Genomic DNA, 114,887 nt, shown 5'->3' on the forward strand with positions numbered 1-114,887 from the left:
CGGTGCGTTTGAATTTGGCGAACAGCAGGCCATTGCGCCAACGTTAGTTGCTACTACCTGCGAAACGGCATCAAAACCAAACACAATTACGCTTCAGCCGGGCGTGAAAGCTCCCCCGTGGAGATTATTACAGCGATTGAAGAACCGAGCGGAGCGGTTACGCTGACACTGGCACCCGTACCCAGCCAGGACCGATTGATCGTGGATGTAGGGGTAGGTGTTGAAATGCGACAGGTAATCGTTGCTGGCCTGAACGGTCAGCAGATAGCTCAGTTCAGTTTCAGAACCCGTGAAGTTGTAGGCCGGTATGAAATTTCGCTTGCGGGTTATGCAAGCGGCACGTACATCGTTATCGTTGACACCCCAGTCGGAAGGCTGAGTCGGCGGTTTGTGAAAAACTAGTGTACGGTATCTGTGAGGAACAGTTACCAAAAACTATTGATATTGTACAAAAGCATGTTTATTAAACGGTTAGTCATCCTATCAAATGGGCTAATTGCTTAAGAAACAAACAGTTTTAGAGGACCAACCGCTTAAAAACATTTTTGATTTTTCCTTTAACGCTGCTAACAAAACGCTTAACTTTTGATTCAGTTAGATTAGTAAACCACTTTATCCACGGTATATGTTGAGCGAAAACTACCACGTGCTATTCATCGACGAGGATATCTTCATCCGGAATATCCTACGGCATACGCTCTCGTCGGAATTCAGGTTGACAGCTATGCCCAACGGCATCGAAGCTATGTCGTGGCTGGAGCAGGGAAACGAGCCAGATATTATTGTGACAGAACTTAAGCTGTCTCATTTAGACGGGCTCGAACTGATCCGGCTGGTTCGAGGAAGCACCCTTTGGGGGCACATCCCCATTCTAGTTCTGTCGGTCATGGATGACAGCGCTACTCGAATTGACTGCCTTGACAGCGGGGCAGATGGTTACATGAACAAGCCGTTTAATCCTATGGAAGTACGGGCCAAGATTCGAGCTATCCTACGGCGGACTCAGTCTAATGTACCTTTAGTTGCTTCATATTGATTTGACGCTTTACTTTTAATGTATGGCTACGTCTACTGTAGCCGGGCCGCACTTTCGGGTTTTATACCTGGAGCGAGACCCGGAAGCCGCCTTATTGTTTATTCGGGCATTTGGTCAATACGTAACGATCGAAACACTCGAAGATTCTGAAGAAGCTATTGCTTACTTGCGGGAGGGTAACGCGGTTGATATTGTTGTGATAAATGAACAGAATGGAGGCTTTCAATTCCTGCAAACCGTCCGCGAAAGTCCCTTTCTGCGCAGTATACCGGTTCTGCTCATGACGCCCCGGCTTACGCCGGCTGTGCAGCGTCGGGCGCTGGAGTTGAAAGCCATTGATGTCTATCCCATAACCTTTCGGGAAGAGGATTTACGGCTTCGTCTGGATTATCTGATCCGGCGTAAGCAGTATCTGGCCGAGCGAAGTGCTTCTGCTAATGGCATTTCCTGGACAACCAGCGAGGCTACCGCACCAGCTCCCCTGGTCAGCATACCGAAACCAACCCGGATGCCGCTCTGGAAGCGATCCTTCGACGTGCTGGTATCAGCCACGGCACTGACGCTTCTGTCGCCCCTGATGGCGCTTGTAGCCCTCATCATCCGACTCGATTCAAAAGGGCCTGTTCTATACCGGTCTAAGCGGGTTGGCTCTGGTTATCGGACGTTCGATATGTATAAATTTCGAACGATGAACACAGGAGCCGATCAATTGATCGGAACCATGGCTTCGCAGAACATTTACAGCCAGGCAGCCCCCAAAACAGAGGATCAGCTCGAGCGTTGCGAAGTTTGTACTTCATCGGGCATCGAATGTCAACGTCCTTTGTTCCTGAACGATAAACAAATCTGTGAACACGCTTACCGGGATAGTAAACGCGCTAAAGCTATGTTTATGAAATTCCGGGAAGATCCGCGCGTAACGCGGCTGGGTCGATTCCTGCGCAACACGAGTATCGACGAACTACCGCAGCTCTTTAATATCCTGCTGGGTGATATGTCGCTGGTGGGTAACCGCCCGTTGCCGCTTTACGAAGCAGAACGGCTCACAACCACCGGATTTGCGCAGCGGTTTGCGGCTCCTGCCGGCCTGACCGGTCTCTGGCAGGTGATGAAACGTGCCAAAGGTCAGGAGCGAATGTCTGATCTGGAGCGTATTCAACTGGATGTCCGGTACGCGGAAACGTTCTCGTTCCGGACGGATTTTCAAATTATGCTTAAAACAATTACAGCGGTATGGCAGAAGGAGAACGTCTGAGCAAGCCAACTTCAGGTGCCGTAGCTGACCATGACGCGACCGCTGCCCGACTGGATTGGCCGCTTGTTTCCATTATTACGATCAACTATAATCAGCCGGGCCTGACCCGTCTGTTTTTGAATTCTGTCAGCCGGCTGACCTATCCCAATTTTGAGGTAATCGTGGTTGACAACGGCTCGAAAGAAGATCCAACGGAGGCTGTTCGAAGCAGTGATTACCCCGAAGCCCGGCTTTTTTTGACGGGTCAGAACCTGGGCTTTTCGGGTGGTAATAACCTCGGCATGCGTCTGGCGAAAGGCGATTTTTACTTCATCGTCAACAACGACACCGAAGTAACCCCTGATCTGATCGACGCGTTGATGGAGCCAATGCTGGCGAACCCGACAATTGGTGTTGTCTGTCCGAAAATCCGGTATTTTGACCAGCCGGAGGTTATTCAGTATGCGGGCTATAATCCCATGAATGTTTATACCGGGCAGGCGGGTATGGTGGGCAGTCACGAGGTCGATAAAGGGCAGTTTGACCGGCCCGGTCCAACGTCGTTTGCGCATGGCTGTGCTATGCTGGTTCGTCGGGAAGTCGTTGAGCGGGTTGGCGCCTTCGCCGAGCAGTTCTTTCTGTATTACGAAGAACTGGACTGGTCGGCTCGTATTTTGCGGGGCGGCTACCAGATCTATTTTCAACCTACCGCCCTGATTTATCACAAAGAATCATCGTCGGTTGGCAAGGCCAGTCCGTTAAAAGTGTATTACATGACCCGAAACCGGATTTTGTATATGCGCCGGAACACACCGCTTTCGCAACGGGCGGTGTTTTATGCCTTTCTTACGGGTATGGTGATTCCCAAACATGTGTTGACGTATTTGCTGAAAGGCCAGTTTGCTTATTTAAAGGCTTTTTGCCGGGGTCTGGCCTGGAACGTAACTCACGCGCTGTAGAACAGGAACCGGTTGTGACCGATATTTGCTGTTCTGCTCAATTACCTATATAACCCATTGACTGTTTATGAAGATTGGCATTGAAGGCCAGCGGTTGTTTCGACGTGAGAAGCACGGCATGGATATTTACGTGCTGGAGGTCATTAAAGCGATTCAACAACTTGACAAAACGAACGAATACGTGGTTTTTGTGAAGGATGATGAAGATCGAAACTGCCTGAGCGAGACGGATAACGTAAAGATTGTGACCGTTCCGGGCGGGAATTACGCGCTATGGGAACAGGTCAATCTACCCCGGGCGGCTAAACAACATGGCGTTGATTTACTACACTGCACCAGCAATACGGCTCCCCTGTTTGCCTCAACGCCTACCGTCGTGACAATTCACGATCTGATTTATATGGAAAAAACGGCCGGCGACAAGACTGCGACCATGTATCAGCGGGTTGGTAACGAATACCGCCGGTGGATTGTCCCCCAGGTTGCTAAACGCTGCCGCCGGGTTTTGGCGGATTCGGAGTACACCCGGCAGGATATCCTGAAGCTATTTCACCTGCCCGAAACCCAGGTGCGGGTGTCTTATCTGGGCGTGAGCCCGAAACTGGCGCAGTCGCTCAAAATCGAGCGGCTTCCGGCCATTCGCCAGCGCTACAATCTGCCGGAACGCTATTTTTTCTACCTCGGCAGCCAGGACCCGCGTAAGAATATGCGTACGGTTCTCAACGCGTTCGGCAAATTCGCTCAGACGACGCAGGGTGTTGATCTGGTTGTTAGTGGAAAGCCGCCAATATTCTGGAATGAATTACTCCAGCAGTCGGGTAATGAACAGCTTGCCGACCGGTGCCGGTTTATTGGTTTTGTGGAAGCAGAAGACCTGTCGGGTCTGTACGCACAGGCTGAAGTCTATTTGTACCCATCGTTGAGCGAAGGATTTGGACTGCCCATTCTGGAAGCCATGTCGTGTGGTGTTCCGGTGATTACAAGTACTACGACGTCGATGCCCGAAGTAGGGGGCGATGTGGCCGTATTAGTTGACCCTTATAAGCCGGACGAGATTACTCAGGCCATGATGACCTTATATAATGACCCGGCTTTACGGCAACAGAAGGTTGCGCAGGGGCTTCGCCGGGTCGAACAGTTCTCCTGGCAGCGTACGGCCCGTGAAGTACTGGCTACGTATCAGGAAGTGTATGCATCGTTAAGTTAAACAGGTTTATTGTATTCGGTTCACGGAGTACCGTTACGTGACGACCGTTGGCCGAAAAGCGTAAACCGTAACCTGAATATTCTAAATCATGAAAGTTGCGTTCTGGATTATTGCCTTTCTGGCTGTTTATACCTACCTGGGCTACGGTCTGCTGGTCTGGGCGTTAGTTAAAATACGTCACCGATTAGGTAAGGGCCGGACTGCGCCGAACTGGCGAACAACTTATTTGCCCGAAGTAACCCTGGTGGTGCCGGCTTATAACGAAATGAGTTGTCTGGCCGATAAACTGGCTAACTCACTCTCTCTGGATTACCCCGCCGATAAGCTTCACTTATTGTTCGTTGCCGAAGGCTCCACCGATGGGTCAATTGAATACCTGAAAGCTCAGCAGGAAAAGTACCCAAATCTGGCCATTATGGGTGGTAATGAACGGCTGGGAAAGATCGAAGCTATGAACCAGGCTATGAAAAAAATTCAGACGCCGTTGGTTATTTATAGTGATGCCAATACGATTCTGAACCGGGAGGCTATTCGCAACACCGTCCGGCATTTTCAGGACCCCGAGGTGGCGGCTGTAGCGGGTGAAAAACGCATTCTAACCGAAAGTAATGAAGCCGCTGCGGGTGCAGGCGAGGGGCTTTACTGGAAATACGAATCGTTTTTGAAGCGGCTCGATACGGAGCTGCATACGGTGGTTGGCGCAGCCGGCGAATTTTTTGCCATGCGGACGGCCCTTTACGAATCCGTCGAATACGATACGCTCCTGGACGACTTCATGATTTCGTTGCGGCTGGCGGGTCGGGGCTACCGGGTGGTCTATGAACCCGAAGCCTATGCGATGGAGCGGCCTTCGTTCTCGGTTATGGAAGAGCAGAAGCGAAAGGTTCGGATTGCCGCGGGTGGTTTCCAGTCTATTGTCCGCCTGACGGATTTATTAAACCCGTTTAAACACGGTTGGCTAACCTTCCAGTACGTTTCGCATCGGGCCATGCGATGGGCCGTAACGCCATTTTGCCTGCCTATCCTGGTTGTACTTAACGCACTGATTGCCGTTGTAGATGGCGGCTGGTTCTGGTGGCTTTTGTTAGTGGGTCAGCTTGGCTTTTATGGAGCTGCCTATGCAGGCTACCGGCTTGAAAGCCGTCAGATTCGCCGGAAAGCATTATTTGTGCCTTTCTATTTTACGTTCATGAACGTCTGTGTCCTGCTGGGTTATCAGCGATACCGGCGTGGTGGTCACAATGGCATTTGGGAGAAGGCCAAGCGGGCCGATAATCTCCCAAATGCGTCGCAGGCGGGTCCGGGTCAGACACCCGTACTGGAATCGGTGCCGTGAGGAGTATGCAGGAAGCGGTGCCGGGCGGTACGGAAGTTGGCTATAGAGCGGATATAACGTATAAATAAACCCGGCAGCTTCATAAGCTCATTAATGCCAACTAATGCTTTTAGCCGGTCTGGTACCGAGATATAAAAGGTTATTAGCAGCACAATAAGCTGTACCCGCACGAACCAGCCCAGCGGAAAATCACCCCAGATGACGAGTGTCAGCAGAAAGCCGACGATGAGCAGCCCGAGCAGCAACAGACGTGGCAGCAGCATGGTTTGAAACACTTTATCGGCATAATCCAGATTCCCCTGCCAGAAAGCCTTGAGACCGGGCCGTAAATTCAACTGCAGGTAACGGAACTGAGCTGCGATCCAGCGGGTCCGCTGCGTTTCGAAAACAGCTCCCGACTGTACTTTCTCATCGTATACATAGGCATCTTCAAGGTACTCAGCGCTGATGCCCTGCTTCAGAATTCGCATTTCCAGTTCCTTGTCAAAGCCGCCAACGGCTTTGACCTCGGGCATAAGCTGCTTTAACAGACTGAATTCAAAGGCCATACCCGAACCGATCAAAGCGGAAGCCAGCCCTAATGAGCGGTGGCCTTTACGGAAGATGTGGTTGTTGATTTCCTCGCTCACCGCATCCAGAATAGCCACCGGGGTATTGGTGTTTTTAGCCGTCCGGTGCCCTTGAACCACGCGCCAGCCCTGATTGAATGCCGTGTTTACGCGGGCCAAAAAGTCCGGGGCCATATGGTTATCAGCATCCAGGATTACGGCCACCTCATACGTATCCGGCAACTGCTCCAGCGCAGCCGTAAGGGCTTTCGCTTTCGTAGATGATTCAAAAGAAACTTCTATAACCTGAACGGGTAATTTTTTTAGGGACGCGATTGTGGTTGGTTTCAGCGTATCTGCAATAACGATCACATCAAAATTTTCAGCTGGATATTGCTGGCGTAGGTTAGCTTGGGCAGCTTCCAGAATAACGGTATCTTCCCGATAGGCTGGTATCAATACGGCCATGCGTCGATAAGAGCGACTGACGGCCACGTTAGACGCTTGTTTGGATTGTCGCAATCGGCCAGCTACGGCGTAAACGGCCAAGTAAACTGTAACAAGGGCCGTATAACCGTAAATGATGTAAGCGACAAGTAAGACAAGAGTAGTCATAAAAACGAAAGTTGGTTTATTAACGTGAGTGCATTATGAGATCCTATGAGCCGATGAACTGTCCGACATAAACGAGCCGCCTGCTGAACTTAGCGGGACGGTCCCGTGAGGGGTGTGCAAAAATCGTTCACGGGCATCGCGATACTTGGCAATTGAACGCAGGTAGCGAACAAACAGCACAGGAAGCTGTACTAATTCGCGCCACCCGACTAATCGGCGTAAGCGAGCTGGAATAGAAATGTAAAGCGTAATAAGCAACGAGCTTAATTGTGTTCCAAAGATCCAGAACCAGAGCGTCTGATCAACAATCACCGAAATAACCGTACAGCAAACCAGCAGTCCTAATAGCAACAACCGGGGCAAAAGCATGGTTTGAAAAACTTTGTCTGCATAGTCCAGATTCCCCCGGAATAACTCGGCTACACCCGACCGGATCTTTAATCGGAGATACCGGAACTGGGCGGCAATCCAGCGGGTTCGCTGCGTTTCGAAGACGTGCCCAGTCTGTACTTTTTCGTCGTAAATGTAAACGTCCTCCAGATATTCAACTTTAATTTTTTCCATTAATATGCCCATTTCCAGCTCCTTATCGAAACCGCCCAGTGCGTCAGACTGGCTCATCAGCCGCTTGAGCAAGCCGAACTCGAAGGCCATACCCGAACCGATCAGCGCTGACGAAAGCCCCAGCGAGCGGTGGCCTTTACGGAAGATGTGGTTGTTGATTTCCTCGCTCACCGCATCTAGAATAGCCACCGGGGTATTGGTGTTTTTAGCCGTCCGGTGCCCCTGAACCACGCGCCAGCCCTGGTCAAACGCTTCATTGATCCGACTCAGGAAATCGGGCGCCATATGATTGTCGGCGTCAGCCATGACGGCGATGTCATAATGCTTATCGGACAGATAATCCATGCCAGCATTGACTGATTTGACAATACTCGACACCTCAAACCCTACTTCAACGACCGTTACGGGCAGCTTACGTAAACTCTCAAGCGTTTCTGGCTGAAGGGAATCCGCCAGAATAACCACATCAAAATGATCTGCCGGATAGTTCTGGTGTAGGTTCGCCTGAGCCGATTCAACAATGACGGCATCTTCGCGGTAGGCCGGCATCAGAACTGCAATCCGACGAATGGTCTGGCTGGCGGATTTAGGTGTATTGGGTGATCGTTGGATTGCCCCCGCCAGCGCGTACAGACCCAGATACCCGACATTAAAGAGCAGGTAGAGGGTGAATAGCACCAGAAAAGGGTGATTAATGGTTAAGTCGAACATGGATGGGTGGTTGATATAGGCTAAACTCAGTATGAAGAAATGGGCCGTAACTTCTCCTCTGGTTCGGTCTCCGGCAGCATTTTGTCTAACTTGGGACAAAGGGCAATAAAAACCATCGTCAGATACATCTCGGCGTCGATAGGGTGCTGGCCAAAGAGCTGGTTACCATAACTCGCAACGAGAATACCAACAAACCCGCTGTATAACCCCATCATGGTGGATTTAAGGGATGGGTTACGTAATCGTATTATGTTTCGGAAGCCGATGACACAGATAATTAAAAGCGAGATAAGGTGAAAAACGAGCCCAACGATCCCGCTTTCTACCCATATTTTTACGTACCAGCTGTCCAGAGCGACCTGCCCGAGGAACGAATCGGGCGCAAACCGGTGGCCCCAGTCCCCCCCGACCCAACTCCTCCGCCAAAGGGTTTATCGGCCATGTAGCCCGCCAGCAGAATCTGGTTATTAATCCGGATCAGCAGCGAGGGGTCCTCCATATTAAGAGCACTTCGCATACGCAGAATCTGGTAATTGCCTTGGCCAATCCGGGTGAAAACGAGCAGACTAAAAGCTATAGTCAGCACGGTAAGACCTGTAATCAGCAGGGGCACGTTCCGGCGCAGCAACAGGTAAATCGGCCCACCTACGAAGATAATAAATAGCGGACCGCGCGTACCAGCGATAGCGAACCCCCAGAAGCAGATGAGTGCCAGAAGAAGATACAGGACGCGTTTCAGCATGGTTTTTGATTCCAGCACCATAATCCCGGCAAACAAAGAGACGTGGGCCATACTGGCGCCGAACTGGCCAGCATCCGTATAGAAGGAGAAGGCCCGGAACTGCTTACCAAACAGAAGGTGGGTTTTGTAACCGACCTCATTCAGCCACTGCTGCTCACCCGGCAGCAGACCAATATAATACTGGCGGAAACTCCATAACGCTCCCAGCACCGACCAGAATAACCAGCATTTAACGAGCCAATACAGATGTTTGGGATCATTAATGAGCAGGAGCCCGGCCGTAACCACCATCAGCCAGTAAAGCGATAAGCCCCGAACCGCAAAGAACCAGGCCACCTGACTTGGGGCGCGCGTATTGAAAAAAAGCAGTATCGTGTACATAAACCACACCAGTACCAGATAAAAAACCGGGTGATGTAGTCGCCGTTCGCCCGTGCGTCTGACGGAGAAGAAGATGCCGATAAAAATCAGCACCAGCATCAGGTCAATGGATAAACCGTAAGGTGCATCGGGTAGAAACCGGCTTATGCCCAGAACAAAGAAATTGATATTGAAATAGATCATCAGCCCCGCCATTGGATTGGTGAAGCAGATGCCCGCCACAACCAGTGCCGAAGGCAGAACAATCAGCATGGCCAGGGCCGCTACTTTACCAACAGCTACAAAGGCACCAACCAAAATAGCAGCGGCTGTTCCGATGACAGCTAGTTTAACTTCACGGCCCGTTGGAACGGGTAAGTATTCAACGCGCAAATTCATGACGAACACGGTTTACTAATTGGCCTCCCTGTTGCAGACCGACGCGCATAGCTGTCGGCAGCGATACGGCCGCGTAGGGTTTCATCATTCGAAATCCCATCAGCAGCCCGACCAGAAAGGTAGCAATGGACACAAAGGCCACACTCGCTACAGATTTGAATAGATAAAGCGCAATGACATCGCCAACAATATTGACGATGAGCATGAGAATGACTTTCTGGAGATTTCGGTGTGGATGGCCCAGAGCGTCCAGCCCTACACCTGAATAACGCTCGAGTGGCACTAGGGCCGCATAAATCATAAAGAAGCGCAGCACCATGACACTATCGCCAAAGCCTTCGCCCCCCAGCAGTCGAACCAGCGGCTCGGCAAAAATAAATCCGCCCAGAGCGATTGGAAGCAGTGCGATCCAGAGTTGTCCGGCAAACCGGTGAAATTCATCAGCGAAGTGCGCTAGCTTTTGCTGCTGATGCAGAGCGGCTAACTGAGGAATAGCGGTAATGACGATACTGCGGGTTGGCATTTCGACCAGTTCCAGCAGCCGCTGCGGAACGGTATAGAGCGTTACAGCGGCTGGTCCTAACCAGGCAGCAATCAGGAAGGTATCCGAACTGCGGAGCAGATTTGACAGCAGCAATGTACCGGTACTGAACTTGCCAAACTGAAACAACGCCCGCCGTTCGGTAGAGGTACCCTGGAAAAAGTCGCGGAGCCGACTACCTCTGATGAGCACCGTGCCCACGCTGATCGTACCATAGGCAATCGTGTAGGAAGCATAAAGCCAGCTGCTGGTCAGTTCGTGAAATTGCCAGTAACCGATGCCAATCAGCATTAGCTGCAAAAACTGGATGCCGGGCCGGATAAGTTGAATGGGGGCAAAGCGAGAACGGGCGTGCCAGAACCACATACTGTGAGATGCGGGCATTGAAACAACCGCCAGGAGCAGAAACCAGCCTATGGCGCCCCCTCCGCCAATATTTACCGAATCAGCAGAAAGCCAGCCTAGCCGTACGGCCTGCGGCAGTGCCAGTAAAACCAGCCCCAATAAGACTACCAGGCTGGCTGTCAGCATTGCGCTTAGTTGCCAGGCCGCGCCTACCCAGCGTCGGAAACTTGTTTCATTATCGGTATCCGTAGCGGTGTGTCGGATCAGGCCGTTCAGAATGAACCCATTTCGAACAACGTCGAATAGCGTGAAAAAAGCCAGAAACAGCGTCCAGAGACCAAACTCTTCTTTGGTCATGAGACGGGCCAACAAGCCGAGCGATATGAGGCCCAGCGCAGCCGAGGTGCCGTTACCGAGTAGCGAAACAACCGCGTTGCGCCGGATTAATTTACCCAGCCGTTGTAAGGATAAGTCCATTTACAGAAGAGTGAAGTGAAAGGCTCATTGTGTGTAGTGGGTTATGGCAAGGAAATACTCGCCATAACCCACTACACACAATGAAGCCACCAATAACTTAGGCCGATTTAACGACGGCCGTTGACGACGGTGCCGGAGGTAAAGCTGGCCGGTGCAGGCTTGTCTCGGTGGCTGGCAGGGCATCTACCAGCACCATGTCGATCCGGTTTAACACGCCCAGAACGCAGCCGTTGTGCGAAGCCCGGCGATACAAGTCGGTGAGAGACTGATCTGTTTTGGTCCAGACAGACTGCGCGTCGATAACTACCAGCGATACACTGCTCTGCACCGCTAAGTGGGCAGGGATGGCCGTTTCCATGAGGCTTGGCAGCTCAAGGAAAATATAGTCGTAGTCCGTTGGAATTAAATCGCTGTGGCCTTCAATTAAACTCTCTGCGCGTTGCGTATCCACGAAATCGTCCTGTACCGCGTAAGGAATCACCTGTACCCGCGATAAGCCCGGCGTTGCGGTTTCATCGGGAATAAGGGCGCTGCCTTCCGGATACAGATACGCCACCCGGTGGCCCGCCATGGCAAATTTGGCGCTGAGTGCATTACCAACCCAAGTTTTTCCCTGGGCCGGACGGGTACTCAAAATAGTGATCAGGTGCGGCTGCGGGCGACTTTGCTGACTTAACTCAACTACAACCGCCGACCGAAGCTGCTCAATCATAGAGTGCTTCATCGAACGCAAGCGATTGACGAACCGGCCATGAATGAGCGGGAAGGCGGCTGCCAGCGACAAACCGGTAATCTGCTCGGCGCGCTCGGGGTTCTGAATCCGGTTGTTCATCCAGGTACGGAGCGACAGCATCAGGATTACCAGGAAAAGCATTCCAACAAATGAACCGATGACAATGAGCCAGCGCGTAACGTTAGAAGACTTCTGCGGATAGTCAGGCTTATCGATCATATTGATTGGGCCGGCCATTTCTACGTTCTTCTGCTGAAGCTTAGCCATGTTCAGACCGTTCAGAACCGACATGTATTCTTTCTCGGCCACATCCACTTCTCGACGTAGGTGAATCAACTGGGGGCCCAGCGGAGCCAGTTTCTGAATAGAGGCATCATAATCGTTCAGGTGCTTCTGATAAACTTCGAGCCGAGCTGTTGATTCATCATATTCCAGCACTTTCGAGAGCCATTCGGACATAACCGACTCCTGCGGCAACGCATCCGACGAATTTCCTTCAGAGTAATATTTCTGAGCTATGTTCTTCAGGTCTTCCGACAGGCTATTTACCCGGGCCTGTAACACATCAATTACTTTGCGGGGTTGTCCCGTAACTTCGGCGTTGGCCAACCTCTCGCTCGCCGTTGATAGCTCATCCCGCTTGGCGCGGAGCTCACCGCTGGTCAGTAAAAAGCTGGAGCGCTCCTTCAGGCGCTTTTCGAGCGTGGCTACCCCAGCCCGGGCACCCCGGTTACGCATCTGTTCGCGCTGGTAGTCCATCTCGAGCGTGCTCTTGCCGGAAGCGGCTGCTTTAGCCTGTTCATCGTAGTTGACAATCTCGTTACTGGAGCCAAAACTTTGGAGTTTTGCTTCGGCAGCCTGTAGTTTGTTGGCTGCTTCGCGGGTTTTATTCTCGTAAAACTGCACCACCGAACGGGTCTCGGTAGATTTTGAATCCATATACCGGTTGGTAAAGACATCTACCAGCAGGTTAAGTGTTTGCTGGGTTACAGCCGGATCATCCGACTTATAAGCAAGCGAAATAATGTCGGTCATGGTACCTGCCCGCTTGGCAATGAGGTTATCCCCAATACCATCTGCCGAGTACTTGGAGCCCGAGGCTTCCAGCAGATCGGCCAGACCGCTGGCGCCCGGCTGACGGATAAGATTTTCTATTCGCTTCGTGGTCGAATCTACTGACCCGGGCACAACGATCAACCGGCGAAGGCTGTCGCCGACCGTTTCCTGCAGTTCCTTAAATCCTTTGGCGCTCAGCACCATTGGATCGGGCTTTTGAAGCAGCAAGTGCTGTGCCAGGAGCCGACGGCCTACCTGAGCAAGCGTATTGGGCGCTTCGAGCGTTGTAACGATATTATCCAGCGCGTTGGCAATCGCGTAGAAGTCAAGTTTGCCTTTTTCGTCGCTTCGGATAGAATAACTGGAAGCCAGACCTGTATAGAGCGTTGCTTTCGATTCATACTGACCGGCCATGTTCATGGTTAACACATAAACCGTAACGGCCGTGATGAGCGGCAGTGCTAATAGCCAGATCAGGTTTCGCTTAAGTAGTCGGAGGAGCGTAGTTATATTCATAAATTATAAGAAGAACGTTGCTTATCGTTTCAATTCGGACAGAGGTACGCCAACTAAGGTCTCAAGTTCGTAAAAATATTGCGAAAAAGAACCCCGTTGTTCCGCCACACCAGCCTGAGCCTGTGCATACAGGTTGCTGGCGCGGGCAAAGTCGGCCGGGTTGCCCTTACCGTTTTGAAAATCCAGTTCGGCTACGCGAAACGCTACCAGCGTAGCCTGCTCGTCGCGAATCCGGATCTGAAGAATTTTTTGCGCCGTAAGCATACCCTGATACAGCCGGATTAATTCGCGCCGGAACTGCTGACGGGTCACTTCGCGTCTGGCGATGGCGCCCCGATACTCCGAATAAGCCTCCCGCATCCGGTGTTTACGTCCGAAAAGTTCGGCAACCGGAATCTGAATGTGCAGACCTGCACGGTACCCGTTCGTGAGCTGGTATTGGTCGTAGTTATTCAGGGTTCCGGCGGCAAGCAGCGTCTGGTTACCTGTTTGATAGTTGGCAAACGGATAGACATACTGAAGCACAACCGTTCGGGTAAACCGGTACCGTTCGAGCCGGCCTTCAATCGATGCATCGTCTTCCTTTAAACTAGGCGCATTGCGGACACCAATCTGCACCAGACTGTCAAACGGCACCAACTGATCGGCCAAACTGCGCTGAAGGTCAAAATATAGCGTATCGCCTAAAGGCTCTGCGGCTGCACCGGGCTGGGTTGCAGTGGCTTTCTCACTCCCGGAGACCTTGTTTTGAGCCTGTACTTCCCGGGAAATCGCCATAGATACTACCAGAAGTAAAACGGACCTGACTAGAAAGACCGTACAAAAGATAGGACGCCGAAAAGTAAACATACGTTTCCTCATGATACTAATTATAGTAGTTGGAAGAGCAGAATTTAATTTCTTTGTCTGAAAGTTACGGCAAAGCGAGTTAGGTGAATGGAAAATTTAGTAAGCGATGCAGTTTGGTCGGGGGTAAAAGGACGTGATATTGTGGTAGTCGGACTGCAATCATTCGATTCTACGATTGGCAGCAACTGCCGGGATATTGCGGTCGAGTTCGCCAAGGACAATCGCGTTTTATACGTAAATCCGCCATTAGACCGCATTACGGCCTTCCGACGCGATGGATTCCGGGCGTTGCTGGGCGGCACATCAACAACCAATCAGCCCCCTCTTCGGCAGGTTTCGGAACGACTGTGGTCATTTTATCCTACGGTAATACTTGAATCAATAAATCGATTACCCGACGGAGCGCTGTTCGATCAGCTTAATCGACGCAATAACGAACGACTGGCAGCGGCAATCCGGTCGGCCGTAAACGAATTGGGTTTTGAGCGTATTATTCTGTTTAACGACAGCGACATGCTCCGCAGTTTTTACTTGGACGAGTGGTTGAAACCGGAGCTGATGATTTACTATAGCCGCGACAATCTACTGGCGGTTGAGTACTGGCAGCTTCACGGCCTGCGGCTCGAACCGGCCCTGATGAAAAAAGCGACCCTTGTCGCGGCTAATTCAGCTTACCTCGCCCGGCTGGCGGCCGAACACAATCCAAATTCCTTTGATATTGGTCAGGGCTGCGATCTGTCGCGGTTCGATCCGGCTCAGGCGCACGCCATCCCGGCTGATCTAGCCGCTGTGCCGGGACCGCGTATTGGTTACGTAGGCGCCCTGAGCGCCTTACGGCTCGATCTTGCCCTCCTGGAATTTGTGGCGCTTGAACGGCCCGACTGGCAGCTGGTGCTGGTTGGACCGGAAGATGAAACCTTCCGGGCAAGTCGGCTGCATGGCTTACGTAATGTGCATTTTCTGGGCCCGAAACCCGGAGATGAACTGCCTGCTTATCTGTCTCATCTGGACGTGCTGATGAACCCGCAGGAGCTTAACCCTGTTACGGTCGGGAACTACCCACGTAAGATTGATGAGTATCTGGCCATGGGCAAACCGGTGGTGGCTGTCCGGACGGAAGCAATGGCTATGTTTGAGCAGCATGTTTATCTGGCTGATAACCCCGACCAGTTTATTACGCTAACGGAGCGAGCGTTACGTGAAGGTGGCCCGTCCAGTCCGGATGAGGCTATTCACTTTGCCCGGTCCCACACCTGGGCGGCCTCCGTTGCCGCCCTCGGCCAGGCCATACAACAAGTATCACCTCAAACTATGGAAACGGTATGATCGGTTCATTAGGCCAACGTATCAAACAGAACGAACGGTTGAAGTGGTTTGTCCATTATTTGCTGATTCCAAAAGGACAGGCTCGCCCACGCCGGTGGGTAAGCTGGTTTGTGAACCCGTTTATGCATCCGAAAGGCCGGGGTGCGGTAATCCGTTCATCCGTGCGGCTGGATGTACTGCCGTTTCAGCCGTTTCAAATGGGCGAGGGCGCAACCATTGAAGATTACTGCGTGGTCAACAATGGCGTGGGGGCGGTGAGTGTAGGGGCCAACTCCCGGGTTGGGATCGGCTCGGTGATGATTGGCCCCGTTGCTGTCGGAAATGAAGTTATTATTGCCCAGCATGTAGTTATGTCGGGGCTGAACCATTCGTACGAAGATATCCAGAAGCCAATCCGGAAGCAACCCGTTACCAAGGCCGAGGTTGTTATTGAGGATGAATGCTGGATTGGCGCGAATGCCGTTGTGACGGCGGGCGTTCGCGTTGGCCACCACTCGGTCGTGGCTGCCGGGAGCGTCGTTACGAAAAACGTACCGCCTTATTCTGTCGTGGTTGGTAACCCGGCGCGGGTTATCAAACAATATGATTCCGACAAGAAAGAGTGGGTGAAGGTAAAACCCGTTAATGGCACGGCGCAATTCAACGGGAACGGGGCTACCTCTGCCGAGTCACCGATGGTGAAACTGTCCCAGAACGGGGTTCCGGTCATTGCCGGATTATAAAAAGCTAGACGAAAAAAAGGTTTACGTCAATACTATCGGCTATTACAGGGTCACTGGCTCGATAATCGGCCTGCTTCATAACTTGCTTCCTGATCCGTTCGTTGAGTAGGCATACCAGGTAACTAGCTCATGAAACGGATCCTATTGCTTCTCTCTTTGCTGTGTACTCCCGGGTTGGCTATTAGCGCCCTGGCGCAAAGCAACCAATCGCCAGCTAGGCAGCAGTCAACATCGGTCCAGGATAACCGACAAGCTAACCCGCCCCGGCCAAAGTTCAGCAAGCCAAGCCAACGTCCGAGGCCGGATACGACGTCACCTAAAAACCGGAGGCAACGGCGCCTGCCGCCCGATTCTTTACGTCGGGGTGGCGCAACGCGGGTCGATACGGTCCGGTGATTGGGGATAATTGACACGTCAACGCTTTCGCTATGCGCTGGTTTCCGATTCCGCCATTCGATTTTGTTATTTTTCTGCTGATGGTGCTGGCTTTTGGCTTATTGATGTGGATTCAGTGGCGTGCGCCGTTACGCCGGCAGCGGTTCAATACGGTCCGGCGGGTAGTCCGGAATATTGGAGTATCCATACCCATGTTTATCTGTTTTCGGCTGCTTCTGGTGCCATTGCCTTTACTGACGGCGATCTGGGCCGGGCAACATCAGCTGGGCCTGCTGCGCTGGCTGCTGCCTGCGGGCGAGGTGTGGCGTTGGGTACAGGCCGGGCTGGGCTTCCTGCTGTTTGACTACAGCTATTACTGGTGGCATCAGGCTACTCATTACTGGCCGGCTTTTTATCGGTTTCACAACATACACCACACGGATCTGGATATGGATGTGTCCACAGCCGTCCGGTTTCATTTTCTCGACATGATCGTCGGAACGGTTTTTCGGTCGCTGATTGTGCTGGGGTTTGGAATTGGTTTCTGGACAGCCCTGGTTTACGAAGGCGTTTTTGAACTGGCTACCCAGTTTCATCATTCAAACACCCGTCTGCCCAAACGCGTTGAGCAATGGTTAAATTACCTTGTCGTGACGCCCCGAATGCACGGTATCCATCATTCCATTGTGCGCGATGAATTCAATTCCAACTGGGGAACCGTTCTGTCCATCTGGGATCGACTGCATGGCACGCATCGGATGGATATTCCACAAAGCGCGGTAGACATCGGGGTGCCTGCCTACCGCGACGAGCGTGAACTGACCTTTAGCCAATTGTTAAAAATGCCGTTCGGGCCGCAGCGCGACTGGCAACTGCCGTCCGGCGAGCGGCCCGAAACCCGCAACTGACGAGCTGGCTTTTTATGCTTTCTTACGTTCTTCGCGTCGTTCCTGACGGGCTTCTTTACGTTCCTCGCGCCGTTTCTGCCGCTCCTCCCGGCGTTCTTCGCGCTTCTCTTTACGTTCGGCTTTACGCCCAGCGCGTTTAGCCTTATAATCGTCCTTGAAGTTTTTCAGCGCGTCCTGCAAGGTGATATTATTGTCGAACTCACCCCGGAACGCTTCAATGTACGCATTCCGTAAAACGCCAAAGATTGTTGGCCAGACGGCGGTTTTAACCTCCTCGACCGTACCGTAGATGGGAATGCGGGTGGCTACCTGGTCTTTCTTCTGGTTTTTGAGGATAGCCGTTCCGGCCTGAGCAACAAGCTCGGTAAAAAACTTGCCTACCGAGCGGTTCTCGTGCTCGTTGAGCTTAAAGATTTTCATACCCTTCGTCAACGGCTTAATGTACCCATTGAACTTGCCGTTCAGCATGGCCATTTCGCTATAAACGCTGACCGTGCCGCTCTCAAAATCAATGTTGCCGTATTCGCGGGCCAGTTCGTTTAGCTTTGTTAACTGCAGATTGCTAAATCGGAGATTGTAGTCAAAATCCGGCGTTACCTTCAGCAGGTTCATGTTGGCCGAGAAGTTCATCGTACCGCCGTAGCCTGGCACGTCGCCCGACGCGATTACTGGCGAGGGAAGCTTGTTGTTCTTGTCGTCTACGTTGCCAATATTCCGGATTTCGGCCTGGAAACTCTGGATTGACAAATCGGCCCGGGGCTGCGTAATTAAGCTGGTGAGGTCAACCCTGCCCTCATAAACGGCAAAGCGGTTAATGCTGATGGGCAGCAGCTTTTTCAGGTAAGTAGTCCAGTCAACTTCGGCCCCGGTCTGGCTGGATGCTTCGTCCTCGCTAAAGGCAAAGTTGATTTCGGGCTGGTACGTTTCTACTTCGGATACCAATCGGCCCTTGAATAAGGATTTCCACTCGACAGACAGGTCTGTTTTGGGAATATAAAGAAATGGCTCCTTGATTTTCCCATTCACCTTACGGATGCGCAAGTCATCAATCTGGTAGGCTCCCCGGAGCAGGGCAATATCAATATCTTCAACATGACCCGTATAGCCGCCCATGTCGGCCAGCGTCTTGTTGACGTACCGCAAAACAAAATAGGGCAGTAAAAGCCGGGCAATAACCAGCAAAACAACGAGTGCAATTAGGATCTTGGCCGTGCGTTTCAAAATAATTAAAAAATGGTTGACGCTCTATAAACTCACAGACAGGCCCCTATGGTTTTGAATCGCACGCTATAAGCTCATATAAACCCGTTTAGAAAGCTACCGGCCATTGGGCGCAAACCTGCGGCCATCGAGGGTTGTGTACTTAAAATCGGTAGAGCCGTTAAAGCGAACTTCATCGAAATTCGTGCCTTGGGGGAAGTGCGTGTATTTGAAATCCGCATTACCCGAAAAGCGGGCCTGCCGAAAATCAGTCCCTTCATCGAACTTCGTGTATTTGAAATCGGCCGTACGCTCAAAGGCTACTTTCTGGAAGGCTGATTCCTCATCGAATTTGGTGTACTTAAAATCGGCATAGCCCTGGAAGGTCGAGCCGCTGAAGTCGGCCGCGTTGCGGAATTTTGCGTATTTGAAGAGAGCGTCGTCGCGAAACGTATTCCCGGTAAAGAGGGCGCGCTGGCTAAAAGTCGAATATTTAAAAGCCGCGTCATCAGCAAACTGGCAGTTTTCAATCGTTACCGCTTCCCGAAAATCAGCATTATACACTTTGCTGCTGGCTTTCATGGGCCGGTTTTCTTCCGTCCGATAGGCCAGAACCTTACCCTGGAATTGACAATTCCGGAAAGTCAGTGGGGCTTCGACAGTGCTCAGGTATTCCTCCGACTCACCCCGCCAGTTGCCTTCACGTCTTTCCCGGCGATTGGCCAGATTGGTCAGGTCAAGATCGCCCGTAATCGTTACGTTCTGATACGTAACGGGTTCCTTTCGGTTAATTTTTGCAATGATTTCCCGGGCGTCAACCGTTTGCTGTGCCAGCGTTGGCGCCAGAGCGGTCAGGAAAAGCAGGAGAGACGTAAGCATCTTTTTCATAAAGAATCCTGGGCTGTGTTTAGGGAAAGATGCAAACTGACCGTTGGAGATTGCGTCTGGGTAAATAAAAACGCCAGACCTAATTCCAGGCCCGGCGTTTTTGGCGTTGTCATGACTGTGCTTATGGATTAGTCCAGCCACATTACCTTATCGTATGCCACTTCGTAGTCCATCTCTTCGAGCGGGATCAACTCTATAAACTGGCCGGTTTCGTTCAGGCGTAGCGCGTTCCAGCGCCCCGACGCGTCGCGGAGCAGCAGTCGGTAGCCATACAGCGGATGGAGCGTAGCGCCGTCGGTACGGTGGTCCCAGCCCGTTTGCAGCTCTATGGCGAACGCAATCCGTTCCAGCACCTCGTTCATCTGTCCTACCAGGCTGTCGGCACCGTCTAACTCTTCAATCCATAATACTAATCCGTCAGTACCCCAGTCAAAATGAAGCTCGCTGGGCGTAAGGCTGATGATGGAAGCGTTCATAATCGTTGGTTTAATGATGAAAGTTCTCAGGTCTGCCGTTCTCGAGGGGAACAAATAGCGAACCTCAAACTAAATCAGGCGCTCAGGCTCCAAGCCGATGTTGCCAGAGGAGCAACATCCTGCTGTTCTTCGCGCCATTTGCGCAGCCAGAAGCGGTACTTTTTACGACCGTACTCAATGAAATTCGGAATCGACGTAGCGTCAACGGCAAATAGCCGATGAGGGCGTTGTTTCATAACGCCGACAAAGACAAACCGAAACTGCCGCGTTGTGGCCCACTCGCCAGGCCTACCGCCCGGCGTATCGGCGTAGCGAAGGCTGTCGAGGTAAAAAGCAGCCTGCCGGTCATAATCGTAAGTATAGCACGACTCCAGAAACTGCGCCTGGGTGCGGGCCGAGGTCGTCTTTACGTCTATAATTAGCGCATTCCGGCGTTTGGGGCTGGTGTAGACCATATCCAGACGGGCTTTACAGGCTATGCCCGTCGTAGGGTCGGTGAAGAGCACAACCCGCTCACGTTCCGACAGACGCAGATACCGCCGACAGAAAGCATCCTGCCGGATAGTCCGCATCAGCGTATTAAGCTGCTCAGTTTGTTTCGGAGCTAGTACGTTAGCGTCGGGCGTCATATCGGGCAGCAGCTGTTCGAGGACGGTTCCGATGGTTTCGGGCTCAAGCAGGTGCTGGTGAAACGCCCGCCCAAAAACCTTTGCTTTTTCGGGAATGAACCGCGCCGACGGCACCGACCAATAGCCCAGATGCTCCTCTTTCAACCGTGTCAGATCCGAGTTTGACACGCGCGGTAAGGCGCGGTAATCCTCGCTAGGGTCAATGAGCGGCTGAGGAGAGGAAATTATTCGTTGCGAAATCATAAGAAGGAAGTGTGGAGACGACGGAGACGAAACTCCGAGAGTTTCGTCTCCGTCGTCTGGTTTACATCTGGCCCGTTGTCAGCAACTCGGGTTCGTCGGTTGCGAGAGCAAATGGGTTGTAATAATTCATGGCCGTTTTGATGTTGGCAATGTCGGTGAGCGTTTCCTGCCGGAAGACTTTTACGTCCTGGGCAAACTGCTTCAACTCCTTGGTTTGCTCAACATCGGCCATTTTGTACGAAAAATTAGCAATGTAATAAACCCCCTTCGGCTGAATCTTCGTGTTCTCTTTCTTCTCAGCAATGGCCGTAATCACAACGTCGGCCAGCGTTAGGTCATCGTAGTAAAGCGGCTCGATCAGCCGGAAAATATTGTCGACCGAATAACCGTGGAAAAGCACGGCAGAGACGCAGTTTTTTTCATCAATAAAAAAAATCTCCGCCCAGTTTTTGGTGCCCATGTTCAGGATATTGTCCGTGAAAATCCGCCAGGCAATGGGCTGGAATGTCAGCGTGCGGCCGAGTTTTTCCGTGCCGTTGATGTTGAACACACCTTCCTTGGCATCGAACCGGTACTGGCGAGGGTGCCCCTCCAGATACTTATACTTATTTACCACCTCACCCGTCAGTTCGTGAACTTTTTGATACGGTTTCAGAGCGCTGTCGCTTTGAATTGTGGAAAGTTGGCTTTTGTTTTGTGTGTTCATTAGTATTTGTTGTTTACTGTTCAAGCAGGGGACCCGTTTTGCGGTCCCTTTTGCCTTTTTAAAGGGTCGTGTTTACTGGTTTAAAATTACACAGTTTCGCGTAAAAACCAAACCCGTTTTCTCATTATTCCCGATTATTTTTACTCAGTTTTGTGTAAAAATGGGGTAGGGTAAGCCGAGTTGTCATTTCCTGTGTCCAGTAATCCTGAGTCTTTGCCCTAAGCTCTTTGCTCCTGGCTTTATGACTATAGAAATCCGCCTTCAGCAGTTAATTGACGCCTTGAACGTAAGTGTCCTTGAATTTGCCCGGCAATTGGGCGAACATCGGGGCGAAAAGGTGTATCACATCCTCCACGGTCGTCTGAAACCCCGTTACGACACGCTCGAAAAGATACTGACGGCCTATCCGCAGATTAACGCCGATTGGTTGCTGCGGGGCGAAGGACTGATGTTCAAGCAGCTCAGTTCGCCCTCTGCCGCCATTACGACCGAAGAACGTCTGCGCAATATGGAATTTCTGCTGTTTCAGTTGAACGAACGGATGGCCCTGTTACAGCAGACCAACGATCAGCTCCTGGCCGAACTAGCCGCCCTGAAAGCCAATCGGTAGCTGCGTCTGTTCCTGCCAGTGTGATTTTTGGGTTAAACAACCGGGCCTAATTCGGTGTTATAGTCCGAAAAACCAGTTAACGTTATGGCAACGACATCACCATTCGACCCCGATAAAGTTGATCCTGAATTCTACTCGCATGATCCTAACCAGCATGGCGACTCCGACTACGGTCGCGTGTCAGAAGGCGTAGGGAATGCACAGTATGGTGCCGTGCAGACGATTGATCGGGGCGACACCTCGCAGGAAATGGCGCAGGTTCGCGAAGAAAACGTTAATGTAGGCGATCCGGACCTACCAGCTGGCGAGAGCTATGGCGGTACTCAGGAATGGGACGTTGAGCCCGAAGCTATACCGGATCCGGATGTTCCAAAAGGCCATATGATGAGTGAGGAAGCCGGCCGGAAACTGGAACAGATTGCCGATAACCCTTCTGATGATGCGTTGTTTCATCGGGGCGACGCTACATATCTGGAAGAAGGCGACAATCCAAATGAAGGCTACGATCCGCATAACAAAGGCTATGACGGCAAAGATAAAAACAAGGCTCAGTAACCCCTTTACGTGTGGAACTGCTCTAAAAAGCGATCGGGAAAATAGCCCGGTCGCTTTTTTTATTCAGTAGGGTAAGCCGCCGGTCCAACTTTGTTTTGTAAACTTGCTCCAGCAGAATGCGCCAGAAGCAGGATTGCTGGTAAATAATTGGTGTGTTTTTAAACCGCCCGTTAGTTTACGCCACTCATTACCAAGTTGAGCTTTGCTAATCGAAACTCGTGCTTATGCCCGGGCAGGTCTGCTCGGAAACCCGTCCGACGGCTTTTTTGGGAAAACCATTGCCATCAGCGTCCGTAACTTCGGCGCTTCCGTTACGCTCTATCCCTCGCCCGAACTGCATGTTGAACCCCAGCCGCAGGATACGAACGTGTTCCGGAGTCTGCATCACCTGCGCGACGCGGTGAGTACGCTCGGTTACCACGGGGGCGTGCCCCTGCTTAAAGCGGCTATCAAGAAATTTGCGGAGTATTGCGAAGCCCAGCATATCCGGCTGCCTAATCAGAATTTCTCCATCCGCTACAGCACGTCTATACCCCGGCAGGTAGGCTTGTCGGGTTCCAGCGCGATTATCGTCGCTACATTCCGCGCCCTGATGCAGTTTTACGACGTGGAGATTCCGCAGCCTATCCTGCCTAATCTGGTCCTGGCTACTGAAGCTGAGGAACTGGGGATAACGGCTGGTCTGCAGGATCGGGTTATTCAGTGCTACGAAGGCTGTGTGTACATGGATTTCGACCGGGCCACCATGGAACAACAGGGCTATGGTCAATACAAACCACTCGACCCGCGTTTGCTGCCTAAACTATATATCGCCTACAATACGGATTTGGGTAAACAATCAGGGCGGGTGCATAACGACGTCCGGTCGCGCTGGCTGAAAGGCGAGGAGATCGTGGTCGATACCATGAGTGCGATTGCCGACGTAGCCCGTGAAGGCCACGAGGCCCTGCTGCGGCAGGATACCGACGCCCTGAACGAACTGGTTAACCGCAACTTCGACCTGCGCGCCCGCATCTATAACATCAGCGACCGGAACCGAAGCCTGATTGAAACGGCGCGGGCCTGTGGGGCTTCGGCCTCCTTTACGGGCTCGGGCGGCTCGATTATCGGACTTTATCGTGATGATGCCATGCTGAACCGACTCTTTGTAGAACTTCGGAAAGTAAATGCCCGGGTTATTAAGCCTTATGTTCTCTAATCGAAGTGCGTGAATGATTGAGCGAATCAAATAGGCGCTAGCTGTTTTCGCTCAATCACGTATTCACGCACGCGCTCATCAAGAAAATGATAAAAAAAGCCATTATTCCTGCTGCCGGACTGGGAACCCGGTTTTTGCCCGCCACAAAAGCTCAGCCGAAAGAGATGCTGCCCATCATCGATCGCCCAACAATTCAGTACGTTGTGCAGGAGGCCGTTGATTCGGGTATCGAAGACATTCTGATTATTACCGGCAAAGGCAAGCGGGCCATCGAAGACCATTTCGACCGTAACTTTGAACTTGAAACTCGGCTCGAAGAAAAAGAAGACCAACTATTGCTCGACGAGATGCGCCGGCTCTCGGAGATGGCCAACCTGCATTACGTTCGCCAGCGCGAACTGAACGGCCTTGGCGATGCTATTCGATACGCCCGTCACCACGTTGGCAATGAGCCATTTGCGGTTCTGCTGGGCGATACGATCATGGACTCCGTAATTCCAGTCACGCAGCAGTTGATCGATACGTATGAGCAGTATGGGTGCTCGGTGATTGCCGTTGAAGAAGTCCCTCACGACAAGGTGAACCGCTACGGAATTGTTGGTGGCAAGCCGCTGGGCGACCGGATTCTGGAATTGGATACGCTGGTCGAAAAGCCGGCACTGAGCGAAGCGCCGTCGAATCTGGCCATTGCCGGACGGTATATTCTGACGCCCGAAATCTTTGCCATGCTGGAGCAGACCCCCATGGGTAAGAACAACGAAATTCAGCTAACCGACGCGATGCTGCTGCTGCTCAAACGGGAAAACCTATACGCGCACCGTATTGAAGGCAAACGACACGATATTGGCAACAAACTCGATTTTCTGAAAACAACCGTCGAATTCGCTCTTAAGCGACCCGAATTTGCCGAAAAGTTTCGGGCGTTTCTGGTCGAAACCGTGCAGGGGCTGACGGTTTAAGAAAAGCGGCCCAGGCAGCCAGGCTTAAGCTACTTAATAGGCAACTCAATTCTTTCGTTACTATTGTCAGGACATAATCCTAAAATCTCTCAATCATGAACTACTTTCGATTATCAGCTGTCGGTCTGCTGGCTCTGGCGCTGACGCTCCATGTAAACGCAAATCCTGTGAAGCCTAAAAAAGGTAGATGGGAAACCCTGTTCAATGGTAAGTCGCTGGCAGGTTGGCATACCTATCTGAAAGCCGGCGAGCCGGTTTCTGAGAAGTGGACCGTTGACGACGGCGCTATCCATCTGGCTCAGGGAAGGGCCGGCGATCTCGTCACCGATAAAGAATACGGTGATTTTGAGCTGGAACTGGAATGGAAGATTGCCGAGGGCGGTAACAGTGGGATTATATACCACGTTCATGAAGACCCCAAATTTAAGGCTACGTACCAGACCGGTCCTGAAATGCAGGTTCTGGATAATGAACGCCACCCTGACGCCAAACAGGGCCGCGATAATAACCGCACGGCCGGTGCGCTTTATGATTTACAAAAGCCCATTAATCTTGGAACTGCCAAACCAGCCGGTGAGTGGAACAAAGCTCGTCTGATCGTTCAAAACGGTAAAGCCGAGCACTACCTGAACGGGAAAAAAGTTGCCGAATACGCTACCAGTGGTCCTGAGTGGGATGCGATGGTGGCAGAGAGTAAATTTAAGGGGTGGGAGGCCTTTAATAAATTTAATACCGGACATATCGCCCTGCAGGATCATGGCGATAAAGTCTGGTTCCGGAATATCCGGATTCGCGAATTGTAAAGAAGTAGCCGGGTTACACTAACCCGGCTGCCGCTGCAAGTCTAAACTCGTTATCCTATGACTTCCCGCCGAACGGCCCTGAAAACCCTGACTGGTACCGCACTGACGTTGCCTACTCTGTCTAATTCCTTCGCTGGCTCTATGACTGCCGAACCTCTGGCCCTGAAGGGACGTATTAACCATTCGGTATGCCGGTGGTGTTACAGCAAGATTCCGCTGGACGATCTGTGCAAAGCCGCCAGCGCAATGGGTATCAAATCCATTGACCTGACTGGTCCTGAAGAGTGGCCTGTCCTGAAGAAGTACGGCCTGACTTCAGCCCTGCCGCAGGGGGCTGGGAAAGGAATTGCCGATGGCTTCAATGACCCCAAGTTTCACGATGAACTGGTTGCCAGTTACGAAGCGATCTTTCCGAAATTGAAGGAAGCAGGCCTGAACACGGTGATTTGCTTTTCGGGCAATCGTCGGGGCATGAGCGATGAGCAGGGCCTTGAAAACTGCGCTAAGGGCCTGAAACGCCTGATGCCAAGCGCCGAAAAGCATGGCATCACCATGATTATGGAACTCCTCAACAGCAAGGTGAACCACAAAGATTATATGTGCGATCATACCGCCTGGGGTGTGGACCTGTGCAAACGAGTTGGCTCCGAGAATTTTAAACTGCTGTATGACATCTACCATATGCAGATTATGGAAGGTGACATTATTCGCACGATTCAGGAGAACAGCAAATACATTGGTCACTACCATACGGGCGGCAACCCCGGTCGCAATGAGATTGACGAAACCCAGGAGCTTTATTACCCGGCCATTATGAAAGCCATTGTTGCTACGGGTTTCAAAGGATACGTAGCGCAGGAGTTTATCCCTAAACGCGACCCACTGACGAGCCTGAAAGAAGCGGTTTTGATCTGCGATGTGTAGATTTGTGTTCTGATTTGCCAAACGGTATGGCGGTTCGGGTTCTTACTACTCGAACCGCCTTATTATTTAGCGCATTCTATGGAACCAGTTAACAGCCAACTTTTCCTCATTGTCGGGGCGGCCCTGTTCAGCATTGGGCTGGCGGTGGTGCTGCTAAAACGCCACGCCATTATGGTGCTGATGGGTATCGAACTGATGCTTAATGCAGTCAATATCAACTTAGTGGCTTTTAGCCAGTACGACCCTGACCGCCTACAGGGACAAATGCTGAGCCTGTTTGTGATGGTTGTTGCGGCTGCTGAGTCGGCGGTCGCGCTGGCCATTGTGCTGCAGGTATATCGGCATTTCCGCACGGCGCAGTTAGATGACCTGAATGAATTGAAACAATAGGCTGTACCGTGGAGCAGATTCGGCACCTGAAATTCTTCAGTCAACATCCTCTGATTACATGAATCCTCAGTTTGAACCAATCATTGATGGTATCGTAAATGACGGCTACGGCATCGTCGATTACTTTCTAACTTCGTCTGAGGTAGCGGCCCTCGCTGCGCGGTTACACGAACGTAGGGCGGCTGGTCAGTTCCGGGCTGCCGGCATAGGGAACCAGCACGTAACGGTTGAGCATGCCATTCGGGGTGACGAGATTCTGTGGCTCGATGAAGCGACCGCAACGCCAGAAGAACTGGCCTTTCTGAACCGCATTGGCGAGTTTGTTGACTATGTGAACCGGACGTGCTATCTGGGGCTGCGTGATTACGAATTCCACTACGCTCTTTACCCCGCCGGCACGTTCTATAAACGTCACCTCGATCAGTTTCGGAGCGATTCACGCCGGAAACTTTCGGTTATTTGTTACCTCAACACCGACTGGCAGGAAGCCGACGGTGGGCAGTTAGCCCTTTTTTTACCCGACGGCAGTTCTGAGCGGGAAGAGGTGGTTTTACCCGTAGGTGGCCGGCTGGTCTGCTTCGAAAGCGGCCGGCTCGAACATGAGGTTCGCCCCGCCACCCGTGAACGGTTGAGTCTGACAGGCTGGCTAAAAACCGGTTAGCTTATCGCTTGAGCATTTTAATCAGAAACTTCGGTACAAATCGCCCCAGTCGCCGTACTGATAAGGGAAGAGTGTAGCGTTTCGGATACCCTTCACTGTCGTAAGCCAGGGCCTGATCAAAATACTTATTGTCGACGGGATGACCAGTGGCAATGTTCGTAATCTTACGGACGTACAGTTTGTCAATTGTAGCGTCGGAACGTAACGGAGTGTAATACACGCAGTTTTCGAAGAAATAGTGCGTTACCTGGCTGTGCCGTGTTGAGCCGGGCGTCAGGATTTTTTCGCCCCCGTGCAGCAGGTTGGCCGACCAGATAATAGCTTTTCCCTTGGGCATATTCAGAGTAGCTTTCTTCAGTCCGTGGGCCTGAATGATTTCGGCCAGCCGTTCTTCATACTGTTTATACGTACCGCCATAAATTTCTTCAACCGTTTGGGCCTCGGAGCCTTTCAGGCCCATGTCGATCAGGTCGTAAAACGGCAGTTTATGACTACCGGGGTAGTAGTGAAGCGGGCCGTTATCAGCCCGTACGTCTTCAAGCGCAACCCACACGCCACACATGAACCGCTGCGGAATGGAGTTGAAATGAATGGAATCCGAATGGGTACGTTGCTGGGTGCCAACCGGAAAATTCAGCGTCTGGAAGGGAATTGGCTCCCGGCGGTAAAGCAGCCGAAGCATTTCCATAATTTTGGGCGCGGTGGCAATCTGCCGTACGGCCGGAACCGTCTGCCAGGCGTCCTGCTTTCGTAAGTCATTGCCGTAAAGCGGCTGAACGCCCGCTAAAGCCGCGTCGAGGATGGTCTCATCAATTTCAGGGTCGAAAATTAGAAAGCCTTCTTCTGCGTACTGGCGCACCTGCTCGGCCAGTTGTGGATCGAGATTCGCTTTTTGTAGTTCCTGGTTGAAAAACGGGGATTCTACCCAGGGTAGATTGATGGTTGTGGCCGTTGTCATAAAAGATGGTTATGGTTCAGGAAAGGTCTTAGCAAATCTATAACAAACCAGCACATTTGTTGCATAGTTGCCGGTTTGTTTCCCCACGTTAGAATCGGGATATTTGCGCCCAATTCATCGTTAACCGAATGCCCGACGACGTTTCCCCGCTGCTCCTTGCTCTGACCGTTGCCCTCTTAAGCCTGCCGTTTGCGGGGTTCCTGGTGGTGGCTGGCCTGAATCGGCGTATGGCGGGGCCGCTGGCCGTCCTGCTAACCGCTGCCGGACTGGTGCTTTCAGTACTGCTGGTTATTTATCTGCCTGCGCAGCCAATGACGTTTCGGGCCGATTGGGCCACGGTGTCGGGCGTGTCGTTTGGGATTAGTTTTCGGCTGGACACTTTAACGGCGCTCATGCTGGCTGTGGTTCATTTTGTGGCCCTGCTAGTGCAGATTTACTCGCTTTCATATCTGCACGATGAGCCAAAGTTCTCGCGGTATTTTGCGTATTTACAGTTGTTTGTCGGGGCTATGCTCGGGATTGTGCTCGCCGGAAACCTCCTGGTGATGTATGCGTTCTGGGAACTGGTGGGGCTGGCGTCTTACCTGCTCATTGGTTTTTACACGGAGCGTCCGGCCGCGAGTCAGGCCGCCAGAAAAGCGTTTCTGATGAACCGGGTTGGGGACATTGGGTTTCTGATCGGCATTTTCCTGACCTACTACCATTATGACACCCTTGAACTGGCTGCACTGACCGCCGACGGCGTTTATCTGATGCCTTCAACGGCAGTTGGTTTATGTCTGTTTATGGGCTGCGTTGGTAAGTCAGCGCAGTTTCCACTCCTGAGCTGGCTTCCTGATGCCATGGAAGGACCAACACCCGTGTCGGCTTTGCTCCACGCGGCCACGATGGTGGCGGCCGGGATTTTTCTGCTGGCACGTATCCATCCGCTGCTTTCATCCGATGCGCTGGTGGTCATTGCGCTTGTAGGCACTATCACGACGTTATGGGGCGGTTATTCGGCCCTTTTCCAGACCGATATCAAGAAGGTGCTGGCATTCTCGACCGTATCGCAGCTAGGCCTTATGGTGGCCGGCATGGGTACGGCTAACGTCAGTGGTGCCATGTTTCATCTCTTAACCCATGCCTTTTTCAAAGCGGGGTTATTTTTAAGTGCGGGAGCGGTAATTCACGCGGTCCAAACGCAGGATATGCGTCAGATGGGGGCGCTGCGCCGGTCGTTGCCGACAACCTTTGTTGCTTACACGATCTGCGCAGCAGCGCTGTCAGGGCTGCCGCTATTCTCTGGCTTTTTGTCAAAAGAGGCTATTCTGGGCGGAGCCTTTACCTGGGCCGATACGCAGCAGGGTGGTCTGGCTTATTTTGTGCCGGTAACACTCTTACTTTCGTCAGGGCTGACGGCACTGTACATGGCCCGCCAATGGCGATTAATTTTTTTCGGAACCTACCGGAACGAAGCCGTTCCGCCCACCCAGGCTCATGAGCCCGACTGGCTTATGCGCGGGCCGGTGATCGTGCTGGCTGGCCTGTCGGGGTTTTTCTGGTTTTCAGTGAATCCAGCTTCAGCGCACGGAAGCTGGTTTTTCCAGGTGTTCCCAACAGGTGAAGAATCATCAATCGTATGGTTAGCTCCGGCTTCGATCCTGTTGGTACTGGCTGGTGGCTGGCTGGGCTTCCGAATGAACGAGCCGCACTATAATCGCAGTTACGTACGCTTGTCGGTTGAATACGGCTTTCTGGATACGATTTATAAACACGTCCTCATCAACCCATGCCTTAAACTGGCCTCTATTTTTAACCGTACCGATCAGCGCGCTGTTGATGGTGTGGTGAATGGAGCGGGAATGTGGACAGTGGTGCTGGCTCATATTGCTAATGGGCTGGATCGCTACGGTGTAGACGGATTGATCAATGGCGTGGCCTGGCTGGCGGGTCGGCTAGGCCAATTAACGCGCTCGGTGCAGAATGGTCGCGTACAGTCGTACATCACGGTGGCCGTAGTCGGGTTGCTGCTGGTGCTTTGGTGGTTGCTATAACAGAACCGGCAGCAGGAAGCTGTCGGAAACGATTTATGATTCTTTCGCTACTAATTTTCCTGCCGTTGTGCGGATCGTTGCTGGTTGTTTTCTTGCCAGAAAGTCACGCAACGCGTTTTCGGTGGATTGCGCTGGGCATAACCCTGATCGAAGTAGCTCTGGCGGCTCTGGCCTATGCGGCTTTCGATCCCACGCAGGCCAATTATCAGCTCCTGGAACAAACCGGCTGGATCACGTTATCACTTGGAAACCTGGGCGTCGCGTCAATTGACTACCTGGTTGGCGTCGACGGAATAAGCTTGCCCTTGGTGGTGCTGTCGGCGGTGGTTATGCTGATTGGCGTTGTCTCATCCTGGAACATAACGCATCGGCAGAAAGCCTATTACGCCCTATATCTGCTGCTGACCGGTACGATTATGGGTTGTTTCGTTGCCCTGGATTTCTTTCTGTTCTTTCTGTTTTTCGAGTTCATGCTGCTGCCGATGTACTTTCTCATCGGTTTGTGGGGCGGCCCCCGCCGGGAGTATGCATCAATTAAATTCTTTCTCTATACCCTGCTGGGCTCTCTGCTGATTCTGCTCGTCATGATCGGGCTGTATCTGTCCGTTATGGACCCAGTCAGCACCGCCGTCGCCGTGGGCTTTGTCGAAGACCCATCCGTTGTTACGAGTGAAATTATCCAGATTCTGCAGGCTCACCTGCGAAACGGACAGATTAACCCGGCACAGGTCGTTCATACCTTCGACATGCGCTATCTGGCCGACGGCGGTAATTACCTGCCTGATGCGTTTCTCAACCCCGCGTCCGAACCAATTGTGCTAGGGCTTCCGGTTCGTATGCTGGCCTTCTGGGCGGTGTTTATTGGTTTCGCTATCAAACTGCCCATCGTGCCTCTGCATACGTGGCTACCCGATGCCCACGTCGAAGCCCCAACGCCTGTATCGGTCGTGCTGGCGGGTGTCCTGCTGAAAGTCGGTGGTTATGGCTTTCTGCGAATCGTCTGGAATTTCTTCCCGGATGGTGCCGTTGAGTACGCCCAGGCTCTCGCAGTCTTGGGAACGCTGTCTATTGTGTATGGTGGCCTGAACGCTCTGGCGCAGAATGACGTCAAGAAAATGATTGCCTATTCGTCGGTATCGCACATGGGCTTCGTGCTGCTGGGTGTAGCGTCCTTAACGGCCGAGGGCGTCAACGGCGCCATTTATCAGATGGTGAGTCATGGCATCCTGTCGGCCATGTTATTCCTCATTGCGGGCGTTGTGTATGACCGCACCCATGACCGGCGTATCGACTCCTACCGGGGCCTGATGCAGCCCATGCCGCAATACGCGACGCTCACGGCCGTGGCTTTTTTCGGATCACTGGGGTTGCCGGGCTTCTCTGGATTCGTGGGTGAGCTGTTTACGCTGATGGGCAGTTTTCAGTCGACCTGGCTGCCTGGCTGGCTGACGGCCGTTGCCACCACCGGAATTCTGCTGGCGGCTGCTTACTTCCTATGGTCGCTTCAGCGTATGTTTTTCGGCTCATTCTGGAGTCGGCACGAAACAGCATCCGCCAATGGCCTGTCGGTCCTGACCGATCTGACCGGCCGTGAGAAGCTAATGCTGATTCCGCTGGGTGCGCTGGCTCTGGTGTTTGGCCTCTTCCCGAATCTTATTTTCAACTTGACCGGTGCCACAGTCGGACAGTGGCTGGTGAAGTTTGCGGTGGAGTAAATTTACCGGCCATAGCGTCTCCGGCGAAGGACCTGCCAGACCACGCCAACCAGCCCTACCAGTGCCAGCGGGCCCAGCAAATTGAGCAGTTGCCAGCCGGTACGACCCGCGTTCATTCGAATTTTGTCTAATGGCCGAAGCGTAACGGTCCGGGCGCGGGCCGCGATAACGCCATTGGGGTCCACCAGGTAGTCAATCGCGTTTAGGGCGAAATCCTTGTTGGCAAAGGTCGTCCGCGTGAAGCGATCGAAGCCAAGTGGATAGGGCGCGTTACGTTTGTAATCCACATCGTTTACAATCAGGTCGCCATCCGAGCAAACCAGCACGCGTGAGGGTTCACCTTCTGGCCGAAAACCATTGGCGCGCGGATCGCCCGGCAGGATTCGGTTTGCAAAAATGGACTGAAACCGCCCTTCCAGCAAACAGCCAACGATGCGGACGCCCCCGGTATACATTTGTGGGTCGGGTTGCTGGCGAGCTTCATTATAGGAAATTAGGGCAGGGGCTTTCAGGACTTGGGTGTAAGGCGAAGTCAGCAGTAGGGGGGTTTTACGGATGCCCGGTGCCCGCACCGTATCCAGCGTACTGACAAATCGGCCCAGGACCGCGTCGAGGTTGCGTACAATGGGGTTGCCGCTGGTACCGAAGTTGTTCAGCAGCGGATAGAACCGCCACGGCATAAGCTGAATATTGGGCTTGTCGCCCAAATTCCCGACGTTGAGCGGAATAGGCGCGCAGTATAAATCTTTCACTACGTCGCGGTTGACGCGGACTCCCCAGCGAAAGAACAAATCGTCCAGGTTCAAACTTAGCGGTTGAGCGTAGTTTCCTTCATTGCTGACACTATCGACCCGTTGCCCATCCACAAAAAAGAGCGCCCGTCCACCGTTGACAACGAACTGATCGAGCTTGAATACTTCATCTTCCGAGAACGGCCGGTCGGGTTTGGGGACCAGAATGGCTTCCAGCCCCGCAATGGGGCCGGGTTTAGTCATGTCAATGAAAAACAGATCGTAATTTTCCTGAACCGAGGCCAGCAAATCGGCAAAGCGCGAAGGCGGCACCTGCGTATGACCATACAGGAGGCCGACCCGCCGGCGACTACCTTCCGTTTGGGTTAGTTTACGAATTGCTGATGCCAACTGAAATTCCACGCCCTCATAAGACTGATTCAACTGCTCTTCTTTAGAAGCCGCTTTGTTGCCCTTGAGCAGCAGTATGGTTGTTTCTTTTCCTTTATAAGAGACAACCGCGCCGGGGAAAATGAGCTTTTCGGTTCGTTTGCCGCTTTCGCTGGCGACCAGGTTGGTTGGCAGCAACCCCCGTTGCTGAAGTCTGTCAATGAGCTTATTCTTCTCGGCGGTATTGGTGATGGCGTCCGGGTCGATGAACCGGTACGTAAGCGATTGACCCGCGCTGGCCTGAAACTCGTCGAGCGTTTCCCGAACAGCATTTTCGAGTCGTTTGAAAGCCGGGGGCAGGTCGCCTGTCAGGTAAACATCTATATGAACGTCGTCGGGCAGATCGGTTAACAGAGTCTGCGTTGCTCCGGAGAGCGTGTAGCGCTTTTCCTGGGTAAGATCGAGCCGAAAAAAGACAAATGCCGACAGAATATTGACGGCGATTAAAGCAGCAAGGATAATTAGTAGACGAGTATGCTTCATTCTGGACTATAAACGTACAGGCGGGCGGTAAGGTCTTTCCCGATCAACGTTTTTTCATCCTGTCTATGTTCCGCCTGCATTGACCAGTTCGGTTTGTGCTCTCCGTTACGGGTAAATATTTAGGTTCGGCTTAGCTAGATTACGTGTAATTAATCGGACGAGAACTCAGAGAAAAATGCCGGAAGAACATTTATTTTTCATTGCTCACGCAACCCGGTGAAGACACTTACCGTAATGGCTTTTGAACCGGTTCAACTGTTCAGTTTCTCACCTCTCTAAACGCAGTTGACACAATGATACGCCTTACTTTTTCTGCCCGTTCGCTAACGCTGGCGGCTTTACTAACTGTGGCTGCTTTCGCCTGCAAGCAGGATGATTCAGCTCCGCCGGCTCCTGATCTGGCGTTAGGAACAACATCGCTTGGTCGGGTCCTGACGGGTGAGGGTGGCCGAACGCTGTATTTTTTTGCGCCCGATGCCAACGGGAGCGCCAACTGCGCCGGAACCTGCAAAGACAACTGGCCCGTATTCTTTAAAGAAACGCCAACTATGAGCAGTGACCTAACTGCGGCCGACTTTACGACGATTACCCGCACTGATGGTAGTAAACAAACTGCCTATAAAGGCTGGCCTCTGTATTATTTCAAAAATGACGGTAAAGCCGGCGACGTTAATGGCGAAGATGTGAACAGTGTCTGGTTTGTAGCTAAGCCTAACTATACGGTACTGATTGGCTCGGGCCAGTTGAAAGGTCAGGACGGAAAACTGTATACCAGCGATTACAAGGAAGGAACCGGCAATTCATTATATTTAACCGATAACGTTGGTCGTACTCTTTACGGCTTTGTGAACGATAAAAAGAATAAAAACAATTACACCAAAGCCGATTTGAGCAACGAAGCTGCCTGGCCAATTTTTGAAGGCCCACTCAATGAAATCCCGTCGACTCTGAACAAAGCTGATTTTGCAACAATCACGGTATTCGGCCGGACGCAGGTTACCTACAAAGGCTGGCCGCTCTATTACTTTGGTGGCGACCAGAATCTGCGGGGTAACACAAAAGGAGTTAGCGTGCCCAGACCCGGCGTTTGGCCAATTGTTAACGAAGCTACAGTTGAAGCCCCGTTGTAAGATTGACTGGTTGAACCGTAATGCCGAATGTTAACGGATCGATTGGGACATAAATGTGTCAGGCTCCGGCAATGATTTAATTTTATAACTGTACTGCTTTCGTACATGGCCAATGCTCCCGCTATACCGCCCCTGCCCGACCTGCTGGCGGGTTGCATGCGCAACCACCGGCGTAGTCAGGAGCTGCTCTACCGGCAGTTCTACGGGTATGCAATGGGGGTTTGCCTGCGGTATGCACCTACCCGCGAAGGCGCTCTGGAGGTGCTGAACGATGGCTTTTTGAAGGTGTTCACCCGGTTGGAGCAGTATGATTCCGCGCAGCCGTTTAAGGCCTGGCTCCGGCGAATTCTGATCAATACAGCCGTGGATCATTACCGGCAGGAAGTACGTCATTTTTACCACGAAGACGTCGAACGGGCCGATCAGGCTCCGGCTCCGGACTCGGTCGATGTCTATAGCCGGCTGGCTCATGACGAACTAATGGGACTCATTCAACGGTTGTCGCCCGCCTACCGGCTGGTATTCAACCTATTTGTAATTGATGGATTCACGCACGACGAGATTGCCGAACAACTCGGCATCTCGGTCGGAGCGTCGAAGTCAAATCTGGCCCGGGCGAGGGAAAACCTGCGGCAGTTACTGAAACAACTGAATCACGATGAGTATGCAAGAGCTAACCGATGACCAATTGGACGGACTCTTCAGAAAATCGGCTGAAGAGTTTGAGCCCCCCTTTGACCCGACTGCCTGGCAGGCAATGCAGAGTCAGTTAGACGATCAGAAGCAAGGTGTATTCTGGCGGAACCTGTTACGTCTGGGATTACCAGTCCTGCTGCTCTTGCTGCTAGTCGGGAGCTGGTACGTCTATCACACGATGAAAACGACAGATACCTTTGCTCGCCGGCAGGTAAGTGTATCTGGCAATAACACTTCGGGTTCAGCAGACACGAAGGTTTCCACTCGCGCTGGAACAGACCCGTCGAAAGCAGGTAGTCGGCCAGACGAGCGACGGGGGAATCGCAAAGGACCAGCGTTCAGTGAAACGCTGGCAGAGGACGGTCAGTCTGGGCTGCAGAATACAGCGACTGCTAACCGCCCGGAGCCAGTTGAAGCCGGACGGTCAGCAGCGAGCACAAAGCCAACCGAACGGCCCGATCCCGCAGTGACAGCCGTATCTGGCAAAACAAGCGCGCCGATCGGGCCTGAAGGACAAGCACTGGCTCGTATCAGTCGGCAAGTTAATGAAGTCCGAGCCGCCAGAGGGTCCGTGCCAAACGCTGTAAATGAGCCCAGGCGATCCAGTCAGAGCCCCAATAGCCGGTTGGCTAATGGGGATGCAAGCGTAATGCGTATAACGCCGTCGCGTAGTAAGCGCCGGACAAATGTGAAAACTCGCGAGCAAAGGAATAGGGATTTTTTCGCGGGGGCGTATGCGACAAATGACCCATCAACGTTTACTAAACGGTCAGAAAACCTAACGGCTGATCGAAATTCTCAACCCTCGGCACCGGCCATACCCGAAGTGAATAAGTCTGACCGGCTGCTTTATCCAACGCCAGCTCAATTGACCGGCCTTCCGGGTCAATGGCCGGTGCCGCTGGGTTTTGTAGATCGGGAGGTGGTTATGCCGGAAGATGGCGAATCTCAGTCCGAGCAGCAGGTAAAGCCTTCCCGGCTGACGGGGTTAAGCGTTCGGCTGGTGGTAGCGCCGGATCTGACCGTGGTAGGTCTGAAGAATTTTACCCGCCCCGGAACAAATGTAGGCCTGCTGGCAGAATATCAGCTAACCCCACGATGGAGCTTCCAGGCGGGTGTGCTGCGCAGTTCGAAAATATATCGGGCTGCGACATCAGACTATAATTGGATGTGGCCCGTGCAGCCGGAGAGCGTAAGCGGTCGCTGCAACATGCTCGACATACCGCTCAACCTGCGTTATGACGTAGCTTTACGGCCGCCGTCTACCGGGCGGGCGCCGAGTCGCTGGTTCGTAAGCGGGGGCGTAACAACCTACGTGATGCTACGCGAAGATTTTACGTACAACTACGCCAACCCAGCCGATCCGCGAATCAAATACCGGCAGTGGAGTACCAAAACCGGTAGATACGAATTCAGTCATTTAAATCTGTCAGCTGGCTACGAACGGTCCTTGAGTCGACGGCTGGCCTGGCAGGTTGAGCCATTTTTAAAGATTCCCCTAAAAGAAGTTGGGTATTTCAAGCTCAATCTGATTAGCACGGGTGCCTTTTTTTCGCTGCGCTATCGTTTCTGATGTATTGTTTACCCCAGTGTTCGCTTATTCATTCATGTACCTATACTAAACATTAATCCCATGCAGAACAACCCAACCACCAACGATTCAATGAAGCGCGGAGAGTTTCTCAGGTCTCTCGGCCTGAGCAGTGCTGCTTTAATGGCTTTTTACTGCATGGGAACCCTATCGTCCTGCTCAGGTAGTGACGATGATCCGGCGCCCGCCGTTAACTCATCTGCCGGATTGACGGGTAATGCGGATACCACTAAAGGGGCTATCAACTTCACACTCGATCTGACTAATGCAGATTTTAAGGCGCTTAAAACCGAAGGCCAGTATGTTAAAGCAGGCAGTGTCATCGTGGCCAATACAAAAGGCAATAAGTACGTAGCGATTCAGCGTCTGTGTTCGCATGAGCTGCAGGACGGAATCTCGTACCGGCTGGCGTCCGATGATTTCGGCTGTAGCGTGCACGGGTCGGTCTTTGCAACGAATGGAGCGGTGAAAGTGGCCGTCGGGGGGCCTGGTCAGCCAGCCATGAAGGTATATAAAGCTACTCTTAGCACAGACGGCAACAAACTTCAGGTATCTGAATAGAAGAAGCATAACCAGTATCGATTGCCTGATTCCGCCCATAAATCCGTATTTCTTCGCCCGTTGCTTTATGAAACTCTTCCTGACCGGACTAATTAGTTTTTGGCTGTATACCCTGTCTGTTTTCGGTTATACCCTTCCTGACGTCGTTACTCAGGCCGGGGCTGTTGCTGATACCAACGTTACGCCCGGATTAACGGTAACCGTAACAAAATCTGACACGCTGCCTCCTACCGGAAACACGGCCGATGACCTGCTGGCAGGCCTGACCGATTCGAGCGAAGTCCAGCCATTATTACCCCACAGGATGCTGTTTACGCAACGGGCGTTCTGGGGGCCGAAGGGACTGCTGCGAACGATAAACGTGGCTCCGCTGACGCCCGAGAGTCGCGCCCGCGAATTGAAAGTTCGCCGGACGATGCTTGTCACGCACCAGATTGGCGGATTCGTCACGCTGGCGGGCTTTGTGGCGCAGGGATTGCTCGGGGCCAAGTTGTATAATGCAAAGGGCGAAGATTACCTGAAGACCAAACGCTGGCACGAACGCACGGCGACGTTCATCAACATTACGTATGGCACTACGCTGGCTCTGTCACTGACCACCCCACCCCCAATTGTAGGCGCTAAACGAGGTTTCACGTCGATTAAGCTCCACAAATACCTGGCTATTGTCCACCTGACGGGCATGGTTGCCACGAATATTCTGGCGCATATGATCCAGAAGGACTTCAGCCTGAAACCATATCACCGGGCGGCTGCCTATACCACATTTGGGGCCTATGCCGCTTCCGTCGTTGCGTTAACCTTCTAACTTTATGAAGAAATACCCGCTTCTATACGGCTACGTTGTAGCCACGCTGTTGCTTTGTGCCTTTGCGGCACCACAGGCCAAGCGCAAACTAATGGCCGATAAGACCCAGTCGACCGTTGTCTATTCCGCCAAGCACCCCCTGCATCAGTGGGAAGGCATTAGCCGCGACGTTAACTGCGCAGTTCTTTACAACGATGAGACAAAACAGCCCGAAAGTGTGGCCGTTTCTGTCAAGGTAGCCTCGTTCGACAGTGACAATAACAATCGGGACTCGCACGCGCTGGAAGTACTCGACGGCCTGAAGTATCCTAACGTTACCTTTGTGAGCTCAGATGTGAAGGCAGGTGATAACGGAGCGCTCACAGCCAGAGGGAACCTGACGTTTCATGGCGTTACAAAGCCCGTTACGTTGCAGGCAGTTCGGAAGGAGGCCGGCGGGAAAATGATTCTTACGGGCGAATTTCCAATCAATATCAGTGATTATAACGTGGAGCGGCCGTCTCTGATGGGCTTGAAAATCGAGGATCAGATGACGCTTCGCTTTAAGGCTGTCTTTACAATCTGAGGGCCTTTCACTCAATTTATTACGTCGTTGCCGGGGTCTTGTGTAGTTTCGTTGCAGTTCAAGACCAATTTCCGAATCGTCAACGCATGATTTACCCGACTTTGCCCACCTGGCTGGCTTCTCACCGCTTTACGTATAAACCCGATGATGTGTCGGATAAGCGGCTGAGTGACCTGCGTACCCGTCTGGGTCAATTCCGAACGGACGCGCCGGAGGTATCTATCATTATTCCTGCTTACAACGAAGAAGAGAGTTTGCTGAATATGCTCTCGTCGCTGGGCAGCCAGCAGACGCGCTACCGCACCGAACTCATTGTTTCCAATAACAATTCTAAAGACCGTACGCAGGAATTGCTGGATGCCTGTGGGGTCCGGTCGCTGTTTGTGACAGACCAGGGAGCGGCTTTTGCCCGGCAGGCCGCGCTAACGGCTGCGCGGGGGAAATATATTCTCAATGCCGATTCCGACTGTTTGTATCCGCCCGGCTGGATCGACGCACTGGTCGATCCGTTGCAGGACCCGGCCATTTCGTGCACCTACAGCACGTACTCGTTTGTGCCGAGTGAGACAAATCCTCGCTGGGCATTGATCCTGCATGAAACGGCGGCCCGCTTCGCGTTTTATCTGCGCCGGCGCCGGGGCTACGAGTGTGTGAACGTTATGGGATTCAGCTGTGCGTTTCGCCGGAAAGATGCGATGAGCGTTGGCGGTTTCAACACATCCTTTAAACGGGGTCAGGATATTGAGAGTGATGATGGCTGGATGGCCATGCTGCTGCTCAAAAAAGGCCGCATTCACCGGGTAACGTCTGAAGCCGGGCACGTCTGGAGCAGTGACCGCCTGCTGGCCCGCGACGGTGGTGTTCTGAAAGCCATCTATAAACGAGCACTATTTGAAGTTAAACGTGTTGGCTGGTACCTACGCCCCGCCGACGTTGAGCCCGCGTCCACAAAACCCTGATGATTACCGGGTATATCAACAAGAAAGCCTCCGCGCAGAACTCACTCTACGCGGAGGCTTTTTTAGGTGACCAATGTATGGCCAATCCGGTTGTCTAAAGCCAAGGCTAGGCCATTGCGGCTCGGCGGGCTAGTACAGCACTGATTAAAATGAGTAGTGCGCCCAGTAAAAACGGCGCACCCGGAAAATAAACCGGCGCGTTTGAAGCGGTGAAATACGAGAACAGATTAGTCATAATAAGCGGCCCAACGATAGATGTCGTGCTGGTCAGGCTCGTAAGTGCGCCCTGTAATTCGCCCTGCTCATTAGGGGGTACCTGATTGGAAATGATACCCTGAACTGACGGTCCCGCGATGCCGCCCAGCGCATAAATACCCATGAACGCAAACATCATCCAGCTTTGACTGGCAAAGGCAAAGAGCGCGAAACCAATGGCGCTGAACATCATACCGACGTATACAGACCGGCGTTGACCTAATTTAGGAATGATAACCCGGCTTAGACCACCCTGTACAATCGCAAAGGAAACCCCAATAGCAGCCAGTGAGAGGCCAACCGTTTTCTCGTCCCACTTGAATTTTTCCATCGTGTAGAACGTCCAGGTTCCCTGTACGGCAAAGCCCGCAATGTAAATCAGCACCAAGGATGCGACTAAGCCGAGGATAACGGGATAGCGACCTAAATTCATCAAAGAACCAACCGGATTGGCTCGTCGCCAGTCGAATGGCCGTCTGTTTTCGGGCGAAAGTGACTCTGGCAGGATAAAAAACCCGTATAGAAAGTTAAGCATCGTTAAGCCGGCCGCGACAAAAAAAGGAACTCGTGGACCGTACTGGCCCAGAAATCCTCCTACGGCTGGACCCAGGATAAACCCTACGCCAAAGGCCGCACCAATTAGTCCAAAGTTCTGCGCTCGTTTCTCCGGCGTACTGATGTCGGCAATATAAGCACTGGCCGTTGTAAAGCTGGCACCCGTAATGCCGGCCAGCATCCGGCCGACAAACAGCCAGCCAATACTCGGCGCAAACCCCTGGAATAGATAATCGATGCCAAAGCCGAATAACGAAAACAGCAGTACCGGCCGACGCCCGAACTGGTCGCTCAACCCGCCCAGAATTGGCGAAAAGACGAACTGCATCAGAGCATAGGAAAACGTTAGCCAGCCGCCGTAACTGGCCGCCTGGCTGATGTTACCGTGAATCAGTTGCTCAATTAGCTTTGGAAAAACGGGAATGATGATGCCCAGCCCCGTAACGTCAATCAGAAGGGTAATGAAGATAAAAGCGAGCGCGGGCGCGGTACGTTTGGAAGCCATAAAATGACGAATGCTGCATGCTAAATGACGAATGACCGGTTAATTATCATTCATTATCAAGCGTGCAGCATTCATTTTACGCGTAAGTATTCAGCATCACGGGCATCACCAGCATCAGGATGTCCTCGTTCTCTTCTTTATCAGCCGGAATCAGCAGCCCCGCGCGGTTCGGAGCCGACATTTCCAGCGTAACCATCTTGGCGCTCAGGTTGCTCAGCACTTCAGACATCAACTTCGCGTTGAAACCAATTTCCATCGGATCGCCGTCGTAATCGCAGAGGAGTTTTTCGTTGGCTTCGTTCGAATAGTCCAGGTCTTCGGCTGAGATGGTCAGCGAGTTAGCCTTCAGCGACAGCCGAATCTGGTGTGTTGTGCGGTTTGCGTAGATCATGATCCGCTTGAGCGAGTTGAGCAGATCAGTCCGGCCGATAGTCATGACGTTCGGATTATTGGTCGGAATGGCGTTCTCGTAATCCGGGAACCGCTCATCAATCAGCCGGCAGATAAGCTGCGTCGGTCCAAAGGTGAACGACGCGTTGGCCTGGCTGAACTCGGCCGTAACGGCTACGCCTTCGGGCAACGATGCCTTCAGCAGTTGCAGGGCCTTGCGGGGAATAATAATCGACGTGCTGGCCGACGAGTTGAGGTCAGTCCGGCGGTAGCGAATCAGGCGGTGGCCGTCGGTCGCAACGAAGGTTGCGTTGTCGGCGCTCAGTTGCAGATACACACCCGTCATGGCCGGACGCAGATCGTCGGTGCTGGTTGCAAAGACCGTATTGTTGATTGCGCTGAGTAGGACGTCGGACGTCATCTCAACCGACATGTTTTTGTTTACCGTCGGTAGCTTGGGGAAGTCAATGGGATTTTCGCCGGAGAGCTTATAGCGACCGTTGTCGGTCAGAATCTCGGTTCCGAAGGTGTTTGTATCAATGTTGATTGTTACGGGTTGCTCGGGCAAGCTTCGGAGCGTGTCCAGCAGCAATTTAGCGGGAATGGCAATCGCGCCGTTTTCGCTGGCTTCGACCGGAATCTGCGTCGTCATGGTCGTTTGCAGGTCCGAAGCAGTCACGGTCAATGTACCATCTTCAATCCGAAACAGAAAATTCTCAAGGATCGGCACAATCGGGTTGGTCGCCACGACGCCGTTGATGTTTTGTAAGTTTTTAAGTAGTACGGACGAGGAAACGATGAATTTCATGAGCCAATCGTTTAGGGCGGTTCGTATTTAGATATAAGAACAAAAGTAGCAAAAAAAGCGGACCTCATTTGACTTTTAATGCTTGGCCGCAAAGAACCTTTCGGACGAGTTGTGCTGTTTTCGAAACAAACGTTAACTGGGCTTTATGGAAACCGAAATTGTTAACCGTGTCGCCAGCAGCGGTCTGATTACGCTGGATCTTGAAAACCTGTACCATCCCGGCGAACGGCTGATTTACGATCTGAAAGATAACCTATACATGGGGCTTATGCTGAAAGAAAAAGACTTTCGGGGATTTCTGAAAGAGCACGACTGGAGCCAGTATTCGGGTAAGAACGTAGCCATTACCTGTACGGAAGATGCCATCGTGCCTACCTGGGCGTATATGCTGCTGACGCTGCATCTTCAGCCTTATGCGCACACAACTGTATTTGGAACCCTGACTGATCTGGAAGAAAAACTGTATTTCGAGGCTATTGCACAGATTAATCCAGAAGACTATCGTGATGCTCGCGTTGTTGTGAAAGGCTGCTCCAAAGTTTCGGTTCCAACGTCGGCTTATGTTGAACTGACACGGGTATTACGGCCGGTTGTCCAGAGTCTGCTTTTTGGTGAACCCTGCAGCACAGTCCCACTGTATAAGCGGCCAAAAGCGTAACCATAGTTTTAAAACTTTTCAGATAAAACTTCTGATCTTATGGCTTATAACTAATATAAGTTTCTGAATAACTTTTGAGCGGATAAAATATTCAGACGACACCTTGGAATACATCTATATTGCAATTAGTCTACAAGTAAAAAATTAGTTACATAATTATTTGCCTAGGCGTAGCGTATTATTATATTTGTCCCGTTGGATAAAATATCCACAAGGCAGATTCTCCGATCTGCTACCACACCATACATATTGTACTATATATGAAACATTCGCTGTCAGCGGAAGTCACAAATCGCTTTGCGCCACGCTTAGTCGTCCTGCTTCTTGATCTGACAGTGACGAAATTTGCCTTCCTCTTCGCCTGGACACTACGATTCAATTTTACGGTTGACCTTGCCAACTGGCACTGGAATCATTTTCTGGGACTGTTACTGTGCAGGTTCTTTGTGTTTTTGTGGATCCGGCCATTTGCGGGTATTATCCGGCATACAAGCGTTGAAGATGCGCTGCTGATTGGACAGGCCGTTACGTTAAGCAGTCTGCTGGCGGGTTTGGGTTCCTACGGGCTCAAACTATTGTTTAATGATCCTTTTCTTTATATTCCAGCTTCTATTCTGGCTATCGAATACTTTATCTGCGTTGTATTACTGATCGGCATACGGCTCGCCATCAAGTATCTCTACCACTTGCTGATTACCTCGTCGACTAATGAGTCCCTGTCCGTGCTGATTTATGGAGCGGGCGCTATGGGTATTCACACCAAAGACACCCTCCTTCATGACCGGACTCGTAAATACCGGATACTGGGATTCATCGATGACAATCCGGCTAAAACTCAGAAAACCGTACAGGGAGTTCGGGTATTTAGCCTTCGGGAGGCCTCTACCCTATTTTTGCAGGGAACGCATAAGCCGGATGTAATTCTGGCAATCGATGCGTTACCGGTTCGTCGACGTAATGAAATTGCCAATTTCCTAATCCAGTATCAGGTTAGCGTTAAGATTGTGCCGTCGGCTCAAAGCTGGATCAAAGGCCGGTTAAGCACCGGACAGATTCGCGATGTTCGGATTGAAGACCTGCTCGGGCGACCACCAATTCAACTGGACAATGCCGCCGTAAGTGATATTGTGCGGGGACAGGTAACCTTGGTTACGGGCGCTGCCGGCTCCATTGGCAGCGAACTGGTTCGGCAACTGGTGCTCCACAAGCCGCGCGAGATTGTGCTGGTTGATCAGGCTGAATCAGCCCTGTACGACCTTGTTTTTACATTACGTCATGAGCTGGGCGATAAGCTGACGGGTACCGTGTTGTCAGTTCAGATTGCCGATGTGACCGATGTCGAGCGAATTCGGCGAACCTTTGATACCTATCGGCCCGCGTTCGTTTTCCATGCAGCCGCCTATAAACACGTGCCGCTGATGGAAGACCATCCATACGAAGCGGTAAAAGTTAATGCGCTGGGGACGAAGATCGTTGCGGATCTGGCCGTTACGTTCGGCGTGAGCAAGTTTATTATGGTGTCGACGGATAAGGCCGTCAACCCAACGAACGTAATGGGTGCAACTAAACGGCTTGCCGAAATGTATGTGCAAAGCCTGAACGGAACTTCTGAAACGGCATTCATTGCAACGCGCTTTGGAAACGTCCTGGGATCGAGCGGCTCAGTGGTGCCGATTTTTAAGCGGCAGATTGAAGCGGGTGGGCCGGTGACCGTTACCCACCCAGAGGTTATTCGGTATTTTATGACCATCCCCGAAGCCTGCCAGCTTGTGCTTGAAGCGGCCGTTATGGGTAGAGGGGGCGAAGTGTTCGTGTTTGATATGGGCCAGCCGGTACGAATCGCTGATCTGGCCCGGCAGATGATTCGATTATCCGGCTACGAAGTTGATAAAGAGGTTGTGCTGCGATTCACAGGGTTACGTCCGGGCGAAAAGCTATTCGAGGAGTTACTAAACACGACCGAATCGACCCTGCCAACGCATCATCCCAAAATAAAAATTGCCCGGTTACATACGCCCGACGCCGATTGGCTGCAACAGGCAATGTTCCGCCTAAAAGCTGCGTTACGCGCAGATGACAACTTGGGTCTGGTAAATATTCTCAAAGAGTTTATTCCTGAATACATCAGTAATAACTCGCCATACCAGGCTCTCGATACGCCAAACGTGTCGGTAAAGCCTGGCTCAACGGTATAATGTGATCAGGTGTCGCTTCACTTAGCTGCCCGTACCGCCTTCACTTCTTCAGCCGTAACGGCCGACGCCTTGTTGGTGAAATTGCTGCGGATATACGTCAGCACGTCGGCAATCTGACCATCGTGCAGGAAATCGTGCGCAGGCATGGCGTTATCGTACATTTCACCTTCAATTTCCTGACCCTGCAATCCTTTCAGCAACACGTTGATGAGCCGGGTTTTGTCACCCAGCACCCAGTCGGTTCCGCGCAGGGGCGGGTTCAGGTTAGGTACTCCCGAGCCATTCGCCTGATGGCAGGTCAGACAGTTTTGCTCATAAATCACCTGGCCGGGCTGTTTAATCTGAGCAGCTGCTGGTTTAGAGGCAGGTTTTGCGGCCGGGCTCTGGGCCTGGGCGGCTGCAACTGAGAGTGTCAGACTGGTAAATACGCTAAGAAGGAGTTTCATACAGGAACAAATCAATTAGGTTGTTAACTTTTGAATGGCTTACTGGCGCCACTTGAGGGTGTTAAGCAGATGTAGAACGTCTTTGCGAATGTACTGGATAACGGGCTGCAACGAATCATTTTCGGTCGCTGTGTTAAAATACAACGCGCCCCGCAGGAAGTGGGTCGTTGAATCAGTCGTAACAAACTGAACCTGACTAGGGACTTCACCCGATAAATCAATCAGGCTCGCTTCCAGCCCTGACTTCAGCTTGATTTTACGTTGCTCGATTGAATAAGCTTTAATGTTATGCCTGGCGGCCAGTTTATAGGCGTCCTCGAGCATAGCCCGGAGTCGTTTCTGATCGTTCAGAACAGGCTTGTAGGTCAACTGGACGCTGGCGTGGAAGGCTGGATAGTTAATAAAAATCCAGTGCGGTTCCGAGCGGGCAAACGTATCGGGCAGAATCCGGGCCGCTTTGTTGTACTCAAACTGGTAAGGATGCGTGGGTTCGAGGAGGGTATACCTAGGCTCAGGCAGATCCAGACGTGGGTACCCTTTGGGTTTGGGCACGTAATTATCGGATGAGCTGTTGCCGCAGGCGGCTGCCAGCAGGCCTATGAGCAGAAAGACAGCGTACTTTACCACAATTAATTGGACTTGTCGGCGGAGTGACAATGAAAAGAACGAAAAAGCCCGGCGGTTTGGTGCCGGGCTTCTGCTAAAGTATCGGCGGTCTGTTTACGAGTTCACCGTTTCGAGTTCCTCCTGACGAACAGGCTGGCCCATCAGCGTAGCAAAGCGGTTGATGTTGAACGTCGGCTCAAACCAGACTTCACCCATTACCGGATGCCGTACTGGTACGTCGGGATTCTGAATTTCGTTCAACAGCAGGCCTGTTTCGCCTGTTGTGTGGCGCTTGACCTGCCGAACGGTATATAGCTGATCGCGCCTGGGCGTCTGGACGCCAAATTCGGCGTAAAAGGCCAGTACCGGGGCGGGAAAACTATCGTTGGTGCAAATGACTTCCATAATTTCTCTCTCCTAAACCGTGCAAAGATAACAGTTTATCGGGCGAAGAGATTCCCGGTTAGTCTTCAAACAGATTCCCTAACTGCCCAAGCACGGAACCGCCTTCCTTGTGAGACTGAGCACCGTAGGGAGCCAGCCGCTGCACTAGTTTGGAAATCGGCATCGACTGAATCCAGACTTTACCGGACCCGCGCAGAGTGGCTACAAAAAGGCCTTCACCCCCGAAAATCATGCTTTTCAGGCCACCCGCGCGTTGAATGTCGAAGTTAACGCTTGGCTCAAAGCCCACTACACAGCCCGTATCTACGCGGAGCATTTCGTTATTCAGCGTTCGTTCTACGACTACGCCACCGGCATGAATAAAGGCCATACCGTCGCCCTGGACTTTCTCCAGAATGAATCCTTCACCACCGAAAAAACCTGAGCCCAGCCGTTGGTTGAACTGGATACTCAGCCGGGTACCGAGGGCCGCACACAGGAAAGCATCTTTCTGTACGATCAGCGTATTGCCGTAAATATTGCCCAGGTTAATGGGCATAACCGTACCCGGATAGGGGGCGGCAAAAGCGACCTTCCGTCTGCCAACGCCCCGATTGGTGAAGTGGGTCATGAACAGCGATTCGCCCGTGATCATGCGCGTTCCGGCCTGAAGCAGCTTACCCATGAACCCCTGATTAGGCTGGGAACCGTCGCCCATTTTGGTTTCAAACTGAATACCGTCCTCCATGAAGAGCATGGCTCCGGCTTCCGCAATGACAGTTTCGTTAGGGTCCAGTTCGATTTCAACAATCTGAATGTCTTCGCCGATGATTTTGTAATCAATTTCGTGGGAGTACATGGGCAATAAGCGGGTTTATGATGAGTGATTGGCCGTTTAGATGGGCCGTTTCTGTAGCCGAAAACTACGTATCTCTACCCATTTCTTTGGTTAATTTTCTGACAAACGGCCAAAAAAAAGCCCGACCGGGCTTTTGAGCGGGTCGGGCTTTTTAACGGGGTTTGACGTCATCGGGCAAATCGTTATCCGTTTCGTCGAAGAGTTTTTCATCGTCGTCCGGTTTTTCGTCGTCATCGTCCGGATTAGCGTCGCCCTTCAGGTTCAGATCGGTCCGGTGGCGAAGTTTTTTATCGTCTACGGTCTTGTTCAGAAACTGATTGATCCGGTCAATGTCGAAGCTCGTTGTGATCTCACCGAACGAGTTAATCTGAATATCAAATCCTTCGAGTTCTTTGTGAACCCGGGGTTTCTCACTTTCGTCGGGGTTCGTTTTTTTCTTAGCCATGATTAAGCGGTGTATGCGGTAAGAGATAGGGCGAAAGTACAGGCAAACGCAGTTCCATCAATGGATAGTACCTGATTTAACAACGCCAGCCGGAAACATGTTTAATCGCTTTTTGCCGTCAGCGACCTTGGTAATGCTTATCACCACACTCGATTGGCAATAACGTTGATGATGCTGTTTACGATGAACGCAAGTCCGAATGATACGCCAACCGAAAACTGGGGCAGTAAAAAGACTTGCAGGAAAAGAAACGTAGAGAAGCCCAGTAACCCAATGACAAGTCCACGCAGGATGGCGATGGTCGCGTTACTACCCTGAAGGGTATGCGAGAAAATAGCCAGAACCGAGGTCAAAATAGGAAACGGCGTTAAGATGCCGCTCCAGTTTGGGCCTAAAACGCTAGCCAGGCCCGTAACAACCAGCACAAACAAGGTAGCTACGGCCATACGTATAGGAATATCGAACGGTAAGCGCCGGGCTTTTACGGGTTTATCCGACGTCTTGGGGAAAAATCGTAAGGCGAGCAGGACATACCCGATCACAAGCGCATAACTCAGGTATAGATTGAGTTGAAGAAAATTAAAGACTAAGACCGTAACGGTGTATAAGCCATACGACAGCAGGAGCGTTGGCAGCCAGGTTAATTTGCGGGAAAATGACGAGTAGCTGAGGCTGAAGCTAATCAGGGCCAGGATACCCGTCATGGCCCCCTGAATCGAATGGATACCAAAGGCCTTACCCTGTTCGAGAATAAAGAACAGTAGGATGGCTCCGGCTACCCAGGGCATACTGCCAATCAATCCGCCTATTTTATGCCCCCACCTTCGTATCGCTAGCGTGACAAGCGCTATGATCGTAGGCATGAGCGTCATTTTGAGGAGGAGAATATTCGTCATTACGTTAAAAAGCACCTGCAAAATTGGCGGCTATTTGTCGAATAGCGCTATCCGCCTGCCCAAATAAATCGTAATTTACGTTAAACCAGCCAGTCGGTCAACTGGTAGGCATCGTTCCAGAAATACCACTCCAGACGGCTTGATTGGACGAAGGCTTCCTGCATTTTTTCCTGTTCGGCCGAACTCGCTTCATTCGCCAGCCTTTCGGTTAGATCGAGCATCTGACCGACGACCTGATCGAAGGCGTCGCCAGCGTAAGTGTCAATCCAGGCCTGGTAGGGATTCCGTTCACGAGATTGAGCGTGGATGTATTTACCAACCTCCCGATAAATCCAGAAGCAGGGAAGTACGGCGGCTGCGCCTACGGCCAGCGACTGGGTTGCTGTCATAGCCAGCAGAAAGTTAGTATAAGCAAAGCAGGCTGGCTTCTTCTGCGTTTCGGGCTGGATGTTGTAGAGGTCAAAATTCGTCTCGTGAAGAATCCGTTCTACCCGGATCGCATTAGCTGCAAACTCGGTGAACTGTAGAATGTCGGCGGGGGCGGATGCCTTTACGGACAGCTGCGCCAGTGCCCGGCTAAAATCGGTCAGGTAAAGGGCGTCCTGCTGAATGTAGTACTGAAACTTAGGTGCGGGTAAGGAACCAGCCGCCAGTTCCTGCACAAAGCCGTGCGACACGATAGTTTCGTACAAAGGCGTGATCTGCTGCCAGAGTTGATCGGTGAAGTGCATTGATAGTTGTTTATTGCCAGATAGAAAAGAAGTGGTGAACCGGGCCGTGGCCATGCCCTAACTGATAAGCGGCCCCGGCCTGTAACGCACCCGTGAGATACGTTTTTGCCTGATTAACTGCTTCGCGAAGGGAGAAACCTTTGGCCAAGCCTGCCGCAATGGCTGAGGAAAGCGTACAACCCGTACCGTGCGAGTTGGGCGTGTCGATACGTTTCGTTGGAAACAGAATCTGCTCGTCAGGGGAGATGTACAGCAGGTCTGTGCTCTCGGCGTCGTGTAAATGCCCACCCTTCACCAGAATCGCACCGGGATATTGACGGCCAAGGTCGGCGGCTGCCTGCTGCAGATCTGTGAATGTATTTAAAGGACGATTTAACAAGACACCGGCCTCGGGCAGATTGGGTGTAATCACCGTAGCCAGGGGGAGCAAATGCGTCTTCAGGGCGTCGATGGCTTCGTCCTGCAAGAGTTTGTCGCCACTGGTTGCCACCATGACGGGATCAACTACAATGGTTCGCACGCCAAACCCGGTCAGCGTATCGGCAATGACCCGGATGATATCGGGCGCGTGGAGCATCCCGATTTTAACGGCATTAACGCCAATGTCGCTCAGCACCGATTTAAGCTGCTCAGCCACGAAAGCGGGTGGAACGGAATGAATACCGCTTACGCCCAGGGTATTTTGCGCCGTAAGGGCCGTAATGACCGATAGTCCATAGCATCCCAGAGCAGAAACCGTTTTTAGATCGGCCTGAATACCGGCGCCCCCACCGCTGTCAGAACCGGCAATCGTTAGAACTCGGGTGTATGTTTTCATTGAATTGCGCTAGGGCGTGTTGACAATCAAGCTAATAAAATCAAAGCCGAAGACAGATAAATGAATCCAGCAAAACTCACGGCCGTCTTCTCATAGCGAGTAGCGACCCGCCGGTATTGCTTGAGCTTGTTGAAATAGCGTTCCACTTGGTTGCGCTCTTTGTACAAGTTTTCGTCAATCTGTCGATCTGCCAGTCGATTCTTTTTGGATGGTATCACCACTTGCGTATGGGACTCTGTTAACCAATCAATCAATTCGTTGGCATCATAGCCTCGGTCCGCTAACACCGCATCTGTTTCATAACCAGTCAATAAACCCTTCGCCTGGGTAATATCCGCTCGCTGTCCGACGCTGAGAATAAGCCGCATAGGATTGCCTAAGGCGTCAACAACGGCATGAATCTTAGTCGTCCAGCCGCCCACCGATTGACCTAAGCACTCGCTGGCAGGATCGCTTTTTTTTGACCAGCTGCATGCTGGTGCGCCCGCACCGTCGTGGAGTCAATCATTAGCCAATCTAAGTCCGGTTCCTGCAACTCGTCAAAAACAGTTTTCCATACACCTGCTTTAGCCCAGCGTCGAAAGCGTTGGTAGACCGAGTTCCAGGGCCCGAACCGCTCGGGTAAATCCCGCCAAGGGGCACCCGAGCGGGCGATCCAGATTACCGCATTGATAAATAGTCTATTATCGACGGCTGAACGGCCCACATGACCGACTTTGCCGGGTAGTAAGTGGGCGATTTGTTGCCATTGTTGGTCCGTAATCTCGTAGCGACGCATGGCACAAAATTCCCAATCATTCCTATATTTACCTAATTGTCAACACGCCCTAGTTGGATAAGTTCACGGGCGGCTTCATAAGGCGAATCCTGGCCGCAAATGGCAGATACGACAGCTACGCCCGTTACGCCGGTCTGCATAACCGACTGAACAGTTGTGGCGTTGATGCCGCCTATGGCAAACGTTGGGAGTTGGGTTTGCTGGCAAACGTCCTGTAGACCGGGAAGGCCCAGCAGGCTAACCGTGTCGAGTTTGGTGCCGGTAGCAAAGATGGTAGCAATACCCAGGTAGTCAATATCGGAGTGGCATTGCGCGGCCAGTAGTTCATCTATACTGTTGACGGATAAGCCAATGAGTTTATTGGGACCCAATAGCGAACGAACCAGTGGATACGGCATGTCGTCCTGACCGATGTGTACACCATCAGCATCAACCGCCTGCGCCACATCGATGCGGTCGTTGATAATCAGCCGGGCACCGTAACGTTGTGTAATGGCTTTAAGCGCAGCACCCAGCTCGACAAAGGAGCGGGTCGTCATAACTTTCTCCCGTAACTGAATCCAGCGAACGCCCGCCCGACAGGCCTCTTCCACCACAAACGGCACGGTATGGCCCGCCTGCCGACAGATGACGCTATCAGTGACTAAATACACGGCGTCGCTCATAGCTGACCCAGTTTGAGGTTCGCCGATACGTCCTGCTGCGTCAACTGATAGAGTGTATCCAGGAAATTTAGTTGTAGACTACCGGGACCAAGTGAACGTTGCGCAGCCAGTTCGCCCGTAATACCCATAACCGCCATGCTATGTACAGCCGCCTGGAAATAATTGGTGTTCACCGCGGCAAAGGCAGCCGTCAACGCCGTAGCGGTACAGCCCATGCCCGTTACTTTAGTCATCATGGCATGACCATTCCCTATGGTAGCTACCTGATCGGCTCCAACAATATAGTCCTCTGCCCCGCTAACGACCACTATGCTGCCGAAATCTGCGTTGAGTTGCCGGGCGCTGTCGAGTGCCGCTGAGGAGCCATGGACGCTGTCAACGCCTTTCGTTTGCGCATTCAATCCGGCCAGCGCCATAATTTCCGACGCATTGCCCCGAATGATAGTCGGAGCGGCCAAAGCCATTAACTCCCGACTCACTTCGTTTCGGTACTTAGTGGCACCAACGCCAACGGGATCGAACACAACAGGCTTGCCCAGTTCATGGGCTTTACGCATGGCTCGTTTCATGCCTGCTACAAAGTTCTGATCGAGCGTGCCGATGTTAATAACCAGCGCACTGGCAATGGCAATGAAGTCGTCAACTTCTTCTTCGGCATGTACCATAGCAGGTGAAGCACCCAGAGCTAGCAGGGCATTCGCCGTGTTGTTCATGACAACGAAGTTGGTGATGCTTTGAACAAGAGGAGACTGGAGACGAATCTGCTCAATGTCGTTCCAGATGGATTGGGGTGTTGCGGTCATAACAGGTTGCGTTAAGGAAATACGACAACCTCAGGGGAGAAAAGACCGCAATCTGGCAAGCCAGTAAAGCGAGGCTAACTTTTCCCTACGGCAGTATGAACTGCATCAGGTGATAAGGGTATTCTCTCAGTCAGCCCGACACGCGAACTGACACCCCTAAAGTTGTACGCCAAAGGTAACGGAATTTTTGTCAACTGGCCAACTAGATTAAACACTGTCGGAATTGGCCAGCTAGACGTATTAATCAGTATGCCCTTAGACTATTTGTTATCCAACTCTTTTCATCCAACAAATGCAGGTACGAAAAGTATGTGCGTATTAATTCGGTTGAGGAGAATAATACCGTTTAATAAATCAGGAGATAACTTTCTAATGCTGCTCTACTGCTTGAACACAAGTGTAATACGGCACTAGAATATAGAAAACTATGCGTTCACTCTTAACGTTGCCAGCGCCGTTTCGAGCCGTTGAATTGTTTCGGCTTTGCCGATGATTTCCATCGTTAGCATGAGGTCTGGTCCGGCCCCTGATCCAGTAAGGGCTAGGCGCATAGCCTGCATGATTTTTCCCTGCTTGATACCCGCCTGCTGCATGGCATCAGATAGTGCGTGCTTGATTGAATCGGCGACGAACTCGCCTTCATACCCTTGTAGGGCGTCATGGAAGGCTGTTACGGCGCGTACGGCATCGTCGTTCCATTTCGCAGCCATTACGGCCTCATCGTAGGTAGCAGGTGCGTGGAAAATAGTGCCTGCTTCGTCGAAAATCTCGCGGGCAAAATTGACCCGGCCTTTCAGCAAGGCGACAATCTTCTCAGCCTTGTCAATCGGACACGTAAAGCCAGCGGCTTCGGCTTGTTGCTGCACCGTCGGGGCTAGTTCGGCATCGGGCCGCAGACGAATGTACTGGTGGTTGAACCACTGCGCTTTCTGAATATCGAACCGGGCTCCGGCTTTGTGAACCTGCGCAATGTCGAAGGTGGCAACCAACTCATCCATCGTGAACAGTTCCTGCTCGGTGCCGGGGTTCCAGCCAAGAAGCGCCAGGAAGTTAACGGTGGCTTCGGGCAAATAACCATCTTCCCGGAAACCACGTGCTACCTGACCCGTAACCGGGTCTGTCCATTGCAGTGGGAAGATCGGGAAACCACCTAGGTCTGCGTCACGCTTGCTCAGCTTACCGTTTCCTTCCGGTTTCAACAGCAGAGGCAGGTGCGCAAACTGCGGCATGGTGTCCTCCCAGCCCAGATACCGATACAACAGTACGTGCAGCGGAGCCGAGGGCAACCACTCTTCGCCCCGAATCACGTGCGTAATGCCCATCAGGTGATCGTCCACGATGTTGGCCAGGTGATAGGTTGGGAGTCCGTCTGACTTCAACAGCACCTTGTCGTCAATGGCCGACGAATGCACATTCACCCAGCCACGAATGAGGTCGTTTAGACGGACTTCTTCTTTACGTGGTGTTTTCAGCCTGATCACGTACGGCTCGCCCGAGTCCATCCGAGACTTCACCTCATCGGGATTCATGGTCAGCGAGTTGCGCATCTGCATCCGCGTGATGGCGTTGTACTGAGCAGCTGGTGCATTGGCTTCTTCGAGCCGTTTGCGCATGGCGTCCAGCTCTTCGGCCGTGTCGAAGGCGTAATAGGCTTTGCCCTCATCGACCAGGCGCTGCGCTTCTTTCTGGTAAATCTCCCGGCGTTCCGACTGGCGGTAGGGAGCATGCGGACCACCTACGCCCTGCCCTTCGTCAATTTCAATACCAACCCAGTGCAGAGCGTCCAGGATGTATTCTTCAGCGCCCGGTACAAACCGATTCTGGTCGGTATCCTCGATTCGAAGGAGCATTTTGCCGCCCATTTTGCGGGCAAATAAGTAATTATATAAAGCGGTACGTACGCCACCAATATGCAGCGGACCAGTCGGACTGGGCGCAAACCGTACGCGAACAGGATTTGACATAAATTTTAAAGAGCGAAAGAGTGAATGAGTGAAAGAGCGAATCGAACCGTCGAAGCGAAATAAAAGAGTGAGTTATAGCCAAACACTCTTTCGCTCTTTCATTCTTTCACTCTTTATTGAACAGCTATGACTGAAATTTCGACGTTAACGTCTTTGGGTAGGCGCGCGACTTCTACGGTTTCGCGGGCGGGGGGCTCAGCGGTAAAAAATCGACCGTAGACCTCGTTGATGGCCGCGAAGTTGTTCATGTCTTTGACAAAAATGCTGCTTTTAACAATGTTTGAGTAGTCTAACCCGGCAGCTTCCAGGATGGCCCCAATGTTTTCCATCACCTTTTGGGTTTCGGCCTGAATGTCGCCCTGCGGAGCGAGCTCAATAGCTACTTGCCCGGAGACAAAAAGCATCCCGTTAATTTTAACGGCCTGGCTGTATGGCCCAATCGGCGCAGGGGCCTGCTCGGTATAAACAATTTGCTTGCTCATGTTTTATAATAGGGATTGACAACGGGCTTATGACCGGGCATTGCCATTACTGACGTATAGCCACTCATGGCTGGTCTTCAGAAAGCCGTTATTTTTTCGCAAAGTTACCACCAAACCACCGTATGGCTGACAAGCACCTGATCATCTTCGTTAAAAACCCAGTGCCCGGCACGGTCAAAACTCGCATTGCCCGCCGGGTGGGTAATGAGCAGGCTGTGCAAATTTACCGACACTTATTGCAGCATACCCAGCAGATTACGCAGGTGCTGCCGTATCATCGGGTCGTGTATTACGGTGACATTGTAAACGATAACGACGGCTGGAATGGCTATGACAAGCGCCTTCAGGGGGGCGCGGATTTAGGGCAACGGATGCGCAACGCCTTTCAGGAGCAATTCGCGGGTGAAGGCGATGGAACAACCCCAGGCCAGGTTGTTATCATCGGCAGCGATTGCCTGGCCATCACCGCCTATCATATTCACCAGGCGTTCAAGGCTCTTGATACGGCTGATGTCGTGATTGGACCAGCTACCGATGGGGGCTATTACCTGTTGGGCATGCGGCAGTTTTATCCGTTTCTGTTTGAGGATATGCCCTGGAGTCAGCCCGAACTTCGTCGGCTTACCGAACTGGCTATGCTGCAAAATGGCCTTACGTTCGAGCGGCTGGAGGAACTGACCGATATTGACGAGTGGGAAGATTATCAGAAAGCTATACAATGACAACTTGGAAAGACTTTATTGTGAATGCGTCGGCCGGAGCCGAAGCACACTTTGACCGACTAAAAAACAAGCTCTTTGGGCGGCTGGATAAACATAAACCCTATAAAATCGTCTATTATCGGGGATTTGGTAGCCCGACGGCGGTATGGCTAAAGGGGCGCGTACTGCGCGAACGGGATCTGAGTACGCCTTCCGATAATGACACCTTCTGGCAAAATCTGCTGGCGACTTACCAGCGGTTTGATAGTGATGAAGTACCCGGCGTTACGGTACGGGTGGAAGCGTTTGGGTTGGCCTATACCGCCCTGACTGACGAGGAAGGTTATTTCGAAGTGACGATTAATCCGCCGAATGACCTGCCGCCCGGTCGGGCGTGGTTTCCGGTTCGGTATTCGCTCGATGGAGTCGTGCAGCCGACGGGCGAATCCGTCGTTAAAGATGGACACCTGATGATTTCGCCCCCATACAGCCAGTTTGGGACTATCTCCGACATTGACGATACGGTACTGGTGACGGGCGCAACGAATCTCCTCCAGACCGCCCGGTTGACGTTTCTGGGGAATGCTTACACGCGCCTGCCTTTCGGTGGGGTAGCGGCTTTCTACCGGGCGTTGCAGAGCGGTCCGGTCACGACCCTGTTTAACCCGATTTATTTTGTATCGAGCAGCCCGTGGAATCTCTACGATCTGCTGGTGGATTTCTTCCGGATTCAGGGTATTCCCAAGGGGCCAATTCTATTGCGTGATCTGGGCTTCGACCCGGCCTTGCTGTCTTCAGCGAGTCATCACACGCACAAGCTGGCGATGATACGTAAAGTTCTCGATGTGAATCCGCAACTGCCGTTTGTACTAATCGGCGACAGCGGCCAGCAGGACCCTGAAATCTACGCGCAGGTCGTTCGCGAAAATCCGGGACGTATTCAGGCGATCTATATCCGGGACGTATCGGTCGAGGACCGGCGCGACGAAGCCGTTCGGGAACTGATTCAGGCAACGAATGCCGATAATGTGCCGATGCTGCTTGTTTCCGATACCGTTGCTGCGGCCGAACACGCGGCTTCGCTGGGGCTGATCGATCCCGATACTATCCCGGAGATTCGGGCCGACCGCCGGGCCGATGAAGAAGGTGGCGTGCAATAACGCCGGCGTCGCTGGAACAGGAAGTAATCAGTTCTCTTCCGGAACGCCCATAGGCTGAAAAGGGAGTGTTACTTCAAAGGTAGTGCCGCGTCCTTCTTCACTCACTACCGTAATGCGTCCATTAAGCAGCCGGACCAGCTCATTGGCCAGCGATAAGCCGATACCGGTGCCGGTATGAGGTCGCGTTGAGGAACCGTCAACCTGGTAAAAGCGCTCGAAGATGTTGGGCAACTTAGCGGGCGGAATACCAACCCCCGTATCGGTTACTGTAAGCCGAATCCCTTCCGTTTGCTCCTGTAGGTCAACGGTAATCTGCCCGCCGGGCCTGGTAAATTTAAGGGCGTTTGTAATCAGGTTATACGTAATTTTTCCAGTGCTCTCCGCGTCGAAGATATACTGATTCTTCAGGCATCCCTGATAGGCAAGGTGCAGCCCGCGCTGTTCAGCCGCTGCCTGAAAGCTCTGCACCGTCTGGCTAATAAATTCGCTCAGGTTTCCTTCCGTCAGGTGAACAGTCAGGCTACCGGTCTTGATCTTCGACAGGTCGAGGAGCTGATTGACAAGTCGCAGCAGGTGGTGCGCGTTTCGATAGATGGACGTTAACCGTTTACGCTGATGTTCATCCGCTGCTTCGGCCAGCAACTGTTCAGTCGGCGTCAGGATAAGCGTCAGCGGAGTGCGAAACTCGTGAGTGAGGTTCGTCAGGAACCGGTTCTGGATGTCGTTAATCTCCTGCTGGTGCGCAGCTTCCTGCCGGCGAAAAGCGAGTTCCATCTGCTGCTGACGGCGCTTGATCCGGGCGAAACTCCAGGCAACTGCACCCATGAGCAGCACGACACCGATCGTCAGGCTCCACGCCAATGAGTCGATTTCAGGAAACGCACCGCCCGGATCGGGCGCGAACAAGCGGTCAGCCAACATACAAAAGCCAAAAACTAGCTACGGTAATGATTGCCGCAAATTATAGGATCGAATTCGTCTTGAACTGCTTATTTATCAGGTGGTTATGTGTATAGTTTGAAGGTGTGGATACTAAAGGCTATTAAACGAAAGCTATTTGTAAGCAATCTGGCTTAAGCGTAAAGCTGAAGTCGTAAACGGTTACGTTATCGGGATTTACGCTTACTGTTTTACACGCCTGCTACCATCGTTTTCATTTTAGAAAATGCCGTTTTTGCGACTGTCGCGGCATCCTGGGCGTAGTAGTTTTTATTGAATACTTCGAGCGAGAGCACGATCGATTTGCCCGGCGCTTTTATCAGCTTCAACGTCTCCCGAATCGGCGCAACACCTTCGCCCGGAAATACCCGGTCGGCGTCAGTGATGGTTTCGCGGGGCAGGTTTGCCGGGTAGTCATTTACGTGGAAAACCTCAATGGCGGGCTTCCCAACCAGCGGCAGACTGGCAGCACTGGAGCCTCCTTTGTAGAGGTGGTAAATATCCAGCAGAAGCCGGGCTGATGGATGCCCACTCTCAACGGCTACAAACATGACGTCGCTCAGGCGGTTCAGGTTTTTAGAAAAACCCCACAGTTCCAGTTGGGGAACCACGCCGGTCTGATCGCTCAGTTCGAGGGCTGCCCGGTAACGCTCCGCCACGTTGTGCAGATCAATGATCGGGTCCTTGGGTGTCTGAGCACCCACGGGTGGAGTGGCAATGCGTCGGCAGTTGATCTGAGCCAGCATTTCCATCTCGCGATTCAGCTGGTCCAAGCCTTTGGCCCGCGCGGCTTGGTCGTCGATAATCCAGGGCGCAAAGCCAATGGCGTTTTCTACGCGCAGGCCCAGATCGGCCAGTAGTTGCCGGGCGCTGGCGGCCGTTCCCCCGTTTTTGAGGTAGTCCTGCAGGGTATCGATCCAGATCTCGACCGAGCGGAATCCGGCTTTTGAGGCTGTTTCCAGCTCTTTTACAAAACCAAGTTTATGGCCCCGGATGGTGCTCATGTTCAGGCAGAGCGTAAACGGTGCCGGGTCAGCCGCCGAAACCGCAGACGGTGTAGTCGCGGAGGCAGGCGAAGATGGGAACAAGGAAGCGCCAACGGAGGCAGTCAGGGCGGCCAGGGTCTGGCGACGATTTAGGTTGAATTCAGACATGAATCTAATAAATTGACTAAAGCAAGGGTTCGTTTACCTGGGTATCAAATACGCCCGTCAGGACACGCCCGTTCCGTTTGACCTGCACCCAGATGCGGTAGTGGCCAGCCCGGGGGAATGCATACGGAAACTGCACCATGTTGTTGATCTTCATCGGATGGGTCATACCCGCGGGCATGGATGCCATCAACAGGCGGTTTTTGTCAGCTTCGGGCAAGGTTTTAAGCTTCGTTACGTAGGCGTCAATACTGTCGCGGAACCGGCTGGCATCCGGATAACGGAACGTCCGGGAGGTGTCGGCCAGTCGGCTCACCAACGACCCTTCGGCTGCCATGGAGTAAGTTCCGACCGGATGCAGGTGAATATACACGGAACCATCTGACCGGATAATGGCCGCGTGACCACTCATACCCAGATACGGTTCGAGCGGAGCCGCTTTACCCTGCGCATCAGCCACGGCAAACTTTAAAGTATACAATTGGCCCGCTTCGAGTACCTGCTTGGGTTTATCCATCCAGAACATGGTAGCGCCATCAGCAAGCCGCGTGCTGGCACCGGGTTTGCCACAAACCACCATGTCGTTATCCAGATGCGGCATATTAACGGCGTTGGCCCGGACACCCATCGGCTTAGCCACGAGCCAGCTGTCATCCGGATCCGGCATCGGACGTATAGCGGATGGGGTTCGGGGCACGGTGGCGTTCATAGCCGTAAAAGCGGGCATCTCCGGTAATTCTACCGTATCGGTCATCGTTTCGGCAAAGCCACTTCGATACACCACGTCGGCGTAGAGCAGGTATTTGCCGCCTGGCAACTCGGGCAGAACGGCTTCATAGCGAAGGGTGTCGCGCCGGTCGGGGTGCAGGTGCGCAAAGGCATCCAGCCCCGGCATGCGAACCAGAAAGGTATGCATGAGTTTTCCGTGATCGGGCAGGACGTAACTCAGCAGCGGGTGGCGCTGCCGGTTTGCGCCGAAGCCGGTTGTGTCAATCTGGATGCTGAGCTGCCGATTCGCACCTGAGCCTGCTACGGTAGCCTGAATGGGCGTTGGCCGATACAGCTGTTCATTGCGGTAAATTTCGGCTTCACTGGTCCACCAGGATCGCCAGCCGACCAGAATCAGAACTACCACGACCAGACCAATGCCCATACCCGCGAGCCGCCGACGGCGAAGCGTCTGGACGGACGTTTGACTGGGGGCGAAAATGCCATCGGCATTGCTGGCACCGATGATCGTAACGAGCATGATCACCAACAGTAACCCCATGGCGGCCAGGCCCCAGCCCGTACCCTCGGGCATATCGCGCAGGGCGGTGGCTACAGCCATGATGGGTACAATTATCTGCTGGTGGCCATCGGGGCCGTCGATGGTCAGCTCAACACTCGACGAGCCGGAGTCCATCAGCCAAAGATCGCCCTCGAATCGGTTGGCAGCCGTTGCGGTCAGGATATCGCGCGTTGGCGCACCCTTATCGCCCGAGCGAAAATAAACAGGGCGGCCACCAATCTGACTGACACGTCCCTGCTCGACAAACACAGTAACAACTGCCGTACCCGGCACCACATCAGGCGGACGAATGCTAATCAGCAGGGCATATTTTCCGGCCTGTTTCTGCACAATAACGCCCGAGCTACCCACGTGGCCCAGCGAAATAGATGCCATCAGCAGGCAACAGCTTACCAGAAGAAATCGGTGAATTTGTGTTTGCATGGTGGTTCTGGGAAAAGAGTCAGCCAATGGTTGAATTGCCCGGACGAACGTCAGCGCTGGACGCGCTGCATCCAGTTGCCCCACAATAGACCGATCCGCGCCGAAATCACTGCATATAGCAGCGACCACCCGTAGCCCCGCCAGAAGTCGGCAGCTGTTTGTAACTTCCGGGGCGAGAACGCGTAACGGTATTCCCAGTCGGGCGGGCTGTCATACGTCCAGGAATAAGATAAAAAGACGCCGTTCCGGGCGTAAGGAGACGTGAGCAAGAATTCGCCAAACGGCCATTGTATCGCTAGCAGCATGACCATAAACGCCAGAGCGTATAGACCGGCCAGTAGCCAGTCATTGAGCCGGTGGCCATCGGCACTGGATTTTTCGAAACGGTGCATGAGCCAGTCGAGAACCAGGGCCGGCACAACCAGCAGCATCGGAAAATGAAAAGGCTGGTAGTGCGTAATTGGATTCAGGACCGGCCCAAGCCGGGGTGTAGCCGGAAAATTCTGAATGACCCAGCTTGGCAGCGCCAGCGCCAGCATGTAAACGGCGGCAATGGTCGTAATGGGCCAGCGGAGCAGCGAGGCCCGACCAACCGCCAGCAGATAAAACGGGAACACGATGGCCGCCGTGACGTAATACTCCGAATGGTGGGATTCCCACATGCCCATTGACTCCGAAGCCAGTGAGAAAAGCATCGTCAGCAGAAGGCCGGCCGCTATGGCAAAGAGCCATTTTAGCCGCCTAGCCCGTGCTGGGCGCTCCGTATTGGTGGCGGAAACGGCAGTCTGCCGGTACTGGTTTTGCAGGGCCAGAACGCCCACCATCGCCCCGAATTGCAGGGTCATAATGCCAATGGCCAGAATGGTATGGGGTGGCGTCAGGATTTGCACGTCGAGGCCATACGTGTTATGCCACCAGTCGTCGAACGGCGCCGAGGTCAGCATGGCCAGCGCCCCCCATACGCAGAACATGGCGCCTAAAGGCCCAAAGAACACGCCCCAGAACGGAACGGCTGCAGTGCGACCGGGGTGGTTGCGGGTGAACGTCAGGTTCAGAATCCGGTAGGCCGAAAACAGCCCGGCTACGACGGCCCCAACGTAAATGACAACGTGCGGAGGAGCAAACAGCCCGTCGCGACCGATGCTCATGTGCCACATGATATCCCAGAGCAGGCCCATCACTACGCAAAGTGACGAGAACACCACGGCGTAGATATACACCGGAATTGTTGAGCGCGGAATCGATTGCATAAAAAGAGGCAGGTTTTAGGCAAGGATGCGGACTGGTTCGGAATGATTTAGACCACGTTCGTTTTTGCCTGCTCAATTTACACGTCTAAAGCATTGGTTTATCTAGTCGCCCGCATCGATTTACGCATCGGTGGTGACCTGAGTAAGCGGGACACGAATACGGGTACTTCTGGCGTTATTTGCAGTAGATACGCTCCAATTCCTATGCACCGCTTTTTCGTACCCGCCCGTCTTCAGGCATTCGTCGCTAGTATCTTCCTGTTTGGAATAGCGCTGCTGATGAATGCATGCGTGCCGGACTTTTTGGTGCCGGATGCTGATTGGGTCGTTATTGAGCCGGGCGACCACGAACCCCTGCCTAAACGTAAAGTCGGGATTCTCTTTAGTCCAGGGGAAGTATCAGCGACCGTAACCTTCGATAGTTCGTGTATCTATGACGTGGGCGCAATTGACGAGCAGGACTGGAATAAAGTTATCGGCCTGGGGTTTGTTGGCTCGAAAGATCAGGATATTACAACCGGCATACCTCCGCATCAGATCGATGGCGCGCGCGTAGGCTGGCGCTGGAATCCGCAGCGGGGCCGCATTGACCTGGGGGCGTATGTGTATGTGGAAGGTAAATTAACTTCGTTCAAGATTGCGGAAACCGCCTTAAATACGCCTACCAAGCTGACGATCAAGATTGATTACAACAAAAAGCTGTATCAGATTCTGGGCGGGCAGCCGGTTCCCTTTACGCACAACAAGACGTTCGCCTATAAAACCGGACTGTATTTCGGAGGAAATCAGACGGCTCCCCACCAGATTCGGGTGAAGATTGTTGAATAATCACTGGCCGACGGTTACCTGCCAGACGCCATAAAGACTAACCCCCAGTATGGCTATTATGCTCGACCAGAGCCATATGTCGTAAATAACCTTTGGCTTCAGATTTTTCGGCAACTCCCGGTAGCGGAATTGCAGTGCGGCCCAGACAACCACCAGCAGCAGGACAGACGTTGCAATACCACCCAGCAGAATCATCAGCACCGGCAGTTTGATAAACAGGAACAGAACGCACCACAGCGCTGGAAAAGCCCAGGATAACGTAGCGAGCGTTTTTTTACGGACTACCGGGTCGCTGAAGTTCAGCCAGCCTAACTGCCCAAACGCGTCGGCGAAAATCCGCGACCAGCTGGCTGTGGCGGTGAATAAGGTTGAGTACAGGACAAAAAAAGCGCCGATCATAAAGACGACTTTCGCACCGGGGCCGAGCGTAACGGTAAAAAGCCGCGACAGGGATTCGACCATTGCGTAACCTTCGGGTATGGCACCCCCTTCGTGCAGGAGCGACGCGCCGAGCAGGTAAAAAGCCGCCGTTACGGTCGTGTACACAACCATCGAGCAGATGGCATCGAGCGTCATAACCCGAATCCAGCCCCGCGCCCGGTTCGTCCAGGCGTCCGTATCTTCGTAGGGGCCGGTATAGGCTGCGTAGCCCTTTTCAATGCACCAATAGGTGTAATACATGATCTCATCGCCCCCAACGCCCGTAATGCCGAAGGCTGCCAGGGCCACGCCCACCGTTGCGGGCGGGAGCGAAAAGGTGAACCCCTCGGCCAGTTCGGAGCCGCTGATGGCAAACTCGGTGCGCTGCAGCAGAAAAACGGATAGCAGGATGGTACCCGTAAACAGCAGGATCATCACCAGAGAGCCTTTTTCAACCCAGCCGTAATGCCCACCGTAAATGAGTAGTCCGGCCGAAGCAGCCGCCAGTATGGCCCAGATACTCGTCGATATAGCAGGAAAAGCCATATTAAGCACCAGGGCAACCCCGCCCACAATACCGCCTACCTGTAGGACCTTCAGGCCCTGTAAACTGAGCCACAGCCAGATGGTCCAGTGGCCCCGGCCCAGCCGCAGCCCCGGTAGCCGGTTAAGCGATTGCATGGTTGGCAGACCGCTGTAGATGGCGTTTTTGCCGAATTCCAGTTGCAGGGCTACCTTCACAAAGCAGCTGACCAGAATCACCCAGAAGGCAACGAAACCGGCCTTGGCTCCTAAGGCCGTCGTGGCAATAAGCTCCCCGGAGCCGACGATAGCCGCCGACAGGATGAAACCGGGGCCGAGGTGGCGGAACTGTCCCAGGAAGGTTGTCGGAGCCGATTGAATAAGCTCGGACGATACGGCGTACCGGTCGACCGGAGCCAGTGTCGGCTGCGTAGCGGAGGTGTCGGGCTGGGTCAAGGAAATGAGGAACAGGTTTGTCGTAACCTACAAAGAAAGCCACCCCCGCAACATACCCGTTACGACGTTCTCCTGATGCCATTGGCACCCATCAGCGGTGATTTGAGCATGATTCGACAGTAAAATACTGGCTGTAAAACGCTTAATAAGCCAGGAAATCATAGATTCTTGAATGAAGCGTTCAACGCTGTTTATATCTTTCCTGTTTTGCCTGATGGGGCGGCATGGCTACAGCCAGCCTGCCGGATCTGTTCATTCACAACAGCCGCCAACTGGTCAGGCTTCAAAAGATACGCTCTGGAAACTAGTATGGGCCGACGAGTTCAATACCAACGGACGGCCTGATCCCAAAAACTGGAGTTTTGAGAATGGGTTTGTGCGCAATCGGGAACACCAATGGTATCAGCCCGACAATGCCCGCTGCGAAAACGGGCTGCTGATTATCGAAGCTCGTCGGGAGCGTCGGCCTAACCCAAACTACCAGGCCAACAGCACCGACTGGCGAACGAGCCGTCCTTTTATCGAATACACGTCGTCCAGTCTGAAAACCGATGGTTTGCACAGCTGGCAGTACGGGCGTTTTGAAATGCGGGGACGTATCGATGTCCGTCCCGGTATGTGGCCCGCCTTCTGGACGCTGGGCGTAGCGGGCGAGTGGCCAGCCAATGGCGAAATCGACATCATGGAGTATTACCGGAATATGCTGCTCGCGAACGTGGCCTGGGGAACCGCCCAGCAGTATAAGGCCGAATGGCGCACAACCAAAAAGCCAATCAGTTCCTTCAGTGATCCAGACTGGGCGAAGAAGTTTCACGTCTGGCGAATGGACTGGGACGAAATCGCCATCAGTCTGTATGTAGATGATTTATTGTTGAATCGGGTTAATCTAAGCGAAACGGTTAACAAGGATGGAACAGGTATCAATCCCTTTCGAAAGCCCCATTACGTTCTGCTGAATCTGGCCATTGGGGGCGATAATGGCGGTGATCCATCGGCCACTACGTTTCCGAGCCGGTTTGAAGTGGATTACGTGCGTATCTATCAGCAGTGAATCAGGATTCCAGTCCGTGCGGTGACGAAAATAAACAGTGCATAGGCTTATGGGTTTAGTCTGCATGGCCGACTACCTACCCCTTCACGACTGGACCAATATTACGCCCACCGAGGCCGTAGCGCTTCAGCAACAACTGCGCTCGCAAATCCAGATTCAACCGCTAAGCCAGCCACCCCGCACCATCGCAGGCTGCGATATTTCGTTCAATAAGTTTGAAGAAACGGTTTATGCCGGCATCGTAGTCCTGAATCTGAAGACGATGGAGACGATAGAAGAAGTTGGCGTGATCAGCTCCGCTACGTTTCCTTACGTGCCGGGACTGCTGTCGTTCCGCGAGATTCCGTCGCTGCTGGAAGCGTGGACCAAACTCCGGGCCGAGCCCGACGTAGTGATGTTCGATGGACACGGTACGGCGCATCCCCGCCGGATCGGGATTGCCTCGCACGCGGGTCTTTTCCTGAACCGGCCCACGTTTGGCTGCGGCAAGTCGGTGCTGGTGGGTAAATACGAAGAACCGGCTCCCGAGCGGGGTGCCTGGTCGCCGATGCTGCACTACCGTGATGTAGTCGGGGCGGCTCTGCGCACCAAAAACAAAGTCAATCCAGTTTATGTATCGCCCGGTCATCTGATTGATCTGGAAATGGCAATCTCGCTGACGCTGCAATGCGACGGTGGTTATCGCATCCCCGAGCCAACGCGCCGGACGCATAATCTGGTGAACGCGCTGCGGAGAGGAGAGCGTAAAGCCGATTAACAAGCTTAACGCCTTTCTGTGAGTTATTCCACTTTATCAATCGGGTAGAAATGGCAATGGTATTACCCGTAGTTCTGCGCTAAAATTCTGTTCCGGGCTCGTCTACCTTCGTCTCGCTAAAGCCGTGATACGCACGGCATCGCTTTACCTTAAACCCTATTAAGTCAATGGAAGCTTTAGTGGATGACAAACTCACCAGGATTCAGCTGGACGAACTGCTGGTGGGACGGAAAACGTTTTTGGTCAATCAGAACATTGGGGAAGCGCTCAAATTCCAGGGCATTAAGTTCTGGGAAGAGCTAACCTGCGTCGGCTATCAGCCCGATACCCAACGACTGACGGCTCTTTTTCAAATTAAACAGCAAACGGGCTATAGCGGCCCTCTCTGCAGCCGCTCCTCGTTTGAACACGTTCGGTTCTTTGTGGACTTCGGCAGCGGATTCCAGAACATGGGTTACGTCAGCACGAAAGTTGCCGACATCACCGATACGCCCGCCAGTCCGCCACACCCGCTGACCTATGCGGTTCAGCTGCACATTGAAGATGAGCGGTACAGGAAGGCCCTAAGCTGTAATCTGGCCGTTATCCCGACCGTGCGGGCCGTGTTGTCGTGGAATGTGGTGCCGTCGACTGATCCAAATGAATTGCCGGCCTATGGTAACCGGCTCGATCGCAAGATTCAATTGAAACGCAAATCGTTCTTTAATCTGGCGGAACTGATCGATCATCAGCAGATTAAGATCAAACCTGATCTAGTGGCATCGCTTAACCTGGACGAGCCCATTAAAGCGCTCTCGACGCAGAATCCTTCGTTCGCTGAACTGTTCAAGCAGAACCAGACGGCCAATGTGCCGGCTCACCGGACGCTCTTCAGCACGGCCGCTGCCCTGTCGCAGATGGCGACCCTACCCGCCAATACACCTCTGTTCAATGTAGGTGATATTGCCAAGGTGGGTATCAACATCAAGGATATTACCGACCTGTTGCTGAAAGACCCGAACAAAGCCGACACAACCTTTGAAGAGCTGATGTGCGTCGGGCTGAATACGCCTGCCGATACACTAAGCGCCGTGGTGAAAATCAAACGTAAGTCGGGTTTTAACGGCAACCTCTGCAGCCGGGGGTCGAAAGAGCACGTTGCCTTCTGGGCCGACTGGGACAATAACGGTACGTTTGAGCACTACATCGGTACAACAAGCTTCGATGCCCACGACATTGACAACATTCCGGCCGAGGGGCTGGATTATGCCGTAACGCTTCCGTTCAACGTATCGGACCGGCTGCGGCCGTGCAAAGTTCCGCAGACGCTACGTATCCGGGCCGTGCTGTCGTGGCAGACGCTGCCCTCTACCACCGACCCGAACCTGCTGAATTACTGGGGTAACCGGCGCGATACCGTCGTGCAGATCCGGCCGGGCATCGGTACAAAAGGCAAGGTGGCATCGGTCGTTACGTACGTGGGTGGTGTGCCGCGGGAAGACATCGACCCAACGGCTTTCCTGTACAACTACCGCCCGACAAGTCCGACGCCCGCCAATAACCGGCCGTGGGGTGGGGCAGTTAGCTTTAATGGCATCATTGACCGGGGCGGATTTGGGGGCGATATTCGCTATAAAATTCTATTCAAACCGGCATCGCAGCCCGACAGTTTCTATCAGCCCGTTTCCTTGCACGAGTCCATCCGGATGTATGATTTTGGAACAGCCTCGTTCAGTAACGACGTACAGACAAGCCCGGACGGCTGGTTTGTGTATCGACAGAATCCGGCTGCGGGGCTGTTTAACGTAAACAACTATTTCGCCACCTGGCAGGCGGGTTCACTGCCTGACGGGGCCTATACGATCAAATTCCTCTTCACCGATGAGACCAGCACGGAGCAGCAGGGTGACGTTTTCACGATGATTATTCATAACACGCCCATGACAGTCAGTCCAACGGCTAATACGGCGGTGGATACGGACTTTACGCTGGACCTGGTGATTGACGGGGGCGACTGCCACTCAACCTCAACGGCCACGCCCGACCTGAATGGACACGTGCGCGCAATTCACCCGTATTTTGCGTCGTGGGAACTACGTCTGGAGCCGCAGTCGCACGTGCATGGGGCCGCTCCCAGTCCAGATGATCGCAGTTACAATACGCTGGGTGATACGGGCGATGCCAACGGCGTGTGGACCCTTAACACCGGACCACTCGACCCATGCGGTTATACCGTCTCGTGCATCGCTAAAACGCGCGTAATCCTGAACAGTAATCCCGGCTATTTCCCGCAGTACGGGCCTAAAGCCGTTGGCTTTGCCAAACTGCCGTAAAGAAAGTGTTTAGGCAACAAATTGATTACGCCCTGTCTCGGGAACCTTCCCGAGACAGGGCGTTTTGCTTATGGCTCAATAGCTATGCTCCTCCAGCTTGACTTTCCCGCGGAACGTCCAGAACATAAACACCGTGTAGGTAGCTACCAGCGGCATGCCGATAAACGCAAACAGCAGCATAGTTCGCAGCGAACCGTCTGACGACGCAGCCTCGTAAATACTGATATGGCCGCGGGGGTCAACGTTCGACAGAACAAGGTTAGGGTACAGCCCCATCGCAAACAGAATCAGCAGCAGGGCCGTCGTAATGGCCGACGAGATGAACCCGCGCCGGTACTGCCGTTTCTCGATGCTCCGGCGGATATTCAGCACGATTAAAACGGCCGCGACGGGCAGAACAAATAATTCCGGATACGCTTTAAAAATGGCTGTCATGTGCGGTACGTAAATGAGCGTTGCCAGCGACGTTGCTATGAAGCACAGGATGAAAAACTTGCTGGTGTTATTGGCAATGATCGTTAGCTTAGCGTAAATCCGGTCTTCGGTTTTCATGATGAGGTACATGGCTCCGTGCATCATGAACAGCGACAGCACCGTAATGGCAATCAGCCCAGCGTAGGGATTGAAAAAGTCGCTCAGCCGCCCGACAAACTCATGATTGGCGTTCAGCGGAATTCCCTGGATCATATTGCCTAAAATCAGCCCCAGCAGCAATGAAATAACGATGCTGGAAATCGAATAGCTGATATCCCAGGTGGTACGCCACCAAGGCATTTCTTCCTTGCTCCGGAATTCGATTGATATAGCGCGGAAAATAATTGCTACCAGAAACAGGATAAACGGCAGATAAAACACCGACAGAATGGTGCCATAAACCAGCGGGAAAGCCGCGAATAAGGAACCGGCTCCGATAACGAGCCAGACTTCGTTACCGTCCCAGACGGGGCCGATGGCGTTGAGGGCAATACGTCGGCTTTGCTCTTTGCGAAAAAACAGGTGCAGCGCTCCGGCCCCCAGGTCAAAGCCGTCGAGAATGCCGTAGCCGCTAATGAGTGCGCCAATCAGCAGAAACCACCAGGTGGGCAAATCAATACCAAGAACAGTATCCATGGGTAACAAGTGAAAGAGTGATTAAGCGAAAGAGTGAATGAGTGAACTGCGAGCAACTAACTGCTCATTCACCAATTCACCCTTTCGCTCTTTAATTAAGTACTGGATTCATCCGGGAAGAGGGTTCGTGCCGGTCGGTTTCTACGTCGGGGCCGTGCTGAATCTTTTTGTTCAGCAGGTACAGGAAGAGCGCGAACAGCATGACGTAGATGAACGTAAACAGAATCAGCGAGCCCAGCACGTGTTCGGCCTTGACGGCCTGCGACAGCGCGTTGGACGTACGCAGCAAACCGTAAACGACCCACGGCTGCCGCCCAACCTCGGCGGTGTACCAGCCGACCTGATTGGCAATCTGCGGCAGCAGAACCGCTCCCACAAAAACGCCCATCAGCCAGCGCGTCTGAAATAGCTTCTTTTTATAGAGCAGGTACAGACTGAACAGCGACAACCCGATCAGGGTCATGCCGATGGCCACCATCAGGTGGTAGGTCTGGAATACAAAGTTGACCGCCGAAGGACGATTTTCGGGCTTGAAACTGTTCAGGCCGGGAATGGGCTTATTAAAATCCTGATGCACCAGAAACGAAAGTCCGCCCGGGATTTTCAGGCCGGTAGTTGCCTGCTGCTTTGCATCGACCCAGCCCAGCAGATACATATCGGCCGGGGCCGATTTCTCGAAGTGCCCTTCCATGGCGGCCAGTTTGGCGGGTTGGTATTTGGTGACCACCTCCGCCGACTGATGGCCCGTAAACAACTGCCCCAGCGACGATACGGCCGCAATCCAGAGCGCAATCCGGAAAGCCGCCTGCGCGTGAGCCAGGTACTGTCGCTTCAGGATATACCACGCGCTGACGCTCAGTACCAGAAATGATCCCGCCAGCAGCGCCCCGATCAGCACATGCGAATACCGCTCGACGGACGACGGATTGAAAACCATGGCCCAGAAGTCGGTCACGATGGCGCGGGCCTGCATGCCTGTGCCTTCAATCCGGTACCCGGCGGGCGTTTGCTGCCACGAGTTAGCGACAACAATCCAGAGCGCCGAGAAAATCGACCCCAGGGCAACCAGCACCGTTGCCAGAAAATGCACCCGCGGGCTCACCCGGTTCCAGCCGAACACGAGAATACCCAGGAAGGCCGATTCCATGGCGAAGGCAAAAATACCCTCGGCTGCCAGCGCCGAACCAAAGATGTCGCCCACGTAACGGGAGTAGGTGGCCCAGTTGGTGCCAAACTCAAACTCCATGACGATGCCCGTGGCAACGCCGATACCGAAAATGAGCGCGAAAATTTTGACCCAGAAGCGGGTCAGCTCTTCGTAAACCTTGTTTTTTGTTTTAAGATACAGGCCTTCCATCACAACCAGACAAACGCCGAGACCGATACTCAGGGGCGGGTAGATGTAGTGAAACGCGATGGTGAAAGCGAACTGAATCCGGGAGAGAAGCTCCACATTATCCATAAGCGTAGCGATAGCCGGGACGGGTCGCCGAAGCCGCGCACCGACTCCAACGACGGTGCGCTCCAGCGAAGCAGCTACCACCCGAAAGGTACAACCGGGCGCTCAGATGGCAGTGGAAAAGAGACGGGTTTTGCCAAAAAAAGAGCTAAAAATGGCGTTCCTTAGTTGCCGGTAAATGGTTATACTAACAACCTTGTATTAATCCGATGCCTTTGTGCAATCTGTAAAGAAATTAACCCTTGCCCAGCAAATCCGGAATTACGCCATCGCGTTCTACCAGACGCAACGGAATGCGTTCGTTATCCTCATTACGCTGCTCATTGCGCTCTACGTGCTGACCGGCCCCGACCAGGCCGACGATATGATTACCGCCGTGATTGATACGGGCGTTCTCAGTCGTCTGTTTCAATATATCCTGCTCAGTACGTTTGTCTGGAGCTGGGTTGTGTACGGCAGCACGCGGATGATTCTGCACATCTCGCCCGTTGGGCTGCGGATAAATGAGCAGTGTGATCAGTTACTGCGCTGGCTTCCCCGGCTTGGAGGAATGATACCTGCCCTGATTCTGGCTTATGCGTTCTGGCAGCCCGGTAATCTGCAACCCTATTTGCTGCTGCTCGAAAGCGGACTGATGCTGGTTTTATTCCGGTGGGTCGAAGAGCACGTATTGATTTTTGCTATGCCAAAACACTGGACGTTCCCTGAACGGTACACCAGTTTCCGGCAGGACGTAGCGGAGTTGTGGCAGCATCGGCTTGGTCGCCTGACCCTTACGGTCGGCTTATCATTGACCGTCTTTCTGATTACGCTATTCAGTTTGCCGGTCGAATGGGAAATTGCCCGGAGCCTGCGTCCTACGGCAGTTATTATTTTCGGTATTTCGCTGTTTACGTTCTGGGGTGGCCTGGTCGTTTATTTCAATGATTACCGCTACCGGCCGCTGGTCGCGCTGACGGGTCTGTATCTGGTCGCTGTCAGTGCGTTCAACGACAATACGGCTGTTCGCCGGGCTACGGCTGCGTCGGTGCCGCTCCTCAGTCAGCGACCAACTGTTGAGGCTCATTTTACGCAGTGGGTGGCCAGTCGGCGGCAGGAAGATGGCGACACAATTCCGCTGGTGCTGGTAGCGGCCGAAGGGGGTGGTATCCGGGCGCTCAACTGGACGGCGGAAACACTCATTCGGCTGGATTCAATCATTCCCAAGTTTAGTCGGCATGTCTACGCGCTCAGTGGTGTATCGGGTGGGGGCGTTGGGGCGGTATTTTATACAGCGTTTCTGCGCGATGTAATCCGGGCCGGACTATCCGAGAAGGAGCGTATTGGTCATTTCGATCAGTTCAGAACCGTAATCCGCGACGACTACCTGTCGGCCGTAACGGCGGCTTTGCTGTTTCCGGAGTCTCTTCAGCGCATCTCGCCGTTTCCGTTTGCGGCCCTGGAACGGGGAAAATGGCTCGAAGACTCCTGGGCCGATTCGTATGACGACAACCTGGGCTTCAACACACTCGATCAATCGCTGACCCAACTCTATCGGACGCCAGCGGGCTATAACTATAACCTGCCTTCGCTGCTGCTGAACGGTACCCTGGCCGAATCGGGACAGAAAACCATTACGTCGAACCTGCGGCTCGATCCCGATTATTTTAAAGACGTAGTATCGACACTCGATATCGTTGGCGCTGATGTGCCGCTCAAAACGGCCGCATCGCTCTGCAGTCGATTTCCGGTGGTCACCAACGGTGGGCTGGTGCAGAAAGATACGCTCGTCAACGGCCGTATCCGGCAGTATGGAGGCCACGTCGTAGATGGCGGCTACTTCGATAATTCGGGGGTGGAAACCTGCATTCAGTTGCTGAACAACCTGGTTCCCACGATTCGGCGGCTCGACACCGCTGGGAACGTAACGATCATTCCCTACATAGTTTTTATTCAGAACAGCAACACCATTGGCCGACTACCCCAGAAACGCTCGATCATGCAGGTCGTCCAGATTCCGCTGCTGGGTTTTTTCAACGCCTGGGACAATGCTTCGATCACGCGCGACAATATGTTCAATTCATTCATGAACCGTTTCCAGAATCCCAGAACCAATTACCTCACGCTCCGGCTGGCGTACAACGACCGATATCCGCTCGGCTGGTTCCTGTCCGACAGCGTGGCCCGGAATCTTAGCCAGCAGGCAGTTGATTCGATTAGTCTGAAAAATAAAGAAGTTGTTCGGTTAAGAGCAGCTTTCGGGCGGTTAGGGAAGTAACCCAGATATGAAAATGGCAACACCTACTTTTCTACTTTACGGGGCTAACGGCTATACCGCCCGGCTGATCATTGACCTGGCCAAATCGCTTGGAATGAAACCCGTTCTGGCGGGACGTAACGAGGCTAAGGTAAAGCCCCTCGCCGATCAACATGGCTTAGCGTATCGAGTGGCTGACCTGAATGACCGTTCGGCACTCGATGCCATACTTCAGGACGTACCAGTGGTGCTGCACTGCGCCGGACCTTTCTCGCAGACAGCCGCCCCCATGATGCAGGCCTGTCTGCGTACCCGGGCGCATTACCTCGACATTACGGGCGAAATAGCCGTCTTTGAATCGGGGATGAAACTTGACAAAGCGGCTCAGGCGCAGGGTATCCAGCTCATGTCGGGCGTGGGTTTCGACGTTGTACCGACCGACTGCATGGCCCGCTACCTCCATGAGCGTTTACCCGACGCAACGCACCTGCAGCTGGCCTTTGCCAACGACGGGGGTGGCCTGTCGCACGGCACCGCCCAGACAGCGCTTGAAGGACTCGGCATGGGCGGTATGATCCGGCAGGACGGTCGGTTGCGAACCGTACCATACGCTCACAAAACTCTGTCGGTCAACTTTGGCGACGGTCGGCTGCGGCCCTGCGTAGCTATTCCATGGGGCGATATTGCAACGGCATACTGGACAACCCGCATTCCTACCATAGAGACCTTTATGGCATCGTCGCCGGGCCAGATTCTGGCGGCAAAAGCCGGAAACTACCTGGGGTGGCTGTTTCAGAACCCGTCGGTACAGTCCTTTTTGAAACGACGTATCTCGACCAGCGTTACCGGTCCCGATGAGTCAAAGCGGCAGCGGGCCCAAACCCATATCTGGGGCAAGGTTCGGAACGCGACCGGCAACATTGCAGAAGCTCGTCTGCACGGTCCCGAAGGATACACCCTCACCGCTCGAACGTCTGTGCTCATCGTTCAAAAGGTACTCAGCGGAAACTGGAAAGCCGGTTTTCAGACACCGGCGGGTTTATACGGCGCAGATCTCGTTCTGGAAGTTGAAGGCGTCCGGCGGGAAGACGTTGGAGTATAAAGTAGGGTTGGCATCATCTCTGGAAAGTAGCTGGCTGGCTGCCTGTAAAGGCCTTGTGCCTCCCTAGGCTAACTCACTAAACGGCGCCCTTTAACAACTATTCAGGTTTATAGGACGTTAATTTGTAACTTAGTATGTTCATTTGCCTCTCGTTGCCCGATCATGAAGTCGCCGTTTGCTGCCCAGTATCCTTCTATGCCCCCTGCTACCGAGACGTTGCTTAGTCGTTCCCACGAACAGTTACAAACCGCGCTGAATGCCGGCCTGATTGCCACCTGGTTCTGGGACGTTATCCAGGATAAACTGCTGGGCGATTCCAATCTGCTGCGAATATTCGGGGTGAGTCAGGAAGCGGGCGCCAACGGGCTGCCGCTGAGCACCTTTACCGATAGCATTCATCCGGACGACAATCCGCGGGTCCAGCGGTTAATTGATGAGGCCATGGAGACCGGGGCAATTTACGAGGCAGACTACCGGGTTATTGCGCCGGATACCGAACCAAGGTGGGTTTTTGCCCGGGGGCGGTTCAGCTACGATGAACAGAAAAAGCCGATTACCTTTTCCGGGGTACTGGTTGACGTAACGGACCGAAAGCGGGCCGAGTTACGCTCACAAAGTGCGGAGAGACGGCTCCGGCTGGCGGTGGAATCGGCCAAGATGGGTACATGGGACTTTAACCCACTTACGGGTGAGCTGATCTGGTCCGACCGAACCAAAGAACTCTTTGGCCTGTCACCAGAGGCACGGGTTGATTATGATCTGTTTTTGCGGGGGCTGCATCCTGATGACCGGGAGCGGACCGATCAGGCCGTGCAGCGTGCGTTTCAACCCGGCGAAAGTGGTCGTTATGATGTAGAATACCGGACAATTGGCCTGGAAGATGGTCAGTTACGCTGGATTCAGGCAAACGGGCAGGCTTTTTTCAACGAAGCGGGCGTGGCCTATCAGTTCATGGGTACGGTCATGGACATCACCCTGAACAAACAGGCTGAAGCGGTGCTGAAACAGCGCGTGTCTGAACAAACCCGCGCCCTGGAGTATCAGGCGCATCAACTGCGGACGGTGCTGGATGCTTCGCTGAATAGTATTATTGCCATGACGGCTATTCGGGATGGGGCCGGTACCATTGTTGATTTCACGATGAATACCGCGAATGAAGCGGTTATTAAAAGCAACTTCATGACGCCCGATCAGATCATTGGTCAAACCTTATTAACGGTTTTTCCGGGGAATAAGGACAACGGCTTTTTTGATCTGTACGTACGGGTTATCAACACGGGTCAGCCAGAGCAAAGTGTTCAGTATTACCGTGATGAATTTGGATTGGAGGGCTGGTTTGAAATATCGGCCGTCAAGCAGGGCGAAGATGGCGTTGTGGTTACCTACAATAACATTACGGACCGAAAGCGCGCCGAGCTGGCTGCCGCGCAGCATGAGGCTGAACTGAAAGAGGCCAATGCCGAATTGAAACGCTCCAACGAAAACCTTCAGCAGTTCGCTCAGGTGGCGTCGCACGATCTGCAGGAACCTCTCCGGCGTATTCAGGCCTTCAGCGACATCCTGCAGAATCAGTTCATCGATAACCTGTCCGACGGAGAGATGGATATGGTTCGGCGAATTCAGAAATCGGCCCAGCGGATGCAGATGCTGATCAAAGACCTGCTGACCTATTCGCAGCTGGCTACCCAGCCGGATTCCTACGGGCCTGTTTCGCTGACCGATGTGCTGACCGACGTATTGAGCGATCTGGAGATGGTCATTACCGAAAAGAATGCTGTCGTTGATACGGCTCCGTTGCCGTCGGTGCTGGGCAGTGCACCCCGGCTGCGTCAGCTTTTTCAGAACCTGATTGCCAACGCGCTCAAGTTTACCTTGCCGGATCAGTCGCCCGTTATCCAGATTACGGCGCACTCAGCCCAGCCCAATGAGTTTCCGCTTCACTTTCAGGACTATGCTCAACAGCCATTCTGGATGATCACAGTCAATGATAACGGACTGGGGTTCGAAGAAAAATACAAAGACCGGATTTTTGTGCCTTTCCAGCGTCTGCATAATCCCGCCAGCTATGGCGGCACCGGCATTGGGCTGGCCATCTGCCAGCGGGTGGCCGAAAGTCACGGCGGCACTATTGACGTTAGCAGCGAGCCTGGTAACGGCTCAACCTTCAAAGTGTTTCTGCCAGTTATTAATCCGGTGTAGCGTAGAAGTATGCCTCAGTCAGGCCCGGCTGAAAACTGCGTAGCCCAGAAGAGTACCTGATAGGCCTTGAACGCCCGCTGAGCGCCGGACACCACTTCGTCGGGCTCCGCAACGGCCTGCTGCGTTAAAAAAAGACCAAAATCCCGCCAGTAGCGGCCCGTGGCAGGGCCGTAGCCCTGGTAAAAGCGGGCTGGCGTTAACAGCGGCTGTAAAGCCGGGTTCTGCTGTAGTAGCTTCCAGACGACGGTGCCGCCCAGCATGGACCCTTCACCTACGTAAGCCGCGCCCAGCAGTTCAGCAGGCGACCAGTCTGCAAATAATTCAGGTAAACCGGGCGGATGTGCTTCGCTCAGATAAGTCAGGTCGGACTCCAGCCAGGGCGCTTTCCGGCGGTTCACGGCTTCGTAATCCCGGAAAAAAATCGGGTAACGGTCAATGGCCTGTTCCAGCGCCCGATGGAACGCCAGGTGAATGCGCAGCAGATGGACGTATTCCGGTGCTGTCAACGTACCGGCTCGCAGAGCTTCTGCATAAAGGAGCTGTTCGGTTTGCTCATGCAGCGGGCGGGTTTCCTGCCGCAGCCGTTCTAACAAAGTGCTCATCGGTAATGGGTTCGGGTGTTATCCTGCAGCCAGAAATCATACAGTCGGCTGAGGAGCAGGCCGGTGGCCGGATAGCTGCCCGGTTTAACCACATAGGCATTGACCCCCGCTTCGTAAGCCGAACGTATATCGGTTGGGCTGTCGGAGGTGCTGAACGCAACAATGGGAATGAATCGGGTGCGCTCGTTCGACCGAATGTGTTCCATTACCTCTACACCGCTCAATCCGGTTAGATTCAGGTCGAGCAGCAGCAGTTTGGGCAACGCAGTCGGCTGGTTCTCGTACCGGCCCTGACCCGTAAGATACTCAACGGCTTCTGAGCCGGTAGTCAGTATGGTAAAGCTAATCGGACGGTTCAGTTTCCGCATCAGGCGGTTAAAGATATCTGCGTCATTAGCATTATCTTCTACGTAAAGAACGTCAACCATAAATCAAATAGTAGGAACCGCCGGGAAAGTAACTGAGAATGTGGTGCCCCGGTCCGGTTCACTATGGAACCAGATTTTTCCCTGGTGCCGGTTGATAATTCGTTTAACGATGGCCAGACCAACACCGGAGCCCTCAAACGACCGGGCGTTTTCTAACCGTTTAAACAGATCAAACATTTTACCCGCCTGCTTCATGTCGAAGCCAATGCCGTTATCTTCAACCGAGTAAATGACGTCGGATGCGGTTTGCTCACCCTGCACCCGGATGACGGCTTCCGGTTTCAAACGGGTGTATTTGGCCGCGTTGCTCAGCAGGTTGGTGAACACCTGCGTCACCATCGTAGGGTCGGCGTTGATAGGCGGTACGTCGCCAATGTCAATGCGCAGCGATCGGTCTTTGGCCGTCACCATAATCTCTTCCCGAATCCCCTGCAGCAACTGCTTCATATCAACGGGCTGCGCATTCAGGTCATTCCGGCCCATACGCGAGTAGTGCAGAATATGCCGGATCAGCGACCGCATCCGCTCGGTGGAATCGATGATTTTCTGAAACAGCGCCCGGGCGTCGGGCGTAAAGTCCTGGCCGTATTCTTCCAGCAGGATTTCCGAGTAACACCGGATCGAGGACAACGGCGTGCGCAGATCGTGCGAGACGGTATAACTAAACGCGTCCAGTTCTTCATAGGCAACCTGCAAACGCTGGTTCAGCAGCCGGATTTCGTTGGCCTGGCGGGTAACGACCTGCAGAACATCTTCCCGGAGTTTGACCACCGCCGATACCTCAGATTCGGCCCAGGACTCCGACGTATTTCGAACCGTTTCGGTCCAGGCCGCAAAGCTCGTGCGGGGACTGAGCCGGTGCTGACCATCTTCGGTTACTATAACGGGTTTCTCCGGATTGCCTGCCCAGGTAACCTGCTGAATACGTTCGGGCTTGAACCAGAACAGATACTCGTTTAATTCCTTGGATAGAACAATAGCCAGTAGCCCTGATGCTTCGGCCCGGAAGGCTTCGGCGGGTGCGTACAGATTAGGGAGCTGGTCCGTTTCGAAGAAGGTTTCGGCGTCAGTCGTTTTGAGCCAGTCAGCCAGGGCCAGAATATCGGCATCGCTGGGTGTCTTCCCCAGTTTATAAAGCTGGTTATTGAACAGCAGCGCGACTCCGGTGCCCGTTGTCAGGTTCAGTACCGTTGTCGGTTGCCGGGTTAGCGCCTGCACCACATCTTCGCTCAGGAGTAATTGCTGGTGCAGTTGCTGACCGTTCTGCCGGTATTGCTGAAGAGCAGTCTGGTCTTCCGCATCTTTGCGAAATTCCAGGGCGGCCGATAGCAACTGGCTGACGAACCGGGCGGCCTGCCGGGCAGGATAATCGACGAAGCGGGGCGTATAATTATGGCATGAAATCAGGCCCCACAACTCGCCCCGGTACAATAGCGAGATACTCATGGATGCCTGAACGCCCATGTTTTTGAGGTACTGAATATGCACGGGCGATACAGCCCGTAATACCGAATGGGTCAAATCCAGCGGCTGGTCGGCGGGCCAGTTGGGGGCCGACAGCAGGCAGGCAGGTTGACTGCCTGCATTGGCAATCAGCCGAACCAGATTCACTTTATACAGTTCCCGGGCCTGACGCGGTATATCCGAAGCTGGGTAATGAAGGCCCAAAAACGGCTCCAGATGATCTTCGCGGGCTTCGGCAATGACCTGCCCGTGCCAGTCTGCGCCGAAGCGGTACACCATTACACGGTCAAAGCCGATAATGGTTTTTACGCGTTGCGCGGTATTCTGCAACAGGTCGGCCAGTGTCCGGCTCGCCTGAACTTCTGTTAAAGAATGAGCGATTAACTGCTGATTAACAAGCGTATTATTTTCGCCCACCGGCTCCCATTCCAGCAGGATTAGGCCCTGATGCTTGTGAATAATCAGGTTCCAGTCGGTTCCATTCAGCAGAAACCGATTCGGATTCATAGACTCCCAGGACCCGTTACGGGTACCTACGTTTAGGATCTCGATTAAGGTAGCCGCCGGGAGTTTGGTTTGGGTTAAGGCAGTCTCGACAGATTGTCCGAGCAGCTCAGCGGGGGGGTGCCCAAACAGGTCGGCAATGTTCTCGCTGACATGAACGATGGTGTACGTATCAGGCAGGATAGCTATCAGATAGCCGTACGACTGGATATGGCCGAGGATATGAATCGGTTCCCGTTCGCAGTTCGTCAGGTCAACGGTCAGAGAAGTCATTAGATAACAGCACGTTGGTAAATCAGCGTAATCGTTCTGACAGGTTAGCCAGCGACTGCCGCTTAGGAGCAGCCAAATTCCTTAGGAACGTTGCGCAATATACGGATGTTTCAGCGAACCTGAAACGAAGCCGGTAGCTGTCATCAGGCGTCTCCTGTTACGTTTTACCGGCTTCGTGATCAGAAATAACCGCCTTCCCGCGACTTCAGCAGTCCTTCCGGAACCATCAGTTCCCCCGTATGAAAGTCAATCAGGCCGTTGCGTTCATCTTCGATATTGGTTGCCTGTGTGTAAACGTCGCCCGCAATGGCCCGCTTCCTTAATTCCTGCTTGAACAGGTGAATCCGGTCGGCGCGATCATCGCTATCAACCGGACCACCGTAATTGACAAAACCGAACCCGCCCCACTCGCTGACAACCAGCGGCACCTGTCGGCGGAAGAAGAATGGATCGCCGACAACCAGCGGATAGGCAGCAACGCCCTCAATATCACCTGACACTAGACGATCGAGCAGGTAACGCCAGTGTTCAACGTCGGGGGTGTAGAGGTGAGCCGTCAGCAAGTCTGATTTCAGGCGGCCTTCGGTTGAAATATGGTGCCAGCCATCGTTGTCGATCACCAGAAACTGCGGGTGGTGAATAAGCATGTAGTGGTACAGGTCAGTAATGTACCGCCGGGTTTCGGGATTGGTAGCAATGTCCTGCGCACCCCAGTCCTCGTTATACAGACTCCAGATGATAATGGAAGGGTGGGTCTCCATCAGCGTGAGCATGCGAAGCAGTTCGGCCTTGTGATTCTCGCGACTGCGCATGGTCGAGCTATGCGGGCTGGGTACTTCGACCCACAGCAGCAGACCCATCTCGTCGGCGAGGTTATAAATCCGGGGGTCGATGCCCGCGATATGTACGCGTACGAGATTACAGCCCAGTTTTTTCATGGCCGTAAAGTGGCGCTTCATTTCCTCAAACGTTGCCGTGCCGGGCTGATACAAAATACCGTCGAGGTAAATGGATTTGTTGTTCAGAAAGACGCAGCAGCCCCGGGCTTCGACCTTACGTAAGCCAAAATGCGATTCAATCTGCGTAACGAAGCCGTCTTTGTCGATGAGCTGACCTACCAGCCGGTAGAGCGTCGGCGACTGGGGCGACCACAATTCCGCATTGGGCACTTCAATGACCAGGCGCTGCTGTTTTTGGCCGGCCTCCAGCCGAATCGGAAAATCGGATGTAGCCATTGGCTCATCCGTTGGCGCCCCCTGTCCGTAAACTGTCAGCCGGATTACGTAATCGCCGGGGTCATGAATGCGCGTTGTCAGGTTAATCCTGACAATCTGATCTTCAACTATACTCACAATCCCCACGCGTGAACGCAGGCGATTCCGCCCGACCGCTTCAATCCAGACGCTGCGCACGGCGCCGGTGGCCGTCTGGTACCAGATGCCTCCGCGTTTATACACGTGCGATTCCTGCTTGCCGCGCGGAATTTCGGCATCCATTGAATCAGCAATCCGGACGGTCAACCGATTGACAGGACGTAAATATTCGGGGTTTAGCTCATACGAGAATGACGTGTACTCGCCATAATGCACTTCGTCGCCTTCGATTGTCTGGAGCGGCATGCCATTCAGCCAGACGCGGGTTTCGTAGCCACAGGCCCCGAATGTCAGCTGAAACATCGAATGACCAACCGCCGATTCGGATAAGTCGGGCAGCCTGAACTCCCGCTCGTACCAGGCAACGACTTTATCGTGCCAGGTGGAGGTCGGCTGAGCCGCATATTTGGCTTCGACCATATGGTCTTCGATGGTGCCGGGCCATTGAGCGGTGCGCTGGTATTGATAGCCCAGCTGCCAGCTGTCCTGCAGTCCCTGATCGTCGGGGTCAAGCGCGAATAACCATTCGCCGTCGAGGAGCATGTAGCCGTCGGGTCGGCGCACGGCGCGGGGAAGCGATTGGGGGTCTGCCTGGCCTGGCAGCAGCATGCTGGGCAACTGTGTCTCAGCCGTTAGACTTTCGTGGGGGAGTTCTTCCTGACTCTCGGTCAGGTTAAGGTTGGGTTGCTGTAATTCCATACGCCCTTAAACGTCAGGCAGGGGGCGGGGGTTTTGGAAACTTGTTTAATGCACATATGCAGAAAAGTAAAAACTCCTGCCAGCCTCGCTCGAAAGCCTTACGTAGTACTTCCAAATGAAAAAATCCAGGTACCATCTTTCTGTATAGTACCTGGATTTTCAACTGATAAAAGCCGGATGATTATTTCTTGGCGTACATCACTCGCCAAACTGTGCCGCGCACTGAGTCGGTGATGTAAAGCGAGCCGTCCGGACCCTGAGCCAGGCCCATGGGCCGGTGTTTGGCGTCGCCGGGGCTGGCCAGGTCAAGCTTGCCGGCGTTGGCCATTGTGCCTGGTTTGCCCAGCTCCGCTACGCCCGCGAAATTCTCGGCAAATACCTCATATTTACCCGATGGCCGACCGTCTTTGCCGAATGGAATGAACGCCACAAAGTAGCCGCCCTGCTGTAGCGGAGCGCGGTTCCATGAACCGTGGAAACAGACAAACGCGCCGTTTTTGTAACGCGCTGGAAACTGATTGCCCGTATAAAACAGCAGATCGTTAGGTGCCCAGTGACCGGGGAAAGCCATGATTGGTTTTTCTTTGCCCGCACAGCGGTCAATAATCTTACCGTCTCCGCCGTACTCGGGAGCCAGGAATTTCTTGTTCTGATAGTGGTCGTTGTAGCAATACGGCCAGCCAAAATCCGAACCGTTTTTCACCATAAGGAATTCTTCTGAGGGCAGCTCTGCGCTTAGTGAATCGGTGAATACACCCCCCCAGTTATTGAGGTTGTCGCGACCATGCTGTAGGGCGTAGAGCGTATTGTTGGCGGTATTCCAGTCGAGGGCAACCGCGTTGCGAATACCGGTGGCGTATCGTTTGCCATCCGATTGCTTCTGGTTCAGTTTGTTGGCGTCGAAGACCCAGATGCCTGCGTAATTCTCAAGAATCGGGCAGGGGTCCATCCCTTTTGAGCCGCGCTGCCGGTCTTTCTCCTGGCAGGCGTTAGACGGAGCGCCAAAATTTACGTAAAGCTTGCCATCGGGCGAAAGGGCGAACGACTTACTGGCGTGCTGGCGCTGGAGGGTCAGACCAACCACGATGGGCTCAGGTCGGGTCGTTTCCAGTACCTTGCCATTCGTCAGTTTATAGCGGTACACGGCGGTATCGGCAGATGCGTACAGATAACCGTTGTAGATGCCCGCACCCGTGCCGGGATAGTTGCCAAACATCGTCGTTTGATCGGCCCGACCGTCGCCATTGTTATCGCGCAGTTCAACAATGCCTTTGCCGTTTTTAAGCCGGTCGAGCTTAACAAATACGGTACCGCTGGTTGGGTCAACGGCTATGTGACGGGCCTTACCGAGGCTATCGGCGAAAACCATTGCCCGAAAACCGCTGGTGAGCGAAAGGCCACCGTTGTCGGGGTCGGGTGCAAGAGCAGAAACGGCCGGGCGGGGTTTAGGTGATTTGGGTTTGACTGGTTTGAGCGGACCACCGAAGGCGATAGCCGTAGCCGCTGTCAGAAAAAGCAGAGTTGCTTTCATGGTAATTGACTGATTGGGTTGAGCGTACAGAGTGACAACGCCCGTAAACGGCTCGTTGTAATCAAAAGTTCGGGGCCCAGAACAGGAAATGAATGGCTTTATTTACCTTTGATCAGGACAAAAGTACGCATTCCGCCTTTGTGATTCAGAGGAATCTCTCGGCTACGTGGCTTTCATCGCCGGGGCGTAATCATGAACAGGACATACGATGCCAGCAGAACCTATCACCTGGAGCGATTTTGAGAAAGTTGAGATTCGGACTGGTACGGTCATAGCCGTTGAGCCATTCCCGCAGGCCCGTAAACCAGCCTATAAACTGACGGTAGACTTCGGCGATTCAGGTATAAAACGCACATCGGCCCAATTGACCAAACTGTATGAGCCCGCCGAGCTGATCGGGAAGCAGCTGGTGGCAGTCGTTAATTTTCCACCTAAACAGATCGCTACGTTCATGAGTGAATGCCTGGTGCTGGGCGCTGTGGCCGATGATGGTACCGTCACGCTTCTCCAGACCGAGCGCCCAACGCAGAACGGACTGCGTATCGCATAAGCTGACTGTTCTGTGTCGGCCGCTGGGTAGTAGGCAGGAATAGAGTTATTTTCTGGTCGTTAACACCGTTTCTCCACGCGGGTAAGTGACCTCTGCATCGTTCTCGGCGGTTATAAAAACCTGCGTTGGTTTAGTGATCGAGGTTGCACTCAGGTCAGCTTTCAGCGATTTGGAGTAAGGGGCCAGCTGGCCTAACTTTTTGGCTGAGCTATTGTCCGACTCCATCCAGACCAGGTAGGTACTCTTGGGAGGATTGAGTTTTTGCGGTTCGGCCAGATTTCGTACACTCACATTGACGATATAATTGTTGTTCTTATCTTTTTTTACCTCTACATCGCCACTGGCTGCGGGAATGATGGAAGAGGTAGTAAAGGTCATCTTAGGCGTACATGAATTTAAGGTCAGGACGCTGAAAAAAAGGATGACAATAGAGTTAATGGCTTTCATAGATTTAATAGGTTGACTACTTAGTAAACAGATCAATTACGGAGATGTTTACTCTGCGTTCCAGAAAACCGGGCTCGGAACAAAAGACCAGGGAGTTACGCCAACGTTTATAAAGTAGTGGATTCACTTCTGGTTGTCAGTCTGCAGGAGGAAGTATCTGAGTAGTCAGGAACTGGTTGATAAAAGCGAAGCCATAAAAAATAATTTGTCTGATTATCAATTTCTTAGCTTTTGTACTACTACAGTACACCGGACTATAAAGCATTTTGAAACATTCATGAACGGTTGTACGTTTGTAATTACATCGTAGCCACTTCTTTATGCGGTTAGCCGTCGTGTCTATTGGCAATTCCAAAGGCATTCGTATTCCGAAAGCCATTCTCGATAAATACCAGATCCGGGATTCCGTCGAGCTTGAGCTGCGCGAGGATGGGTTACTGCTGAAGCCGGTACGTACTCCCCGCGACGGCTGGGAGAATTCCTTCCGGCAGATGCATGAAAATGGAGATGATCGTCTGCCGTTTCCCGATGAGTTCACCCATGAAATCTGGACCTCATGGTAATTAATCAGTACGATGTTGCTCTGGTCAGCTCCGAACCAACCGCAGGCGGTGACGTCCGTCCACCCCGGCCGTGCGTGATCATTTCGCCCAACGAGATGAACCGGCAGGTCGATACGCTGGTTGTTGCGCCGATGACCGTTACGTCGAAATCCTATCCATCCCGCGTTCCGGTTCGTTCCAACGGGCACACGGGCTGGGTAGTCCTCGATCAGATCCGCACGGTTGACCGACAGCAAGTCAGCCAGGTACTTGGCAGGTTAAGCCAGGACGAAACTGACGAAATCAAACAAGTGATAAAGGAATTATTCGTTGACTGACCTTGAAACGACTTCTGCTTCTTACTCTGCCCCTTATCGTTGTTTCATTGACAACCGTTGCCCAGCGCAGCCGACGCGCTGATGACACCGGCCACTATCGAACGGTTCCCATTCCGGCACATCTGATGCCTATTGAGCGGGCTTATAGTTCCTCAGCGCTGGGGAGCATTTATTTCTATGGCGGCAAAAAACTTTCCTCGCCCTATTCGCTGGAAGTTCCGTTTTATGAACTCGACGACCCAACCGTGAATCACCATTTTAAAGCTTACCGCACCATGACGACGCTTAGTCGCCTGACAGCCTTTGTGCCGCTGGCCTATATTCTGCTCCGAAATTCCCGGAGCAATAGCGCCTACTGGACCGTATACGGAGGGTCCATTGCGGCTTCCTTAGCCTTCGTAATTATTGGTAATGGCCAGGTCAATAAAGCCGTTTCGCGGTATAACGAAATGCTGCAGCAACCCCGGGTGGGGGTAGGGGTATCTGTCGCGCCGGTTCCGCTCACAGGGCATGCGGCCGTGGGCGTCGGGGCTGCGTGGCGGTTCTGAACCAGCGCTACTTACTGACCAAGCAGTAGTTTTGCATTGAGCTGATAGCGGAGTATGCCAAACAAGGCGATTGACCTGGCGGATCCTGAGTAGCTGGCGGGTAGCGTAACCGCATGCCCGGATCGAATCGTCAGCCTGTCGGTGGCGTTTGGCACCCGGTTGCAGGACCAGACGGCCGGGTTGTTCCAGTTGCCGCTTTGCAGCGAAAACATGGTCGCTACGGGCGCAACGGTTATGGACTGACTGCTGCTGCACCCGTCGGTTGTGCAGATTGCCGTGTAGGTTGTTGGCACGGTCGGATTGACGACCAACGAACTGCCTGAGCCGCTCGGCAGCCAGGCTACGCTGCCACTGCAGTTCGTAACGACCAACGTAACGCTTTGCGCCTGACAGGCAAGGCTATCGGCCGAGGCTGTAATAATCGGCGCGGCCGGGTTTGCCCTTACGGTTACAGTAACTGTGGTCCGCGTACTCTCGCATTCGCCCTGTGTGCAGGAGACGTAATAAGTTGTGGAGGCCGTGAGCGCGGGCGTAACCCAGGCGCTGGTTGTTGCCAGCACGGTGCCGCCAGTCGCTGCGTCATACCACCTGATGGTACCGCCTGTGCAGCCCGATGCACTCAGGGCGGCCGTCGTACCGCTGCAAATGGTCGTGCTGCTGGCCAGCGGAGGAGTAACGGGCTGATCCCCGCAGTTCGACTCAATAAACACCCTGTAATCTTCTGTTTCACCGTAACCCAGCGTAGCGCAGGGGTCAGTTACTGGATTGTAATACTGATTCCGGATACGCATGCGCCGGGTGACACCACCGGGCGCTGACTCAGGAATCGTAAAGCTACTCGTTACGGGTGTCTGGTATTGCTGGGCGGTTGCATATACCAGTTCTGATGGCTCATACTCATAATTGTCGTTGAAATCAATCCAGATAGCTATATGCTGGGGGTTATTGTAACCCAGAAAGCCAACCGTAAAGGTATTCGAGGCCGCTTTGGACACGTTGACAACCGGCGTAGGATAATCCGTGAAATAACTGGGGGAGCAACCCGAGTTGGTCGTCATGGCAACGCCGTTCAACGTAACCGAGTTTAGCCCTATCGCGAAGTTGCAGCCATTGTTGGTGTACAGCGGGGTGCAATATACCGGTTGGCCGGTCGTGAAGGCCGACTCGGCGGAGTACTCGCTCGAACATTCACCCGTAACCCGCCATACGTAGGCTGTATTGGGGGAAAGATCTGTAATGATACGTTGCGGACCCAGAAAAGGACCTACCGTTATCCACGTATTGGAACTGGTTAGCCGGTACTGGAGGGTAAAACTCGTGCTGCCCGAGTTGGATACCCAATATACCATTACGGAAGTTGCCCGGATGTTTTTAACGGCCAGACTGGTTGGTGGACCAGCCGCCGATGGCACACAACTCGCTGAGGCCGTCCGGTTCCGGATCAGGTTGCCCGGCTGAATGCCAAAGCCATTGGCCAGATTAACCCCATAACTCGTCAAATGGCAGTAACTCATGATTGTTCCTCCGTTGACAGGCGCCGGACCCAGCGGACAACCGCCTTCCGTTGGATAGCAGTTATCCAGTGCCCCGCCCGCCCAGGAGCAGCTTTGCGTATGGGGCGACCCGAAATTATGCCCCAGTTCGTGGGAAATTACGTAGACTTCCCAAGAATAATTTGGAAAGTCGGCGTAGGACGTGCTCAGATTGGCGCTAACGCCGTACTTGACCGAAGGAGAGCATAACACATCCACGTAAGCGATGCCACCGCCCAGTCCTCTGGTCGAAAGTAAATGCGATAACTGACTGGTCACCGCCGGAGGATTGGCATTCTGATAACTCAGGAACAGGGACAAGGCTTCGCTGGTCGTTGTGGCGCTGATGTATGGATCGGTTGCCGTCCATATTTTAATCCCGGCTACCCGGATGGCAATGTTTTCCTTATTGTATATCGTGGCAACCTGGTTGAACACGCCCATGATGAAGTTGGTCGTCGTGCTGACGCTGGAGCCGTTGTCCAGATACATCTGGTAGTCAGCTTCGAAATAAATACTCACTACCTGACAGCTTACGTTATTCGCGACTCGGACATCCTGACCCCGCAGCGCAGTGCCTGGGTCCTTCGTTGAGCAGACGAATGATTTCTGATTGGCTACGCTGTTGTCCGGATAAAAAAGATAGCTATTCGGACTTTGCTTCAGCCGGCTCAGGATGCGATTCCCGGTTTCGTCGGAAACGAAGCCCGCTAGTTCACCGTCAATAATGCTGAGCGAAACCAGTGAGTTGGGTTTGTTTTTAATAAATCCCTGGTAGTACACACCCCGGCGCAAGGGTGCTTCAATGGTTCCGGTGGGGGTGCCCAGCAGCAATTTGGTGTTTGGCATGAACAGTTCGACCGGAACAAGCTCCAGTTCAATCGTTTCCGGGCCAGCCGGAATAGCGATCACGAGCAATTCCGGCTTTTCGGTTGCAATCCGGTTCAGCGAAGCCGTAACGACCGAAAGCTGAACCGGCAGCTTTCCGGTTTTAAACAGGCTGGGGTTATAACTGGCTGTGTTCGAGGGGTTGAAAAGCGGAAACGTCTGGGGTTGCGCTGTTTTTCTGGCGATGTCCAGGAGTTGCTGCAGGTAATTTTTTTGCTGCGCCTGTACCGACAATGCAGCGCTGAGCAGGATCAGCAGCAAAAACCAGCGTCGAATGAAAGGCATTCGGGAAAGGTGTTTCATAAAACCCGCGGGTGAACGAGAAAGGCTGGCAACGATTGGACTGACGCTGGTCAAACAGCTATGACGGCATCCCTGACACAGGGCTAAAACTGGAGGCTTTTTGTTAATTTCTCAAAGAAAATTATTAATCGTTCAATAAATTCAGGTAGACTTATATAGTTTATTCAGAGCTACTTGGCATAATTCGGATTGGTTGGCCTTTTTTAGTAGTTTCGTTGTCCAATCATCGACTTCATGAAAAAAGCGGTTCTCTCTGTTTTCATTGCTTCCTGCATTTCACCTGTTTTTGCCCAGACAATTCTGAATCGTGATCCGCAAATTGCTGACCTGGTCAGCCAGGTTTCGGCCGACAGCCTGCGGGCGCACGTTAGCGGTCTGGTCAGCTTCGGAACCCGGCATACACTCAGCACAACCGCCGACCCCCGAAAAGGTATTGGGGCCGCCCGGAACTGGATACTGGGTAAATTCCAGCAGTACGCCAAACAGTCGGGTGGGCGAATGACCGCCCAACTCGATACCTGGACGCTTCAGCCCGACGGTCGTCGCGTCGACAAACCCGCTGATATGGGGAATGTGATGGCTACTCTGAAAGGCACCGACCCGAACGATACGCGGGTGTTTATTGTGCAGGGCCACATGGACAGCCGCGTAACGAACGTCATGAATCGGGAATCCGACGCGCCGGGAGCCAACGACGATGGCTCGGGTACAGCCGCCGTCATTGAACTCTGCCGGGTGATGAGCAAAGCGCAGTTTTCGGCAACAATCGTCTTTGTAACCCTGACGGGTGAAGAGCAGGGGCTGCTGGGGGCCGAACACCTGGCCGAGCGGGCGGTAAAAGAAAAGTGGAATCTGGAGGCCGTGCTGAACAACGACATCATGGGCTCGAACCACAGCAACGAAACGGGTATCATCGACAACACCCGGCTGCGGGTTTTCAGTGAAGGCCTGCCCGCCAGTCTGCTGAAAGACAGCACCGGGCGGATTGGCCAGATCCGGCAGTTTGGGAATGAGAACGACGGAAAAGCCCGCACGCTGGCCCGGTATCTGAAAGAAGTGGGCGAACGCTACGTCGAGAATCTGGAGGTGGTGATGGTTTACCGGAACGACCGCTACCTGCGCGGGGGCGACCATACGCCGTTCGTACAACGCGGATTCGGGGCCGTTCGGCTGACCGAGATGAACGAAAATTACGATCATCAGCACCAGGACCTGCGGACCCAGAACGGCACTGAATTTGGCGACTACGCCAAATTCATGGATTTTGAGTACCTGCGTAAGAACACCGCCGTTAACCTCGCAACGCTGGCGAACCTGGCGAAGGCCCCGGTCGTGCCCCAACAGGTGACGATCGACGTTCGGAACCTGACGAACTCAACGGCACTTTACTGGCAGGCGCCCAAAACGGGCAAGGTAAAAGGCTATTACGTGCTGATGCGCGAAACCCATTGGCCTTTCTGGCAGAAAAAAATCTTTACGACCAAGCTGGGCATGACGCTGCCGTACTCGAAAGACAATTATTATTTCGCCGTGCAGTCGGTCAGCGAAGACGGTAACGAAAGTCTGCCGGTGCTGCCCATGCCCAATCTGCGCTAATCACTTTGTCAACACCAACTCAATCACCAATGATGAACAGCCGTTTTCTTCTGCTGGCTCTGCTCACGCTTGGCGGTTTCAGCAGTCTGGCGCAAACGTCAGTCAAGAAACGCCCCCTGACGCCCAGGGATATTTATCGCCTGCAGACCATCAGCGACCTGCAGGTTTCGCCCGACGGGAAATGGGTTGCTTATGGCTTGTCGACCGTCGACTCGACAAAGGACAAACGAAATACGGACATCTGGATGGTGAGCTGGAACGGCCAGGAATCTGTGCAGTTAACTAACACGCCCGAGGGAGAATCCAAACCCCGCTTCAGTCCGGATGGTAAATACCTGTCGTTCGTCTCGGCCCGGCAGGGCGCCACAAAAGGCCAGATCTGGCTGATGGACCGCCGGGGCGGTGAAGCCCGCAAACTGACTGATCTGAAAAACGATCTGGAAGATTACGTCTGGTCGCCGGATGGTAAAAAAATCGCCATGGTTCTGCGGGACGTTGATTACGCCGACTCGGCCAAGACAAAGGTGCGCAAGCCGTACGTGCTGGATCGTTACCATTTCAAAGCCGACGTTCGGGGCTATCTGGAAAACAGCCCGGTGCATCTGTACGTCTTTGACGTAACGACTAAAAAGCTCGACACGCTAACCACTGGTATCTACGACGAAACCTCACCGGTCTGGTCGCCGGATGGGTCGCAGATTGCCTTTGTCAGCAACCGGACGCAGGAGCCCGACCGGAATCAGAATACCGATATTTACGTGATCGACGCCCGGAAAGGGGCAGCCTTCAAGCAGTTAACCACCTGGACGGGCTCGGACAATAGTCCCGCCTGGAGTCCCGACGGCAAGACGATCGCGTATCTGCGCTCGACGGCATCAGGCAATTTCCTGATGTATGACCAGCCCGTGCTGGCAGTTATCAGCCGCGAAGGGGGCGAACCAGCCTTGCTCTCCAAAACGCTGGACCGGCCCGTTCGCAATCCCCACTGGACAAAGGATGGACAGGCCATTGGCGTTCTGATCCAGGACGACCGGCAGGCCTACGTAGGTCAATACACGGTTGCCACCGGCAAACTAACGAAGCTGACGAGCGGCAATCGGGCGTTCAGCGATCTGGAGGCTGTTTCGGCCAATAACTGGGCTACCCTGATGAGCGATCCGCAGACGCCCCCGGAACTGTACGCGGTCGAAAACGGAATAACCCGCCGGCTAACGCACGTACACGATGCGTTTCTGGCTCCGCTCGAACTGGCCCAGGTTGAGGGCTTCACTTCACGCAGCAAAGACGGGGCGCAGGTGTCGAATATCCTGTATCGGCCCGCCAATGCACCGGCCAACAAAAAACTGCCGACTATTCTCTATATTCATGGCGGACCCGTTTCACAGGATGAATTTTCGTTTGATCTGACCCGGCAGCTTCTGGCGGCTGGCGGCTATGCCGTCGTTGCGGTCAACTACCGCGGCAGTAACGGTCGGGGAATCGAGCATACCAAAGCTATTTACGCGGACTGGGGTAACAAAGAAGTGCTGGACATTCTGGGCGCAACCGATTACGTAGTCGAGAAAGGTATTGCTGATCCGGAGCGGCTGGGCATTGGAGGCTGGAGTTATGGCGGTATCCTGACCAACTACACCATCGCCACCGATACGCGATTTAAGGCCGCGGCCAGCGGAGCCGGCAGCTCGCTGCAACTATCCATGTACGGTATTGATCAGTACACAAACCAGTACGAAAACGAACTGGGCGCTCCCTGGAAAAACACCGATAAGTGGCTGAAACTGTCTTATCCGTTCCTGAAAGCTGATCGCATCAAAACGCCCACGATCTTTATGGCGGGCGAAAAAGATTTCAACGTACCGTCGGCGGGTAGCGAGCAGATGTTTCAGGCCTTACGTTCGCTGGGTATTCCAACCCAGTTGATTATTTATCCGGGGCAGTTTCACGGTATTACGGTACCCAGTTACCAGAAAGACCGCGCCGATCGCTATCTGCAATGGTTTGATAAATATCTCAAGCCAAAGACAACCTGAAAAAGTTAAAACAGCCGTCTTCACCATTAACTAGAGCAGCTGTCAACATAGTGCCATTGAGTAAGCGAGAGGGGGGATAGATTTCCCCCTTTTTCTTTTTACCCATAGCCAGGTAGTCAGTTCTGACGATGGTTCTGGCTATCTCTGGTTTTATCTCACTCTAACCCGCGTTGGGGCATCACACCAGCAGCGTAATCTGAACGAAACCCTGGTCTTTTGACCGTTCACTAAATCACCGAATCTCCACCAGGCAGTGGTGGACTATGAAATCTACCGTCTATAATCAACGTAACTCAATATAATTATTTTGCAAAAAAGTTGATTTGCAGAATTATTTATATGGGATTATGGATTAACGGCAATTTTTTATTGGCATTAATTCGTACTTTCACATCGCGCTAAGAGCCAATAGATGTGTTTATTATTTACTTTTATTAATTCCTAAATAAATCCAAAACGAAATGGCATCACAACTAACCCGCCGGGATTGGCTCCGCGCCAGTGGTCTGCTGACGGCTGGGCTAAGTACGGGGCTGCGGTTCGCTAAGGCGGCCCCAGCGACCTATGGTCAGTCGGTATTTGTCGATGAGTTTGCTGCCGTGCGCGGCACAAACACGGCTACCCCCCCCGATACGCTGCCCAAACTTCGGGCGCGGTTATTGGCGAATGAGAACCCACTCGGCATTGCTCCGAGTGCAAAGGAAGCGCTCGTAAAAGCCGCCGACATTGGTAACCGATATGCCTGGATGGAGTTTGCGCAACTGAAACAGCTTATTGCGGCCGATGAAGGTGTTTCGCCCAAAAACATCATGATGTCGCCAGGTTCATCGGATATTCTGATGGCGGCTGCTACCCATTTTGCCAAAGGTGGCGGTACAATTCTGACCAGCGCCATGACCTACGACGACCTGCTTGAACGGGCGCAGAAGCAGGGTGCCAAAATTGTGGCCGTACCCATGACGAAAGAGTATACGTACGACCTCGCAGCCATTAAGGCCAGAATTACCCCCGACGTGAAGCTGGTTTACATCGTGAACCCGAATAACCCAACCGGCACTGTTGTCCCGGCGGCTGATTTGGAAGCGTTCTGCCGGGAGGTAGCGCCTAAAGTGCCTGTGTTCCTTGACGAAGCCTATATCGATTTCTATGAACCCGCCGACCGGCCTAAGCTGGGTAAGCTGGTGGCCGAAGGACAGAATGTGATCCTGGCCCGGACGTTCTCCAAGATTCATGGCTTCGCAGGGCTGCGCCTGGGTTATGCTATTGCTAAGCCTGAACTGCTGATGGCGATGAAGCCCTATACCAATGGTGAATTTGCCGTTAGTATCACAACCCTGATGGCCGGTATCGCCAGTTACCAGGATAAAGACTGGCAGAATCACTGCCGGGCCGAGAACGCCAAAGCCCGGGCCTTCACCACTAAAGCCCTGACCGATATGGGCTATGACGTGATTCCATCAGCCGCCAACTTTATTCTGTTTCCCATTCGGATGAAGACCAAGGCATTTGAAAACCAGATGTTCGCCAATGGTATTGGTATTCAGACGCGGGACTTCAGCGGGCAGCCTTACTGCCGCGTCAGCGTCGGGACAATGGACGAGATGGCCATGTTTATGGATGGGTTTAAAAAAGTGGTAGGTTAACCAGACGACACAGCAGGCTGGACCGTACATGCACATTATGACGAGACGGGATTTCATTAATTCAACAAGTGCCAGTTACGCCAGCTTATTGGCGTGGGGAATGCTGCCGTCGGCTCCGGCCTCGGCTATGAATTTACCGGCTAATGGTCGTACCAGCGAAGGAAAAGGCCGGAAAGTAGTGATCTTAGGCGCTGGTCTGGCCGGGATGGCTACGGCTTATGAACTTGGAAAGCTAGGCTACGACTGTACGGTGCTGGAAGCGCGGTCGCGGTCGGGTGGCCGCGTCTGGACAATCCGGGGCGGTACGAAAGAAACTGAGATGAACGGTGGAACTGATCAGACCTGCCGATTTGAAGACGGCTTATACTTCAACGGGGGAGCCGCTCGTATTCCGCATCACCACCAGTTAACCCTTCAGTATTGCCGGGAACTCAACGTACCGCTGGAGATTTTCAACGGCAACAACGAAGCCGCTTATTTATATAACGACGGCGGTACGGGCGATTTTGCCAACCGGCGGCTGCGCATTAAAGAATATCATAACGATATGCGCGGCTATACGTCCGAACTGCTCGCCAAGGCTCTCGATCAGTCGGCTTTAGACCAGCAGCTAACAAAAGAAGACATTGAAAAGCTGGTCGATTTTCTGAAGAACGAAGGCGACCTGAATACCAATCATCTGTACAAGGGCACTAACCGGCGCGGCTACAAAGCAAAAAACGAACCCGGCGCCGGAACTGCTCCGGGCGAAGTAACCGATCCGTATGGCCTGACCGATCTGCTACGTTCAGGGTTTATGCAGCCGGTATTTTATAACGTCGGCGATTACATCTATGAGCAGCAGACAACGCTCATGCAGCCTGTCGGCGGCATGGACGCCATTCCGAGGGCGTTTGAAAAAAAACTAACGGGTAAAATTCTGTTCAACGCCCCTGTAACGGAACTTCGTAAAACCGAAAATGGCGTTCGGGTCGTCTATCAGAAAGGAGGCAAACCGCAGGAGTTAACCGCCGAATTCTGCGTCTGCACGCTGCCGCTGCCCATGCTGAAAAACCTGGAATCTGATCTGTCGGGTACGGTGAAGCGGGCGGCTGATTTTGTGCCCTACATCAAAACCGGCAAAATCGGTCTGCAATTCAAAAGGCGCTTCTGGGAAGAGGACGACTGGATTTACGGGGGCATCTCGCGCACCAACATGGACATCAATCAGATCTGGTATCCGTCGTTCGGCTTTCAGGGTAAGAAAGGTGTTCTGATTGGCTATTACAATTTCTATAGCCGCGCCGAAGCGATAGGGGCTATGCCGGTGGCTGAGCGCGAGAAACTAGCTCTAACCCAAGGCAGTAAAATTCACCCGCAATATCCATCCGAGTTTGAGAACTCATTCTCGCTGGCCTGGCACCGGGTGCCTTATAGCGGGGGCGGCTGGGCTACCTACGACGATGCGACGCGTCGGAAATATTATCCCGCCCTGCTGGAGCCCGACGACAATATCTACTTTGCCGGTGAGCACACCACTTATCTGACCGCCTGGATGGCGGGCGCTCTGACATCCGCCCGGCGGGCTGTGGAAGCAATCCATGCGCGAGTGGGCGAGTACACAAAAAAGTAAATACCCATCTCTATTTCGGCCTAACTAATCATTAATTATGCCGGTTCAGAAACCGGTGAGCCCTATCGATTATGAAACACAATCTGCTTTCTCTCTTCTTTTTCTTTGCCTGCGCGATCACAACCCAACTTCTAAGCCAACGTGTCTGGGCACAAACCGCGTCGGCGGGTATGACGCTCGATCAGCTCAAGGCCGTCAAAGCCATTAAAATTGCTAACCTGGATAAGGACACGTACTTCAAATCGGGCGGGTTTATCCTGGATCGGTATGAAGAGCGGCCGGCTTACGTATTTACCTACAGCGATGGTATCACGCGTAAGATTTATCTCTACAAGATTTTCACCGCTGCCGATACCAAAGATCTCGGTCTGCTGGCCATCTACCAGAATGGAAAAACCGGCGAGGTAAAACCGTTTGTCATTCCCGGTGCAAGCGCCGAACGGGGTGCCTGGGATGCCTACATCGACGACCTGAAGTACGTTGGCGAGAAAGAGCCTGGCCTGATGTCGACGCTCACCTTCGTCCTGTCACGCGAGATGGCCGGACTCCTGGCGGGTGGCAGCGCTAAAACAGACGACGGTGGCGCGAAAAAGAAAGAGGAATATAACTTCTGCTTCGCAGCCGACGCACCCGTAACGCTGGCTGATGGCTCTGCCAAAAAAATCAGCGATATAGCCGTTAATGATGTCGTGATGGGCTATAATGTTGCCACAAAAATTACGGCTCCAACGCACGTAACGCGCATTGATACGCATCAGGGTACGTTCAATCTGACGGGTGTCTGGCTGGCCCCGGTTAGCGAAATAGTGGCTCAGACCGAAGTCGGCATGTCTCCGGCTGTCCTGCTCGAAGCGACGGCCAATCACCCGGTTCTGACCGCAACGGGCCGTAAAGCCCTGGGCGACGTTACGGCCGGTGAAGTGCTCTACCGGAATGAAGCTGGAAAACCAGTTGCTTACCGCGTAGTTCGGGTTGAAAAGCAGACCAAAACAGTTTCGACCGTATATAATCTTGCCACGGAAGCCGGTGCGTATCTGGTCGGCGAGACGGTGGTACTCGATAAATAAGGTAGATACGTATTGATTCAAGCGTCCCGCTGAACGAATTACACCGCTCGTTCAGCGGGACGCTTTCTGTTTTCAAGCAAAGAATTTACCAGCAGCAATAAAGCCGTTGCCTAGTTTTGCATTTGGCTGTACTTTTGTTGAAAGAAAACCGTATGCTTGCATACTAATTTTTTAGCAAAACTATGGCAGAGGCTTTCATTTACGACGCCGTTCGAACCCCTCGCGGTCGGGGTAAGAGCGATGGCGCCCTCCACGACATTCAACCGATTACGTTGCTGACCAGCGTTCTGCGCGAACTGCGCGATCGGAATCAACTGGATACGTCGCTGGTTGACGACGTGATTATGGGTTGCGTTACGCCCATTGGTGAGCAGGGAGCCGATATTGCCCGAACGGCCGCGCTCGAAGCCGGATACGACGAATCGGTGGCGGGTGTGCAGCTCAACCGATTCTGTTCGTCGGGTTTGGAGGCTATCAACATGGCGGGAGCTTACGTTATGTCCGGGCAGGTGGATGCCATTGTGGCCGGTGGTGTCGAGTCGATGTCGCGCGTCCCGATGGGAGCCGACGGCGGAGCCATTTTCATGAACCCGCAGATCGTGGCTCGCCACAATATCGTGCCGCAGGGCATCTCGGCTGATCTGATTGCGACCAAATATGGGTACTCGCGCAGCGACGTCGATACGTTCGCGGCTGAGTCCTACCGCCGGGCCGTTGCCGCTCAGGCGGATAATCGCTTTCACAAAACGCTGGTTCCGCTCAAAGACGAAATTGGCATTACCGTTCTCGACCGCGACGAGGGCGTTCGGCCCGGCACCACCGCCGAAAGTCTGAGCAAGCTCAAACCCGCCTTTGAGATGATGGGGCAAATGGGACTGGACGCCCTGGCTTTGCTCAAATACGCCCAATTCAATAAAATCAATCACGTACACCACGCGGGTAACTCCTCGCAGATTGTCGACGGGGCCGCCGGTGTATTGATTGGTAGTGAGGAGTTTGGGCTGAAAACGGGTTTGAAACCCCGCGCCCGGATTAAAGCGTTTGCCATTGTCGGCTCGGAGCCAACGATCATGCTGACGGGGCCGATTCCCGCTACACGTAAAGTGCTGAAACGGGCGGGCATGAGCATCAGCGATATTGACCTGTTCGAAGTAAACGAAGCCTTTGCGGCCGTACCGATGCTGTTTATGGACGAGTTTGGCGTCGATCACGGAAAACTAAACGTCAATGGCGGGGCCATTGCGCTCGGCCATCCGCTGGGTGCTACTGGGGCTATTATCTCGGCTACGCTGATCGATGAGCTGGAACGTTCAGACAAGCAGTTCGGTTTATCGACGCTTTGCATTGGGGGCGGAATGGGTATCGCAACGATTTTCGAGCGAGTTAATTAAACACATGCATCGCTGTTGGTTCTCTATATGCAAACGACACAATGTCAATTGGTTGGCAATGCATAAGTGAAAAGCAAGTAACTGGCTACTGACCATGATAAATTACGTAGTTGACCAGAACATAGCCGTCATTACGTGGGCGATGACCTCGTCTCCGATGAACGTGCTTAACGACGAATCAATCCCGCAGTTTGAGGAAGCGCTCAACCGGGCTTATGCCGACGAGGCTGTACTGGGTATCATCATTACGTCCGAAAAACCGGAGTTTGTGGTGGGCGCCGACCTGAAGATGATCCTGCGGAATAATGATAAGGAACCCGCCGAAATGCTGAAGGTATCGGCCGGGCTGAACCGCGTTTTCCGTAGTATTGAAACGTCGGGTAAACCAGCCGTAGCCGCCATAAACGGCACGGCGCTGGGCGGTGGGTATGAAATCTGTCTGGCCTGCCACCACCGGATTGCGCTGGATGAACAAACCCCGGATCGTCCGAAAACGCAGATTGGGCTGGTTGAAGTAACGCTTGGTTTATTGCCGGGCGCGGGCGGAACGCAGCGATTGCCCCGCATGATTGGCATGCAGGCGGCCTTGCCCCTACTGGTAGAAGGTAAAAAAGTCGACGTTCAGGCGGCTCTGCGTCTGGGCATGATCGACGATATCGCCGGTAGCCCCGCCGAACTGATGGATAAAGCCCGTGTCTATATTGCCGCCAACCCAAAACCTCTGCAACCCTGGGACGAAATAGACCGTAAAACCGGTAAAATCGTCGGGAAGGATAACTTCAAGGTGCCGGGCGGGAATGTACAAACACCCATCGGGGCGCAGACTTTCGCGGCTGGCACGGCCATGTTGATGGACAAAACCCGGGGGAACTATCCGGCTCCGCTCGAAATCATGGCCTGCGTGTATGAAGGGCTACAGGTCAACATTGACCGGGCGTTGGTCATTGAAGCGCGGCATTTTGTGAAAGTCGCTACTTCAAAAGTGGCCCGGAATCTGATTACAACGATGTTTCTGGGACTCAACCAGGCCAACAAAGGCATAAGCCGACCGAAGGATGTGCCGAAAACCGAGGTCAAAAAACTGGGCATTCTGGGCGCAGGCATGATGGGCGCGGGTATTGCATACGTATCGGCGCTGGCGGGTCTGGAGGTTGTCCTGAAAGACGTATTGATTGAAGCCGCTGAAAAGGGAAAGGACTATTCGCGGAGCTTGCTCAAAAAAGGCGTCGAACGCGGTAAAGTAGACCCGCTCAGCGTAGATGCCATTCTAAACCGGATCAGACCCACCGTCGAGGTAACCGACCTGCAGGGCTGCGAGCTGATTATTGAAGCCGTGTTTGAAAACCGTGAGCTGAAAGCGCAGGTGACCGTAGAGGCCGAGCCGATGCTTGCAGCAGGTGGCGTATTTGGCTCCAATACGTCTACGCTGCCCATCAGTGGTCTGGCGGAAGCTTCGGCTCGGCCCGAAAACTTCATCGGTATCCACTTCTTCTCGCCGGTGAATAAGATGATGCTCGTGGAGATCATTCTGGGTAAGCAAACGTCCGACTATGCCCTGGCCGTAGCGATGGATTACGTTCGCAAAATTCGAAAAACGCCGATAGTCGTGAACGATAGCCGGGGCTTTTACACGTCGCGCTGCTTCGGTACGTACACCGCCGAGGGCATGGAACTGCTCAAAGATGGCGTAAAGCCCGTACTGATCGAAAACGCCGGGAAAGACGCCGGTATGCCAGTCGGTCCGCTGGCCGTAACCGACGAAGTTGCGCTTGATCTGGTTTATAAAATATCGAGTCAGGGAATTCAGGATGGCGCTTTACACGAGGACGATACCAGCTATCAGGTGGCCCGGAAGTTTGTGGAACTCAGACGCCTGGGTAAAAAAACAAAAGCTGGTTTTTACGACTATCCCGAGGGCGAATCGAAAACGCTTTGGCCGGGACTGGCAGAACTGTATCCTGTTTCGGCAACGCAGTCGACGCCTGATGAGGTAAAAACGAGACTGCTATACCGGCAGGCCCTTGAAGCCGTACGCTGCTTTGAGGAAGGCGTAGTCCGGACAAAATTGGATGCCGACCTCGGTTCAATTCTGGGCTGGGGCTTCCCGGCCTACACGGGAGGAGCTCTGTCGTTTGTCGATTTTGTAGGCATTGAAACGTTCGTAAAAACCTGCGACCGGCTGGCCGATCAATACGGCGAACGTTTCCGTCCGACGCAGAAATTACGTGAACAGGCCAGGCAGCCCGAATTGGTCAACTGAGCCAACGGTCAGGTTAATCGAAAGCTCATCCGGTGGTATTTGGTTGGGCCAAGTTGTCGGATGGCTTCGCGGTGAGCGGGCGTAGGATAGCCAACATTCTGCGCCCACCCATAAGCTGGAAACTCAGCGCTCAGGCGTTCCATCAGGTCATCGCGGTAGGTTTTAGCCAGTACCGACGCTGCGGCAATGGACAGATAATGCGCATCACCTTTTATAATGCAGGTATGCGGAATCATGGGGTAAGGCACGAAGCGGTTTCCATCCACGAGCAGGTGTTCAGGCCGAATCGTAAGGGCGTCCACGGCCCGGTGCATGGCCAGAAAACTTGCCTTAAGAATATTGATCCGGTCAATATCCTCATGCGATACTTCGGCCACCGCCCAGGCCAGCGCATCGCGTTCAATAGCAATACGTAAGGTTTCACGCTGGGCGCGGCTGAGTTGCTTTGAATCGTTCAGAATCGGGTGGGTGTAGTCACCCGGTAAAATAACGGCAGCTGCGACCACCGGCCCCGCCAGACACCCCCGGCCGACTTCATCCAGGCCCGCTTCGAGCACGTTGGCGTTATAAAATGATTTTAACATCAGGTATTGAGCGCCCGGTTTTGGGTGTCGGTTAATCTTCGAGTACGTTCCCGACAATAGTAGTTTTGAGTAGCAGCGTAACGAGCAGGAATACGATAGCCCAGTATAAATAGATGCGGTAATAGTCCTGCACATCTTCATAAACCTGCACGCGGACAGGCGATTTTTCCAATCGGTTAATCTGGGCGAATATGGCCCGTAGCCGACTGGCGTCGGTCGCGCGGAAGAAGCTGCCTTCGCCAATCCCGGCAATGGTTTTCAGAATCCCTTCATCTACAGTCGACGCTGTTTCCTGCGACCGGCTGGCGCGACCGACGGCGATCGTATAAATTCGGATGCCAAACGCTTTGGCTAATCGGGCGGCCGTGGTGGGGTCGAGGTTGCCAGCCGTGTTATCGCCATCGCTCAGCAGAATAATGACTTTACTGCGAGCTGCAGCCGGTCGGGTGGAATCCTGAGCGGCACTGGCCGGTTCGCGCATCCGATTAATGCAACGAGCCAGGGCGTCGCCGATGGCCGTGCCGGATGCCGGAATCATGCGGTCGTTCAACTCGCTCAGGTATTGTTTCAACAAGGTATAATCAGTCGTGAGCGGACAAAGCGAAAACGCTTCGCCCGCGAAAATAACCAGGCCAATCCGGTCGTTTTTACGGCCGTTGACAAACGCCTGCGCTACACGTCGAGCCGCGGCCAGACGCGTGGGCGGCAGATCGGTTTCAGTCATGGACGACGACACATCCACCGCCAGCATAATATCAATTCCCTGCGAGAGCTCCTCGCGCCGTTCCCGTACAATCTGTGGTCGCGCCAGGGTAACCAGCAGCAGGCTAACGGCCATGAACATACTGCCCGGCAAAAGATAGCGCAGGTAACTAACGGCCGCCCGCGCACTTCGGGTACGATTCAGGCTGAACCAGCTCGACGAATCAACGTTACCGACAATTGGCCCTAAGGCCATGTTTAGCCGTTGCTGCGCCCCGCGATGCAGGTAATAGCGTAGAGCAAACAGCAGTAGAATGGCCGGAATCAGGTACAGCGCCAGCGGATAGGCAAAGCGAAACTGCTGCCAGAAGGCCGGGTCGAACCAACGAAGCGAATACCAGGCGTCCATATCAGGCTAAAGTGGAGGGTTCAGCTGCGTCGGGCGAAGCAACGGGGTGAGTAGCCCGATTAGCTATTCGTTGCCGACGTCGGCGATACGTTTGATCAGCGACTTCGCGCAGCACGCGCAGGGATTCGGGCAACTGGGCCGAAAATGAACCACCGTAAATCATTCGGTCGGCTTCGCGCAGCGCATCGGTTACGCGTTCATCCCCCGTGCGTTCGGCAATTTCGAGCGTTGTTAATGACGCATAAGGCTGATTTTCCAATTGTTCCAGATAAGCCTTCCAGGTAATAACGGCCTGGTTGGCGGTATCGGCAGCCGTGTCGGCATTAATACCCCGGCTCAGCCGGTTGTAGTCGCGCATGAACCGTAGATGCTGCTGACGGAGTCCGTACAACCGCCATTGTCGCCGGATCGAGCGGCCAAACAGGCCGTATAACAGCAAAGCTGTCAGGCTCAAAACCAGCAGCACAAGGCCTAGTGCAGGATAGTTGAACTGCTGCTGCAGGGGAGCCAGCCGGGTCGCTGACGCCAACGTAAGGCCCGTCGGTAGACCACTTCCTGACGCCGGACTCGTCAGGCGCGAACGTAGAAAAACCGTATCGATGCCGGTCATCAGAATCGTACAGTCACGGGCGTTAATCAGACGAATGGGAACCCGTAACAACTGGGCCGGATCGGTTTCGAACGAAATAAGCGTGTACACGGCGCTGTCGCGGCTGATGGCGCTTAGACCCTGACCTGTCGTTTCCGTTGGCGTAATGGTTATCTGCCTGACCCGAAAGGGAAGAAAGTGCCGGGCTGTATCGGGGAAAAGAACTTCGGCCGTGGGAGCGTGCCGGAACGTCAGCGCGTACTGAAACGGTCGGCCAATCTCAAAACTATCGCTCAGAAACCGGCCGGTCGGCTGCTGCTGTTCCGGCACCTGTGCCCGTAGCGACAGCGCAAGCAGCAAAAAAGCCAGTAAAGGTCGAACAAAACAAGTCACGGATAGCTGGCGGTTGGGTCTATTAATACTTTCTCACCCGAAACAGCTCAATCAGTTTCGGAACAAAATCTTCCTGCGAATCGAGCGCAAGGTAGTTGGCATTAAACTGTTTGCAGAGCCGTTCCAGCCGCGCCTGGTTCTGCTGGAATGTATCGCGCAGGTGTTTCCGAAACGAGACTGATGAGGTATTGAGCCAGACCGTCTGCCCGCTTTCGGTGTCGTGAACCGGGATAATACCGAGCCGGGGCAGATTGATCTCGCGTTGATCGTACAGGTGAATAACGACAAGATCATGTTTTTTCGCTAACGCCTTCAGGTTATGGTCGTAACCCTGGTCGATAAAATCAGAGAGCAGAATGACCACACTCCGGCGTTTGAGGCAGTTTAACGTAAACAGTAGGGCATCAGCCAGGTTTGTGCGCGTCGATTCGGGTTGCAGCTTAAACAGGCTCATAATCAGTTGATAACCCGTTTTCATGCTGTTCGAGGGCTTGATGTACCGTTCTTTCTGATCGGAAAAGCAGTACAGTCCCACGTGGCTGGCCTCACGAATGGCCGACATCGCCAGCACTCCGCACACTTCCTTGGTCGCGTCGAGTTTGGCGCGGTGCTGCGGCCCTACCTGCTGGGAAGCGCTGACGTCGACGACGAAAAAAACGGTCTGGTCCTTTTCTTCCCGAAAGACTTTCACGAACGTACCGTGGCCTTTTGACGAAACGTTCCAGTCAATCGCCCTAACATCGTCGCCATACTGGTAAGTGCGCAAGTCGCTGAACTCCAAACCTGTACCTTTGAATACGGAGCGGAACGACCCGCGCATCTGCGAGTTGACGGCTTTGCGGATCTGAATGTCGAAATTACGAAGCCGGGCTAAGAACTCATCCATGCGGAGCAGGCGTTATACTATTTTAACAGGCAATCCCGAACTTTGCCCCTGGGGATCAACTTACAAAATTAACGCATTGATCCATGCGTCGGTATCGAATGAAACGAACCATCTGGTCATGTTTATGGCTGTCAGTACTGTGGGTAGCCGCAGCTTGTCAGGCTGCTGAGGACACCCGCCCCGATAACCTGATTCCCGAAAGTCGTATGGTTGATATTCTGACGGAGGTGCACATGACCGAAGCGCGCGTGAGCCGACTCAGCCTGTCGAGTATCGATTCGTCCAGCGCTGCATACAAACATCTAGAAGCGCAGCTGTTCAGAAAAATGCAGGTAGATACGGCTGCTTATTCGAAAAGCTATACCTACTATTCATCGCACCCGAAGCAGATGGAAGCTATCTATAAGCAGGTTATCGAGAAGTTGAAAAAGAAAATGGAGGCCAAAAAGCCGGTTCGCTCATGAAAGTTGGAATTATTGGCGCGGGTATCTCCGGTCTGACGCTGGCCTATGAGCTCCAGCAACGTAATATTGCTTACCAGCTCTGGGAGGCTACTGATCAGCCCGGTGGCTATATTCGCTCGCGCCAGCAAGCTGGCTCGAGTGGGGCAACCTACTTGCGGGAGTTAGGCCCAAACTCGCTCCTGGGCGATGCTGACCTGTTACGCTGGCTCGATGAACTGGGGTTGACGCCTGAGCTGACGTTTGCCCGGCCCGTCAGCAAAGCCCGGTATATTTTTCGGGATGGGCAATATCGGCCGCTTCCGTCGGGGCCGCCTTCGCTGCTGTTTGGCTCGTTCTTTAGCTGGAAGACCAAGCTGGCCGTTTTTCGGGAACGTAACAACCGGACCACCTCGCCCGAGGGCGAAACCCTGGCTCAGTTTTTTCGACGTCGGTTTTCGGATGAGATCGTAGAGTATGCCCTGGGCCCATTTGTGGCGGGTATTTATGCTGGCGATCCCGAGCAACTGCTGGTATCCGAAACGTTTCCGATTCTGTTGCAATACGAGCGGGAACACGGCTCAGTGCTGCGGGGACTGATTAAAAATCAATCGGCTACCGGCCGGCGGCAGTCGTTCAGCTTTCGGGAGGGCATGCAGATGCTGCCGAAGGCGCTGGCCGCCCGACTGACGAATCTTTCCCTGAACGATCCAGTCGAACGTATTGAGCGTCGTTCCGATGGCGGCTGGCAGGTCGAAAGTGCGACGGGAACGCAGACGGTTGACCGGCTGGTGCTGGCCGTTGGCACCAACGTAGCCGCGCGGCTTGTTGCTCCTCACTTTGCTGATCTGGCCGATGCCCTGCGTCGGGTTACGTATCCACCCATGACGGCTGTACACTCAGCTTACAAACGGGCCGATGTTCGTCATCCACTAAACGGCTTTGGTGGATTGAATCCTAAATTAGAGAACCGGTTTGCCGCCGGACACATCTGGAGCAGTTCCGTGTTTGACGGGCGCTGCCCCGACGATGAGGTTTTGTTCACGACCTTTGTGGGGGGACAGCAAAACGTCGAAAACGCCCGTCAATCGGATGCCGTAATTTTCCAGAATGTGCATCAGGAGCTAACCGAAGGCTTTGGGATTACGGCTAATCAGCCCGTGTTCCGGGCAATCTACCGCTGGGAACGGGCTATCCCGCAATACGATGCGCACATTGCCACCGTGCGGCAGCAGGTCGAGGCTTTAGACGCTGATGAATTGCTGGTCTGCGCGAATTGGTATAAAGGCGTTTCACTGTCCGACTGCATCAGTAAAGCCCGCCAACTAGCTGATCAGCTGGATCGTAAATCCTTGATTAACAATTTTTAATAGTAGATTTAGACAAAAAAAGTGGATTTTGCTGTTTTCTTTATAGTAAAACCCACTCGCTAACCCGCCCCCATAAGCCGTGAAAGAACGCCTGGTTGTTATTCCTACATACAACGAAATTGAGAATATTGAAGCCATTATTCGGAAGGTATTCAGCCTAACCGAACCGTTTGATATTCTCATTGTTGACGATGGCTCGCCCGATGGCACAGCCCAGCGCGTCCGCGACTTACAGGACGAGTTTTCGGGGAGTGATTCGGCGTATCGGTCAACCGGCCAGCGACTGCACCTGCTCGAACGGCGCGGTAAGCTGGGGCTGGGTACGGCCTATATCGATGGGTTTAAGTGGGCGCTCTCGCGGGGGTATCAGTATCTATTCGAGATGGACGCCGACTTCTCACACAATCCCGACGATTTAATCCGGCTTTATCACGCCTGTGCTGATTCCGGACCGGACCGCGCCGACGTTGCCGTGGGATCTCGTTACATTCGGGGGGTTAACGTCGTCAACTGGCCGATGGGCCGGGTGCTGATGTCTTATTTTGCCGGGGTTTACGTCCGGTTCATCACGGGTATGTCGATCATGGACCCAACGGCGGGTTTTGTCTGCTACCGACGCGAAGTGCTGGAGGTGATTTTACATAATCCCATAAAATTTGTGGGTTATGCGTTCCAGATTGAAATGAAGTTTACGTGCTGGAAATACGGTTTTCGCATTGCGGAAGTGCCCATCATCTTTACCGACCGCACGAAAGGTACCTCGAAGATGTCGTCCAAGATATTCAAGGAAGCCGTATTTGGGGTTTTGCAGATGAAAATCAGCAGCTTCTTCCGGCATTACATTCCCCGCCGGGAAGCCGCAGCCCGACCAGTTGAACCGGTGGATGCGGTATAAATGGATGTAAACAAAAAGTCCCGGCTCACATCGTGGGCCGGGACTTTTTTATTGTAGCTTCCCTAGGACGGCGTTGATCGTAGCCATATCGGCATCTACCTCTATTCGCTTGTGCGGATTGGTGAAGCCCGCTACAATCGTTACATTGGATTTGGGGATACCGAACTGCAGAGCCAGAAACCCGACCAAGTAGACATTCGCCCGACCATCCTGCGCTGGGGCCTTGATTTTAACGTTCAGTTGCCCGGCTGCATCGTAAAACAACTGGTCCACCCGACTGCCGGGCTTTACTTTCAGATGCAGCGTCATGGTTCAGACGTTCATTGTATGATTGGCCTCAGCGTAGCATTAAGTATTGCTTTTAACCTTTCAACTGGTTAGCCAGTACGGCAATTCCTTCTTCGAACGAGTGTGGCTCGTAGCCTAAAACTGCGCGGGCTTTGTCCAGAATAAACCCGGTGCGCGGTGGTCGGCGGGCAACCTGCGTAAAGGTCGACGCGTCGGCTTGTGCGATGAGCGATTTATCCAGGCCAAAATAATCGGCCGTTCTGATCGCCATGTCGTAGGGTGTCAGGACCTCCTTACCCGAAATATTGAAGATGCCCTCGGCTTCTTTGTCGGCAATCAGGTAGCAACCCATTGCTAAGTCTTCGGCCAGCGTTGGGCTGCGCCACTGGTCGGTCACGACCTTGATATTTTTCCCGTCCTCCAGCGATTTCTTCACCCACAGAATGATGTTGCTCCGGCTCATGTCGTGGGCAATGCCGTAAACCAGCACCGTCCGGGCAATGGCCCACCGGAGATTCGAGTGCCGAACGGCGGTTTCGGCGGCCTGTTTGCTCCAGCCATAAAAACTGATTGGATTCGCTTCGGCGGCCTCGTCGTAGGGGCCGGCCGTGCCGTCGAAGATAAAATCGGTGGAGACGTGCAGCAGAAACGCATTGGTTGTGCGGCAGGCCTCGATGAGGTACTCAACCGCCTGTACGTTCTGCGCCCAGCAGTCATCCTTTTGTTGTTCACACTTATCCACATCGGTCATGGCGGCTGTGTGGATAACTACGTCCGGGCGTTCTTCGCCAATTACGTCCAGAACCTGCTGGCGGTTCGTAATGTCCATCGCGCGATATTGATACCCCTCCGAGAAGGGCAGGCGGTTCTGACCACGCGCGGTAGCAACCAGCTCAACATTCGACTGCTGCGTTAACAGCCCGACTAACTTCTGACCCAGCAGCCCGTTGGCGCCGGTAAGGAGGATTTTTTTCATAAAGTCTGGAACCGTATTCCACGGTATCCGGCTGCGTGAGTGAATTGGCTGAGTTAGAAACAGCAGCCTGGCGTTAATACTTGAACCCGTACTGCTTCGTAATTTTCTTCTTCCTGACCCATTCGCCGGTCATGGTCATGCGGATATCGCGATTCGGGCGGTCGAGGTTATTGCGGGGTTGTCTGGCGATACTATCTACAACGGCTAAGCCGTCGATGACCTCGCCGAAGACGGTATAGTTGCCGTCGAGGTGGGGCGTACCGCCGAGTGTTTTATACACCTGTTTCTGGGCGTCGGTTGGCTGGCGGCCTTTCATTGTCTGAATACGCTCAAGCTGTCTGTTTAAACTTTCATCGTCCCAGACGCGGCCCTGCACGACGTAGAACTGGCAGCCGCTCGATGCTTTTTCGGGATTGTTGTCGCGGGCAGCCGCCAGAGCGCCTTTCTTATGAAATAATGACGGGACAAACTCGGCCGGAATCGTGTAGCCTACGTCGCCGTTGCCGAGGGGTTCACCGGGTTTGGCTTTTCGCGAGTTCGGATCGCCCCCCTGAATCATGAAGTTCTGGATAATGCGGTGGAACAGCAGACTGTCGTAAAAGTGCTGATTGACCAGTTTAATAAAATTGTCTTTGTGCTTTGGCGTCTGGTCGTACAGAACGAGCCGCATGGTGCCGTAATCCGTTTGCAGGGAGACTAGGTAATCTTTTCTCTTTCGATTCTGGGCAAAGGCAATCACCGGAAGCAACAAGGCAAGCAGCAGGAGTTTTTTCATTAGAAACTATAAAGCTACGCGGTTTTGAAAAGCATCTTTTAGCCGCTGGTCGTGTGTGACAACAATCAGGCTGGCGCCAATCTGGCCCGATTGCTCGCGCAGCAGGTTCACCACGCGGGCGGTGTTTTCGTCGTCGAGACTGGACGTTGGCTCGTCGGCCAGGATAACGCCGGGCTGATTCATGACGGCGCGGGCAATGCTGACGCGCTGCTGTTCGCCCTGGCTGAGCTGGTGCGTTTTCTTATCCAGATGATCGGCGAATCCCAATTGTCCGGCCAGTTCCCGGGCGCGAGGGCTGTTCTGCGGTTTACTGGCCAGATAATTTGCCATCAGCAGATTATCCAGAACCGACAGCGAACTAACGAAATGGGGTTTCTGGTACACGATGCCAACATGAGCCGCCCGGAACGCTGCGGTTTCGGCGGGGTTGAGCCGCGTCAGATCGGTATTGTTGATCACAATGGAGCCACTTTTCGGACGAAGCAGCAGGGCCAGCAGGTGCAGCAGCGTTGTCTTGCCGGTGCCCGATCGGCCCAGAATCAGCAGGGCTTCGCGGTCGGCGCAGAGCAGATCAGGAAACGTAAAGCGCTTCGTAGGGCCGTATTCAAACGTGAGTTGGTTGGTTGCCAGCATTGGATTCGGGCGAATACCCGCAAAAATAGGTAAAAGTTGTAAGTTTGACGGGCAGTTAACCGGGTAGTTCGTGGCCGAAACAGGCGCGAATGGAGCCTGACAGCGCAAGCTGGGGTCAGTTAACTGGTGTCTGACAGGAAGAAAACCAACCAGGACGTAATCCGACTAACTAATCACCCTTTGAAACGAATTGCTCTCTTTGCCTCCGGTTCGGGTTCCAATGCCGAGCAGATTACGACGTATTTCGCCGACAGAACTGACGTAACGGTTTCCTTGATCCTGTCTAACAATCCCAAAGCAGGGGTTATTGACCGGGCCCGGCGGCTGCACATTCCGGTCCTGCTTTTCGACCGAACTACGTTTTATAGTACCGATCAAATCACCTCTATCCTGCAAAAACAGGAAATTGATCTGATTGTGCTGGCCGGGTTCATGTGGCTCATGCCGGGCGAGCTGGTACGGGCGTTTCCGAACCGGATTGTTAACATTCACCCCGCTCTACTGCCTAAATACGGCGGCAAAGGCATGTATGGCCACTTTGTTCACGAAGCGGTCGTTAAGGCTGGCGAGGTTGAATCGGGCATTACCATTCATTACGTGAATGAACGCTACGACGAAGGGCAGATTATCTTTCAGGCCAGTTGCCCGGTTCTGCCGACCGACACACCCGAGGAAGTAGCCCGGAAAGTGCAGGTTCTGGAGCATGAACATTATCCCCGCGTGGTTGGCGAGGTATTGGCCGGAATAACGCATTAGACCATGAAGAAACTTGCTGTCCTGCTTATGGCGCTTGGGCTGACGGGCTGTTTTCAGCCGATCGTTTATCTGAAGAACCAGCCGAACTACCCGGTGGATGTTTTCTACGACAACCAGCGGCCCGAACGACCGTTTGAACCTCTGCAGGATCTGGAAGCGAAAGGCGAGGTGCCGCTTACCCAGCGTCAGACGGTGAACCGGCGGATGCTCAGCCGGGGGAATGATATGCAGCAGAAAGAACTTCTGCTGGCCCGCCTGACCCTGCAGGCCAAAAAACTTGGTGCCGATGCGCTGGTAGCCGTTCGGTACAAATACTATACGTCGCAGACCGACAACGGTTACGTCATGACGGGGCTGGCGGTAAAGTATAAGAAAGAGAACCAAACCCAGTAAACAGTGAAAAGCCGCACAACCCTGAGTGGAGTCTGTGCGGCTTTTCACTGTTTATAAAACGAATCTTTACTTAATCTCTTCGTAATCAACGTATTCACCGCCTTTGTAGCGGGTTTCATCCTGGCTGGGGCGGACGTGAACTTTTACCTCGCCATCGCGCTGGTTTTTACTTCTGGGATCATGACGTTTCTGCTCTTTTACCAGTTGCCGGCCAACCAGCAGGTAAAACACAAACCGGCGCACCGGCGGCACAAACAGGATTATGAGCGTGATGATAAACAGATATTTGAACAGCATATCGGATGACGTTAACACTAAATAAACGCTGGGATTGTCAGATTAGTTTTCGTTCTGGCAATGAGATGGCTCTCTGACCAGATAAAGACACCCTAGGCGGAAAACTTACTGTCCATACAGGGCTTTGCCGACTGCCTCATATTTATCGCCTGCCGACCACTGCGGACGCGTCGGGCGGTTAGCAATCAGCCGGGCAGCATGGACGTATGCCTGACAGAACCGTTTGACGTAATTAAAATCGAGCGATTCGGGGTTGTCGCTGGTCTGGTGGTAATATTTACCAATGGCTTCGTCGAAGGTTTTGAAACCCGGCGAAAACGTAGGCGCCGGAATTCCTTTGGCTGCAAAGGCGACATTGTCGGAGCGGTCAAACAACCCCTGCTCAGGAGCGGGTTCGGCAAAGACGCCCAGGCCAAAAACTCTGGCAGCCGCTTCAATTTCGCTTTTTGCCCCGGTCCGTTCTAGGCCAATGACCGATACGATGGTGGTATCGTTGTAACCCGCTCCGTCGATATTGAGGTCAAAAATAGTTTGCTTCAGGGGCACCAGCGGATGTTCGGCATAATAGCGGCTGCCCAGTAGCCCAACTTCTTCACCCGTCAGGGCTAGGATCAGCACCGATCGTTTGGGCCGTTGCTGCGACAGCGCTTTAGCGGCCGTCAGCAGGGCAGTAACGCCCAGTGCGTTGTCGCGGGCACCGTTATAGATCGTGTCTTCAGTTGCGCCGTTTGACTGCTTATGGGTTGTGCCGAGGTGGTCAAAATGCGCCGAAAGGATTACGTATTCATTCTTAAGAGCCGGATCGCTGCCTTCTACAATCCCCGCTATGTTGACCGCATTAACACGCTGGTCAGACTGGCCCGGCGTCTGGATGCTAATCGTCTGGCCATTTTTGAGCGCGATGAGCTGGTTTTTACTATTATCGGCCCAGATGTGCACGATGGATGACGGCTGGGCTGCTGCCTCGTCCGTGGCGATGGCCAGTTGCGTCCGGCTGAAATTACTCGCTACCAGCGACCATGGAAGGCTGGGAACCGCGAACAATTCAACGACGCCAACTGCCCCTTTTTCGGCGGCCAGCTTAACCTTTGCCGCTCCACTCGCGACAAACTCGCGGGGACGGGTGGCACCTTCCGACCCTACCTGTGTAACGATCAGTTTTCCACGTACATCTTTCCCGGCATAATCCGCTTCGGTCAGGCCATAACCCACAAAAACGGTTTCGGCCGTTAACGAAGCGGCTCCACCACCCATGACGACAAACTGCTTGCCCGCACGGAGGGTGTCTGAACCAACGGTCAACGTAGCGTTGGAAACAGGTTTGATTTGACGGAGTGGAATAGACTGCCGGTAGGAATCGGCTCCGGTGGGTGCCGTCAGGCCAAAGCTCCGAAACTGCTCGGCAATGTAGCGGGCGGCCGTCAGGTTACCGGGTTCGCCCGTCCGGCGGCCCTGCAGTTCGTCGGATGCCAGAAACCGGGTATGGCTCTCAACTTCATTACGGGTTATAACGGCTTCAGGCAACTGAGCTGCCGCGGCCATTGGGCGCGGTGGGGCCGCTTTTGCGGTTCGGGACTGGGCTTCTGCCGACAGCGTTGCTAGAGTCAGAACCGCGAAAAGCGTAAGAACGGAATGCGTTTGCATGATGATTGGGTTCAGGGCGTAAAAGTACGAAAACTGCTCCGGTCTGCAGGAACGCTCCGATTCAATTCGGGGCCCGTTAGCCTGTTAGCGTCGGCTATAGTGCTGGCGGGCAAAGCGCATGAACGTATCGGCCAGACCGGCGCTGACGCCCTGCAACTGAATGGAATAAAAATCGCGCCGGATGGCCAGTCCCTGCACATCGAGTACATTAAGGGTTCCGGCGCGTAGCTCATCCTGTACCGCAAACACCGATACAAACGCCATACAGCGCGAACTGCTCAGGTATGATTTAATGCTTTCGGTACTGCCCAGCTGCATTTCAATTGTCAGATCGGTTAGACGCAGACCTACGCCCCGGAGTGCGTGTTCGACGACTTCCAGCGAGCCCGAACCACGTTCACGCAGCACAATGGGGACGCTTCTGAGCTCGTCGAGGGTTATCTCATCGCGGTGAGCCAGTGGATGATCGGCCCGGCAGATCAGCACCAGCTCGTCCTTTACAAACGGCGTATAGCGGATATCGCTATGGTGAGTCCGGCCTTCCACAAGGCCCAAATCAATATCGTTGTTGAGCAGGCGCTGCTCGATCTGTTCGGTATTGCCGCTCAGAAGCGAGATCGATACGTCGGCGGAGTGTTCGCGGAACCGGGCCAGAACGGGCGGAATGACGTACTGCGCTACGGTGGTGCTGGCTCCAAGCCGCAGCGTTCCGCCTGGTTCACCCTTCAGTGCGTTCATGTCGAATTCGAGCTGGCGATACGTAGCCATAATGGTTTCGGCATGACGTAGAAGCAGTTCTCCGGCCGTAGTCAGACTGATCTGATTGCCGCGCCGGTCGAAGAGAGCTGTCCCAAAATGATGCTCAAGTTCCTGAATGTGCTTCGTTACGGCGGGCTGCGTTATAAACAGTTCGGCAGCCGCTTTGGTGAAGCTAAGCCGCTTGGCCACGGTGTAAAAGACATTCAGGCGAAAATCGAGCATGCTGGTCTGGGATTACGTCTGAATGACGCCAACTGAAAACGGCTTGGTAATGGGCGCGTGGTTAGCCGCCGAAATGCCTTCGGAAAGAATCTGCCGCGTTTCCAGCGGGTCGATGATCGCATCAATCCATAGCCGGGCGGCCGCATAATAGGGCGATAGCTGCGCGTTGTATTGGTCCGTAATTTTCTGCAGCTGCTCCTGTTCTTCCTCCGGTGTCATCGGCTGGCCTTTGGCTTTCTGGGCAGCCACCTGAATCTGAAGCAGTGTTTTGGCCGCCGAAGCTCCGCTCATAACGGCCATCTGGGCCGTTGGCCAGGCGAGCATTAGGCGCGGGTCATAGGCTTTGCCACACATGGCGTAGTTGCCCGCCCCATAGGAGTTACCGACAACGACCGTAAACTTCGGCACTACTGAGTTCGCCATAGCATTCACCATCTTAGCCCCGTCTTTGATAATGCCACCCTGCTCGGCCCGACTCCCGACCATAAAACCTGTTACGTCCTGCAAAAACACCAGCGGAATTCGTTTCTGGTTGCAGGTCATGATGAACCGGGCGGCTTTGTCGGCCGCGTCGCCGTAAATAACGCCACCCATCTGCATTTCGGTGGGTTGGCCCGTACGGCCTTTGGCTTTTACGACTTTACGCTGGTTAGCGACGATACCTACCGCCCAGCCATCAATACGGGCATACCCGCACAGCAGCGACTGACCGTAGCCGGGTTTATAGGCATCGAATTCGGATCGGTCCACCAGCCGGTCGATGATCTCCTGCATATCGTAGGGCTTGACGCGGTCGGCGGGCAGAATCTGGTAAATGTCGGCGGGGTTTTTGGCGGGCGGAGCCGGCGTTGCGCGGTCGAAACCAGCTGTTTCAGCATGACCCGTTTTGTCCAGAATGCGCCGGATGGCGTCCAGGCAACTTTTATCGTCCGGGTATTTGTTGTCGACAACGCCTGAAATATCGGTTTGGGTAGTCGCTCCGCCGAGGGTATCGGCGTCTACGTCTTCGCCAATGGACGCCTTGACCAGATAAGGACCGGCCAGAAAAATCGACCCCGTTCCTTCCACGATCATTGTCTCATCGGACATGGCAGGCAGGTAAGCGCCACCCGCTACGCAGCTGCCCATGATGGCGGCTACCTGCAGAATGCCCATTGCCGAC

General features: G+C 53.4%; 109 protein-coding genes and 1 riboswitch (2 of these 110 cut by a window edge). Of the genes, 54 read left to right on the plus strand and 55 right to left on the minus strand.

Translation table 11 applies throughout. From position 1 onward, the window contains the following. The 7 genes from HNV11_RS01515 to HNV11_RS01545 form a co-directional block, all read left to right on the plus strand. A protein-coding gene (locus tag HNV11_RS01515; protein ID WP_171737981.1) for a right-handed parallel beta-helix repeat-containing protein crosses the window boundary here: on the plus strand, window positions 1-166 show its 3' portion. Its footprint begins 1,331 nt before the window's first position; only the last 166 of its 1,497 coding nucleotides appear in the window; its start codon lies beyond the left edge, outside the window; the stop codon is at window positions 164-166. Beyond that, window positions 118-402: a T9SS type A sorting domain-containing protein gene (locus HNV11_RS01520; RefSeq protein WP_171737982.1), complete on the plus strand. Its 285-nt coding sequence runs from the start codon at window positions 118-120 to the stop codon at window positions 400-402. The genes HNV11_RS01515 and HNV11_RS01520 overlap by 49 nt, the downstream gene beginning before the upstream one ends. 223 nt (window positions 403-625) lie before the next feature. Further along, window positions 626-1,036, plus strand: a complete 411-nt coding sequence (locus HNV11_RS01525; protein WP_171737983.1) for a response regulator transcription factor — start codon at window positions 626-628, stop codon at window positions 1,034-1,036. A gap of 22 nt (window positions 1,037-1,058) precedes the next feature. Next, window positions 1,059-2,291 carry a sugar transferase gene (locus tag HNV11_RS24125; protein ID WP_171737984.1) on the plus strand — a complete coding sequence of 411 codons (1,233 nt, stop codon included), beginning with the start codon at window positions 1,059-1,061 and terminating at the stop codon, window positions 2,289-2,291. Beyond that, window positions 2,270-3,229: a glycosyltransferase family 2 protein gene (locus HNV11_RS01535; protein WP_171737985.1), complete on the plus strand. Its 960-nt coding sequence runs from the start codon at window positions 2,270-2,272 to the stop codon at window positions 3,227-3,229. The genes HNV11_RS24125 and HNV11_RS01535 overlap by 22 nt, the downstream gene beginning before the upstream one ends. A gap of 67 nt (window positions 3,230-3,296) precedes the next feature. After that, window positions 3,297-4,436, plus strand: coding sequence for a glycosyltransferase family 4 protein (locus HNV11_RS01540; RefSeq protein ID WP_171737986.1), 1,140 nt, complete (start codon window positions 3,297-3,299; stop codon window positions 4,434-4,436). Window positions 4,437-4,524: 88 nt separating this feature from the next. After that, window positions 4,525-5,772 (plus strand): glycosyltransferase family 2 protein, encoded by a 1,248-nt coding sequence (locus HNV11_RS01545; RefSeq protein WP_171737987.1) that lies wholly within the window; start codon window positions 4,525-4,527, stop codon window positions 5,770-5,772. On the opposite strand, the gene HNV11_RS01550 is transcribed toward HNV11_RS01545, so the two are convergent. The 7 genes from HNV11_RS01550 to HNV11_RS01580 all read right to left on the minus strand — a co-directional run bounded on the left by HNV11_RS01550 (window position 5,742) and on the right by HNV11_RS01580 (window position 14,156). Further along, the gene (locus HNV11_RS01550; RefSeq protein WP_171737988.1) at window positions 5,742-6,935 is read right to left on the minus strand and encodes a glycosyltransferase; all 1,194 of its coding nucleotides are present in this window, start codon (window positions 6,933-6,935) and stop codon (window positions 5,742-5,744) included. The two genes, HNV11_RS01545 and HNV11_RS01550, sit on opposite strands and share 31 nt — an antisense overlap. 33 nt (window positions 6,936-6,968) lie before the next feature. After that, window positions 6,969-8,210, minus strand: a complete 1,242-nt coding sequence (locus HNV11_RS01555; protein ID WP_171737989.1) for a glycosyltransferase family 2 protein — start codon at window positions 8,208-8,210, stop codon at window positions 6,969-6,971. Window positions 8,211-8,236: 26 nt separating this feature from the next. Then, window positions 8,237-8,425: a hypothetical protein gene (locus tag HNV11_RS01560; protein ID WP_171737990.1), complete on the minus strand. Its 189-nt coding sequence runs from the start codon at window positions 8,423-8,425 to the stop codon at window positions 8,237-8,239. Window positions 8,426-8,544: 119 nt separating this feature from the next. Next, window positions 8,545-9,711 carry an O-antigen ligase domain-containing protein gene (locus HNV11_RS01565; protein WP_171737991.1) on the minus strand — a complete coding sequence of 389 codons (1,167 nt, stop codon included), beginning with the start codon at window positions 9,709-9,711 and terminating at the stop codon, window positions 8,545-8,547. Further along, on the minus strand, window positions 9,695-11,074 hold the full coding sequence (locus HNV11_RS01570) for a lipopolysaccharide biosynthesis protein (RefSeq protein WP_171737992.1): 1,380 nt from the start codon (window positions 11,072-11,074) through the stop codon (window positions 9,695-9,697). The genes HNV11_RS01565 and HNV11_RS01570 overlap by 17 nt, the downstream gene beginning before the upstream one ends. A 97-nt stretch (window positions 11,075-11,171) precedes the next feature. Beyond that, the gene (locus HNV11_RS01575; protein WP_171737993.1) at window positions 11,172-13,379 is read right to left on the minus strand and encodes a GumC family protein; all 2,208 of its coding nucleotides are present in this window, start codon (window positions 13,377-13,379) and stop codon (window positions 11,172-11,174) included. A 21-nt stretch (window positions 13,380-13,400) separates the two neighbouring features. Further along, window positions 13,401-14,156 carry a TolC family protein gene (locus HNV11_RS01580; protein WP_171737994.1) on the minus strand — a complete coding sequence of 252 codons (756 nt, stop codon included), beginning with the start codon at window positions 14,154-14,156 and terminating at the stop codon, window positions 13,401-13,403. A gap of 159 nt (window positions 14,157-14,315) precedes the next feature. Here HNV11_RS01580 and HNV11_RS01585 point away from each other — a divergent pair, with 159 nt between their 5' ends. From HNV11_RS01585 to HNV11_RS01595, 3 genes are all read left to right on the plus strand, one after another. Further along, on the plus strand, window positions 14,316-15,554 hold the full coding sequence (locus HNV11_RS01585; protein ID WP_171737995.1) for a glycosyltransferase: 1,239 nt from the start codon (window positions 14,316-14,318) through the stop codon (window positions 15,552-15,554). After that, entirely contained in the window at window positions 15,551-16,276 is a 726-nt protein-coding gene (locus HNV11_RS01590) for an acyltransferase (RefSeq protein WP_171737996.1), read from the plus strand. Before HNV11_RS01585 ends, HNV11_RS01590 begins: the two co-directional genes overlap by 4 nt. Before the next feature lie 428 nt (window positions 16,277-16,704). Beyond that, window positions 16,705-17,559, plus strand: coding sequence for a sterol desaturase family protein (locus tag HNV11_RS01595; protein ID WP_171737997.1), 855 nt, complete (start codon window positions 16,705-16,707; stop codon window positions 17,557-17,559). 12 nt (window positions 17,560-17,571) lie between these two features. Here the strand turns inward: HNV11_RS01595 and HNV11_RS01600 are convergent, their stop codons facing one another. The 5 genes from HNV11_RS01600 to HNV11_RS01620 form a co-directional block, all read right to left on the minus strand. Further along, entirely contained in the window at window positions 17,572-18,780 is a 1,209-nt protein-coding gene (locus HNV11_RS01600) for a DUF748 domain-containing protein (protein WP_171737998.1), read from the minus strand. A gap of 96 nt (window positions 18,781-18,876) precedes the next feature. Then, the gene (locus tag HNV11_RS01605; RefSeq protein ID WP_171737999.1) at window positions 18,877-19,647 is read right to left on the minus strand and encodes a pentapeptide repeat-containing protein; all 771 of its coding nucleotides are present in this window, start codon (window positions 19,645-19,647) and stop codon (window positions 18,877-18,879) included. Window positions 19,648-19,775: 128 nt separating this feature from the next. Continuing rightward, window positions 19,776-20,123, minus strand: coding sequence for a hypothetical protein (locus HNV11_RS01610; RefSeq protein WP_171738000.1), 348 nt, complete (start codon window positions 20,121-20,123; stop codon window positions 19,776-19,778). A gap of 74 nt (window positions 20,124-20,197) precedes the next feature. Further along, entirely contained in the window at window positions 20,198-20,995 is a 798-nt protein-coding gene (locus HNV11_RS01615; protein ID WP_171738001.1) for a PD-(D/E)XK nuclease-like domain-containing protein, read from the minus strand. 61 nt (window positions 20,996-21,056) lie between these two features. Beyond that, a complete protein-coding gene (locus tag HNV11_RS01620) occupies window positions 21,057-21,701 on the minus strand; it encodes a hypothetical protein (RefSeq protein WP_171738002.1) in 645 nt (214 codons plus the stop codon). Between the two features lie 241 nt (window positions 21,702-21,942). On the opposite strand from HNV11_RS01620, the gene HNV11_RS01625 reads away from it, so the two are divergent. From HNV11_RS01625 to HNV11_RS01660, 8 genes are all read left to right on the plus strand, one after another. Then, window positions 21,943-22,311 (plus strand): XRE family transcriptional regulator, encoded by a 369-nt coding sequence (locus tag HNV11_RS01625; RefSeq protein WP_171738003.1) that lies wholly within the window; start codon window positions 21,943-21,945, stop codon window positions 22,309-22,311. 84 nt (window positions 22,312-22,395) lie between these two features. Beyond that, a complete protein-coding gene (locus HNV11_RS01630) occupies window positions 22,396-22,866 on the plus strand; it encodes a hypothetical protein (RefSeq protein WP_171738004.1) in 471 nt (156 codons plus the stop codon). 202 nt (window positions 22,867-23,068) lie between these two features. Beyond that, a complete protein-coding gene (locus HNV11_RS01635) occupies window positions 23,069-24,064 on the plus strand; it encodes a mevalonate kinase family protein (protein ID WP_171738005.1) in 996 nt (331 codons plus the stop codon). An 86-nt stretch (window positions 24,065-24,150) separates the two neighbouring features. Continuing rightward, entirely contained in the window at window positions 24,151-25,023 is an 873-nt protein-coding gene (gene galU / locus HNV11_RS01640) for a UTP--glucose-1-phosphate uridylyltransferase GalU (RefSeq protein WP_171738006.1), read from the plus strand. Window positions 25,024-25,118: 95 nt separating this feature from the next. Next, on the plus strand, window positions 25,119-25,826 hold the full coding sequence (locus HNV11_RS01645) for a 3-keto-disaccharide hydrolase (RefSeq protein ID WP_171738007.1): 708 nt from the start codon (window positions 25,119-25,121) through the stop codon (window positions 25,824-25,826). Between the two features lie 57 nt (window positions 25,827-25,883). Beyond that, window positions 25,884-26,750: a hydroxypyruvate isomerase family protein gene (locus HNV11_RS01650; RefSeq protein ID WP_171738008.1), complete on the plus strand. Its 867-nt coding sequence runs from the start codon at window positions 25,884-25,886 to the stop codon at window positions 26,748-26,750. Window positions 26,751-26,828: 78 nt separating this feature from the next. Then, complete coding sequence (gene nuoK, locus HNV11_RS01655; RefSeq protein ID WP_171738009.1) at window positions 26,829-27,140, plus strand: NADH-quinone oxidoreductase subunit NuoK; 312 nt, start codon at window positions 26,829-26,831, stop codon at window positions 27,138-27,140. Between the two features lie 58 nt (window positions 27,141-27,198). Then, window positions 27,199-27,801, plus strand: a complete 603-nt coding sequence (locus HNV11_RS01660; RefSeq protein WP_171738010.1) for a 2OG-Fe(II) oxygenase — start codon at window positions 27,199-27,201, stop codon at window positions 27,799-27,801. A gap of 1 nt (window position 27,802) precedes the next feature. Here the strand turns inward: HNV11_RS01660 and HNV11_RS01665 are convergent, their stop codons facing one another. Continuing rightward, window positions 27,803-28,759: a phytanoyl-CoA dioxygenase family protein gene (locus HNV11_RS01665; protein ID WP_171738011.1), complete on the minus strand. Its 957-nt coding sequence runs from the start codon at window positions 28,757-28,759 to the stop codon at window positions 27,803-27,805. 128 nt (window positions 28,760-28,887) lie between these two features. On the opposite strand from HNV11_RS01665, the gene HNV11_RS01670 reads away from it, so the two are divergent. Then, window positions 28,888-30,795: an NADH-quinone oxidoreductase subunit 5 family protein gene (locus tag HNV11_RS01670; protein ID WP_171738012.1), complete on the plus strand. Its 1,908-nt coding sequence runs from the start codon at window positions 28,888-28,890 to the stop codon at window positions 30,793-30,795. A 35-nt stretch (window positions 30,796-30,830) separates the two neighbouring features. Next, window positions 30,831-32,510 carry a complex I subunit 4 family protein gene (locus tag HNV11_RS01675; protein ID WP_171738013.1) on the plus strand — a complete coding sequence of 560 codons (1,680 nt, stop codon included), beginning with the start codon at window positions 30,831-30,833 and terminating at the stop codon, window positions 32,508-32,510. Between the two features lie 2 nt (window positions 32,511-32,512). On the opposite strand, the gene gldG is transcribed toward HNV11_RS01675, so the two are convergent. Continuing rightward, window positions 32,513-34,174, minus strand: a complete 1,662-nt coding sequence (gene gldG, locus HNV11_RS01680; protein ID WP_171738014.1) for a gliding motility-associated ABC transporter substrate-binding protein GldG — start codon at window positions 34,172-34,174, stop codon at window positions 32,513-32,515. Between the two features lie 293 nt (window positions 34,175-34,467). Here gldG and HNV11_RS01685 point away from each other — a divergent pair, with 293 nt between their 5' ends. The 7 genes from HNV11_RS01685 (at window position 34,468) to HNV11_RS01715 (ending at window position 40,484) form a co-directional block, all read left to right on the plus strand. After that, a complete protein-coding gene (locus HNV11_RS01685; RefSeq protein WP_171738015.1) occupies window positions 34,468-35,304 on the plus strand; it encodes a hypothetical protein in 837 nt (278 codons plus the stop codon). A gap of 105 nt (window positions 35,305-35,409) precedes the next feature. Then, window positions 35,410-35,988 (plus strand): RNA polymerase sigma factor, encoded by a 579-nt coding sequence (locus HNV11_RS01690; protein ID WP_171738016.1) that lies wholly within the window; start codon window positions 35,410-35,412, stop codon window positions 35,986-35,988. 838 nt (window positions 35,989-36,826) lie between these two features. Further along, entirely contained in the window at window positions 36,827-37,573 is a 747-nt protein-coding gene (locus HNV11_RS01695; RefSeq protein WP_171738017.1) for a porin family protein, read from the plus strand. 60 nt (window positions 37,574-37,633) lie between these two features. Further along, window positions 37,634-38,152 (plus strand): Rieske 2Fe-2S domain-containing protein, encoded by a 519-nt coding sequence (locus HNV11_RS01700; protein ID WP_171738018.1) that lies wholly within the window; start codon window positions 37,634-37,636, stop codon window positions 38,150-38,152. Window positions 38,153-38,219: 67 nt separating this feature from the next. Beyond that, complete coding sequence (locus HNV11_RS01705) at window positions 38,220-38,960, plus strand: hypothetical protein (RefSeq protein ID WP_240163685.1); 741 nt, start codon at window positions 38,220-38,222, stop codon at window positions 38,958-38,960. A 4-nt stretch (window positions 38,961-38,964) separates the two neighbouring features. Further along, entirely contained in the window at window positions 38,965-39,525 is a 561-nt protein-coding gene (locus HNV11_RS01710; RefSeq protein WP_171738019.1) for a YceI family protein, read from the plus strand. Window positions 39,526-39,611: 86 nt separating this feature from the next. After that, a complete protein-coding gene (locus tag HNV11_RS01715) occupies window positions 39,612-40,484 on the plus strand; it encodes a glycosyltransferase family 2 protein (protein ID WP_171738020.1) in 873 nt (290 codons plus the stop codon). A gap of 106 nt (window positions 40,485-40,590) precedes the next feature. Here the strand turns inward: HNV11_RS01715 and HNV11_RS01720 are convergent, their stop codons facing one another. Together HNV11_RS01720 and dnaN are read right to left on the minus strand one after the other, a co-directional pair. Beyond that, on the minus strand, window positions 40,591-41,799 hold the full coding sequence (locus tag HNV11_RS01720; RefSeq protein ID WP_171738021.1) for a TCR/Tet family MFS transporter: 1,209 nt from the start codon (window positions 41,797-41,799) through the stop codon (window positions 40,591-40,593). A 76-nt stretch (window positions 41,800-41,875) separates the two neighbouring features. Next, complete coding sequence (dnaN, locus tag HNV11_RS01725; RefSeq protein ID WP_171738022.1) at window positions 41,876-42,997, minus strand: DNA polymerase III subunit beta; 1,122 nt, start codon at window positions 42,995-42,997, stop codon at window positions 41,876-41,878. 145 nt (window positions 42,998-43,142) lie between these two features. Between dnaN and HNV11_RS01730 the strand changes: the two genes are divergently transcribed. Then, window positions 43,143-43,655: a DUF2480 family protein gene (locus HNV11_RS01730; RefSeq protein WP_171738023.1), complete on the plus strand. Its 513-nt coding sequence runs from the start codon at window positions 43,143-43,145 to the stop codon at window positions 43,653-43,655. 260 nt (window positions 43,656-43,915) lie between these two features. Further along, entirely contained in the window at window positions 43,916-45,850 is a 1,935-nt protein-coding gene (locus tag HNV11_RS01735; protein ID WP_171738024.1) for a polysaccharide biosynthesis protein, read from the plus strand. 17 nt (window positions 45,851-45,867) lie between these two features. On the opposite strand, the gene HNV11_RS01740 is transcribed toward HNV11_RS01735, so the two are convergent. The 13 genes from HNV11_RS01740 to HNV11_RS01800 form a co-directional block, all read right to left on the minus strand. Beyond that, a complete protein-coding gene (locus HNV11_RS01740; RefSeq protein WP_171738025.1) occupies window positions 45,868-46,296 on the minus strand; it encodes a c-type cytochrome in 429 nt (142 codons plus the stop codon). A 39-nt stretch (window positions 46,297-46,335) separates the two neighbouring features. Next, complete coding sequence (gene gldD, locus HNV11_RS01745; protein WP_171738026.1) at window positions 46,336-46,923, minus strand: gliding motility lipoprotein GldD; 588 nt, start codon at window positions 46,921-46,923, stop codon at window positions 46,336-46,338. A gap of 93 nt (window positions 46,924-47,016) precedes the next feature. Continuing rightward, window positions 47,017-47,307, minus strand: coding sequence for a hypothetical protein (locus HNV11_RS01750; RefSeq protein WP_171738027.1), 291 nt, complete (start codon window positions 47,305-47,307; stop codon window positions 47,017-47,019). Between the two features lie 58 nt (window positions 47,308-47,365). Then, complete coding sequence (locus HNV11_RS01755) at window positions 47,366-48,145, minus strand: TIGR00266 family protein (RefSeq protein WP_171738028.1); 780 nt, start codon at window positions 48,143-48,145, stop codon at window positions 47,366-47,368. Window positions 48,146-48,296: 151 nt separating this feature from the next. Beyond that, window positions 48,297-48,590: a hypothetical protein gene (locus HNV11_RS01760; protein WP_171738029.1), complete on the minus strand. Its 294-nt coding sequence runs from the start codon at window positions 48,588-48,590 to the stop codon at window positions 48,297-48,299. 140 nt (window positions 48,591-48,730) lie between these two features. Then, window positions 48,731-49,453, minus strand: coding sequence for a hypothetical protein (locus tag HNV11_RS01765; protein ID WP_171738030.1), 723 nt, complete (start codon window positions 49,451-49,453; stop codon window positions 48,731-48,733). Between the two features lie 113 nt (window positions 49,454-49,566). Next, window positions 49,567-50,217 (minus strand): thiaminase II, encoded by a 651-nt coding sequence (gene tenA / locus HNV11_RS01770; protein WP_171738031.1) that lies wholly within the window; start codon window positions 50,215-50,217, stop codon window positions 49,567-49,569. 10 nt (window positions 50,218-50,227) lie between these two features. Continuing rightward, on the minus strand, window positions 50,228-51,034 hold the full coding sequence (thiD, locus tag HNV11_RS01775; RefSeq protein ID WP_171738032.1) for a bifunctional hydroxymethylpyrimidine kinase/phosphomethylpyrimidine kinase: 807 nt from the start codon (window positions 51,032-51,034) through the stop codon (window positions 50,228-50,230). A gap of 26 nt (window positions 51,035-51,060) precedes the next feature. Then, window positions 51,061-51,812, minus strand: a protein-coding gene (locus tag HNV11_RS01780) for an IS5 family transposase (protein ID WP_171738033.1) whose coding sequence is annotated in 2 segments (ribosomal slippage) — window positions 51,061-51,497 and window positions 51,497-51,812 — 753 coding nt in all. Because the reading frame shifts where the segments join, the coding sequence is not laid out codon by codon here. Between the two features lie 32 nt (window positions 51,813-51,844). After that, window positions 51,845-52,477 carry a thiamine phosphate synthase gene (gene thiE, locus HNV11_RS01785; RefSeq protein WP_171738034.1) on the minus strand — a complete coding sequence of 211 codons (633 nt, stop codon included), beginning with the start codon at window positions 52,475-52,477 and terminating at the stop codon, window positions 51,845-51,847. Continuing rightward, a complete protein-coding gene (gene thiM / locus HNV11_RS01790) occupies window positions 52,474-53,280 on the minus strand; it encodes a hydroxyethylthiazole kinase (RefSeq protein ID WP_171738035.1) in 807 nt (268 codons plus the stop codon). Before thiM ends, thiE begins: the two co-directional genes overlap by 4 nt. 65 nt (window positions 53,281-53,345) lie before the next feature. Then, a riboswitch (TPP riboswitch) is annotated at window positions 53,346-53,448 on the minus strand. 257 nt (window positions 53,449-53,705) lie between these two features. Continuing rightward, complete coding sequence (gene gltX / locus HNV11_RS01795; RefSeq protein WP_171738036.1) at window positions 53,706-55,244, minus strand: glutamate--tRNA ligase; 1,539 nt, start codon at window positions 55,242-55,244, stop codon at window positions 53,706-53,708. Window positions 55,245-55,357: 113 nt separating this feature from the next. Further along, window positions 55,358-55,726 carry a Rid family detoxifying hydrolase gene (locus tag HNV11_RS01800; RefSeq protein WP_171738037.1) on the minus strand — a complete coding sequence of 123 codons (369 nt, stop codon included), beginning with the start codon at window positions 55,724-55,726 and terminating at the stop codon, window positions 55,358-55,360. A gap of 122 nt (window positions 55,727-55,848) precedes the next feature. Here HNV11_RS01800 and HNV11_RS01805 point away from each other — a divergent pair, with 122 nt between their 5' ends. Beyond that, window positions 55,849-56,448: a TIGR04282 family arsenosugar biosynthesis glycosyltransferase gene (locus HNV11_RS01805; protein WP_171738038.1), complete on the plus strand. Its 600-nt coding sequence runs from the start codon at window positions 55,849-55,851 to the stop codon at window positions 56,446-56,448. Beyond that, the gene (locus tag HNV11_RS01810; RefSeq protein WP_171738039.1) at window positions 56,445-57,587 is read left to right on the plus strand and encodes an App1 family protein; all 1,143 of its coding nucleotides are present in this window, start codon (window positions 56,445-56,447) and stop codon (window positions 57,585-57,587) included. The genes HNV11_RS01805 and HNV11_RS01810 overlap by 4 nt, the downstream gene beginning before the upstream one ends. 27 nt (window positions 57,588-57,614) lie before the next feature. Here HNV11_RS01810 and HNV11_RS01815 read toward each other — a convergent pair whose 3' ends face one another. The 4 genes from HNV11_RS01815 to HNV11_RS01830 all read right to left on the minus strand — a co-directional run bounded on the left by HNV11_RS01815 (window position 57,615) and on the right by HNV11_RS01830 (window position 62,641). Continuing rightward, on the minus strand, window positions 57,615-58,508 hold the full coding sequence (locus HNV11_RS01815; RefSeq protein WP_171738040.1) for a sensor histidine kinase: 894 nt from the start codon (window positions 58,506-58,508) through the stop codon (window positions 57,615-57,617). Between the two features lie 209 nt (window positions 58,509-58,717). Continuing rightward, window positions 58,718-59,680: a sugar phosphate isomerase/epimerase family protein gene (locus tag HNV11_RS01820; protein ID WP_171738041.1), complete on the minus strand. Its 963-nt coding sequence runs from the start codon at window positions 59,678-59,680 to the stop codon at window positions 58,718-58,720. 16 nt (window positions 59,681-59,696) lie between these two features. Continuing rightward, a complete protein-coding gene (locus tag HNV11_RS01825) occupies window positions 59,697-61,391 on the minus strand; it encodes a hypothetical protein (RefSeq protein WP_240163686.1) in 1,695 nt (564 codons plus the stop codon). A 50-nt stretch (window positions 61,392-61,441) separates the two neighbouring features. Next, window positions 61,442-62,641: a hypothetical protein gene (locus HNV11_RS01830; RefSeq protein WP_171738042.1), complete on the minus strand. Its 1,200-nt coding sequence runs from the start codon at window positions 62,639-62,641 to the stop codon at window positions 61,442-61,444. 204 nt (window positions 62,642-62,845) lie between these two features. Between HNV11_RS01830 and HNV11_RS01835 the strand changes: the two genes are divergently transcribed. After that, window positions 62,846-63,469, plus strand: a complete 624-nt coding sequence (locus HNV11_RS01835; RefSeq protein WP_171738043.1) for a hypothetical protein — start codon at window positions 62,846-62,848, stop codon at window positions 63,467-63,469. Here the strand turns inward: HNV11_RS01835 and HNV11_RS01840 are convergent, their stop codons facing one another. Further along, a complete protein-coding gene (locus HNV11_RS01840; protein ID WP_205402741.1) occupies window positions 63,470-64,867 on the minus strand; it encodes an Nramp family divalent metal transporter in 1,398 nt (465 codons plus the stop codon). A 172-nt stretch (window positions 64,868-65,039) separates the two neighbouring features. Between HNV11_RS01840 and HNV11_RS01845 the strand changes: the two genes are divergently transcribed. From HNV11_RS01845 to HNV11_RS01855, 3 genes are all read left to right on the plus strand, one after another. Further along, window positions 65,040-65,918 carry a glycoside hydrolase family 16 protein gene (locus HNV11_RS01845; RefSeq protein ID WP_240163687.1) on the plus strand — a complete coding sequence of 293 codons (879 nt, stop codon included), beginning with the start codon at window positions 65,040-65,042 and terminating at the stop codon, window positions 65,916-65,918. Window positions 65,919-65,982: 64 nt separating this feature from the next. Beyond that, window positions 65,983-66,675: a deoxyribonuclease V gene (gene nfi / locus HNV11_RS01850; RefSeq protein ID WP_171742022.1), complete on the plus strand. Its 693-nt coding sequence runs from the start codon at window positions 65,983-65,985 to the stop codon at window positions 66,673-66,675. Between the two features lie 167 nt (window positions 66,676-66,842). Beyond that, on the plus strand, window positions 66,843-68,987 hold the full coding sequence (locus HNV11_RS01855) for a hypothetical protein (protein ID WP_171738044.1): 2,145 nt from the start codon (window positions 66,843-66,845) through the stop codon (window positions 68,985-68,987). Window positions 68,988-69,062: 75 nt separating this feature from the next. Here the strand turns inward: HNV11_RS01855 and cydB are convergent, their stop codons facing one another. Both cydB and HNV11_RS01865 read right to left on the minus strand, forming a co-directional pair. Beyond that, a complete protein-coding gene (cydB, locus tag HNV11_RS01860; RefSeq protein WP_171738045.1) occupies window positions 69,063-70,097 on the minus strand; it encodes a cytochrome d ubiquinol oxidase subunit II in 1,035 nt (344 codons plus the stop codon). A gap of 91 nt (window positions 70,098-70,188) precedes the next feature. After that, window positions 70,189-71,559, minus strand: coding sequence for a cytochrome ubiquinol oxidase subunit I (locus HNV11_RS01865; RefSeq protein WP_171742023.1), 1,371 nt, complete (start codon window positions 71,557-71,559; stop codon window positions 70,189-70,191). Window positions 71,560-71,773: 214 nt separating this feature from the next. Between HNV11_RS01865 and HNV11_RS01870 the strand changes: the two genes are divergently transcribed. The 3 genes from HNV11_RS01870 (at window position 71,774) to HNV11_RS01880 (ending at window position 77,093) form a co-directional block, all read left to right on the plus strand. Further along, complete coding sequence (locus HNV11_RS01870; RefSeq protein ID WP_171738046.1) at window positions 71,774-73,813, plus strand: hypothetical protein; 2,040 nt, start codon at window positions 71,774-71,776, stop codon at window positions 73,811-73,813. 13 nt (window positions 73,814-73,826) lie between these two features. Beyond that, window positions 73,827-74,894, plus strand: coding sequence for a saccharopine dehydrogenase family protein (locus tag HNV11_RS01875; RefSeq protein ID WP_171738047.1), 1,068 nt, complete (start codon window positions 73,827-73,829; stop codon window positions 74,892-74,894). 162 nt (window positions 74,895-75,056) lie between these two features. Then, a complete protein-coding gene (locus HNV11_RS01880; protein ID WP_171738048.1) occupies window positions 75,057-77,093 on the plus strand; it encodes a PAS domain-containing sensor histidine kinase in 2,037 nt (678 codons plus the stop codon). A gap of 14 nt (window positions 77,094-77,107) precedes the next feature. Here the strand turns inward: HNV11_RS01880 and HNV11_RS01885 are convergent, their stop codons facing one another. From HNV11_RS01885 to HNV11_RS01905, 5 genes are all read right to left on the minus strand, one after another. Further along, entirely contained in the window at window positions 77,108-77,695 is a 588-nt protein-coding gene (locus HNV11_RS01885) for a biliverdin-producing heme oxygenase (protein WP_171738049.1), read from the minus strand. Beyond that, window positions 77,692-78,123, minus strand: coding sequence for a response regulator (locus HNV11_RS01890; protein WP_171738050.1), 432 nt, complete (start codon window positions 78,121-78,123; stop codon window positions 77,692-77,694). The genes HNV11_RS01885 and HNV11_RS01890 overlap by 4 nt, the downstream gene beginning before the upstream one ends. Window positions 78,124-78,126: 3 nt before the next feature. Then, window positions 78,127-80,364, minus strand: coding sequence for an ATP-binding protein (locus HNV11_RS01895; protein WP_171738051.1), 2,238 nt, complete (start codon window positions 80,362-80,364; stop codon window positions 78,127-78,129). Between the two features lie 179 nt (window positions 80,365-80,543). After that, window positions 80,544-82,346 carry a glycoside hydrolase family 2 protein gene (locus HNV11_RS01900; RefSeq protein ID WP_171742024.1) on the minus strand — a complete coding sequence of 601 codons (1,803 nt, stop codon included), beginning with the start codon at window positions 82,344-82,346 and terminating at the stop codon, window positions 80,544-80,546. A gap of 271 nt (window positions 82,347-82,617) precedes the next feature. Then, complete coding sequence (locus tag HNV11_RS01905; RefSeq protein ID WP_171738052.1) at window positions 82,618-83,967, minus strand: PQQ-dependent sugar dehydrogenase; 1,350 nt, start codon at window positions 83,965-83,967, stop codon at window positions 82,618-82,620. A 208-nt stretch (window positions 83,968-84,175) separates the two neighbouring features. On the opposite strand from HNV11_RS01905, the gene HNV11_RS01910 reads away from it, so the two are divergent. Next, window positions 84,176-84,517 carry a tRNA-binding protein gene (locus tag HNV11_RS01910; RefSeq protein WP_171738053.1) on the plus strand — a complete coding sequence of 114 codons (342 nt, stop codon included), beginning with the start codon at window positions 84,176-84,178 and terminating at the stop codon, window positions 84,515-84,517. A gap of 45 nt (window positions 84,518-84,562) precedes the next feature. On the opposite strand, the gene HNV11_RS01915 is transcribed toward HNV11_RS01910, so the two are convergent. Further along, complete coding sequence (locus HNV11_RS01915; RefSeq protein WP_171738054.1) at window positions 84,563-84,964, minus strand: hypothetical protein; 402 nt, start codon at window positions 84,962-84,964, stop codon at window positions 84,563-84,565. 320 nt (window positions 84,965-85,284) lie between these two features. Between HNV11_RS01915 and HNV11_RS01920 the strand changes: the two genes are divergently transcribed. Genes HNV11_RS01920 through HNV11_RS01930 form a run of 3 tightly spaced genes read left to right on the plus strand, consistent with a single transcriptional unit; the run spans window position 85,285 to window position 86,392 of the window. Beyond that, the gene (locus HNV11_RS01920) at window positions 85,285-85,527 is read left to right on the plus strand and encodes an AbrB/MazE/SpoVT family DNA-binding domain-containing protein (protein WP_171738055.1); all 243 of its coding nucleotides are present in this window, start codon (window positions 85,285-85,287) and stop codon (window positions 85,525-85,527) included. Then, window positions 85,521-85,844, plus strand: coding sequence for a type II toxin-antitoxin system PemK/MazF family toxin (locus tag HNV11_RS01925; RefSeq protein ID WP_171738056.1), 324 nt, complete (start codon window positions 85,521-85,523; stop codon window positions 85,842-85,844). The genes HNV11_RS01920 and HNV11_RS01925 overlap by 7 nt, the downstream gene beginning before the upstream one ends. A gap of 2 nt (window positions 85,845-85,846) precedes the next feature. After that, a complete protein-coding gene (locus tag HNV11_RS01930; protein ID WP_171738057.1) occupies window positions 85,847-86,392 on the plus strand; it encodes a hypothetical protein in 546 nt (181 codons plus the stop codon). Window positions 86,393-86,403: 11 nt separating this feature from the next. On the opposite strand, the gene HNV11_RS01935 is transcribed toward HNV11_RS01930, so the two are convergent. Then, a complete protein-coding gene (locus tag HNV11_RS01935) occupies window positions 86,404-89,097 on the minus strand; it encodes a M12 family metallo-peptidase (protein ID WP_171738058.1) in 2,694 nt (897 codons plus the stop codon). A gap of 252 nt (window positions 89,098-89,349) precedes the next feature. Between HNV11_RS01935 and HNV11_RS01940 the strand changes: the two genes are divergently transcribed. From HNV11_RS01940 to HNV11_RS01970, 7 genes are all read left to right on the plus strand, one after another. Beyond that, on the plus strand, window positions 89,350-90,711 hold the full coding sequence (locus tag HNV11_RS01940; protein ID WP_171738059.1) for a M20/M25/M40 family metallo-hydrolase: 1,362 nt from the start codon (window positions 89,350-89,352) through the stop codon (window positions 90,709-90,711). A gap of 29 nt (window positions 90,712-90,740) precedes the next feature. Beyond that, the gene (locus tag HNV11_RS01945; RefSeq protein ID WP_240163688.1) at window positions 90,741-92,741 is read left to right on the plus strand and encodes a S9 family peptidase; all 2,001 of its coding nucleotides are present in this window, start codon (window positions 90,741-90,743) and stop codon (window positions 92,739-92,741) included. 461 nt (window positions 92,742-93,202) lie between these two features. After that, on the plus strand, window positions 93,203-94,384 hold the full coding sequence (locus HNV11_RS01950; RefSeq protein ID WP_171738060.1) for a pyridoxal phosphate-dependent aminotransferase: 1,182 nt from the start codon (window positions 93,203-93,205) through the stop codon (window positions 94,382-94,384). A gap of 37 nt (window positions 94,385-94,421) precedes the next feature. Beyond that, window positions 94,422-95,996, plus strand: a complete 1,575-nt coding sequence (locus HNV11_RS01955) for a flavin monoamine oxidase family protein (RefSeq protein WP_171738061.1) — start codon at window positions 94,422-94,424, stop codon at window positions 95,994-95,996. Between the two features lie 71 nt (window positions 95,997-96,067). Continuing rightward, a complete protein-coding gene (locus HNV11_RS01960) occupies window positions 96,068-97,063 on the plus strand; it encodes a Hint domain-containing protein (RefSeq protein WP_171738062.1) in 996 nt (331 codons plus the stop codon). 182 nt (window positions 97,064-97,245) lie between these two features. Beyond that, the gene (locus HNV11_RS01965; protein ID WP_171738063.1) at window positions 97,246-98,454 is read left to right on the plus strand and encodes an acetyl-CoA C-acetyltransferase; all 1,209 of its coding nucleotides are present in this window, start codon (window positions 97,246-97,248) and stop codon (window positions 98,452-98,454) included. Window positions 98,455-98,548: 94 nt separating this feature from the next. Further along, complete coding sequence (locus HNV11_RS01970) at window positions 98,549-100,714, plus strand: 3-hydroxyacyl-CoA dehydrogenase NAD-binding domain-containing protein (RefSeq protein WP_171738064.1); 2,166 nt, start codon at window positions 98,549-98,551, stop codon at window positions 100,712-100,714. An 8-nt stretch (window positions 100,715-100,722) separates the two neighbouring features. Here HNV11_RS01970 and HNV11_RS01975 read toward each other — a convergent pair whose 3' ends face one another. From HNV11_RS01975 to HNV11_RS01990, 4 genes are read right to left on the minus strand one after another with little or no spacing between them, the layout of a single operon-like run. After that, window positions 100,723-101,298 (minus strand): ribonuclease HII, encoded by a 576-nt coding sequence (locus tag HNV11_RS01975; RefSeq protein ID WP_171738065.1) that lies wholly within the window; start codon window positions 101,296-101,298, stop codon window positions 100,723-100,725. A 31-nt stretch (window positions 101,299-101,329) separates the two neighbouring features. After that, window positions 101,330-102,409, minus strand: coding sequence for a VWA domain-containing protein (locus HNV11_RS01980; protein ID WP_171738066.1), 1,080 nt, complete (start codon window positions 102,407-102,409; stop codon window positions 101,330-101,332). A gap of 1 nt (window position 102,410) precedes the next feature. Continuing rightward, on the minus strand, window positions 102,411-103,391 hold the full coding sequence (locus HNV11_RS01985; RefSeq protein ID WP_240163689.1) for a hypothetical protein: 981 nt from the start codon (window positions 103,389-103,391) through the stop codon (window positions 102,411-102,413). 22 nt (window positions 103,392-103,413) lie between these two features. Continuing rightward, complete coding sequence (locus HNV11_RS01990) at window positions 103,414-104,277, minus strand: DUF58 domain-containing protein (RefSeq protein ID WP_171738067.1); 864 nt, start codon at window positions 104,275-104,277, stop codon at window positions 103,414-103,416. Window positions 104,278-104,360: 83 nt separating this feature from the next. Between HNV11_RS01990 and HNV11_RS01995 the strand changes: the two genes are divergently transcribed. From HNV11_RS01995 to HNV11_RS02005, 3 genes are all read left to right on the plus strand, one after another. Further along, window positions 104,361-104,741 carry a DUF4296 domain-containing protein gene (locus HNV11_RS01995; RefSeq protein ID WP_171738068.1) on the plus strand — a complete coding sequence of 127 codons (381 nt, stop codon included), beginning with the start codon at window positions 104,361-104,363 and terminating at the stop codon, window positions 104,739-104,741. Continuing rightward, window positions 104,738-106,087, plus strand: a complete 1,350-nt coding sequence (hemG, locus tag HNV11_RS02000) for a protoporphyrinogen oxidase (RefSeq protein ID WP_171738069.1) — start codon at window positions 104,738-104,740, stop codon at window positions 106,085-106,087. The genes HNV11_RS01995 and hemG overlap by 4 nt, the downstream gene beginning before the upstream one ends. Before the next feature lie 79 nt (window positions 106,088-106,166). Further along, entirely contained in the window at window positions 106,167-106,982 is an 816-nt protein-coding gene (locus HNV11_RS02005) for a polyprenol monophosphomannose synthase (RefSeq protein ID WP_171738070.1), read from the plus strand. Window positions 106,983-107,030: 48 nt separating this feature from the next. On the opposite strand, the gene HNV11_RS02010 is transcribed toward HNV11_RS02005, so the two are convergent. The 4 genes from HNV11_RS02010 to HNV11_RS02025 all read right to left on the minus strand — a co-directional run bounded on the left by HNV11_RS02010 (window position 107,031) and on the right by HNV11_RS02025 (window position 109,654). Further along, on the minus strand, window positions 107,031-107,291 hold the full coding sequence (locus tag HNV11_RS02010; protein ID WP_171738071.1) for a DUF167 domain-containing protein: 261 nt from the start codon (window positions 107,289-107,291) through the stop codon (window positions 107,031-107,033). A gap of 52 nt (window positions 107,292-107,343) precedes the next feature. Then, window positions 107,344-108,246, minus strand: a complete 903-nt coding sequence (locus HNV11_RS02015; RefSeq protein ID WP_171738072.1) for an SDR family oxidoreductase — start codon at window positions 108,244-108,246, stop codon at window positions 107,344-107,346. A 73-nt stretch (window positions 108,247-108,319) separates the two neighbouring features. Beyond that, window positions 108,320-109,021, minus strand: a complete 702-nt coding sequence (locus HNV11_RS02020) for a peptidylprolyl isomerase (RefSeq protein WP_171738073.1) — start codon at window positions 109,019-109,021, stop codon at window positions 108,320-108,322. 6 nt (window positions 109,022-109,027) lie between these two features. After that, a complete protein-coding gene (locus HNV11_RS02025) occupies window positions 109,028-109,654 on the minus strand; it encodes an ATP-binding cassette domain-containing protein (RefSeq protein ID WP_171738074.1) in 627 nt (208 codons plus the stop codon). Between the two features lie 180 nt (window positions 109,655-109,834). Here HNV11_RS02025 and purN point away from each other — a divergent pair, with 180 nt between their 5' ends. Next, window positions 109,835-110,410, plus strand: a complete 576-nt coding sequence (purN, locus tag HNV11_RS02030) for a phosphoribosylglycinamide formyltransferase (RefSeq protein WP_171738075.1) — start codon at window positions 109,835-109,837, stop codon at window positions 110,408-110,410. Between the two features lie 3 nt (window positions 110,411-110,413). Then, entirely contained in the window at window positions 110,414-110,803 is a 390-nt protein-coding gene (locus HNV11_RS02035; protein ID WP_171738076.1) for a YbjQ family protein, read from the plus strand. A gap of 66 nt (window positions 110,804-110,869) precedes the next feature. On the opposite strand, the gene HNV11_RS02040 is transcribed toward HNV11_RS02035, so the two are convergent. From HNV11_RS02040 to HNV11_RS02055, 4 genes are all read right to left on the minus strand, one after another. Next, window positions 110,870-111,100, minus strand: coding sequence for a DUF4834 domain-containing protein (locus HNV11_RS02040; protein ID WP_171738077.1), 231 nt, complete (start codon window positions 111,098-111,100; stop codon window positions 110,870-110,872). A 105-nt stretch (window positions 111,101-111,205) separates the two neighbouring features. Next, window positions 111,206-112,744, minus strand: a complete 1,539-nt coding sequence (locus HNV11_RS02045) for a M20/M25/M40 family metallo-hydrolase (RefSeq protein WP_171738078.1) — start codon at window positions 112,742-112,744, stop codon at window positions 111,206-111,208. A gap of 84 nt (window positions 112,745-112,828) precedes the next feature. Beyond that, window positions 112,829-113,725: a LysR family transcriptional regulator gene (locus tag HNV11_RS02050; protein WP_171738079.1), complete on the minus strand. Its 897-nt coding sequence runs from the start codon at window positions 113,723-113,725 to the stop codon at window positions 112,829-112,831. A 12-nt stretch (window positions 113,726-113,737) separates the two neighbouring features. Further along, window positions 113,738-114,887 carry the 3' portion of an acyl-CoA carboxylase subunit beta gene (locus HNV11_RS02055; protein ID WP_171738080.1) on the minus strand. The gene runs 461 nt beyond the window's last position, so the window shows 1,150 of its 1,611 coding nt (coding positions 462-1,611); its start codon lies beyond the right edge, outside the window — the gene reads right to left on this strand; it ends in the stop codon at window positions 113,738-113,740.

The sequence above is a fragment of the Spirosoma taeanense genome, from assembly GCF_013127955.1.
In the GTDB taxonomy this organism is placed as follows: domain Bacteria; phylum Bacteroidota; class Bacteroidia; order Cytophagales; family Spirosomataceae; genus Spirosoma; species Spirosoma taeanense.

What these genes read in the sequence shown, in the direction of transcription:
- HNV11_RS01525 (WP_171737983.1), top strand. Translation starts at nt 626, where the DNA reads ATGTTGAGCGAAAACTACCACGTGCTATTCATCGACGAGGATATCTTC.
- HNV11_RS24125 (WP_171737984.1), top strand. Translation starts at nt 1,059, where the DNA reads ATGGCTACGTCTACTGTAGCCGGGCCGCACTTTCGGGTTTTATACCTG.
- HNV11_RS01535 (WP_171737985.1), top strand. Translation starts at nt 2,270, where the DNA reads ATGGCAGAAGGAGAACGTCTGAGCAAGCCAACTTCAGGTGCCGTAGCT.
- HNV11_RS01540 (WP_171737986.1), top strand. Translation starts at nt 3,297, where the DNA reads ATGAAGATTGGCATTGAAGGCCAGCGGTTGTTTCGACGTGAGAAGCAC.
- HNV11_RS01545 (WP_171737987.1), top strand. Translation starts at nt 4,525, where the DNA reads ATGAAAGTTGCGTTCTGGATTATTGCCTTTCTGGCTGTTTATACCTAC.
- HNV11_RS01550 (WP_171737988.1), bottom strand. Translation starts at nt 6,935, where the DNA reads ATGACTACTCTTGTCTTACTTGTCGCTTACATCATTTACGGTTATACG.
- HNV11_RS01555 (WP_171737989.1), bottom strand. Translation starts at nt 8,210, where the DNA reads ATGTTCGACTTAACCATTAATCACCCTTTTCTGGTGCTATTCACCCTC.
- HNV11_RS01560 (WP_171737990.1), bottom strand. Translation starts at nt 8,425, where the DNA reads ATGATGGGGTTATACAGCGGGTTTGTTGGTATTCTCGTTGCGAGTTAT.
- HNV11_RS01565 (WP_171737991.1), bottom strand. Translation starts at nt 9,711, where the DNA reads ATGAATTTGCGCGTTGAATACTTACCCGTTCCAACGGGCCGTGAAGTT.
- HNV11_RS01570 (WP_171737992.1), bottom strand. Translation starts at nt 11,074, where the DNA reads ATGGACTTATCCTTACAACGGCTGGGTAAATTAATCCGGCGCAACGCG.
- HNV11_RS01575 (WP_171737993.1), bottom strand. Translation starts at nt 13,379, where the DNA reads ATGAATATAACTACGCTCCTCCGACTACTTAAGCGAAACCTGATCTGG.
- HNV11_RS01580 (WP_171737994.1), bottom strand. Translation starts at nt 14,156, where the DNA reads ATGGCGATTTCCCGGGAAGTACAGGCTCAAAACAAGGTCTCCGGGAGT.
- HNV11_RS01585 (WP_171737995.1), top strand. Translation starts at nt 14,316, where the DNA reads ATGGAAAATTTAGTAAGCGATGCAGTTTGGTCGGGGGTAAAAGGACGT.
- HNV11_RS01590 (WP_171737996.1), top strand. Translation starts at nt 15,551, where the DNA reads ATGATCGGTTCATTAGGCCAACGTATCAAACAGAACGAACGGTTGAAG.
- HNV11_RS01595 (WP_171737997.1), top strand. Translation starts at nt 16,705, where the DNA reads ATGCGCTGGTTTCCGATTCCGCCATTCGATTTTGTTATTTTTCTGCTG.
- HNV11_RS01605 (WP_171737999.1), bottom strand. Translation starts at nt 19,647, where the DNA reads ATGAAAAAGATGCTTACGTCTCTCCTGCTTTTCCTGACCGCTCTGGCG.
- HNV11_RS01610 (WP_171738000.1), bottom strand. Translation starts at nt 20,123, where the DNA reads ATGAACGCTTCCATCATCAGCCTTACGCCCAGCGAGCTTCATTTTGAC.
- HNV11_RS01615 (WP_171738001.1), bottom strand. Translation starts at nt 20,995, where the DNA reads ATGATTTCGCAACGAATAATTTCCTCTCCTCAGCCGCTCATTGACCCT.
- HNV11_RS01620 (WP_171738002.1), bottom strand. Translation starts at nt 21,701, where the DNA reads ATGAACACACAAAACAAAAGCCAACTTTCCACAATTCAAAGCGACAGC.
- HNV11_RS01625 (WP_171738003.1), top strand. Translation starts at nt 21,943, where the DNA reads ATGACTATAGAAATCCGCCTTCAGCAGTTAATTGACGCCTTGAACGTA.
- HNV11_RS01630 (WP_171738004.1), top strand. Translation starts at nt 22,396, where the DNA reads ATGGCAACGACATCACCATTCGACCCCGATAAAGTTGATCCTGAATTC.
- galU (WP_171738006.1), top strand. Translation starts at nt 24,151, where the DNA reads ATGATAAAAAAAGCCATTATTCCTGCTGCCGGACTGGGAACCCGGTTT.
- HNV11_RS01645 (WP_171738007.1), top strand. Translation starts at nt 25,119, where the DNA reads ATGAACTACTTTCGATTATCAGCTGTCGGTCTGCTGGCTCTGGCGCTG.
- HNV11_RS01650 (WP_171738008.1), top strand. Translation starts at nt 25,884, where the DNA reads ATGACTTCCCGCCGAACGGCCCTGAAAACCCTGACTGGTACCGCACTG.
- nuoK (WP_171738009.1), top strand. Translation starts at nt 26,829, where the DNA reads ATGGAACCAGTTAACAGCCAACTTTTCCTCATTGTCGGGGCGGCCCTG.
- HNV11_RS01660 (WP_171738010.1), top strand. Translation starts at nt 27,199, where the DNA reads ATGAATCCTCAGTTTGAACCAATCATTGATGGTATCGTAAATGACGGC.
- HNV11_RS01665 (WP_171738011.1), bottom strand. Translation starts at nt 28,759, where the DNA reads ATGACAACGGCCACAACCATCAATCTACCCTGGGTAGAATCCCCGTTT.
- HNV11_RS01670 (WP_171738012.1), top strand. Translation starts at nt 28,888, where the DNA reads ATGCCCGACGACGTTTCCCCGCTGCTCCTTGCTCTGACCGTTGCCCTC.
- HNV11_RS01675 (WP_171738013.1), top strand. Translation starts at nt 30,831, where the DNA reads ATGATTCTTTCGCTACTAATTTTCCTGCCGTTGTGCGGATCGTTGCTG.
- gldG (WP_171738014.1), bottom strand. Translation starts at nt 34,174, where the DNA reads ATGAAGCATACTCGTCTACTAATTATCCTTGCTGCTTTAATCGCCGTC.
- HNV11_RS01685 (WP_171738015.1), top strand. Translation starts at nt 34,468, where the DNA reads ATGATACGCCTTACTTTTTCTGCCCGTTCGCTAACGCTGGCGGCTTTA.
- HNV11_RS01690 (WP_171738016.1), top strand. Translation starts at nt 35,410, where the DNA reads ATGGCCAATGCTCCCGCTATACCGCCCCTGCCCGACCTGCTGGCGGGT.
- HNV11_RS01700 (WP_171738018.1), top strand. Translation starts at nt 37,634, where the DNA reads ATGCAGAACAACCCAACCACCAACGATTCAATGAAGCGCGGAGAGTTT.
- HNV11_RS01705 (WP_240163685.1), top strand. Translation starts at nt 38,220, where the DNA reads ATGAAACTCTTCCTGACCGGACTAATTAGTTTTTGGCTGTATACCCTG.
- HNV11_RS01710 (WP_171738019.1), top strand. Translation starts at nt 38,965, where the DNA reads ATGAAGAAATACCCGCTTCTATACGGCTACGTTGTAGCCACGCTGTTG.
- HNV11_RS01715 (WP_171738020.1), top strand. Translation starts at nt 39,612, where the DNA reads ATGATTTACCCGACTTTGCCCACCTGGCTGGCTTCTCACCGCTTTACG.
- HNV11_RS01720 (WP_171738021.1), bottom strand. Translation starts at nt 41,799, where the DNA reads ATGGCTTCCAAACGTACCGCGCCCGCGCTCGCTTTTATCTTCATTACC.
- dnaN (WP_171738022.1), bottom strand. Translation starts at nt 42,997, where the DNA reads ATGAAATTCATCGTTTCCTCGTCCGTACTACTTAAAAACTTACAAAAC.
- HNV11_RS01730 (WP_171738023.1), top strand. Translation starts at nt 43,143, where the DNA reads ATGGAAACCGAAATTGTTAACCGTGTCGCCAGCAGCGGTCTGATTACG.
- HNV11_RS01735 (WP_171738024.1), top strand. Translation starts at nt 43,916, where the DNA reads ATGAAACATTCGCTGTCAGCGGAAGTCACAAATCGCTTTGCGCCACGC.
- HNV11_RS01740 (WP_171738025.1), bottom strand. Translation starts at nt 46,296, where the DNA reads ATGAAACTCCTTCTTAGCGTATTTACCAGTCTGACACTCTCAGTTGCA.
- HNV11_RS01750 (WP_171738027.1), bottom strand. Translation starts at nt 47,307, where the DNA reads ATGGAAGTCATTTGCACCAACGATAGTTTTCCCGCCCCGGTACTGGCC.
- HNV11_RS01755 (WP_171738028.1), bottom strand. Translation starts at nt 48,145, where the DNA reads ATGTACTCCCACGAAATTGATTACAAAATCATCGGCGAAGACATTCAG.
- HNV11_RS01760 (WP_171738029.1), bottom strand. Translation starts at nt 48,590, where the DNA reads ATGGCTAAGAAAAAAACGAACCCCGACGAAAGTGAGAAACCCCGGGTT.
- HNV11_RS01765 (WP_171738030.1), bottom strand. Translation starts at nt 49,453, where the DNA reads ATGCCTACGATCATAGCGCTTGTCACGCTAGCGATACGAAGGTGGGGG.
- tenA (WP_171738031.1), bottom strand. Translation starts at nt 50,217, where the DNA reads ATGCACTTCACCGATCAACTCTGGCAGCAGATCACGCCTTTGTACGAA.
- thiD (WP_171738032.1), bottom strand. Translation starts at nt 51,034, where the DNA reads ATGAAAACATACACCCGAGTTCTAACGATTGCCGGTTCTGACAGCGGT.
- thiE (WP_171738034.1), bottom strand. Translation starts at nt 52,477, where the DNA reads ATGAGCGACGCCGTGTATTTAGTCACTGATAGCGTCATCTGTCGGCAG.
- thiM (WP_171738035.1), bottom strand. Translation starts at nt 53,280, where the DNA reads ATGACCGCAACACCCCAATCCATCTGGAACGACATTGAGCAGATTCGT.
- gltX (WP_171738036.1), bottom strand. Translation starts at nt 55,244, where the DNA reads ATGTCAAATCCTGTTCGCGTACGGTTTGCGCCCAGTCCGACTGGTCCG.
- HNV11_RS01800 (WP_171738037.1), bottom strand. Translation starts at nt 55,726, where the DNA reads ATGAGCAAGCAAATTGTTTATACCGAGCAGGCCCCTGCGCCGATTGGG.
- HNV11_RS01805 (WP_171738038.1), top strand. Translation starts at nt 55,849, where the DNA reads ATGGCTGACAAGCACCTGATCATCTTCGTTAAAAACCCAGTGCCCGGC.
- HNV11_RS01810 (WP_171738039.1), top strand. Translation starts at nt 56,445, where the DNA reads ATGACAACTTGGAAAGACTTTATTGTGAATGCGTCGGCCGGAGCCGAA.
- HNV11_RS01815 (WP_171738040.1), bottom strand. Translation starts at nt 58,508, where the DNA reads ATGTTGGCTGACCGCTTGTTCGCGCCCGATCCGGGCGGTGCGTTTCCT.
- HNV11_RS01820 (WP_171738041.1), bottom strand. Translation starts at nt 59,680, where the DNA reads ATGTCTGAATTCAACCTAAATCGTCGCCAGACCCTGGCCGCCCTGACT.
- HNV11_RS01825 (WP_240163686.1), bottom strand. Translation starts at nt 61,391, where the DNA reads ATGCAAACACAAATTCACCGATTTCTTCTGGTAAGCTGTTGCCTGCTG.
- HNV11_RS01830 (WP_171738042.1), bottom strand. Translation starts at nt 62,641, where the DNA reads ATGCAATCGATTCCGCGCTCAACAATTCCGGTGTATATCTACGCCGTG.
- HNV11_RS01835 (WP_171738043.1), top strand. Translation starts at nt 62,846, where the DNA reads ATGCACCGCTTTTTCGTACCCGCCCGTCTTCAGGCATTCGTCGCTAGT.
- HNV11_RS01845 (WP_240163687.1), top strand. Translation starts at nt 65,040, where the DNA reads ATGAAGCGTTCAACGCTGTTTATATCTTTCCTGTTTTGCCTGATGGGG.
- nfi (WP_171742022.1), top strand. Translation starts at nt 65,983, where the DNA reads ATGGCCGACTACCTACCCCTTCACGACTGGACCAATATTACGCCCACC.
- HNV11_RS01855 (WP_171738044.1), top strand. Translation starts at nt 66,843, where the DNA reads ATGGAAGCTTTAGTGGATGACAAACTCACCAGGATTCAGCTGGACGAA.
- cydB (WP_171738045.1), bottom strand. Translation starts at nt 70,097, where the DNA reads ATGGATACTGTTCTTGGTATTGATTTGCCCACCTGGTGGTTTCTGCTG.
- HNV11_RS01865 (WP_171742023.1), bottom strand. Translation starts at nt 71,559, where the DNA reads ATGGATAATGTGGAGCTTCTCTCCCGGATTCAGTTCGCTTTCACCATC.
- HNV11_RS01875 (WP_171738047.1), top strand. Translation starts at nt 73,827, where the DNA reads ATGGCAACACCTACTTTTCTACTTTACGGGGCTAACGGCTATACCGCC.
- HNV11_RS01880 (WP_171738048.1), top strand. Translation starts at nt 75,057, where the DNA reads ATGAAGTCGCCGTTTGCTGCCCAGTATCCTTCTATGCCCCCTGCTACC.
- HNV11_RS01885 (WP_171738049.1), bottom strand. Translation starts at nt 77,695, where the DNA reads ATGAGCACTTTGTTAGAACGGCTGCGGCAGGAAACCCGCCCGCTGCAT.
- HNV11_RS01890 (WP_171738050.1), bottom strand. Translation starts at nt 78,123, where the DNA reads ATGGTTGACGTTCTTTACGTAGAAGATAATGCTAATGACGCAGATATC.
- HNV11_RS01895 (WP_171738051.1), bottom strand. Translation starts at nt 80,364, where the DNA reads ATGACTTCTCTGACCGTTGACCTGACGAACTGCGAACGGGAACCGATT.
- HNV11_RS01900 (WP_171742024.1), bottom strand. Translation starts at nt 82,346, where the DNA reads ATGCTGCTGCCAGGCCAGGCAGACCCCCAATCGCTTCCCCGCGCCGTG.
- HNV11_RS01905 (WP_171738052.1), bottom strand. Translation starts at nt 83,967, where the DNA reads ATGAAAGCAACTCTGCTTTTTCTGACAGCGGCTACGGCTATCGCCTTC.
- HNV11_RS01910 (WP_171738053.1), top strand. Translation starts at nt 84,176, where the DNA reads ATGCCAGCAGAACCTATCACCTGGAGCGATTTTGAGAAAGTTGAGATT.
- HNV11_RS01915 (WP_171738054.1), bottom strand. Translation starts at nt 84,964, where the DNA reads ATGAAAGCCATTAACTCTATTGTCATCCTTTTTTTCAGCGTCCTGACC.
- HNV11_RS01920 (WP_171738055.1), top strand. Translation starts at nt 85,285, where the DNA reads ATGCGGTTAGCCGTCGTGTCTATTGGCAATTCCAAAGGCATTCGTATT.
- HNV11_RS01925 (WP_171738056.1), top strand. Translation starts at nt 85,521, where the DNA reads ATGGTAATTAATCAGTACGATGTTGCTCTGGTCAGCTCCGAACCAACC.
- HNV11_RS01935 (WP_171738058.1), bottom strand. Translation starts at nt 89,097, where the DNA reads ATGCCTTTCATTCGACGCTGGTTTTTGCTGCTGATCCTGCTCAGCGCT.
- HNV11_RS01940 (WP_171738059.1), top strand. Translation starts at nt 89,350, where the DNA reads ATGAAAAAAGCGGTTCTCTCTGTTTTCATTGCTTCCTGCATTTCACCT.
- HNV11_RS01945 (WP_240163688.1), top strand. Translation starts at nt 90,741, where the DNA reads ATGATGAACAGCCGTTTTCTTCTGCTGGCTCTGCTCACGCTTGGCGGT.
- HNV11_RS01950 (WP_171738060.1), top strand. Translation starts at nt 93,203, where the DNA reads ATGGCATCACAACTAACCCGCCGGGATTGGCTCCGCGCCAGTGGTCTG.
- HNV11_RS01955 (WP_171738061.1), top strand. Translation starts at nt 94,422, where the DNA reads ATGACGAGACGGGATTTCATTAATTCAACAAGTGCCAGTTACGCCAGC.
- HNV11_RS01960 (WP_171738062.1), top strand. Translation starts at nt 96,068, where the DNA reads ATGAAACACAATCTGCTTTCTCTCTTCTTTTTCTTTGCCTGCGCGATC.
- HNV11_RS01965 (WP_171738063.1), top strand. Translation starts at nt 97,246, where the DNA reads ATGGCAGAGGCTTTCATTTACGACGCCGTTCGAACCCCTCGCGGTCGG.
- HNV11_RS01970 (WP_171738064.1), top strand. Translation starts at nt 98,549, where the DNA reads ATGATAAATTACGTAGTTGACCAGAACATAGCCGTCATTACGTGGGCG.
- HNV11_RS01975 (WP_171738065.1), bottom strand. Translation starts at nt 101,298, where the DNA reads ATGTTAAAATCATTTTATAACGCCAACGTGCTCGAAGCGGGCCTGGAT.
- HNV11_RS01980 (WP_171738066.1), bottom strand. Translation starts at nt 102,409, where the DNA reads ATGGACGCCTGGTATTCGCTTCGTTGGTTCGACCCGGCCTTCTGGCAG.
- HNV11_RS01990 (WP_171738067.1), bottom strand. Translation starts at nt 104,277, where the DNA reads ATGGATGAGTTCTTAGCCCGGCTTCGTAATTTCGACATTCAGATCCGC.
- HNV11_RS01995 (WP_171738068.1), top strand. Translation starts at nt 104,361, where the DNA reads ATGCGTCGGTATCGAATGAAACGAACCATCTGGTCATGTTTATGGCTG.
- hemG (WP_171738069.1), top strand. Translation starts at nt 104,738, where the DNA reads ATGAAAGTTGGAATTATTGGCGCGGGTATCTCCGGTCTGACGCTGGCC.
- HNV11_RS02010 (WP_171738071.1), bottom strand. Translation starts at nt 107,291, where the DNA reads ATGACGCTGCATCTGAAAGTAAAGCCCGGCAGTCGGGTGGACCAGTTG.
- HNV11_RS02015 (WP_171738072.1), bottom strand. Translation starts at nt 108,246, where the DNA reads ATGAAAAAAATCCTCCTTACCGGCGCCAACGGGCTGCTGGGTCAGAAG.
- HNV11_RS02020 (WP_171738073.1), bottom strand. Translation starts at nt 109,021, where the DNA reads ATGAAAAAACTCCTGCTGCTTGCCTTGTTGCTTCCGGTGATTGCCTTT.
- HNV11_RS02025 (WP_171738074.1), bottom strand. Translation starts at nt 109,654, where the DNA reads ATGCTGGCAACCAACCAACTCACGTTTGAATACGGCCCTACGAAGCGC.
- HNV11_RS02035 (WP_171738076.1), top strand. Translation starts at nt 110,414, where the DNA reads ATGAAGAAACTTGCTGTCCTGCTTATGGCGCTTGGGCTGACGGGCTGT.
- HNV11_RS02040 (WP_171738077.1), bottom strand. Translation starts at nt 111,100, where the DNA reads ATGCTGTTCAAATATCTGTTTATCATCACGCTCATAATCCTGTTTGTG.
- HNV11_RS02045 (WP_171738078.1), bottom strand. Translation starts at nt 112,744, where the DNA reads ATGCAAACGCATTCCGTTCTTACGCTTTTCGCGGTTCTGACTCTAGCA.
- HNV11_RS02050 (WP_171738079.1), bottom strand. Translation starts at nt 113,725, where the DNA reads ATGCTCGATTTTCGCCTGAATGTCTTTTACACCGTGGCCAAGCGGCTT.